The following is a 115,343-nucleotide window of genomic DNA, read 5'->3' as shown; positions in this document are numbered from 1 at the left end:
GCGTATCACCCCAGAGGTGACCGATGACGAAGGAAACGGAACCGCTATAGGCGGCCGGGTCGAGCGAGTCCGTCGTGGCGCCGCCCTTGAGACCGAGCTTCAGATGGCCGCCACGCTTCGGCTCCTGAGCCCTTGCGTCCGTGGCGGCGAGCGTGCCGCCGAAACCGGCCGCAAGGCCCAATGCTGCCGTGCCGGCCAGGAAGCCGCGCCGGCTGAGGCCGGTCGAGGCAAGGCTCGCGGGGATAAGGAGGCCGTCAGGACGCTTCGTGAATTCGGTCATTCTAGGGTTCCCTTTGGAGTGATGCTTGTTAGGGAAAACCTAGCGTTTGCCGACCGGCACACAATTTCGCGACTTGACGCTTCTTTACGCTCTTTTACGCTACCTGAATGCTTCCTGTTCGACAGGGATTGGAAGCGCGTTGAATGGGGTTCGAAAAGCATCGTGCAGGACATCGACATCTTCGCCGCCAATCTCAAGTTTGCCTGTGCGACGCGACGGTCGATTTCGCAGATCTGCCGCGAAATCGGCATTAACCGCCAGCAGTTCAACCGCTACATCGGTGGCGAGGCGCGGCCATCGGCGCACAATGTGGCGCGCATTGCCCGCTTCTTCGGGCTTTCGGCCGAAGACTTCGCGTTGCCGGCCAAACAGTTCGAGGCGCGCATCACGCGCCCCGATCGGGACCGCTCGGATGCGGGCCTGCTGCTTGAGGGTTTCCCGGGCGACATCGCGGGCCTCCGGCGCCATGTCGGCTACTACCAGACCTATCACGTGTCGCTCTCCTGGCCGGGGCTGGTCGTCTGCTCCTGCGCGCGGATCTATGAGGAGGCAGGCTCGATCCGGGTGAAATCGATCGAGCGCATCCGCGATCCCGCAAACGAGATCCAACAGTTCTCAAAATATGTCGGCCTCGTCACTCTCTGGCGAAACCGCATCTTCATCGCCGAGCGCAGCATCGGGCGCGAGCCGATGCTGGCGCAGACCATCCTTCTGCCGTTCGAAGTGCATCAGCGGGTCTATCTGCGCGGCACCACCATGGGGGTCTCCTGGCGCAAGGAAAACCTGCCTTACGCGTCCCGGATGATCTGGCGCTCGCTCGGGGCGCAGCCGGATCTGCGGCAGATGCTCTCACGCTGCGGCGTGCTGTCCTTCGGCTCGCGGCACCTGCCGCAGACGGTGCGAGCCTTCCTCGATACGCCCGATGCCGAGCTCTTGACCGTGCCGACCGAATATTGAGGCGGCGTCGCCATGTGGTAGGTTTCGCCGAACGCACCGATCGAGGAGGGGATCATGAAATCTGCTTTGGCCGCTATCGCCTGCCTTTGCTTCGCATTGCCGATGTCACCGGCAAAGGCCGAGGAGGCACGGGCGCCGATCCCGTCCTGTGCGCTTTCGGGTGCGTCCAGCGTGATGATCGGCGGGCAGCCGGCGCTCAGGCTTTCCGATGTCGCCAATTGCCCGCCGGAACTCTACGAGGTGGTGCCGAGCATCATGGTCGAAGGCCAGCCGGTGGTGCACTTCCGCGCCGGCAGCGGCGAAAAGGGCGACTGCTCGGCCAAGGGCGAGGCGACGGTGACCTTCGAAGGCGAGGCGGCGCAGAGGGTGGGCGACGTCGATTGCCGGCAGAAGTGACAGCTATCGTCAGACGAGCCTGGCCAACCGGGCACCCTCCCGAACGGCCGAAAGCGCCGGCGGATTGGAGATGGGATAGCCGGCAATGAAGCCCTCGACCGTGAACGACGGGAACTGGCTTTGCAGCCGCGACACGACCTCTGCCGCTTCCTTCATCTCGCCAAGGTACGCGTGTGCCATCGCCTGGAACATCAGTGTGTTCGGCGATTCCTGCGAACTCTTTTCAAGCGCGGACAAGCACGCGCGATAGCGCCCGACGACGAAGAGAACGCGCGCGAACATGCCGTGGTACCAGGGCGGGCCGAGCGGGTTGAGCGAGAGGGCGCGCTCGATGAAGGGAATCCCGTCGGCGGGATCGCCGACGATCAGGGCCTTGGCTCCCGCGAGCAGCGCCAGCGTATCGGCGTTGTTCCTGCCATATTCGAGCGCCCGGGCGTGGGCCTCGGCGGCACCCGCCAGATCACCGATGCAGGCTTTGAAATCGCCGATACAGGTATGGCCGGCCGGATCCGTCGGATCGAGCCGCAGCGCCTCCTCGGCGGCGCTGCGCCAGTTCTTTCTTGCGCTTTCGAGGTCGTCGCCGAAGCCGTTCGCCGCCTGGATGGAATGGGCATAGGCAAGTTCGGTCCAGGCGCGCGCCCGCCCCGGATCGAGCTCGATCGAGCGCGTCAGCAATTGCATGGCGGCGGCGTTGCCATCCGGGCTGAAGCGATTGTGCTGTTCGACGCCCAGCAGGAAGTAGTCATAGGCTTGCAGGCTGCCCGGCGGCTTTTGCCGGCTCGCCTTGCGGCCGATGGCGGCCAGCGTGCCGAAGCAGCCGGCGAGCACGTTGATGACGCTTTCGGTGAGGCTGTCCTGCAGCGTCAGCACGTCTTCCATGGTGCGCTCGTAGCGCTCGCTCCAGAGCGTCATGCCGGTGCGGGTATCGGAAAGCTGGATCGTCAGGCGGACCCGCCGGTCGTCCGCGCGCAGCTGCCCGGTGATGGCATAGGTGGCGCCGACCGCCTGGACGTGGTCTTCGAAGCTTTCCGGCCGGTTGCCGAGCAGCTTCATTGTGTGGAAGGCGATCACGGGCAGATCGGCGAAGCGCGCGAGATCGACGCAGATGTCGGATGACAGCCCGTCGGCGAAACGGCGCCAGCGCTCCTCCGGATTGAGGCTTTCAATGGGAAAGACCGCGAGCGTCGGCGAGGCGGGCTCGGCGTCGCGTAACGGCGCGACCGCCTCGGTCGCCGTCCTGCCGGCCACCATCTGCGCGACCGAGGCGGCAAGCTCGATCTTGTTGCGAACGCCAAGCTTGCCGTAGATCGTCGCCAGATGCGTGCGCACCGTCGACGGCGCGATAAACAGCGCCTCGCCGATTTCGCGATAGGTCAGGCCGGCGGCAAAACGCTCGGCCACGGCGCGCTCGCGGTCTGACAAGGCTTCGGTGGCGACCTGTGGTGTCGGGATACGGTTCATGGCTGCTTCCTGCCATCTGACCGGGCCGTTTTCAATGGCGACATAAGGCAAGGTGCCACAGTGCCTCTTGCGCGTCCAACGGCGCGCGCGGTGCTGCAGGCAAAATACTACAAATGCAGGAGAGGAAAACACAGCAGCTGCGCGATGTGGGACGCGTTCCACGGGCCTAGAGTTCCGACAGTGTTTCAACGCCCTGAGGGGCAGGAAGAGGTGGGAACGGCGATGAACAGCCTGCTTTCGGGAATGTCCGATTTCTATCACGCCGTTCGGCTTGATCTCAACCAGCCGGCCAAGCATCTGGCCGACAGCCTCGGCCGCCACGATCCCTTCCGGATCCTTGTCGTCTGGGAGGACCGCGTTCGCGTCCGCGAGCAACTTCAGCTCATGGCGGATCAATATCCGGAGCGGCTCAAGGATATCGGGATGACGAGGGCTGAGGTTCGCGCAGAGACGAGCAAGGCCTTCTGGCAACGCTGAGCTTGCCTGACGAAGGCATGAGACGGCGGCACGCGATCGTGCCGCCGTCTCGTTTTTCAGTTGCCGGCGCTTTCCATGCGGCGTGTCTTCAGCACCCGCTCCAGCCAGCCGATTTCCATCTCCGGAACCGACTTCAACAGCAGGTCCGTGTAGTCGTCGAAGGGTGGCGACAGCACCTTCGACTTCGGCCCGAAGCGCACGAGGCGGCCGCGATGCATGACCGCGACGCTGTCGGCGATCGCCCGCACGATGGCGATGTCGTGGGTGATAAAGACATAGGAAACAGCGGTTTCCTCCTGAAGCTTAAGAAGCAGATTCAGGATGCCTTCGGCCACAAGCGGATCGAGTGCCGAGGTGGGCTCGTCGCAGAGGATCAGCTCCGGTTTGGCGGCGAGCGCCCTTGCGATCGCCACGCGCTGCTTCTGGCCGCCCGAAAGTTCGGCCGGATAACGATCGAGGAAACGCGTTCCCATTTCGATCTGGTCGAGCAGTTCCTTGACCCGCTCCGTCTTCTTCTGGCCGTGCATGCCGAAGTAGAAGGAGAGCGGTCGACCGACGATGTCTCGCACCGTCTGGCGCGGGTTCATCGCCGTATCGGCCATCTGGTAGATCATCTGGATGCGGCGGAGCTCGTCGTTGCTGCGGCCTTTCAGCGCCCGCGGCAGCTCCTTGCCCTCGAAGGTGATGCGCCCCTCGGTCGGCGGCAAAAGCCCGGTGATGACGCGGGCAAGGGTGGACTTGCCCGAGCCGCTTTCGCCGACGATCGCCAGTGTCTGGCCTTTCGGCAGATGCATCGAGACATCATGCAGCACCTTGAAGCCGTTGGCATAGCCGGCGCTGATATGCTCGATCTTCAACTGCGTCCCGGTCTGGTCGGCGGCTTCCTCGCGTTTCGTCTGGCGGACGCTGACGAGTGCCCGGGTGTAATCCTCGCGCGGCTCTTCGATGATCTGCTTCGTCGAGCCGTATTCCACCGTCTTGCCATGGCGCAGCACCATGATGTCGTCGGAGATCTGGGCGACGACGGCGAGGTCGTGGGTGATGTAGAGGGCTGCCGTGTGCGTCTCTTCGATCGCATGCTTGATCGCGGCGAGCACGTCGATCTGGGTGGTGACGTCGAGCGCGGTCGTCGGCTCGTCGAAGACGATCAGCTCCGGGTTGGGGCAGAGCGCCATGGCGGTCATGGCGCGCTGCAGCTGGCCGCCGGAGACCTGGTGCGGATAGCGCTCGCCAAAGGTTTCCGGATTGGGCAGGCCCAGCACGCGGAAGAGATAGAGCGCCCGCTTCTTAGCCTCCTCGCGGCTCATGATGCCGTGGCGGAGCGACGCCTCGATCACCTGGTCGCCAAGCCGATGCGCCGGATTGAAGGCGGCCGCTGCCGATTGCGCGACGTAGCAGACGCGGGCGCCGCGGATCGAGCGGATGCCGTTCTTGTCGAGCGTCAGAATGTCCTTGCCGTCGAGCAGGACCTGGCCGCCAGTGATGCGCACGCCGCCGCGGCCATAGGCGAGCGCCGAAAGGCCGATGGTCGACTTGCCGGCGCCGGACTCGCCGATGAGGCCGAGCACCTTGCCCTTCTGAACGTCGAAGGAGACGCCCTCGACGAGGGTGACAACCTTCGGCGGTTCGCCCGGCGGGTAGCTGGTCGCTTCGATCTTCAAGTTCTTGACGGAGAGCATCTCAGGCATCGCCGCGTCCTCCCTTGAGGCTGGAGGTTCTCTTCATCAGCCAGTCGACCACAAGGTTGACGCAGATCGCGAGCGTCGCGATCGCAGCACCGGGGATGAGCGCTGCCGAAATGCCGAAGATGATGCCGTCCTTGTTGTCCTTGACCATGCCGCCCCAGTCGGCTGCCGGCGGCTGGATGCCGAGGCCGAGGAAGGAGAGGGTGGAGAGGAACAGGATCGAGAAGGCGAAGCGCAGGCCGAATTCGGCCAAGAGCGGCGACAGCGTGTTCGGCAGGATCTCGCGGAAGATGATCCAGAGCGAACCTTCTCCACGCAGCCTTGCCGCCTCGACGAACTCCATGACCGCGACATCGAGCGCCACGGCGCGGCCGATGCGGAAGACGCGGGTACTGTCGAGTACCGCCATCACCAGGATCAGGATCCACAGATGCTGCGGCAGGACGGCGAGAACGACGAGGGCGAAAATGAGCGTCGGAATCGCCATCATCAGGTCGTTGAAGCGGGAAAACAGCTGGTCCGTGAAACCACCGACAACAGCGGCGGTGAAGCTCAGGATCATGCCGAGCGAGAAGGAAAGCACGGTTGCCGCAAATGCCACGAAGATGGTGGTGCGGGCGCCATAGATCAGACGCGACAGCAGGTCGCGGCCGAGATTGTCGGTGCCGAGCAAGAAGTCGCCGCCGGCCGGAAGCCAGACGTCGCCGACCACGTCGCGTTCACCGAAGGGGGCGATGACAGGCGCAAAGAGGGCGCAGAAGATCGCAATCGCGATGCCGGCGATGCCGATCCAGGCGCTGAAGGGGATGGATCTCAGGTTCATCGCGGATGCCTCAGTCTCGGGTTGGCGATGATCGCGAGAATGTCGGCCGCCATGTTCAGGAAGATGTAGAAGGCGGCAAAGATCAGACCGCAGGCCTGAACGACCGGCATGTCGCGCACGGTCACCGCATCCACCATATATTGGCCCATGCCCGGATAGACGAAGACCACTTCGACCACGACGACGCCGACCACGAGATAGGCCAGGTTGAGCGCAATGACGTTGATGACCGGCGCCACCGCATTGGGGGCGGCGTGACGCGCGATGATGCGGAACATGCCGAGGCCCTTCAGTTCCGCCGTCTCGACATAGGCCGACGACATGACGTTGAGGATCGCCGCGCGGGTCATGCGCATCATGTGGGCGAGAACGACGAGAACGAGGGTCGCGACGGGAAGCGCGATCGCCGAGAGACGTTCGGTGAAGCTCATGCTGTCATAGACGGTCGCGGGGAAGGTCGCGACGCCGTATTTGACGGCGAAGAACATGATCAGGAGATAGCCGACGAAGAACTCGGGCAGCGAGATCGCCGCGAGCGAGACGACGTTGATGATCTTGTCGGGCAGCCGGTTGCGGAACTGCACCGCCAGCATGCCGAGGCCGACGGCGAGCGGTACGGAGACGAGGGCTGCGAAGAAGGCAAGGAACAGCGAGTTGCCGAGGCGCTTGGAAATCTGCTCGCCGACCGAGTTCTTGCTCGCCCAGGAGGTGCCGAAATCGCCTTGGACAGCGCCGCCGAGCCAGGAGACGTAGCGTTCGGTCCAGGGCCGGTCGAGGCCGAGATCCTTGCGGATGTTTTCGACCGCCTGCGGCGTTGCCGACTGGCCGAGATAGGTGGTGGCGAAGTCGCCTGGAAGCGCCTCGATGCCGCCGAAGATCATCAGCGATACGGCGAACAGAAGGCCGACGCTCAAGCCGAGGCGCTGCAGGATCAGCGCCGCGAGCGGGCGGCGGAAGGTGAAGCGCCGCCAGAAGGTGCCGCCGATTTCACCGTTCGAGGGATTGGTGGCAGGGTTGGGTTTTGCTGGTACTCCGGAAAGTTCGGCAGACCGCGGGTGTGTTGCACCCGCGGTTCCATCCGTCGGAACCGGACCAGTGAGCGGTCCGCTTTCCATCATCATGCGTCCAGCCATACCCGGGTTGCGACATAGCCGTTCGACATGTCGTTGCCGATGTCGTGCACGTAGCCTTTCACCTGCTTGGTGGAGGCGTTCACGAAGTCGTTGAACATCGGCAGGATCAGGCCGCCTTCGTCACGCACCATCATGGCCATGGTGCGGTACATGTCCTTGCGCTTGGCCTCGTCGAGTTCCGAGCGGGCCTCGAGCAGGATCTTGTCGAAATCCGGACGCTTGAAGCGGGTGTCGTTCCAGTCGGCGGTCGAAAGATAGGCGGTGGAGTACATCTGGTCCTGGGTCGGACGGCCGCCCCAGTAGGAGGTGGAGAAGGGCTGTACGTTCCAGACGTTGGTCCAGTAGCCGTCACCCGGCTCGCGCTTGACCTCGATCTCGATGCCCGCCTTCTTGGCGCTTTCCTGGTAGAGCACCGCTGCATCGACAGCACCCGGGAAGGCGACGTCGGAGGTGCGCAGCAGTACCGGACCGCTGTGGCCGGATTTCTTGTAGTGGAAGGCCGCCTTGTCCGGATCATAGGCACGCTGCTCGATGCCTTCGGGGAAGAGGGCGTAGGTGTCGTTGATCGGGAAGTCGTTGCCGACCTTGCCGTAACCGCCGAGGATGCGCTGGACCATGGTCTCGCGGTCCATCGAATATTTCAGCGCCATGCGCAGGTCGTTGTTGTCGAAGGGTGCGGTGTTGCAATGCATGATGAACACGTAGTGGCCGCGGCCGGACGTGTTCAGGATCTCGACCGTCGGCGCCTTCTTCAGAAGGTTGACCGTCTTCGGATCGACGCGGTTGATGTAGTGCACCTGGCCGGAGGAAAGCGCGGCGATGCGGGCCGTGGCGTCGTTCATGGCGATCAGCTCGACCGAGTCCACATAGCCGCGGTCGGTGCGCCAGTCGTCGGCATTCTTCTCGAAGGTGGCACGAACGCCGGCTTCGAAGCTCGTCACCTTGAAGGGGCCGGTGCCGATCATCGCGTCCGGCTTGTCGATGCCGCCGCCCGGCTGGATGATGAGGTGATAGTCGGTCAGAAGCAGCGGCAGGTCGGCATTGCCTTCGGTCAGCACGAGCACCAGCTTGTCGCCGTCGGCCTTGATTTCCTTGATCGACTTCATCACGCCGAGCGCGCCGGATTCAGACTTTTCGTCGGTGTGGCGCTGCAGCGTCTTGATGACGTCGTCGAGCGTCAGCTCCTTGCCGTCGTGGAATTTTACGCCCTTGCGGATGGTAAAGGTCCAGGTCGACGCGTCGGTCGAGGGCTCCCAGGATTCGGCGAGTGCCGGCACCGGCGCGCCGGTCGTCGGGTGGCTTTCGACGAGCATGTCGCCCCAGTTGCGGCCGACGACGAACATGAATTGCGACAGCGCCTTGGCCGGGTCCTTCGAGTCGGTGGCGGCAGCGCCTTCGAGACCGAGTTTCAGGTGACCGCCGCGCTTCGGCTCCTGCGCTGCAGCGCTGGTGGCAAACAAAGTGCCGGCCGTCGAGGCGAGAATGCCGGCTGCTGCCGCGCGGCCCAAAAACTCGCGCCGGTTCATCTTGCCGAGCATGACCTGTCGTGTGAGGTAATCCTTGTAATCGCTCATTCCCCTGTTCCCTTTTCTCGTCGGCATTCGCCGTTCGTTGTGGTTGGTAGAGATTGCTGCGTACAGCCATTGTATCGATGGCTTCGGACTGGGCCGGAGGGCCGCTTGTTTTCTTCCGGGTTCTTGTCTCTCCTTCCTTCTGGCCGGGCGTCCTTCGTTCAGATCGATAAGCGTAATCGCTGGAACTCTTGTTGTAACGCCCTAAATTACAATTTATTTCCATAAGCATGGCTTATGGACACGTGTTTAATGGCGCGCGATGTTGCCCGCGCGTCTCGTCACGTTCCGGTGCCGGTCCATCCGGCTCTGTTGCCTGCGCCGCCAAGGGTTGGCGGTGCTCTTCGAAGCGGGTTGCGGGCGGAAACCGCACGCACTCTCGTTCGGTCTCAGCGCCCCTTCCACACGGGGTCGCGCTTCTCCGCGAAGGCGCGCGCGCCCTCCAGCTGGTCTTCGCTCGAATAGAGAATATCGACGGTTTTGAACTGCCGCTGGGTGATCTTGTTCATGGTCGTCTGGAAGGCTTCGCCCTCGGCGGCGCGGACCACTTCCTTGATCGCCGCATAGACCAGCGGCGGGCCGCTTTCGAGCAGGCGGGCGAGCTCCCAGGCGCGCTCCATCAGTTTGCCTGCCGGCAGGATCTCGTTGACGAAGCCCCAGCGGTGGGCTTCCTGCACGTCGAGCCAGCGGCCGGTCAGAAGCATGTCCATGGCGATGTGATAGGGGATGCGCTTCGGCAGCTTGATCGAGGCAGCATCGGCAACGGTGCCGGAGCGGATTTCGGGCAACGCGAAGGTCGCGTGTTCGGCGGCAAGGATCAGGTCGGTCGAAAGCGCGATCTCGAGGCCGCCGCCGCAGCAGATGCCGTTGATCGCGGCGATGATCGGCTTGTTGAGATCGCGCAGTTCCTGCATGCCGCCGAAGCCGCCGACGCCGTAGTCACCATCGACCGCGTCACCGTCGGCAGCAGCCTTCAGGTCCCATCCCGGACAGAAGAATTTTTCACCGGCGCCGGTGATGATCGCGACACGTAGGCTGTCGTCGTCGCGGAAGTCGCGGAAGATCTCGCCCATGACCCGGCTGGTTTTCAGGTCGATGGCGTTCGCCTTCGGCCGGTCGATCGTGACTTCCAGAATACCGCCTTCGCGGCGTGTGAGGATCGGTCCGGTCATGAGGGTCAGTTCCTCCGGCGAATGAGAGCGTCGGCGGCAACGGCACCCTGACCGTTCGGCAACACCATCAATGGATTGATATCCAGTTCTTCGAGTTTCGAAGCGTTTGCAACGACATAGGATGCCGCTGCCGCGACAGCCGCGGTTAAAGCGGCGTAATCGGCAGCAGGCGCGCCGCGATAACCGTCGAGCAGCTTGCGGATCTTCAGCCCGCCGATTGCTTCCCCGATCGCTTCCGGCGTCGTCGGCAGCGTCAGGATGGCGGAATCATCGAGCAGTTCCACGAGGATGCCGCCGGCACCGATCGTCAAAACCGGGCCGGCGACGGGGTCGCGCATGGCGCCGATAATGAGCTCGGCGACCGGTTTCGCCACCATCTTCTCGACAAGGTACCCGGAGGTGACGGCGGCCATGGCCTTGGCCGCCGCAAGGACGTCCGCGCGGCTCGCAAGGTTGAGCTTCACGGCACCCGCTTCGGTCTTGTGGGCGACGCCGAGGCCTTTCAGCACGACCGGGAAACCGAGCGCTTCGGCAGCGTCTGCGGCTTCTTCGGCGGTTGCTGCGGTCTTGCCCTTCGGCACGGTCAGGCCGGCGGCAGCAAGCTCCACCTTGGCCTCGTGTTCGCTGAGCGTGATGGCTTCACCGGCAGCGGCGACACCGCCATCGTGCAGGCGGGGCGGGACGGGCTTGGCCCAGGCGGTGCCGATCTCGGCGGCCGTCTCGATGGCTGCCAGTGCTTCCTCGATGCCGAAGAAGGGCACGACACCCGCCTTCATCAGGAAGAGGGCGGTGGCTTCCGGCATGTTTTCGCCAAGGCTGGCGACGATGCCGGCGCGGGCACCCGTTGCCCGGGCCGCGTCGATCACCGCATGGCAGGTGGTTTCCCAGTCTGCCGGGTCGCAGCGGTCAAGGCGCGGGAAGTCGAGCACGAGCAGGTTGATCGCGTAGCCGCCCTTCATCATGGCGGTAAAGGCGGTGGTCTGCTTCTCGCGGTTGCCCCAGACGAAGGTGTGGTAGTCGAGCGGGTTGGCGATCGTCACCATCTCGCCGAGCGCATCCTTCAGCGGCTTCTTCTGCTCGTCGCGCAAGGGCCGGTAATTGACCCGGTAGCGCTCGCCGGCATCCGCCATCAGCGAGGCCTCGCCGCCGGAGCAGCTCATCGAGGAGATGTCGTTGCTCTCGAGTGGGCCTGCCACATGCAGCAGCTTCAGCGTTTCCAAGAGCGCCGGCAACGTGTCGACGCGGCCGATGCCGAGGCGGGCAAGAAGCGCCGAGGAGACGCGGTCGTTGCCGGCAAGCGATGCGGTGTGCGACACCGTCGCAAGCTGGGCCGCTTCCGACTTGCCGACCTTCAGCGTCACGACCGGTTTGCCGAGTTCGCGCGCGCGCGTCGCCAGCCGCTCGAGGGCAGCAACGCTGTCGAAACCCTCGATATGCAGGCCGACGGCGGTGACGCGCGGGTCTTCGAGCACGGCGCAGGCGATGTCCGACAGACCCGTCTGCGCCTGGTTGCCGGCGGTCATGACATAGGCAAGCGGCAGACCGCGCGTCTGCATCGAAATGTTGCAGGCGATGTTGGAGGACTGCGTCAGGATCGCGACGCCTTTTTCGACGCGTTGCATGCCGTGTTGGTCCGGCCAGAGCAGGGCGCCATCGAGCATGTTGATGAAGCCGTAGCAATTCGGCCCGACGATCGGCATGTCGCCGGCAGCCGCCACCAGCGCCTCCTGCATGTCGTTGCCGTCGTCAAGCTCGCTTGCCGCCTCGCGAAAGCCGGAGGCGTAGCAGACGGCGCCGCCGGCGCCGCGGCTCGCAAGATCGCGGATGATATCGATCGTCAGCTGCCGGTTGACGCCGACGAAGGAGGCATCCGGTGCGCCTGGCAGTTCTGCCACCGAGCGATAGCACTTGCGGCCGAGGATTTCGGCTTCGCGCGGGTGCACCGGCCAGATCTCACCGGTAAAGCCCATCTTGTCGCATTGCTCGATGACACGCCGGGCTTCCTTGCCGCCGAAGACGGCGATGGTGCGCGGGCGGATGAGGCGGTCGAGGGAGCGTATCATCGGCCGATCACGCTCCCAGAGGCCGCAGCAGGTCGCGGCTGATGATGTGGCGCTGGATTTCAGACGTGCCGTCCCAGATGCGTTCGACGCGAGCGTCGCGCCAGAAGCGGGCGAGCGGCAGGTCGTCCATCAGGCCCATGCCGCCGAAGATCTGGATCGCCTCGTCGGTGACGCGGGCGAGCATCTCGGTGGCAAAAACCTTGGCGGACGCAATCTCGCGGTTCGAGGGCAGGCCGTTATCGAGCCGCCAGGCGGCCGAAAGGGTCAGGAGGTCGGCGGCGTCGATCTCGGTGATCATGTCGGCGAGCTTGAAGGAGACGCCCTGGTTGGCACCGATCGGCTTGCCGAACTGCTTGCGTTCGGCGGCGTAATTCAGCGCATAGTCGAAGGCGCGACGGGCACGGCCGACCGAAGTCGCCGCCACCGTCAGGCGGGTGGCGAACAGCCAGTCGTTGGCGACGTCGAAACCCTTGTGCACCTCGCCGAGGATCTGGGCGGAGGGCAGGCGGCAATCGTCGAAGGTCAGGACACAGTTGTTGTAGCCGCGGTGCGACACGGAATTGTAGCCCTTGCGGATCTCGAAGCCGGGCGTGCCGCGATCGACGAGAAAGCAGGTGATCTTCTTTTTCGGGCCGCGCGGCGTATCCTCTTCGCCGGTCGCGATGAAGACGATGACGAAATCGGCGATGTCGGCGTGGCTGATGAAATGCTTCGTGCCGTTGACGATCCAGTCGTCGCCGTCCTTGCGGGCAAAGCACTTCATGCCGCGCACGTCCGAGCCGGCGTCCGGCTCGGTCATCGCAAGCGCATCGAACTTGTCACCTTTGACGGCCGGCAGCAGGTACTTTTCGCGCTGCTCGGCGTTGCAGGCCATCAGGATGCCAGAGGGGCGACCGAAGAAGACGGTCAGGCCCATGGAGCCGCGGCCAAGCTCGCGCTCGACCAGGGTGAAGGAGGTGTGATCGAGACCGGCGCCGCCGACTTCCTCCGGGAAATTACAGCCGAAGAAGCCGATCTCCTTGCATTTGCGGGCGATCTCCTGACCGAGTTCGCGCGGCACTACGCCGGTGCGCTCGACCTCGTCCTCATGCGGATAGATTTCCGTTTCGACGAAGCTCCTGACCGTATCGACGATCATCTGCTGTTCTTCGGTCAGTGCGAAATTCATTGTGTTGTTCCCCTCGTTTTCGCGCCGCTGACGTCGGTGCCGCAAACGATGGCCGCCTCCTCAAGCGTCCTTCGGCTGCGGTTTGCGGCTCCGCCGGAAGGCGAAGCTGCCTGTTGTTGCTGGCCCGCCGCTGTTGCGGTCAGGCGCGCTTCTGGCCGACGAAGCGTCCGGCACCAACGGGCGTCGGCAGTTGCGCATGGGCTTCAGTGATCGCGCGGAGCTTGCTCAGCACCGCCTCGGGTGCCGCGACCGCCTTGCCGGCCTTGCTGTCGACATGCAGCATCATCTGTTCGGCGGTGGCGACGGCCTCGTTGGTTGCGGCGTTGTAGATCGTCGAAAAGATGTGAAGACGCTTTTCGTCCGACGACAGGATCTGGCAGGTCGAGTAGAGCGCCTCGCCGAGCTTGGCTTCGCCAAGGTTCCGGATATGGGTCTCGACCGTGTAGTAGCTGTGACCGTCGCGGACATAGTCGAGGTCGACGCCGATGAGGCGCAGCACGCCGTCGGAGGTGTCGCCGAAGACCTGGAGATAACGGTGCTCGGTCATGTGGCCGTTGTAATCGACCCAGGCGGCGCTGACCTTGGTGTCGAGGATGCGCAGCGGCTTGACGTCGCCGAGGTCGGCTTCCGGCTTCCGGGCGTTGGCCCAGAGCTTGGCCTCGAAATCGGCAAGCAGCTTGCCCGCACCCCAGCCTTCGCCGCCGTTACCGGATTTCAGCGCATGCATGATGCCGACGAGGTTTTCGTCGCGGATGCGTTCGAGCTCGCGGATCGAGCGACCGGCGGCCTGCGCGTCCGACTGGGCTCCGATCTTTTCGACCAACGCATCGTCGAGGTCGACGACGTCGGTGAACTTCGTCCAGGGCCATTTCAGGCAGGGGCCGAACTGGGCGAGGAAGTGGCGCATGCCGGCCTCGCCGCCGGCGATGCGGTAGGTCTCGAACAGGCCCATTTGCGCCCAGCGCATGCCGAAGGAATAACGCATGACGTTGTCGAGCGTTTCGGTATCGCAGATGTCGTCCTGGATCAGCCAGAGTGCCTCGCGCCAGAGTGCCTCGAGCAGGCGGTCGCCGACGAAGGCCTCGATCTCCTTGGCGATGACGACGCCCTTCATGCCGATCTGCTCGACGCCCTGCATGGCGCGCTCGATCGTCGCCTTCGACGTCTTCTTGCCGCCGACGAGCTCGACGAGCGGCAAGAGGTAGACGGGGTTGTAGGGATGCGCCACGAACATGCGCTCGGGGTGGTGCATCTCGGACTGCAGGTCGGAGGGCAAAAGGCCCGAGGTGGAGGACCCGATCAGCGCATCGGGCCTTGCGGCGGCATCGATCTTGGTGATCACGCCGCGCTTCAGTTCCAGCCGCTCCGGCACGCTTTCCTGAATCCAGTCAGCACCTTCGACCGCTTCCTCGATGCTCTTGCAGAAGGTGAGTTTTCCCTTCGGCGGCAACGGCGCCATGGTCAGCATGGCATAGGCGCGCTCGGCATTGGCCATGACTTCGCCGATGATGCGCTCGGCTTCCGGATGCGGGTCGAAGATATTTACGTCGATGCCGGCAAGCGCAAAGCGCGCCACCCAGGCGCCGCCGATGACGCCGCCGCCGACACAGGCTGCTTTGGTGATAAAGCTCATGGTGTCCAGTCCTTGCTCAGCGCTTCGTCAGCTTCAGTTTCTCGCGGACCTCTTTCGGTCCGATGATCTTGGCGCCCATGCCCTCGATGACGCCGACCGCCTTTTCGACGAGCTGACCGTTGGTGGCGAGCTGGCCCTTGCCGATATAGAGGTTGTCTTCGAGGCCGACGCGGACGTTGCCGCCGGCAAGGATGGCTGCTGCCGGATAGGCGAGCGCGTTGCGGCCGATGGAGAAGGCCGAGAAGGTCCAGTTGGCAGGCACGTTGTTGACCATGGCCATGAAGGTGTTGAGGTCGTCGGGCGCGCCCCACGGAATGCCCATGCAGAGCTGGATCAAGACCGGATCCTCGATCAGGCCTTCCTCGACCAGCTGCTTGGCAAACCAGAGGTGGCCGGTGTCGAAGGCTTCGATCTCCGGACGCACGCCAAGGGCGGTCATCTGGCGGGCCATTTCGCGCAGCATCGACGGCGTGTTGGTCATGACGTAGTCGCCGAGCGAAAAGTTCATGGTGCCACAGTCGAGCGTGCAGATTTCCGGCAGACATTCGGCCACGTGGGCGACGCGCTCGGTGGCGCCGGCCATGTCGGTGCCTTTCTCGCTGAGCGGGAGCGGGCTTTCGACGTTGCCGAAGATCAGGTCCCCGCCCATGCCGGCGGTCAGGTTCAGCACCATGTCGACATCGGCAGAGCGGATACGGTCAGTCACTTCCCTGTAGAGATCGAGCCTGCGGGCCGGCGCGCCGGTCTCCGGATCGCGGACGTGGCAGTGGACCACGGCAGCGCCGGCCTTGGCCGCCTCGACCGCCGCTTCGGCGATCTTTTTCGGCGTGATCGGCACGTGGCTGGACTTTGAAACGGTGTCTCCCGAGCCGGTGACGGCACAGGTGATGAATACCTCGCGGTTCATGCTGAGCGGCATTGCTGTCTCCCTTTTATTGCGCCCATTACGAGCCAAGAAAGACCGCGCTGCTTTTCATTATCGGCTTCATTCTATACATTATCGGCGACAGAGTGGAGAAGTTTGGGCATGGATCAGAACGTTTCGCAGGTGCAGCACGTCGATGTCCTGGTGCTGCCGGAGACCAATCTGATCCTCGTTGCCTCGGTCATCGAGCCGATGCGTGCCGCCAACCGCATTGCCGGCCGCCCGCTCTACGACTGGACGATCTACAGCCCCGACGGTGCGCCGATCGAAACGAAGAGCGGCATCCCCATTCCGGTCTCCGGTATCTTCCGGCCGCAGCGCGAGACGTCGCCGCTTTTCATCCTCTCGAGCTACAACTGGCAGCGCAGCGCCACTTCGCAGCTAAAGATGCTGCTCTCGCAGACCGCGCGGCACCGCGAGCTGATGGCCGGCATCGAATCCGGCTCCTGGCTGCTTGCCGAGACCAGCCTGCTCGACAATTTCAAGGCGACGACCCACTGGGAGGATTTCGAGGATTTCACCGCCGCCTACCCGCAGGTGACGATGGTGCGCGAGCGCTTCGTCATCGACGGCAAGCGCATCACGACCGGTGGCTCGTTGCCGACGCTCGACCTGATGCTGGAGCTGATCCGCCGGGCGCATGGCTATTCGCTGGCACTCGAAGTCTCCCGCCTCTTCATCTACGAGCAGGAGCGCACCCGCGGCGATCTCCTGCAGATGCCGACGATCGGCAACATGCGCATCCTCGATCCACGCGTCGGTGCCGCCGTCAAGCTGATGGAGGAAACGGTGGAAGCGCCCTTGACGCTCGCCAGGCTCGCCCGCCGCATCGGCGTCAGCACCCGGCATCTGCAAGATCTCTTTCGCGACACGATGGGCGTTGCGCCGCACGAGCACTACCTGGCGCTTCGTCTCAATGCAGCGCGGCGCAAGGTGATCGAGACGCGGATGGAATTTGCCGACATTGCCGCGATCTCCGGCTTCAACTCGTCGTCTTCTTTCTCGCGCAGCTACAGGGCGCACTACCGTGAAAGCCCGAGCGAAACGCGCAGGCGGCTGAAGCTGAAGAGCTGAGCGCGCGCTTCAAGTATCGATTCAAGCGGGAATTTCAGAGTCGTTTCAGGCGTTTGGCGGCCGATGATCAGGAACTGATTCCGCCGGCGGTCTCGTCTCGGCGCTCATCTTCATCATCGAAATCATCAACTCGCCGATCTCGGCGGCGAAGGCGCCGCGCGGCCAGACGAGTGTCAGCGACTGCCGATAGGCGGGGCCGAGCCGGATCATGGCTGGCGGGCGATGCACGCGGGCGAGCGAGGATTGCGGCAGCACCGAGAGATAGCCGTGCTGGCGAACGAGGTTGATGATGACGGGGATGGAATCGACCTCGACGAGGGTGATGCGCCGCCGTTCGGCTTCATCAAGCGTGTCGTCGAGGAAGCGCGCGGCCTCGCGGCGAAGGCCGCTCCGGACGCTCGGCACCGCGATCGGGCAGGCGGCGAGCAGCCGGGGCAGGTTGCCGCCCAGTTCCGAAAGGGCGGAGGCTGGCCCCGCCAGCACCAGCGGCGTCTGCGACACCAGCCGGCCCTCACAGTCGGCCGGGATCTCGGCGACATCGAGCAGCGCGGCATCGAACCGTCGGCTGCGAAGGCCGACGAGCAGTTCGTCGGCCGTGGTGCTGGAAATGAACAGTGGTTGGCGCGGGCGGGCGCGGTGCCAGTTTGCCGTCAGGGCCGCCAGCATGCGGGCGATCTCGCTTTCCGGACCAAGCGGCATGACGGCGCCGAGCCGCCAGGTGGCGACGTCGCGGCGAAAGCGGTCGGCAGAGGCGTGGGTCAGCCGCGCCCAGATATCGAGCAGGGCCTCGCTGAGCGGAATGATCCGCTCCGCGGTTGGCGTACAGAGGACCCCGCCATGGGAGCGTTCGAACAGCCTGGTGCCGAGATGGCGTTCGAGATCCGCCATCTGCCGCGTCAGTTGCGGCTGGCCGAGGCCGAGCGCCTTTGCCGTGGCACGGATGCTGCCGGAGCGGGCGATGCGCACGAAGCGGTCGAGCGCGACGAGGCCGATCGGCGGCACGGGGGCGGTCGTCTCCCGTCCGACGCCTTCCAGGATGGCGGTGATCTTGCCGGTTGCCTCTTCGACGTCGACGGCGCGCGCGCGCGCTTCGAGCGTAACCACCAGCGCTGTTTCTTCCCGACGGAAAAGCGGCATGGAGATCGCCTGCTCGAAGCGCTTGACCGCGGCGCTCACGCTCGACGGCGCCCGGCCGCAGCGAGTTGCGGCGCGGCGAACGCCACCTTCACGAAGCACCGCATCGACCAACGCGATCGTCGCCATATCCATTCCAATGACCCCGGACGTGGCACCTTCACCAGGTGCGTTCTGAAATATGCATCACCCGTTCCGGATTTGGGATATAGCATGGATGCGCGATAAGCGCATAGCATGCATGAAGCACCCCGGCGTTTTCGAGCGTCGGGTGCGAGACATCAGAGCATCCGCGCACCGTTTCGAAACCGAAGCGCGCTCGGCGCGGAAGGATATTTATCGGCATGCTGTATCAGGTCAAAACCACCGTTCTCTGCGGGAAACCGCTGGACTTCGCGACGCTCGAGGATATCGGGGCGGGAAGGGCGCGACCGGTGGCCGACGACGGCGGCATGGAACGGGTGGCGGCCGCCCACAAGGTGGTTGCCGAACGTGTCGCGATGGGGCTTCCCGTCTACGGCTCCAACACCGGCGTCGGCTCGATGAAGGACCGGCTCTGGACCGCCGACGATCTCGCCGAATTCAACAATGCGCTGGTCAGAGCCCACCATTTCGGCACCGGCGAATTCTTTGCGCCGGCGATCGTACGCATGGCGATCGCCATCCGCGTGAACACCGCGATGCGGGGCCACACCGGCTGCAGCCCGGACCTGATCCGGGCGTTTCTGGCACTCAGCGAGCACGACATCATTCCGGCCGTGCGCCGCCACGGCTCCATGGGCTGCGCCGATATCGGGCTGATGGGCCAGATCGCCTCGGTGCTGACCGGTGTCGGCGAGGCCTATTACCAAGGGCGCCTCGTTTCGGCCGATACGGCGCTTGCCGAGGCGGGTCTCAAGCCGTTCGTCATGCAGCCGCGCGATGCACTGGCGGCTCTCAGCGTCAACGCCATTTCCTTTGCCGCTGCCGTAAACGTGCTGCGCGAGGCGGCGGCCGCGATCCGCGTGTTGCTCGTCACCGGCGTCATGTCGTCTCAGGCGCTTGGTGCCTCCGCCGACCCGTGGCGGGTGGCCGCGACGCTCTCGACCCGCGGCGAGGCGCTGGTCGGCTCCTGGCTCTATGGCCAGTCCGGCATTTCCGACTGGCCGTTACCGACGGCGATCCACGATCCCTTGAGCCTGCGCATGACCGCCCAGGTCTTCGGCGCGGTCGTCGATACGCTGCTGGTCGCCGCCGGCCGGCTGGTGGAGCAGACCTATCTCTCCGACGACAACCCTGTTGTCATCGGCGGCCAGGTCCATTCCTCCGGTGCATCGCTGCCGCTGACGACGACGCTCTATATCGAGGCGGCGCAGATCGCCTTTTCCCATGCGGCGCGCAACGTTTTGAACCGCTGCATCCTGCTGTCGAACGGCGGACGCCGCAATCTCTCGGTCAATCTGGTGGCGCCGGGGGAAGTCGCGACCGGGCTCGGGCCGCTGATGAAGCTTGCGGTCGAACTCTATATGCGCGTGCAGTCGCTCGCGGTGCCGCTTTCGGCGCAGTCGATCGTGGTTGCCGGCGGTCTCGAAGAAGAGGCGACCTTCCTGCCGCTGATCGTCGAGCGCATGGAAACCCAGGTGCGCGATCTGCGCCAGCTCGCCGCGATCGAGGCGATGCTTTCGGCCCAGGCGATCGATCTCGTCGGCGACCAGCCGCAGGGGATCGTCAAGCGCGCCTATGACCAGACCCGTTCGGTCAGCCCCATGTATCTCAAAGACCGGCCGCTCTCGAAGGAGATCGAGGCGCTGCAGGATGCGTTCACCTGCCACGACCTGTTGCGCTCCTTCGTCGCTCTGGCGCCGATGCCGGAATTCGATGACTTCTTCGCGCTCGACAAATAATCCGATTGGGAGAGCAGCATGTCCGATTTCGATCTCGTTCTGAAAGGCACCGTTGTTCTCCCCGAAAGGATCGTCGAAGGCGGCCACGTGGCGGTGCGCGACGGCAAGGTGGTGCATGTCGGGCAAGGGGCTGCACCCGCCGCGCGGGAGTGGCATGATCTCGGCAACGCGCTGATCCTGCCCGGAGCCGTCGACGCGCAGGTCCATTCGCTGTCGCAGAAGAACCAGGAGGATTTCCTGTGGTCGACCCGTTCGGCGGCGGCCGGCGGTGTGACCACCATTGTCGACATGCCCTATGACGAGGGCAATCTCGTCTGCTCTGCCGAAGCCCTTCGCCGCAAGATCGACCATGCGGGACCGCAGGCGCGCATCGACTTCGCGCTCTATGGCACCGTGGACCCGGAGGAGGGACCGGCGCGCATCGGCGAGATGGTGGAGGCGGGTGTCGCCGCCTTCAAGTTCTCGACCTTCGGCACCGATCCAAAGCGCTTTCCCCGCATTCCGGCAGCCCTTCTCGAAGACTGCTTCCGGGCGATCGCGCCGACCGGGCTTTCAGCCGGCGTCCACAACGAGGATGACGAGGCGGTGCGTGCCGCGATCGACAAGGTCAAGGCGGCTGGCATCACCGACTACCGCGCCCATGGGCTGTCGCGTCCGCCGCTGACGGAACTGCTCGCCACCAACCAGATCTACGAGACGGGTGCCGCCACCGGCTGCCCGGCGCATGTGGTGCACTGCTCGCTCGGGCGCGGCTATGAGATTGCCGCCGCCTATCGCGCCCAGGGCTACAAAGCGACGATCGAGTGCTGCATCCACTACCTGACGCTCGACGAAGAAAACGATGTTCGCCGTCTCGGCGGCAAGGCCAAGATCAACCCGCCGATCCGGCCGCGCGCCGAGGTGGAAAAGCTCTGGCGGCACGTGGCCGACGGCACGGTGACGATGGTCTCTACCGATCACGTCAGCTGGTCTGAGGATCGCAAGACCAATCCGGACATGCTGGCGAACGCATCTGGCGTGCCGGGGCTCGAAGTCATGGTGCCGCTCTTCGTCAAGGGCGCGCTGGAGCGCGGCATTCCCTTGACGCGCGCAGCCGAGCTGATGACGCTGAACCCGGCCAGGCATTTCCGTCTTGATCATCAGAAGGGTGCGCTGGAACCTGGAAAGGATGCCGACATCATCGTCATGACGCCGGAGCCCTATGTCTATGATGCGGCCGAGAGCGGTCACAACGTCGTCGGCTGGTCGCCCTATAATGGCATTAGACTGCCCTGGCGGGTTTCAGCGACCTATCTGCGGGGCAGGCTTGCCTTCGATGGTCGCCAGGTTTTGGCCGAGCCGGGCGCGGGACAGTTTGTCCGGCCGCTCGCCACTTTGGCTCTGTAAAGCGGAATGCGGAAAAGTGCGTGCGGTTTTCCGCCCGCATCCCGCATCGAGATTTAGGAAATGTGATGAGCAAGACCGCCCACAAAGTTCCGGCCAATCTGCCCGTCAATGCCAGCCGCATTGCCGGCATCATCAACGGCCTGGCAGGTATCACCGAGCCGGACCGGCCCTACACACGCCGCGCCTTCACGCCGCTGTTCCTCGAGGGCCGGGCCTTTCTCGACCGGCGTTTTCGCGCGGCCGGGCTTGAAACCCGCATCGACGCCGCCGGCAACCTGATCGGCCGGCGCAAGGGGAAAAAGTCGGCGCTCGGCACCATCCTGCTCGGCTCCCATTCCGACACGGTGCCGGATGGCGGCCGCTTCGATGGCATCGCCGGCGTGGCGGCGGCGCTCGAAGTGGCGCGCGCGCTTTCCGACAACGGCATCGACCTCGACCACGATCTGGAGATCGTTGATTTCCTGGCCGAGGAAGTGTCGATCTTCGGCGTTTCCTGCGTCGGCAGCCGCGGCATGGCGGGCGTGCTGCCCGATGGGTGGCTCAGCCGCACGCAAGGGGATCTGAGCCTCAGGCAGGGTATCGTCGAGGTGGGCGGTGACCCCTCCAGGCTTTCCGGCTCGAAACGCTCCGACATCAAGGCCTTCCTCGAACTGCACATTGAACAGGGGCCCATACTGGAGACTGGGCGGCTCGATGTCGGGGTGGTTACCGCCATCTCGGGCATCACCCGCATCGAGATCATCGTCGAGGGCCAGGCGGACCATGCCGGTACGACTCCGATGGGGCACCGGCGCGATGCGCTGGTTGCCGCCTCGCATCTGGTGCTGGAGATCGAGCGGCTGGCGACGGAATTTTCTCACGGCGACGGGCATTTCACCGCGACGGTCGGTGAATTCTCGATCGAGCCGAATGCAGCCAATGTGGTGCCGTCTCGCGTCCGGCTGCTGATCGATGCGCGTGCCGAGCTGCGGCCGCAAATGGAGCGGTTCCTGGCAACGCTCGGCTCCCTTTGCCAGGGTGTCGCCGAGGCGTCGGCCGTGACGATCCCGCCCGCCACTGTGATCTCGGACAACCACCCGACGCCGGGCGATCCGCTCCTGCTTTCAACGCTCGAAGAAAGCTGCGATGCGATCGGCGCCAAGCATCGGCGCATGGCCTCCGGCGCCGGTCACGACACCGCCTGGATGGGACGCATCACCCGTTCGGCGATGATCTTCATTCCCTGCCTCGGCGGGCGCTCGCATGCGCCGGAGGAATGGGCCGAAAACGACGATATCGCGCTCGGCGCGGCCGTTCTCTTCGATGCGGTGAAGCGACTCGACAAGAAATTGCAGGAGAAGGTGTGAGATGGGCCGGATACTGAAGGAAAAGGATGTCGAGGCAGCGGTCAAGGGCGGTTCCGTCTATGCCGCCGGGGGCGGCGGCTGGGCGGATCATGGTCGTATGCTCGGCTATGCAGCGGTCTCGATCGGCAAACCCGAGCTCGTCTCGATCGACGAACTCGAGGCACAGGACTGGGTGGCTACGGCCGCCGCGATCGGTGCACCGGCCTCGACCACGCCCTGGGAGATGCGTGGGGTCGATTACGTCAAGGCCGTGGAGCTGTTGCAGGAGGCGCTCGGCGAGAAGCTCTCGGGGCTCATCATCGGCCAGAACGGCAAGTCCTCGACGCTGAACGGCTGGCTGCCGTCGGCGATCCTCGGCACCAAGGTGGTGGACGCGGTCGGCGACATCCGCGCGCATCCGACCGGTGACATGGGCTCCATCGGCCTTGCCGGTTCGCCCGAGCCGATGATCCAGACGGCGGTCGGGGGAAATCGCGAGGAAAATCGTTACATCGAGCTGGTGGTGCGCGGCGCCACGGCCAAGGTCTCGCCGGTCTTGCGCACCGCCTCCGACATGTCCGGCGGCTTCATTGCCTCCTGCCGCAATCCGGTCAGGGCATCCTATGTGAAAGCCAATGCGGCGCTGGGCGGCATCTCGCTGGCGCTGGCGCTCGGCGAGGCGATCATCGCGGCGGAAGCCAAGGGCGGCAGCGCAGTGATCGACGCGATCGTCAAGACGACCAATGGCGCGATCCTCGCCGAGGGCACGATCACCGACAAATCGGTCGTCTATACCAAGGAAGCCTTCGACATCGGCACGGTGACGCTGGGGAAGGGCGCTGACTCAACGGTATTGCACGTGATGAACGAATACATGGCGGTTGACTCTGCGGAAGGCACGCGGCTTGCGACCTTCCCCGACGTCATCACCACGCTCTCGCCGGAGGGCGAGCCTTTGAGTGTCGGCCAGCTGCAGGTGGGCATGAGGATCTTCGTGCTGCATGTGCCGAAGACGGTCATCCCGCTGTCCTCCAGCGTGCTCGACCCGTCGGTCTATCCATCGGTCGAAAAGGCGATGGGCATCGAGCTTGCCCGCTACGCGCTTTCCGGCCGTAGCTGACGGGAGCAGGGTGATGGCGCGCGATGCAGGGCTAGAGGAACTAATCCGCGAAGAGCTCGGTGACCGCGCCGGGCTTTCGGAAAAGGCCATGTTCGGCGGCTGGGCCTATCTGCTTCAAGGCAACCTGCTACTTGGCGCGCGCGAGGGCTCTCTGCTCGTGCGCCTCGGCAAGGGCAATGACGGCTGGGCGTTGGCGTTGCCGGATATCGAGCTGATGGTGATGAACGGACGGGCGATGCATGGCTGGGTGCGCGCAGCGGCGGATGCCTATGGCGATGATGCGCTGCGCCGGCGGTTGCTTGATGGGGCGATCGCGTTCGTCGAGACGCTGCCGCCGAAGTGAATGAGGCTCGCTGCCTCGGCGGCGAGCCTCATTGGCCGCTCTCGCCAGTGCGTGTCGGGCCGTCACCACCCGTCGCCACAAGCATGAGAGGCGGCGACTTGCGCGTGCCACGAATGCAAGGGAGCAGGGATCTGCCCCCGCCATAAACGAGAGGCAGCGACCTCCCGTCGCCATGAATGCGTGGGGCAACCACCCCGCCGACAAGACAAAGAGGAACGAGACGATGCCCAAGGCCAATCCCCGTCATCCTGGTTTTCCCATCCCCGGTGGACCGGAGCTGCGCGCCAAGGGCTGGCGGCAGGAAGCGCTGCTGCGGCTCCTGGAAAACGTGCTTTCGGTCGGCGAGGATCCGGACAATCTCGTCGTCTATGCAGCACTCGGCAAGGCGGCGCGCAACTGGCCGGCGCACCGGGCTATCGTCAAGACGCTCATCGAAATGGACGAGGACCAGACGCTCGTCATCCAGTCCGGCAAGCCGGTGGGGCTCTTGAAGACCCACGCCAAGGCGCCACTCGTCATCATGGCCAATTGCAACATTGTCGGCCAATGGGCGAAGGCCGAGGTGTTCTATGATTTGCAGCGAAAAGGGTTGATCTGCTGGGGCGGGCTGACGGCCGGCGCCTGGCAATATATCGGCAGCCAGGGCGTGATCCAGGGCACCTACGAGATCTTCATGCGCATCGCCGAACGCCGTTTCGGCGGCGATCTCTCCGGGCGTTTCGTGCTGACGGCTGGGCTTGGCGGCATGGGCGGCGCCCAGCCGCTTGCCGGCCGGATGGCGGGGGCGGCGATCCTCTGTGTCGATACCGACGCGGAGCGGGCGAAGAAGCGCCGGGAGATCGGCTATCTGCAGGAGATCGCGCCCGATCTCGATACTGCGCTCTCGATGATCGACGCGGCAGTGAAGGACAAGCGGGCGCTCTCCGTCGGCCTCGTCGGCAATGCGGCTGAGATCTATCCGGAGATCGCCCGGCGTGGCATCGTGCCCGACGTCGTCACCGACCAGACGTCAGCGCATGATCTCGTCTACGGCTATGTGCCGAAGGGCATGAGCCTCGACCAGGTGAAATCGCTGCGCGACGACGGCCAGGGGCAATTGATGGCGGCGAGCCGCGCCTCGATCGTCGAGCACGTCAAGGCGATGCTCGACTTCCAGCAGAAGGGCGCGGAAGTCTTCGACAACGGCAACCTCATCCGTACCCAGGCGCGCGAGGGCGGCGTTGCCAATGCCTTCGACATCCCGATCTTCACCGAGGCCTATCTGCGTCCGCTCTTTGCCCGCGCCATCGGCCCCTTCCGCTGGATGGCGCTTTCCGGCGAGGAGAGCGACATCGCCCGGATCGACGATCTGCTGCTCGACATGTTTCCGCACAACCGCATCGTCACCAACTGGATCAGGCTGGCGCGCCAGCATATTCCCTTCGAGGGCCTGCCGGCCCGCATCGCCTGGCTCGGCCACGGCGAACGCACGGCGCTGGCGCGGTGCGTCAACGAACTGGTGGCATCTGGCGAACTCAAGGGCCCGATCGCGTTTTCCCGCGACCATCTCGATGCCGGCGCCATGGCGCATCCGAACATCATGACCGAGCGGATGAAGGACGGCTCGGACGCGATCGCCGACTGGCCGCTACTCGACGCCATGCTGCTCTGCTCCTCCATGGCCGATCTCGTGGTCGTCCATTCCGGTGGTGGCGGTTATGCCGGCTACATGACGAGCTGCGGCGTGACCGTTGTTGCCGACGGCACGGTCGAGGCCGACGAGCGCCTCGACTATGCCCTCACCAACGACACCTCGCTTGGCGTCATCCGCTATGCGGATGCCGGCTATGACGAGAGCCTTGAGGAGATCGCCGCCAAGGGCATCGGGCATGTGAAGGTGTAAGGACCTGGCGGCGGCTTTGCCATAAGCGGTTTTGCACCTGTCACGGCACTCTGGAATCCATTTCAGGATAAAGAACAACGCTCTCCTGCGCGGTTGGCTCGTTGCGCGCCCCGATAAATACGGCTGGTTGGTCAGCTCGATTAACGGCCACGTGCAACACGTTGGCGGGGATGTACAGATAGTCTCCTGGGTGCATCACATCCCGGTGCTGGAGTTCATCGCCACTCCATAGTTCCAGCTCTTCGCCGCTCAACATGTAGAAGGCAGTTTCGTGGCGCTCATGCACATGCGCCTTGGTGCGCTTTCCAGGCGGTATCGTAGCGATACCGAGCCACAGTGCGGTGGAGCCAACCGACTCTGCACTGATGCCGGGCAGGTAATCGGGCCCCTGTTCAGCCCGGTAACCGGCGTCCCCTTTGGATACGAGGGCCTTGCTCCGCGAGAATCCTGGACGCGCGTCGGTTCGTTCTTCTGAAATCGTCATTTTTCGGTCTCCTCTGTGGTAGTCTGGTCGACCTGCGCAAAGGATCGCAAGAAGACCGGCTGGAGTCCTGAATGGGAGGGCGAAAAGTTCCGAATTCTTCCGAAGACGTCGTGGCCGATAGTGTCGAGCCGCAACTTTTCGCGTTCGGGACATTCATCCTCGACATGGAGCGCAGCGCACTGACGCGTGAAGGGCGGCGGGTCGCAATTGGCCATAAGGGCTTGTTGCTGCTGCACGCGCTGGTGCGAGCGTCGATGCAGGTCGTGAGCAAGTCCGCGCTGATGGAGGCAGCCTGGCCCGCGGCTGTCGTCGAGGAGAGCAATCTCTCGGTTCAGATCGCTGCCTTGCGCAAGATGCTGGGTCCTCAACCGGAGGGGAACGAATGGATCGCCACCGTGCCGCGTGCGGGCTATCGTTTTGCCGCCCGGGTGAATAGCCTGCATCCGGTTGCCGCTGATGCATCGCCGGCACTGCCAGCCTCGCCCGCGAACCCGGGCAGACCATCGATCGTGGTCCTACCGTTTGCAAATCTGAGCGGTGACAAGCAACAGTCGTATCTGGTTGATGGCATCACCGAAGATGTGATCACCGCGCTTACGAGATTTCGGTGGTTTCGGGTCATCGGGCGCAATTCAAGTTTCGTCTACAAGCACAAGTCGGTGAGCGCCAAGCAGGTGGGCCGAGACCTGGATGTCGATTACGTGCTCGAAGGAAGCGTGCGCCGCTCCGGCGGCCGTCTTCGGGTCTCCACGCAACTGGTCGAGACCACCTCGGCCAGCCAGGTCTGGGCCGAACGGTATGACGTGGAAATGGAAGAGGCATTCGCAGTTCAAGACGCCATCGCAGAGAGAGTTGCAGGTGCGATTGAACCAGAACTGTTGAAGACGGCATCATTCCCCTCGCCGGCGAGGCACACGGGAAATTTGTCGGCGTGGGAGATCGTGCGGCAGGGGACCTGGTATTTTCACCAGGTTGGCCAGCAGACCCACCTAATGGCGCGAGAGCTATTCAGGGAGGCGTGTCGGCTTGATCCCGAGCTTGCCGAAGCGCATCTCTGGCTTGGTCGCGTGAGCGCAGGCATCGTCGCCTATGGATGGAGCGAGCTTCCTTCCGATGACATCAGAGAGGGTTTGGACGCCGCCTTGGCAGCCGTTCGGCTCGACGAAAAGAACCCGTACACACACTATGCGCTGGCGATCTGCAGCGCGTACGCGAATGCGCCCGAGCAGGCGGTCCTTGCCGCCGAAAGGGCGATCGAGATCAGCCCGAGTTTCGCCCTTGGCCACCTTGTCCTGGGGATGGCGGAGCTGTTCAGGGGGAACGTGTCCGGTGCCATAGCGTCACTGGAACACGGTCTCATGTTGAACGCCAATGACCCGCAGAACTTCGTCTGGCTGAATTTTCTGGCGCTCGCCCACCTGTTTGCAGGCGACGGAACGAACGCGCTCGCTGCTGCCGTGAAGGCCCAAAAAGTGCGCCCTGCATGGCGGCCGGCCCAAGAAACGCTGGCCTGCTGTTATGCGGCCGCTGGGCGTCTTGCAGAGGCTCGATCATCGCGTGCGTTGATGAGCGAAATGGAGAACGCGTCAGGCGATGCTCTGGAGCCGCTAAGACAGCGCAATCCACATTGGCAGGAACGATTGGCGGAATTGTTGCAGCAAATCCCGAGCAACCCGCTTCAGACGCCTCAACGTTCCTGACTTTGCAGGCGATCTGACGACCGTTGCTCCCACCGTTGCTGCTGACGGCGCTCGAGCGGTGAGCCGGTCTCTTGGTGTCGCGCCTGCCGCACGTTACAATGCACGCCTCACTGCCCGGAGGCGATCATGACATCGAGCTTCAATGTGCAGAGTGCTGCCGGCTACGAACAGTTGATGGGTCGGTGGAGCCGGCAGCTTGCGCCGCCATTCATCGACTTTGCGGGTGTTGCCGACGGTGAGCGGGTGCTGGATGTCGGTTGCGGCACGGGCAGCCTTACCTTTGCCTTACCGCGCGCGGCCGATGTCAGCGAGATCGTTGCAATCGACTTTTCGCCTGTTTTCGTCGAAGCGACGATCCGGGCGAGTTCAGATCCGCGGATCAAAGTCCAGCAGGCCGACGCCTGCGCGCTGCCCTTTGCCGATGCATCCTTCGACCGGGCGATGGCGCTGCTGGTGCTGCACTTCGTGCCGGAATCGGGGAAAGCGGTCGCCGAGATGCGCCGAGTCACCCGGCCGGGCGGCGTCGTTGCAGCCGTCGTTTGGGATCATTTCGGCGGCATGCCGGGCATGCGCATGGTGCTCGATGTGGCGGCGATGCTGGATGGAAATGCCGAGCAGGTGCGCAGTCGCTATTGTTTCCAGCCGATGATGCGGCCGGGAGAGATGACCGAGAGCTTCGTCGCGAATGGCCTCGCGGACGTCCGGCAGACCTCGCTCCTGATCCGTATGGACTATCAGTCCTTCGCCGATTTCTGGGAACCGATTGCCGCGGGCGAGGGGCCGCTCGGCAAGTATGTCGGCTCACTGGATGCAGGGATGCGGACAAAGCTCGACGCAGCCATCCGCGCCGCCTACGAAGCCGGTCAGCCGGACGGGCCGCGGTCCTTTGCGGCGGTTGCGTGGGCTTGCCGGGGTATCGTTCCCGGGCAATGACGGGCCTTTCATCCGCCGCTTCTCATCTCCGTGCTCGTCACAGAGATCCAGCAGCGCGAGGCAGCTCCTCTCTGAACTCTGGGCTCAGGCCATCACACCACTGTCTCGCCGCCGTCCACCACCAGGATCTGGCCGGTCATGTAGGAGGAGCGGTCGGAAACGAGGAAGAGGATCGACTCGGCGATCTCCTCGACGCTGGCCCAGCGGCCGAGCGGCACCTTTTCGCGGATATAGGATTCGATTGCGCCGCGGCCGCCCATTTGCGCGATGAACGGTTCGTTGAAGGGGGTGTCGACCCAACCGGGGCAGAGCGCGTTGACGCGAATGCCGTGGCGGGCGTAGTCGCCGGCCATCTGTTTGGTCATGGCGATGACGGCGTGTTTGGTGGTCGTGTAGGCGATCATCTCGCGGTCGTAGAGCACGCCCGAGGATGAGGAGGTGTTGAGGATGACGCCGCGGCCGGCGGCGCGCATCGACGGCATGACCAGCCGCGCTGCCATGAAATGGGCGCGGACATTGAGGTTCCAGGAGCGATCGAAGCCGGCGACCTCGACCTCTTCCAGGTCCCCCGCGACCTGGGCGCCGGCGTGGTTGTGCAGAACGTCGATGCGGCCGTGGCGATAGAGGATATCGGCGATGCCGTCAGAAAGGGCCGCGTCATCCGTCACGTCGATGGCGAGCGCCTCGGCGCTGCCGCCTTTGGCGGCGATTGCCTCGACGGCGGTTGCCGCGGCCGAAAGGCTGCGGTCGATGACGACGACATGGGCGCCTTCGCGCGCCATGATGGCCGCACCCGCCTGACCGATCCCGGAGCCCGCTCCGGTCACGATCGCGACCCGGTCTTTCAGGATCATGGTTTCACTCCCCGGATTTCGTTTTCTTTTCCCGCATCAGGATGCGGGCGGTCAGGATCAGAAGCAGCGAGGCGACGAGCACCAGCGTCGCGATCGCGTTGATCTCGGGCGTCACGCCGCGGCGGATCGAGGCGAAGACGTAGATCGGCAGCGTGGTCTTCGAGCCCGCGACGAAGAAGGCGATAATGAAATCGTCGAAGGAGAAGGTGAAGGCCAGAAGAAAGCCGGCAAGGATCGACGGCAGGATCTGCGGCAACACGATCAGCCGGAAGGTGGTGAGCGGTGTCGCGTAAAGGTCGCTTGATGCCTCGACGATATCGCGGCCGAGGCTGGCGATGCGGGCCTTCACGATCATCGTCACTAGCGCCATCGAGAACAGGCCGTGCGCGGCGATGATCGAGCCGTAGCCAAGGCCGAGCTGCGGCGGCTGGTCGCCGGGCCAGATCGTCGCCAGCGCCGGGTTGACGAAGGAGAAGACGGCAACGAGGGCGACCAGCGTGGCGATGCCGATGACGACACCGGGCACGACGATTGCGGCTGCAAACAGCGCATCGAAGATCGCCCGGTTGCGCGGAGCCATCCGCTCCATCCCGAGGGCTGTCATGGTGCCGAAGATTGCGGCGAGCGTGGCGCTGGTGAAGGCGATCAGCAGGCTGTTCTGCAGCGCCGAAACCAGGAAGGTATTTCCAAGCGCCTTGCCGTACCAGGCGGTCGAAAACCCGGTGAACTCGCTCGCATTGCGCCCGGCATTGAAGGAGAACAGGACGACGAGCGCGATCGGGGCGTAGAGGAAGAGGTAGACGGAGGAGATGAAGGCGCGCATCAGACGAGATCCACCTGTCTTGTGCCGGCGACGCGGAAGGCGATGCGCATTGCCACCATCAGGATCACCACGACCACGGCAACCAGCGTGACGGCGATCGCGGAGCCGAACGGCCAGTTTCGCGATTGCAGGAAGAGATCGACCAGCGCATTGCCGATGAAGAACACTTTGCCGCCGCCAAGCAGCTGCGGGATCAGATATTCGCCGAGCAGCAGGATCGTCACCAGCGCGACTCCGGTCATGACACCGGGCAAGGAGAGCGGCAGGGTGACGCCGAAGAAGGTCGACACCGGCCTCCCGCCGAGGTCGGCGGAGGCCTCGAGCAGGCGGCGATCGAGTTTTTCGAGGCTCACGTAAATGGGCATGATCATCAGCGGCAGGTAGCCGTAGACGATGCCGAGAAGCACGGCGCCCGGCGTGTTCAGCATCCTCACGTCCTCGATGCCGATCATCGACAAAAGGTTCGGGATACCGCGCGAGCCGAGGATGTACATCCAGGCATAGGTGCGCACGAGCAGGCTCGTCCAGAAGGGCACGACGACGAGCGACACGAGGATCAGCCGGTAGCGCGGGTTCGCCTTGACCGCCAGATAATAGGCGACCGGATAGGCGATCAGCAGGCAGGCGAGCGCGCCGACCGGCGCGAGGATCAGCGTGTTCCAGAAGGCGGCCGCCCGTGTCGGCAGGTTGGCGAATTGGGCAAAGGTGAAGGCTGCCTGATAGCCGCCTTCCGGTGCGCGTTCGCCGAAAGCGAAGACCAGCATGGCGATGAAGGGCAGCACGAGGAAGATCATCAGCCAGGCCGCGGCCGGCGCCACCAGCGCCGCCGTCACCAGGTTTCTCTTCGTGTTCGTTGCCGCGGTCATAAATTCTTCCGTTCGCGTTTCATCAGCACTTCGATGCGAGCGGGAGGGTAAGGTCCCTCATCCGCCTCACAGCACCTTCTCCCCGCAAGCGGGGGGAAGGGGATTTGTGGCACCCGCCCGGTCCCTTTCTTCCGGCAGAAGCAGGAGGGCAGGGAGCTTGCCGCTTGTTCCTTCTCCCCGCTTTTGGCGAGAAGGTGCCGGCAGGCGGATGAGGGCAGTCACATGCCAGATCAAGCCGACTTGAAACGCGCCATCAGCTCGGCGCGGCCGGGGTCGGTGAGGGTCACGGCGGCGCCGAATTCGAGCGGCGTCAGCGCGGCCTCGTCCGGATAGACGATCTTGTTGGAGGTGACGTCGACCGGCAGCAGCTTCATGACGCGGCTGTCGGTGGTCGGTGCGCCGTTGGCGATGTGCTCCTTCATGGCGTTTTCCGGCGCCATCAGATAGTTGAGCAGCGCGTAGCCGGCGGCCTTGTTGGCGGCACTCTTCGGGATCGCGTAGAAGTCCGACCAGATCTCGCCGCCGTCCTTGCCGAGCGTGAACAGGATTTCCGGCATGTCGCGGTTGAGCTGGGCGCCGTCATTGGTCCAGCACATGGTCATCCAGGCATCGGTCGCGCGCATCGACGGCTGGTAGTCGCTGTTGATGGCGTAGAGGTGCGGCTTCACCTTGATCAGCAGTTCCTCGGCCTTGGCGAGTTCGTCCGGCTTGATCGAGTTGAAGGAATAGCCGAGCGACACCAGCGCGTTGCCGATGGTGGTGAGCTGGTAATCGTGCACCATGGCGCGGCCGTCGCCTTCGGTCATGGCGATCTCGAAGAATTCCTTCCAGCTGGTGACCGGTTTCTTGATCTTCGCCGAATTGACCGCGATGCCGGTCGTACCCCAGTTCTTCGGCACGGCATAGGTCTTGCCGTCGACGATGCCTTCGTTGGTAAAGCGCGCCGTCTCGGTCGACGCGTCATAGTTGGGAAGCTTGGAAAGATCGAGTTCGTCGATGAGGCCAAGCTTCACATAGGTCGAGATCGTGTAGTTGGTGGGAACGAAGAGGTCCCAGCCGGTGCCGCCGGCCTGGAGTTTCGCCAGCATCTCTTCGTTGGAGCCGAAGACGTTGACCTCGACGGCAACGCCGGTGGCCGCCTGGAAGGCTTCGAAGGTCGCCGGATCATGGTAGTTCGGCCAGGTGGCGATCGACATCTGCGTGCCGAGGTCGCCGGCAAAGGCGGTGGAATTGAAGAGGCCGGGCTGGCGCGCGAGCACGGCGGTCGCAAGACCGAGGCCGGTGACGCCGAGGAAGTGGCGGCGCGTGACCGAGCCGCGCTTCAGGCGCATCAGTTCGTCCGCGAGCTGGTCGGCGGTGATAGGGGCATTTTCTCTGTACCATTTGCTCATGACGCTGTTCCCTTTATCGTTTGACGTTCATGCGTAGGCGGCAGAACCGGCTTCGGAAGCCGGGCGATGTCAGGCTGGAAAGACGTGAAGCGCGTTCGGATCGAAGGCGAGGCCGACCTTTTCGCCGGGCTCGACCAGCTCGCTGTCGCCGAGCGTGCGGCGGTCGGCCGTCACGAGGAAGTCGCCGAGACCGTCGACCGCGACGGAATATTCGACCGCTGACCCCAGGAAGATCCGGTGGGTGACGGTGCCGGCCAGCGCCGCCGTGCTGACGGCACCGTTACGCGTCAGGCGGATCGCCTCGGGCCGAAGTGCCACCATGGCCGCCCCCCGTGTGCCGTTGATCGCGGGGGCGGCAAAACGCGTGCCGTTGGCGAGCTCGATCGAGGCGTTGCCGTCGACGGTCGCCGAGATGCGGTTGGTCTTGCCGACGAAATCGGCGACGAAGAGGCTTGCGGGCCTGTCGTAGATTTCCTGCGGCGGGCCGACCTGGACGATGCGGCCGGCATTCATGACGCAGACGAAATCGCTCATCGACAGCGCTTCCTCCTGGTCGTGGGTGACGAGCACGAAGGTGATGCCAAGCTCGCGCTGCAGCGTCTGCAGCTCGATCTGCATGGCGGTGCGCAGCTTCTTGTCGAGGGCGGCGAGGGGCTCGTCGAGCAGCAGCACCTTCGGCTTGTTGACGATGGCGCGGGCGAGCGCCACGCGCTGCTGCTGGCCGCCGGACATTTCGTGGATGCGGCGCTTGCCGAAACCGCCGAGCCGTACCATCTCCAGCGCCTCCTGGGCGCGGCGAGAAATCTCGGCGCCGGCGATGCGCGGCCGCATCTGCTTCAGCCCGTAGGAGACGTTCTGCTCGACGTCGAGATGGGGGAACAGCGCATAGTGCTGGAACACCATGTTGACCGGGCGGCGATAGGCGGCAACGCCGTTCATCGGCTCGCCGCTGATGAAGACCGTGCCTTCGCTCGGCTGCTCGAAGCCGCCGATCATGCGCAGACACGTGGTCTTGCCGCAACCCGATGGTCCGAGAAGCGCCATGAAGGCGCCGCGCGGCACCTGAAGATTGATGTCGGAAACGGCCGTCACGGCGCCATAACGTTTGGCGACCGAACGGAACTCGATGTCGTTCGTCGAAGCGGATGTCACGTCTGTTCCCTGCGGTTGTTATCGGATGTCGCCAGGATCTTGCATCCTGGCACTCCACCGTCATTGACACACAGCCTAGTCACCGCGTGCCCTGCCGGTATATACCCCGAGAGAGGTATTTCAACGCAGATTGCTCTGTGTGAGGAGTATACCCCAGAGCAGGAAACACCGGCCGGGAGGGCGGTTTGAGCGTCGATCTCGAAGGACTTTTCCAGGTCATGGCGCCGCTGGTGGCGGGTGCCGCGATGGACGACGATGCCGTCGGCTCCACCTATCGGCGGCTGATGTCGACGCTGATGACCTTCGACTACGTGGTTGTCTTTGCCTATCGCGGCAAGGAACGGCCGATCGACCTCTACAGCACCTTCAACGCCAAGGATCACGTGCTCTTCGTCAGCCTCTATCAGGCTGGACCGTACCTGCTCGACCCGTTCTACCACGCGGCGATCAAGAGTGAGCCCGGCGTCTGGCGGATGAGGGAGTTGGCGCCTGACCGGTTCTTCTCCTCGGAATATTATCGCACCTATTATGTGCAGACGGGGCTTGCCGAAGAGGTCGGCTTCTTCGTGCCGATCGACGAGCAGATCACCGTCGTGCTTTCGCTGATGCGGCGCGAGGCGACGGGGACTTTCAGCGCGACGGAGTTCGCGCTGTTGAAGAAGGTCGAGTCACTGGTCTCCGGCCTGGTGCGCCATCACTGGGCCGATCTCGGCCGCCGGTTCGATGCGGCGCTGGCGAAAACCGGGCGCAGCAGGCGCAAGGCGACGCACCCGCCGGCCGACGGCGTCTGGCAGCATCTCAATCTGACGGACCGCGAAGCCTCGATCATCGAACTGGTGCTGCAGGGCCATTCGTCAGAATCGATCGGCCTCAGGCTCGGCATCTCCACCGGCACGGTGAAGGTTCATCGCCGCAACGTCTATCGCAAGCTCGGCATCTCCTCGCAGACACAGCTTCTGTCGCTCTATCTGAGAAATCTCGGGCAATAATCCTGCGATCCTTGCACCGCTGATCGGCGGTTCGATCTTCCGCCTGCGTTGCCCCTTTTCCGCTTTTGACGAGCCTACGCCGTCTGGCGCTTGCCTGCGACCGCTGCCCCTGCGTGCAGCCGCCGCAACTGCTCAACCGTCTCTTCGCAAACGTGATCGTTCATTTGTCAAACGCTATTGACAAAAATTTCACGCCATGAAATTTCTTTCATTAACGGATAAAAATATCACGCGGTGCAAAAAATATCATGCAGCGCAACAAGAGCCGGGTGGAGACAATGACGATTGGCGGGACGGGCATTCGTGATGACGAAACCAGCATGGCGACACGGGCGGCGTGGCTGCACTATGCCGGCGGCCTGACCCAGGCGGAGGTCGCCAAGCGCCTGGGGCTCACCTCGCTCAAGGCCCACCGGCTGATCATGAAGGCCAACCAGGAAGGCCTGGTGAAGGTCTATATCGACGGCGAAGTCTCCGAATGCGTGGAGCTCGAACAGGCGCTTTCGGCGCGCTACGGCCTCGACTATTGCGAAGTGGTGCCGGACTTCGATTCCGATGACCTGCCGCTGAAGGCGCTTGGCATTTCCGGCGCACAGTTCCTGAAGCGTGAGATCGAGCGTGGCGAGACGGCGCTGGTCGGAGTCGGTCATGGCCGCACGCTCGCCGCCTGCGTCGAATATCTGCCGCGGATCGCCAGCGGCAACACCCGCTTCGTGTCGCTGCTCGGCGGGCTTACCCGCAAGTTCTCCGCCAACCCGCATGACGTGATCCACCGGCTCGCCGAGCGTACGGGGGCAGAGGCCTATGTCATGCCAGTGCCGTTCTTCGCCAACACGGTCGAGGATCGCGACGTGCTCTTCAGCCAGCGCGGCGTGCGCGAAGTCTTCGATCTCGCCAAGACAGCCGATCTCCTGATGGTCGGCATTGGCACCGTCGAGCGCGAGGCGTCGCTGGTTTCGACCGGCATGATCGAGACCAGCGAGATCGAGGACATCCAGAAGGGTGGGGCGATGGGAGAGTTGCTCGGCCACTTCTTCGACCGCGACGGCAAGCCGGTCGAGACGACGCTTTCCGACCGCACGTTTACGCTCAGCCGCGAGGACCTGAAGAACCGCCGCACGGTCGCTGTTGCCGGCGGCAAGATCAAGGTTCCGGCCATCCGGGCGGTGCTCGCTAGCGGGCAATTAAGCGGTCTCATTACCGACGAGAGGACTGCGAGGGCGCTGGCCGCCGACGGCGCATGAGGCGCTGACACATTCGAGGCCATGCGGAGGGCGGGGAGGATCTGCCATCCGGGCCTTAACGGGAGGAATACCGGTGGGGTAGCCGGCAGTCGCAATCATACCCGCAACGGAGGAGAAGACGAATGTACGAGAAGGAGAAGGACCTCATCAGCGCATTCCTGCGTGGGGAGGTGGACCGCCGCGGCATGCTCAAGGGATTGGGGGCTGCAGGCCTGGCAGCCGGCACGGCCGGCACGTTGTTCAACATGATGTCGACGCAGGCGCTCGCCGCCGATTTCGACTGGAAGGCGCATTCGGGCAAGAAGCTGAAGCTGCTTTTGAACAAGCACCCTTACGCCGATGCGATGATTGCCAACCTGCAGGCCTTCAAGGACCTGACCGGCATCGACGTTACCTATGACGTGTTTCCGGAAGACGTCTATTTCGACAAGGTGACGGCGGCGTTGTCTTCGGGCTCGGCAGAATACGATGCCTTCATGACCGGCGCCTACATGACCTGGACCTATGGACCGGCCGGCTGGATCGCCGACCTCAACGAATGGATCAAGGATCCGGCCAAGACCAACCCCAACTACAACTGGGACGATTTCCTCGCAGGCGTGAAGAATTCCTGCGCCTGGAACGGCCAGCCGGGCGGGGCGCTCGGCTCGGAAGACGCCAAGCAGTGGTGCATTCCGTGGGCGTTCGAGCAGAACAACATCACCTATAACCGCGAGATGTTCGACAAGGCCGGCGTCGAGCTGCCGAAGAACCTCGACGACATGATCACGGTTGCGGCCAAGCTGCAGAAGGACATCGGTGGCATCTACGGCATCGGCGTTCGCGGTTCGCGCTCCTGGGCGACGATCCATCCGGGCTTCCTGTCGGGTTATGCCAACTTCAACCAGAAGGACCTGAACGTCTCGGCCGACGGCAAGCTGTCAGCGGCGATGGGCACGGCGGAATCCAAGGCCTACCACGCCAAGTTCGTGCAGATGATCCAGGAAAGCGGGCCGAAGGACTGGTCGACCTACACCTGGTATCAGGTCGGCACCGACCTTGGCGCCGGCGCTTCGGCGATGATCTTCGACGCCGATTGCCTCGGCTACTTCATGAACGGTGGCGACAACAAGATGGCCGGCAAGCTCGGCTATGCCGCCTTCGCCGCCAACCCGGAAGCCACTGCCTCGACGCCGAACATCTGGATCTGGTCGCTCGCCATGTCCAACTTCTCCAAGGACAAGGACGCCACCTGGTACTTCCTGCAATGGGCTTCCGGTCCGGAGCATGCGCTGTTCGGCGCCACCAAGATGGACTTCGTCGATCCGGTTCGCCAGTCGATCTGGAAGGACGAGATCTTCCGCGAGAAGCTCAACGGCAAGTATCCGGGTTACGTCGAAATGTTCGACGCCTCGGCCGCCGGCGCCTCCATCAAGTTCACGCCGCAGCCGCTGTTCTTCGACGTGACCACCGAATGGGCGTCGACGCTGCAGAAGATGGTCGCCAAGCAGGTGCCGGTCGATGAGGGTCTCGACCAGCTCGTGGAAAGCATCAACCGCCAGCTCCAAGAGGCGGGTCTCGGCTGATAGGCCTCCCAAGCGATCCCCGGCGCCAGCACGCGCCGGGGATCCCGAGATGCCGGCTCGACCGGCCTGTTGCGACCGGTTTGAGGTCGCGCCGAAATCAACCTGAGATGCCGAGGAACTGGCGCGGCGCCTGAAGGCTGCCGCGTGCCGCGTGCTCTTCAAAGACGTCAGGAACGGAGCTCGACATGGCTTCAACAGAAACCCTCAAGAGACCAGCCTCCGGTTTCAGGATCAGCAGGAAGATGCTTCCCTATGTGCTGAGCCTGCCGGCGCTGCTCGTCTGCATCGGCATCCTCATCCCGTTCTTCACGGCGGTCATCTACTCCTTCCAGCGCTACCGGCTGAGCCAGCCCTGGGCGCGCCAGTTCAACTGGGGCGAAAACTACCTCAACTTCTTCACCGACCCGGCCTTCTGGAACACGCTGAAAGTGTCGCTGCTCTATGCCGGCCTCACCGTGACGCTGGAACTGCTGCTCGGTCTCGGCATCGCGCTGCTGCTGCAGCGGCGCTCCGCGGTCAACAACTTCATCTCGATCATGCTGCTTTTGCCGCTGATGATCGCGCCGGCGCTGGCCGCCTTGATGTGGAAGCTGATGACCAATCCGAGCTTCGGTATCCTCAGCTATCTCGCAAGCCTGATCGGACTGCATGATTTCCGCTGGGCGTCCTCGCCGGACACAGCGCTGCTCACCGTCGTGCTCGTCGACATCTGGGTCTATACGCCCTTCATCATGATCCTGCTGCTTGCGGGCTTGCGCTCGCTGCCGACGCAGCCCTTCGAGGCGGCGGCCCTTGATGGCGTGCCGCGCAGCTTCGTCTTCTTCCGCATCACGCTTCCGATGCTCACACCCTACATCCTGACGGCAACGCTGTTCCGGTTGCTCGACAGTATCCAGCAGTTCGACATCATCTACGCGATGACCCAGGGCGGGCCCGGCAACACGCTCACCGTCTTCCAGGTCGAGGCCTATCTCAACTTCTTCCAGTCGACCAATGTCGGCCGGTCGGCGGCACTTCTGATCATCCTGTGGGCGATCACCTACACGCTGTCCAACGTCTTCATCAAGAACTGGCTGCGGCTGCGCGAACGCGCACGCGGCGAAGCGTAAAGGAGGGACCAATGGAAACCATGTCTCCGCTCGAACGGACCTTGCGCGGTCTCGCCCTCACGCTCGTCGTCGTCTTCTTCATGTTCCCGATCTTCTGGATCTTCCTGATGTCGTTCCAGACGAACGAGACGATCCTCGCGATCCCGCCATCGGTCGTGTTTTCGCCGACGCTTTCCAACTATGCGGCGCTGATCACCGGCAAGCTGCAGACGGCGGCCGGAACGCTCGACATCGCCTTCATGCGCAATCTCGGCAACTCGATCTTCCTGTCGGTCGCCTCCGTCGCCGTGGCGCTGGTGCTCGGCGTGCCAGCGGCCTATGCGTTTGCCCGCCACAAGTTCAAAGGATCGGAAGACATCGCGTTCACGCTGCTGTCCTTCCGCTTCGCGCCGCCGCTGCTGGTGCTCCTGCCGCTGACGCAGTACTTCCAGTGGCTCGGGCTCTCCAACACTTACTTCGGCCTGATCTGGGTCTACCAGCTGATCTGCCTGCCGCTGATTCTCTGGATCGTGCGCGGCTACTTCGAGGACATTTCGGCCGACGTCGAATATGCCTATCGCATCGCCGGGCACTCCTGGTTTGCGACGTTCCGCAAGATTGCGCTGCCGCTTGCCGGACCGGGCATTGCCGCTGCCGGCCTGCTCGCCTTCATCTTCGCCTGGAACAACTTCGTCTTCGCGCTGGTGCTGGCATCTGCCGACAAGCAGCCGGTGACGGTCGGCGCGCTTGCCTTCGTCACCTCCTCGGGCATCCAATACGGACAGATCGCCGCGGCCATCGTGCTTTCGGTGACGCCGACGCTCGCACTTGCACTCTACGCCCAGCGCTACCTCGTCGAAGGCCTGTCGCTCGGCGCGGTGAAAGGGTAACTCATGACCACGCTGCAACTGAAGAATATCGTCAAGCGCTACAAGAGCCAGACGGTTCTCGACGATCTCACGCTTGATGTCGCCGACGGTGAACGGCTGGTGCTCTTCGGCCCCTCCGGCGCCGGCAAGACCGTGCTACTCCGGCTGGTTGCCGGCGTTATCGAGCCGGACGAGGGCAGGGTGCTGATCGGCGGCGAGGACATGACCGATGTCGATGCCGAACATCGCGGCGTCGGCATGGCCTTCCAGAACTTCGCGCTCTTCCCGCACATGAGTGCCTTCGACAACATTGCAAGCCCGCTGACGGCGACGCGATCGTCGAAGGAGAAAATAGCGGCAGGCGTGCAGAAGGTCGCCAAGCTCTTAAAGATCGACCATGTGCTGACGCATCACCCGAAGGCACTGTCGAACGGTCAGAAGCAGCGCACGGCACTTGCCCGTGCGCTTGTCGGCTCGCCGCCGCTGCTTCTCCTCGATGATCCCTTGCGCAACGTCGACGCGAAGCTCCGCTTCGAGATGCGGCTGGAACTGCCGCGACTGCTCGCAGCGCAAGGCGCCACCGTCGTCTACGTCACCCAGGACTACAAGGAGGCGATGGCGCTCGGCGACCGGATCGCGGTCATGGCCTCAGGCCGCATCCGCCAGATCGGCACGCCGCAAGAGATCTACAACGCGCCCGCCGATATCGAGATCGCACGGCTCTTCGGCGATCCGACGATCAACCTGCTCGATGTCACGCCGCAGCGCAGCGGCGGAGACGTCTTCGTCGAGCTCTCGAATGTCCGGGTGCGGCTCGGCGACTATGGCGCCGATGTCGTCGGCAGTCCGTGCGTTATCGGGCTCAGGCCGGAGGCGATCAGTTTCGTCGATGCGGCAGCACCTGGCGCCATTCCCGTGACGGTCGAGGCGGAAACGCCGCTCAACGAAAAGACCGTGACGCTGGCGCTGACGGCACGCGGCCGCGAAATCCTGGTGTCGCGTCCGGCCGGCACGCCTGGTCCGACCGCCGGACCTGCCCATATTGCCGTCAATGGCGCGCAGGCCTTTCTCTTCGACAAGACGAGCGGCGCTCTTTTGCCGCGCGCCGACCTTGCAGCCAAGCGCAATGGAGAAGCGGCATGACCGACACCGCTCTTTTGATCAAGGACGTCGACAAGTTCTACGGCCCCGTCGACTTCGGCGTGCATGCCGTGAAGAAGCTGAACATGGATGTGCGAAAGGGCGAGATCATCGCTTTGCTCGGCTCCTCCGGATGCGGCAAGACTTCGACCTTGCGCATGATCGCCGGCTTCGAGGCGGTCTCGCGCGGAACGATCTCGCTTGCAGGCAAAGAGGTCCAGACGCTGCCGCCGGTGCGCCGCAACGTCGCCATGGCATTCGAGGGCTATTCACTCTATCCGCCGCTGACGGTGCGCGAGAACATCGCCTTTGCGCTGAAGGCCTCGAAGCTCTCGCAGGGCGTCGTCGACGAGAAGGTGGCCAGTATCGCCAAACTGCTCGAAATCGAGGACATTCTCGGGCGCTATCCGAGCTCGATCTCCGGCGGCCAGCAGCAGCGCGCCTCGCTCGGGCGGGCGCTGATCCGCGACGCCAACCTGCACCTGCTCGACGAGCCGATGGGACAGCTCGAGCCGCAGCTTCGGGCGCTGCTTCGCGGCCGCATCAAGCACTTCATCAAGGAGCGCGGGCTGACGGCGATCCTCGTGACCCACGACCAAACCGAAGCGAACGCGCTTGCCGACCGCATCGCGGTCATGGAGGGCGGCGTGCTGCAACAGTTCGATACGCCGCAGAAGATCAAGGAGCGGCCGGCCAATCTGTTCACCGGCACCTTCGTCGGCGAGCCGCCGATGAACGTCTTTGAGGCCAGCGTCACCGGCTCGGACAGCAAGATGGCCTTTGGGCTCAAGGACGGCGTGCGGCTCGAATATGCGGCGTCGGATTTCTCGCATGCGGTGCGCGACGAACTCGTCAAGCGGCAGAAGGTGGTGCTCGGAATCCGGCCCTATTCGGTGCGCCGCAGCGCTGATGGTGTGACGGGCCGCGTCGCCGTCAACCAGTGGCTCGGCGACCAGACCCATATCGCCGCGGACTTTGCCGGCGGCACCATGGTGCTGGTCGAGCACGATCGCACGGAGCTCGATGTCGGCCAGCCGATCGGCATTCATCTCGATCCGTCGAGCCTGCATGTGTTCGATGGCGAGAGCGGACGGGCGATCAGTCACGGACAGGAGCTCGCCTGATGCGGGACATCCTCATCGGCATCGATGCGGGGACGTCGGTCATCAAGTCGGTGGCCTTCGATCTCACCGGCCGGCAGATCGCCACGGCGGCACTACCGAACGCCTATGAGGCCGTAGGCCGCGCCGGCAGCGTGCAGGATCTCGACCGCACCTGGGCCGACGCGGCAACGACGCTGAAGCAGCTCTCCGACAAGATCGAGAACCTCGCCGGCCGTGTCGCCGCGATCGCCGTGACCGGTCAGGGCGACGGCACATGGATGATCGACAAGGCCGGCGTGCCGGTCGGCAAGGGCTGGCTGTGGCTCGACGCGCGCGCCGGCGAGACCGTCGAGCGGCTTCGCGCCGACAGCGGCGATATCGCCCGCTTCGAAAGCACCGGCTCGGGCCTTGCCGCCTGCCAGCAGGGGCCGCAGCTTCGCTGGATGCGCGACCATGCGCCCGAGATGCTCTCAGGCGTCGCCACCACCTTTCATTGCAAGGACTGGCTCTATTTCAAGCTGACGGGCAAACGCGCCACCGATCCCTCCGAGGCGAATTTCAGTTTCGGCAATTTCCGCAGCCGCAGCTACAGCGACGATGTCATCCGCTTTCTCGGCCTTGAAAAGCTGAAGCATGTGCTGCCCGAGATCGTCGACGGAGCGGCGACCCATCATCCGCTGTCGGCGGAAGCGGCCGGGATCACCGGGCTCACCGAGGGCACGCCCATCGTGCTCGGCTACGTCGATGTCGTCTGCACAGCCCTTGGCGCCGGGCTCTACGATCCGGGCACTGATACCGGCTGCTCGATCATCGGCTCGACCGGCATGCACATGCGGCTCGCCAATGGCGCCGACGATGTGCGGCTGAACCGGGACTTGACCGGCTACACCATGTGCATGCCGATCCCCGGCGCCTATGCGCAGATGCAGTCGAACATGGCCGCGACGCTCAATATCGACTGGATCCTCTCGCTGGCATCCGGCCTCTTGAAGGGCATGGGGGTCGAGAAATCCAAGAGCGAGTTGCTCGCTTTTGTCGACGGCTGGCTAGCCGATGCCAAGGACACGCCATTGATCTTCCAGCCCTATATCGCGGAAGCCGGCGAGCGTGGCCCCTTCGTCGACGCGACGGCGCGGGCGTCCTTCGTCGGGCTGTCGATCACCCACGGCTTTCCCGACATGGTGAAGGCGGTGTTCGACGGGCTCGCCATGGCGGCGCGCGATTGCTACGCCGAGATGGGGCCGCTTCCAGGCCGCATCCGGCTGACGGGGGGAGCTGCCCGCAGCGCCTCGCTCCGCCGCATCCTCGGTGCGGCCCTCGGCGCCAGCGTCCAGACGAGCGAGCGGGAGGAGGCCGGTGCTGCCGGTGCCGCGATGATCGCCGCCGTCTCGCTCGGCATCTATCCCTCGATGGCCGATTGCCTCGGCGATTGGGTGACGCCCTATCAGCGCCCCGCGGAGGCCGCCGATCCGGCGCTTGCCTGCCGCTACAACGAACTCTTTCCCACCTACCAGCAGTCACGCACAGCGCTCAGGCCCGTCTGGCACGCACTCTCCCAAGGTGCGACCGCGGGAAATCAACAGGAAACATCGAAATGAAGAAGATAGCCATTATCGGCGACCGGTTCATGCTGCCGGACGTGTTTCGCGACAAGATCGTCGAGGCGACCGGCAACGGCCATGACATCCGCACGCTCGAACTGCCCTGGCCGGATGTGCCGATGGAGCACGGCTATGCCGTCGAGGGCATGGACGGGCTCAAGGAATATCTCGGCAAGCCGGAGGACATTATCGACTTCATCGGTGACGCCGAGATCCTGGTGACGCAACTGGCGCCGCTGTCGCGCGGAATGCTTCAGGCACTGCCCGGCTTGAGGCTCGTTGCCGTCTCGCGTGGCGGTCCTGTCAACATCGACATGGGGGCCGCACGCGATGCCGGCGTTCGCGTCGTCAACACGCCCGGCCGCAATGCCAACGCCGTTGCCGAGTTCACGCTTGGTGCCATTCTCGCCGAAACGCGGCTGATCCGCACCGGCCACGAAGCCTTGCGCAAGGGCGAGTGGCGGGGCGATCTCTACCGCGCCGATCGCACCGGTCGCGAGCTCTGCGAAATGACCGTCGGCGTCATCGGCTACGGCAATATCGGCACCAAGGTGGTGCGCCTTTTGCGCGCCTTCGGCACCAAGGTGCTGGTGCACGATCCCTATGTGCAGCTCTCGGCCGATGATCTGAACGCCGGCGTCGAGCAGGTGTCGCTCGACACGCTTCTCTCCCGTTCCGATGTCGTGACCCTGCATCCGCGCGTCACGGAGGAGACGCGCAACATGATGAACGCCGAGACCTTCGCCAGGATGAAGCCGGGCGCGATCTTCGTGAACACGGCGCGCGGTCCGCTCTGCGACTACGACGCCCTTTATGAGAACCTGGTGAGCGGCCATCTGTCGGCGGCGATGCTCGAAACCTTCGCGATCGAGCCGGTGCCGAAAGACTGGCCGCTGCTGCAACTGGCGAATGTGACGCTGACGCCGCATATTGCCGGCGCCTCGGTACGCACCGTCACCTTCGCCGCCGAAATGGCGGCCGAGGAAGTCCGCCGCTACATCGCCGGTCTGCCGCCGGTCAATCCGTGCTGATGACAGGAGCAACGATGGTGAGTTCCGAGACCGGAATATACGATCTGTTCGTCGTCGGCGGCGGCGTCAATGGTGCGGGCATCGCGCGCGATGCGGCCGGGCGCGGGCTCTCGGTGCTGTTGTGCGAAAAGGACGACCTGGCGCAGGGCACCAGCTCGCGCTCCGGCAAGCTGGTGCATGGCGGCCTGCGTTATCTCGAATATTACGAGTTCCGGCTGGTGCGCGAGGCGCTGATCGAGCGCGAGGTGCTTTTGGAGTCCGCGCCGCATATCATCTGGCCGATGCGCTTCGTGCTGCCGCATAACCCTCAGGACCGCCCGGCCTGGCTCGTCCGGCTCGGGCTGTTCCTCTACGACCATCTCGGCGGGCGCAAACGCCTGCCGGGCACCCGCAGCCTCAACCTTGCGACGGCGCCCGAGGGCGCGCCGATCAAGCGCGATTATCGCAAAGCGTTCGAATATTCCGACTGTTGGGTCGATGACGCGCGCCTCGTGGTGCTCAACGCGCTCGATGCCACTGCTCGTGGCGCCCGGGTGTTGACCCGGACCGCCTGCAGCGCGATCCGAAGGCGGGACGGGCTCTGGTTTATCGAGATGACCGACACGCGCACCGGCGCCAAGACCGAGGCGAGGGCGCGCTGTGTCGTCAACACCGCCGGTCCGTGGGTCAACGACGTCATCGGCCGGATCGGGGGCCTGAACTCCACCCGCAGCGTGCGCCTCGTCAAGGGCAGCCACATCGTCGTGCCGAAATTCTGGGAGGGGCGGCAGGCCTATCTGGTGCAGAACCCGGACAAGCGGGTCATCTTCATCAATCCCTACCAGAACGACCTGGCGCTGATCGGCACGACGGATATCCCCTACGAAGGCCGTCCGGAGGACGTGACCGCCGACGGCAACGAGATCGCCTATCTCTTGAAATCGGTGAACCGCTACTTCAAGCAGCAGCTGACGTCGGACGATATCGTCTACAGCTTCTCCGGCGTACGACCGCTCTATGACGACAATGCCGAAAACCCCTCGGCCGTCACCCGTGACTATATTTTCGAGGTCGATGCGACTGACAACCAGGCGCCGTTGCTCTCGGTCTTCGGTGGCAAGATCACCACTTTCCGCAAGCTTTCCGAACATGCGCTGGAGCGGCTGAAGCCGTTTTTCCCCAAGATGGGGCCGGCCTGGACGGCGAAGGCGCATCTGCCGGGCGGCGACATGGCGGCGGCCGATTTTGATCTGTTCCTGGGTGAGTTGAAGGCGCGCTATCGCTGGTTGCCATCGGATCTCGCCAAACACTATGCGCGGCTCTATGGCACCCGCACGCATGCGCTGCTTGCCGGCGCTACATCGCTTGATGATCTCGGCCCGGCTTTCGGTTCGCTCTTTCGCGAGCGCGAGGCGCGTTTCCTCATCGAAAACGAATGGGCGCTGACGGCGGCCGACATTCTCGACCGGCGCACCAAGCATGGCCTGCACATGACGCCGGCCGAGCGGCAGGCCTTTACTCATTGGCTGGACCGCCAGCAGGCCGCGGCCTGAAGGAGAACGGATGCGAAGTCTGGAATTCGAAGCGCTTCTCGATCTTTCGGCCCGCGTCGGGGCGGATCCGCTGCTGGTGCAGGGGGCGGGCGGCAATACCTCGATCAAGGAGGGCGGTACGCTCTGGATCAAGGCCTCGGGCCTGTGGCTGGCGCATGCGCGCCAGCGCGACGTCATGGTGCCGGTGGCGCTCGAGCCCTTGCTCAATGCGTTGGAAGCGAACGACCCGGCAACCGAGAAGGCGCAGGATTTCGTGATCGCCGAGCGTAACCCTTCGGGCCTGCGCCCCTCGATCGAGACCACCGTGCATGCGCTGATGCCGCAGAAGGTGGTGGTGCATGTGCACTGCGTCGAGACGATCGCGACGGCGGTGCAGACCAACGGTGCGGCGATCGCTGCTGAGCGGCTTGCCGGCTACCCCCATGTTTTCGTGCCCTATGCCCGCCCGGGCCTGCCGCTTGCAAGAGCGATCACTGAGCGGATGCAGGACAACACGTCGGTTCTGATCCTCGGCAATCACGGCCTGGTCGTCGCCGCTGAAACCGTGGTCGACGCGGCGATCCTGCTCACCGACATTACCCGCCGCCTGACCGGCACGCGTCGGCAGGCGCTGGCCGCCGATCTCGCGTCGCTCGGTCGGCTTGCGGTCGACAGCGATTACCGGCTGCCGGAGGACATTGCCCTGCATTCGGTCGCCGCCGATCTCGACAGTTGCCGGCTTGCTGCCGGCGGCAGCCTTTATCCGGATCACGTCATCTTCCTCGGCAAGGGGGTGGCGGTCGCCGCGCCCGGCGAGACCGCCCTTTCGATCGAGACGAAGCGGCGTGCGACCGGCGACAGCCTGCCACCCTTGCTGCTCTTCCCGGGCAAGGGCGTGCTCGTGCAGAAGGAGATTTCTGCCGGTGCCTTCGCCATGGCGCGGTGCCTTGCCGACGTGACGGCACGCATTCCGGCGGACGCACGGCTTCGCTACCTGACCGAGGCGGAGAATGCCGAGCTTCTCGGCTGGGACGCCGAGAAATACCGCCAGCAGCTCAACCGCGCCGGACAGGTGCTGCAATGAGCGGTGACAATCGCAAGCTGGTCGTCGGCATCGACCTTGGCACCTCGGGCGCCCGTGCGGTCGCGATGGTGGCGGATGGCACGGTCGTGGCATCGGGTGCAGCGAAGCTCTCGGCTTTTTCTGCGGATCACCGCGATCCGATCGGCTGGTGGAAGGCCGTGCAGGCGGCGCTCGAAGAAGCGCTTGGGGGTACCGACAGGCAGAAGGTCGTTGCACTTTCGATCGACGGTACATCGGGCACGATGCTGCCGGTCGATCATGCGGGCGCGCCGTTGGCAACGCCTATGATGTACAACGACCCGGTTGCCGACCGCGCACCGCTCGATGCGGTCTCTGCCCATGCGCCGCGCGAAAGTGCGGCCCATGGCGCCACATCCGGCCTTGCCAAGCTTCTCGCTTTCCAGACTGTGCCGGACGTGTTCCGGGTGATCCATCAGGCCGATTGGCTGTCCGGGCATTTCACCGGGCTCTACGATGTCTCCGATGAGAACAATGCGCTGAAGACCGGCTACGATCCCGTGTCGCGGTCCTGGCCCGATTGGATGGAAAAGACCGGCGCCCGCGTCGAACTGCTGCCGGATGTGCTGCCGGCCGGTGCGCCGATCGCGACGATCTCGCCGGAAGCGGCCGAAGCCTTCGGGCTTTCAAGCGAGGTGGTGGTCGTTGCCGGCACCACGGACGGATGCGCCTCGTTTCTCGCCACTGGCGCCGATCGACCGGGCGACGGCGTCAGCGCGCTCGGCACGACGCTGACAGTGAAGATGCTGTCCGACCGTCCGCTGTTTGCGCCGGAATACGGGCTCTACAGTCACCGCATCGGCGAGATGTGGCTCGCCGGCGGGGCGTCCAATACGGGCGGGGTGGTGCTGGCCGAGCATTTCTCGCCGGAGCGGATCGCTGCACTTTCGGCCGGGATCGATCCGGCCGTCGACACCGGGCTCGATTATTATCCGCTGGTGAAGCCCGGCGAGCGCTTCCCAATCGCCGATCCGGATTTCGCCCCGCGCATGAGCCCGCGGCCGGCCGATGACGCGACCTTCCTCAAGGCAATCTTCGAGGGCATCGCCGGCGTCGAGAGCCTCGCCTATCAGCGGCTGGCGTCGCTTGGCGGACCGGGGCTCCGATCGCTTCGCAGTGTCGGCGGCGGCGCCAAGAACGCGGCCTGGAGCGCGATCCGGGCGCGCAAGCTCGGCGTGCCGTTCCTGCCCGTCCTGTCCGAGGAGGCGGCGGCCGGCACGGCACGGCTGGCGCTGGCCGGTGCCAGAAAGGCTGGTGTGCTGTGACGTTTGCTCAAACGACTGCGATCGCGGGACTTGGCGAGATTGCCGATCGCTACGACGCCTTCCTGATCGATCAGTTCGGCGTGCTGCGCGATGGCCGCGGGCCCTATCCGGGTGCGGCCGAAACGCTGGTCAAGCTGAGGGATGCGGGAAAGCGCATCATCATCCTCTCGAATTCCGGCAAGCGCTCGGCGGAAAACGACCGTCGCCTCGTCGATCTCGGTTTCGTCGCGGGGAGCTGGGATTGGTTCCTGACCTCGGGCGAGGTCGCCTGGCAGATTCTCAGGCGGGAGGGCGAGGGTGCCACCGGTGGGCGGCGCAAGTGCCTGCTGATCAGTCGCGACGGTGACCTCTCGCCGCTGACGGGGTTAGACCTCGAACGCACGGCCAATGGTGCCGATGCCGATTTCGTGCTGCTCGCCGCGAGCGAGGGCGATGTCCATCCGCTTTCCCACTACGAGGCGCTTTTGGCGCCGGCCGCCAGACGCGGCGTGCCCTGTCTCTGCACCAATCCGGACAAGGTGATGCTGACCAAGGAAGGTACCGCCTTCGGCGCCGGGCGTATCGCCGAGCTCTACGAAGAGCTTGGCGGCGGTGTGCGCTGGATCGGCAAGCCCTTTGCCGACATCTATGCAGCCGCGCTGGAATTCCTCGGCCATCCGGATCCGACGCGTGTCTGCGCGATCGGCGACAGCATCGAGCATGACATTGCCGGTGCCGCGAGCGCGGGACTTCACTCGATACTGGTGACGACGGGGATCCTGGAGCGCGCCTCGGACGCGGAGCGCCGCAAGCTCTTTGCCGAACACGGCGCCAACCCCGATTTCATCCTTCCGAAATTTCTCTGGTAGCCGGGAGTAAGGTCGTGGCCTTCACGCTGTCGCTCAACACCAATCCGCTGGTCAACCGCTTCGCCGAGCCTGACGACCTGATCGACACGATCGCCGAGAAGATCCGCATCGGCTACGTTCAGCTCACCCACGAGTTCGTCAATCCCGGCTGGCCGGCGGCAACGATCGCCAAGACCGTCAGGCAGTTTCGTCGGGCGCTCGACCGTACCGGCGTGAAGATCACCTCCGGCATGACCGGCCCCTATGGTCGGCTCAATCATTTCGGCCATCCGGACCCGGATGTCAGGCGCTACTATGTCGACTGGTTCAAGACCTTCGCCGATATCTCCGCCGAACTTGGCGCCTCGGGCATGGGCACGCAGTTCGCGATCTTCACGCTTCGCGATTACGACGACCCGTCGCGGCGCGAGGCGATGATGCGGATCGCCATCGACTGCTGGCGCGAAGTTGCCGAGCACGGCAAGGCGGCGGGGCTCTCCTATGTCTTCTGGGAGCCGATGTCGGTCGGGCGCGAGTTCGGCCACACGATCGAGGAATGCCGTGCGCTCGACCGGCGGCTCGCCGAAGCCCACTTGCCGATCCCGATGAAGATGATGGTCGATATCGACCACGGCGACGTCACCTCCGACAACCCCGACGACATCGATCCCTATGCCTGGGCGGCGGCGTTCCCTGAGCGCTCGCCGATCATCCACATCAAGCAATCCTCGATGAACAAGGGCGGTCATTGGCCGTTCACCGCCGCCTATAACCGCGACGGCCGCATCACGCCGGATAAGCTGATCGGCGCAGTCAAGGCCGGTGGCGGCACCGACAACGAGATCTGCCTGGAGCTTTCCTTCCGCGAACGCGAGCCGACGGACCACAACGTCGTCGAGATGATCCGGGAGTCGGTCGAATTCTGGGAGCCGCATATCGATACGGGCTTCAATCGCACAGGAAAATCACACTGAAAGATCACAAAATAACGTTGTGCAAATTGAAATATCACAAATAGGTGTTATCTTCTCACGGTGAGCGTGGTTGAGGCTGCGCGTGATCGGGACCGAGACGATGAAGCCGGAAGACAGGCGACAGGCGATCATGGATGTGCTGATGGAGGCCGGAACGGCCTCCGTCGAAGACCTCTCCTTGCGCTTCGGCGTCAGCAAGATGACAGTGCATCGCGACCTCGACGACCTCGAGCAGGCGGGCCTCTTGCGCAAGGTCCATGGCGGCGCCTCGATCCAGTCGAGCCCGCAATTCGAAAGCGATTTCCGCTACCGCGAAAAGATCGCCATCTCCGAAAAGCGACGGATCGCCGAACATGCGGCGAGCCTGATCGAGCCGGGGCAGAGCATCCTCATCGACGACAGTTCGACCACCGGCGCGATCGCCGATTGCATCCGCGACATCCGGCCGCTGACGGTCATCACCAACAATCTCGGCGTGATCACCAGCCTCTCGGGTGCTGCGGGCATCAACGTCATCGCGCTTGGCGGTCAGTACAGCAAGAAGTTCAACGGCTTCTTCGGCATCGTCACCGACGAGGCGCTGCGGTCGCTGCGCGTCGATATCGCCTTTCTCTCCAGTTCTGCCATCGAAGGCACCACGGCCTTCCACCAGGACCAGGAGGTGGTGCAGGCCAAGCGCCTGATGGTGAAGGCGGCCAAGCGCAAATACCTCTTAGTGGACCACGACAAATTCGGGCGCTCTGCGCTCCATTTCCTGACCGGGCTCGATTCCTTCGACGCGGTGCTGACCGGCGCTGAAGTTTCGGCCGAACATGCCGCACCGCTCGAAGAGGCAGGCATCCGGCTGGTCAGGATCGACAATCTCAAGGAGAAAGCATGAGCAAGTCAGGCCTTTGGGTCGGCACCAGCTGGAAGATGAACAAGACGCTTGCCGAGGCGATGGTCTTTGCCGACGGCCTGGCGGCTGCCGACGCATCACGGGACGAGCGGATCCAGCGCTTTGTCATTCCGCCGTTCACGGCGGTGCGTGAGGTCAAGGCGCGACTTTCCGGCACCAGCGTCAAGGTCGGCGCGCAGAACATGCATTGGGACGATGCCGGCGCCTGGACCGGCGAGGTGTCGCCGCTGATGCTTTCGGATTGCAACCTCGATGTGGTCGAGCTCGGCCACAGCGAGCGGCGCGAGCATTTCGGCGAGACTGACCGCACCGTCGGCCTGAAGACGGCAGCCGCCGTGCGCCATGGTCTGGCGCCGCTGATCTGCATCGGCGAGACGCTTTCCGAGCGCGAAGCGGGCGAGGCGGATCAGGTGCTGAAGCGCCAGGTCGAAGGCGCGCTGGCACTTCTCGAAGGCGCGGCGAAGAAGGCGACGATCCTGCTGGCCTACGAGCCGGTCTGGGCGATCGGCGTCAACGGCATTCCGGCGACGGCTGACTATGCCGACGAGCGCCACAAGCGCATCGCAGAGGTGGCGGAAGCCGCCCTCGGCCGTCGCGTGCCGGTGCTCTACGGCGGCAGCGTCAATCCCGGCAATTGCGAAGAACTGATCACCCAGGCGCATATCGACGGCCTCTTCATCGGCCGCTCCGCCTGGGACGTCACTGGCTATCTCGACATTCTGCAGCGTGTCGCCAAGGCGATCTGAGCCCCCAGCCGTTGCAGCTCAAGAAGAAGGAAAGGAACAATCATGAAGATTGCAATCGGAGCCGACAGCGCCGGCAAGCCCCTGCTGGATGTCATTGCCGCCCATCTCGGTGGCCGCAGCGACGTGGAAGTCGTGGATCTCAGCCAGTCCGGCTTCTATGCGGACCTCGCACAGAACCTGGCGCAGCAGGTTGTCGAGGGCAAGCATGACCGCGGCATCCTGTTCTGCGGTACCGGCATCGGTGTATGCATCTCGGCCAACAAGGTGCCGGGCATCCGCGCGGCGCTGACGCACGACACCTATTCGGCCGAGCGGGCCGCCAAGTCGAACAACGCCCAGATCATCACCATGGGCGCCCGCGTCATCGGTCCGGAGCTTGCAAAGTCGATCGTCGACACCTGGCTCGCGTCCGAGTTCGACCCGAACGGCTCTTCGGCCGGCAATGTCGAGGCGATCAATCGCCTGGATGCCGCAAGAGCCGGTTGAGGAAAGGGGCGGGCGGCTTGCCGTCTGCATCCGGTTCCCGGTTCAAGGCCTACCTTATCTCGCGATGCCGTTGATCCTCCCTCAGGCATCGTGACGACGCGCCCGGCAGCGATGCCGGGCGTTTTCATGTCCGGTCTCCCGCTTCGCCTTGACGAAGCTTCTGCAAATATTTGAATATTCTTGCGGATCGTCAATTGAAGGGCGTAGCCGCATGAGTGAAACCACCCCGACCGAGCCGCATCAAAGCGCGCACCACCATGTGGCGCGCATGAGCGGTCGCGACACGCATGAACATCACAGGACGGCGACGACGCTCGAACTCTTGTTCGACCTGACCTTCGTCATCGCCTTTAGCCTGGCGGCTTCGCAGCTTGCTCATTTCCTGGCCGAAGGGCACTTCTTTTCCGGCCTCTTCGGCTTCGCGCTTGCGACCTTCTCCATCTGCTGGGCCTGGATCAATTTCAGCTGGTTTGCCTCCGCCTACGACACGGACGACTGGGTATTCCGCATCGTCACCATGGTGCAGATGCTCGGCGTGCTGATCCTTGCGATCGGCCTGCCGCCGATGTTCGAATCGATCGACAAGGGTGAGCATCTCGACAACGGCATCATGGTGCTCGGCTATGTCGTCATGCGGGTGGCAATGCTCTTCCAATGGCTGCGCGCCAGCCAGCAGAACCCGGCACGACGGGATGCCTGCATGGCCTATGTCAAAGCAATCAGCCTCGCCCAGCTCGGCTGGGTCGTTCTGATCTTCTTCGATTTCTCGCTGCTGGTGACCTTCGTCATGGTCGTGGGGCTGACGGCGATCGAGATGGTCGGCCCCTATGTCGCCGAGATGCGCTACGGCGGAACGCCCTGGCATGCCCATCACATCGCCGAGCGCTACGGGCTGCTCGCGATCATCGCGCTTGGGGAAGGGGTGGTCGGCACGGTCGCCTCAATCTCCGCCGTGGTCGAAGGGCAGGGCTGGAACCTCGATGTCGCGCTCGTCTGCCTCGCCGGTACGGGGCTCACCTTCGGCATGTGGTGGATCTATTTTCTGCTGCCGAGCGCCGAGATCCTGCACCGGCACCGTCAAAAACGCTCCTTCGTCTGGGGCTACGGCCACATGCCGATCTTCGCCTCGATTGTCGCGACTGGCGCCGGCCTGCATGTGGCGGCCTATTACATCGAGCACAAGGCGCATATCGGCTCGGTCGCAACGGTGCTGACCGTTGCGGTGCCCGTCGCGTGCTACATCGGGCTGCTCTATGCGATGTACGCCTATCTTATGCAGCAGGTGGAGCGGTTGCATCTCTGGCTGCTCGCGGGCACGGCAGTGGTGCTGGCCGCGTCAGTGGTCGCGGCCATAGCCGGGCTCGACATGGCCAAGTGCCTGATCATCCTGATGCTCGCGCCCGTCGTCACCATCGTCGGCTACGAGGTGGCGGGGCACCGGCACCGCGTGGCGGCACTGGATCGCAGCCTGCGCAAGAACGAGGCCGCGCATTGATTTTGCGAGTCGAAACAGTGCGTTGCCGGCTCAAGCTGGTGAGCCGATTCAGGTGGTTCAGAGGTTGATTCAAGCGCAGCGTTTGGCGCTGTTCGCCCCTGCCGCCGCCCCCTCACGCTAGCCTTCTCCCCGTAGGCGGGGAGAGGGAACGAGAACTGCCTCGGAGTTTGTGATGGACCCGAGTGGAAGGCCGTTCTCGGTAGCCCGGGGAGAGAGTTTGCGCGACAAGGGTGCCGCTTGTGTCCTTCTCGCCGCCCGCGGGGAGAAGGTGGCCGGCAGGCCGGATGAGGGGCATTCCCCTCACCGGGCGGATGAGGGGCAAGCCTTCACGGGGCGGATGAGGGGCAAGCCTTCACCGGGCGGATGAGGGGCAAGCCTTCACCGGGCGGATGAGGGGCGAGCCTACCTCAACCGCATCTCGCCGATCAGGCGTTGACGAGCGCCAGCTTGGCGCGGGCGTCGAGGATCTGGGCGCAGGCGTTGGCCGCCTCCGTACCCTTGGTAACGAAGTGCTCGCGGAAGAAGGCGATCAGCGGTTCGCTTTCCTGGAAATTGTGCGGCGTCAGTACGGCGGAAAGCACCGGCACACTGGTGTCAAGTTGCACGCGCATCATGCCGTCGAGCACGGTGCCGGCGACGAAATCGTGGCGGTAGATGCCGCCGTCGACGACGAAGGCGGTGCCGAGGATCGCGGCATAGCGGCCGGTCTTGGCCAGCGTCTGCGCATGCAGCGGGATCTCGAGCGCGCCGGGCACGTCGAAGATCTCGACGTCGGCTGCCGAGCCGCCAAGCTTCGTCCATTGCGTGACGAAGGCATCGACGCAGCGGTCGACGATATCGGCATGCCAGCGGGCACGAACGATCGCGATCTTGGCGGCGGGGTGGGAAAGAATGGTCATGGTCTCAAGCCTTTCAGGGTTTGGCGTTTCCAATGATCCCGTCGGGCGAACATGCATGCGCGCGAGGTCCCGTCGCGGGGACCCACGTTGCTGCTTGCTCTCTTCCATCCGGACTGTGACCGTCGGCTCCGGATTCTGACCGGATCTGCTGACCCCCAGGGCGAAACCCTGAGGCGCTCGCGGGCTTCGGCCTTTCGGCCGCTACCGCCGGTGGGGAATTTCACCCCGCCCTGAGAACAACGCGACTATATAGCGCGACCGCGCGCGGTCAAACGCACGGTGCGACGAAAATGCCAGAAATCACGACAGATTTTTCCAGTGTTTGGAGCCATCGGAAGAAATCGTTCCGATGGCTTCCAATCCGCTTACTCGCGGATGACCAAGAGGTCCTTGGCGGCAAAGCGCAGCGTGACATTGTCGCCGGAAACCGGCGGGGCCACACCCGGATTGTTGAACATGTCGAAGGAGATGACGTCGCCGCCGACGCGAAGGCGCGTGCGGATGACCGAGCCGAGGAAGCTCGTCGAGACGACCTCGCCGGAAAGCGACGTGTCGCCCGTGGCGCCCTCGGCGATCGAGCCCGCTTCGGGACGAAGCGCCAGCGAAATGCTGTCGCCGCCCTTCATGCCGGCAATCGGATCCTTCAGCGCGATCTGCTGGTTGCCGATCGTGACGGCACCCGCGGCCGGGTCCGCGACCTTGCCTTCGATGATGCTGAGCGTGCCGACGAAGGAGGCGACGAAACGCGTTGACGGCGTGTTGTAGATCTCGAAGGGGGTGCCGATCTGGTCGGCGCGGCCGGCATTCATGACGACGATGCGATCGGAGATCGACAGCGCTTCTTCCTGGTCATGGGTCACGAACACGGTGGTGATGCCGAGCTGTTGCTGGATCTGCCGGATTTCCTCGCGCAGCGACACGCGGATCTTGGCGTCGAGCGCCGACAGCGGCTCGTCGAGCAGCAGCACCTGCGGCTTGACCGCAATGGCGCGGGCAAGCGCAACGCGCTGCTGCTGGCCGCCGGAGAGCTGGTAGGGGAAGCGGTCCGCCAGGTGCTCGAGCTTGATCAGCCCGAGCATCTGCTTCACCCTCGCGTCGATCTCCGACTTGTCTGTACCTGCGACCTTGAGGCCGAAGGCGACGTTGTCATGCACGTTCATGTTGGGAAACAGCGCATAGGCCTGGAACACCATGCCGATGTTGCGCTGGTTGGGCTTCAGCGAGTTCTGGTCGCGGCCGTTGATGACGATCTTGCCGCTGGTCGGGCTTTCGAAGCCGGCGATCATGCGCAGGACCGTGGTCTTGCCGCAGCCCGATGGCCCGAGGAACGAGACGAACTCGCCCTTTTCGATGTCCATGTTGAAATCGTGCACGACGTGAACCGGGCCGAAGGACTTCTTGATGCTGGTGAGTGACAGGAAACTCATGGGTGCGGTCCTCAGGCCTTAGGAGGCGCGCTTTTTTGAAAGCGCGAGACGAGCTGGATGAGGCCGAGGCAGCCCCAGGTGATGCCGAATGCAATGACGGCGAGTGCGGCCGGTTCATAGGCGCGGTTGGCGCCCAGGAGCTGCATGTAGGGGCCGAAAGCCGGGCGGTTGAGCAAGGCCGCCATGGTGAACTCGCCGATGACGATGGCAAAGGTCAGGAAGGCGCCCGAGAGCACGGCGACGAGCACGTTCGGCAGAATGATCTTGGCAAGGATCGTCGTCCATCCGGCGCCGAGGCTTTGGGCAGCCTCGGTCAAGGTGGCGACGTCGATGGTGCGAAGGCCGGTGTCGACCGCGCGGTACATGTAGGGCAGCGCAAGCGTCGCATAGCCGAACATCAGGAGGATGTTGGTGCCGGTGAGCGAGCCCGTCAACGGCAGCCAGCTCGAGGTGTTGTAGAGCCGGATGTAGCCGAAGACGATGACGATCGCTGGGATGACCAGCGGCAGCAGCGTGATGAACTCGATGACGGGGCGCAGCCGCGGCAGCTTGAGGCGGACCCAGTAGGCTGTCGGCACGACGAGCAGAACACCGAAGAGGATGGTGAACAAGGCCTGCAGCACCGAGTAGGTGAAGGTCTCCTGGAAACGCGGGTCGGCGAAGACCTTCTGGTAAGCGTCGAAGGAGTATTCGCCGCGGCGCATCTTCAAGGAGAAGTTGGTCATGCCGATGAGCGGCAGGGTGAAATAGAGGAGGCCGAAAACGAGGGCTCCCCAGGCCCAGATCTTCTTCATTTCAGCCACCTTTCGCTGCGGCTGCGCAGCCAGATGTAGATCGCGTTGGCGATACCGGTGACGACGATCATGCCGAAGGCGAGCGCGTAACCGAGATGCGGGTTGCCGAGCACGTCGCCGCGGATCTGGGCAAAGAGCAGGATCGGCACGATCGAGAGCGACGAGCCGGTGAGTGCGATCGCGGTCGCAACGGCGCCGAAGGCATTGGCGAAAAGCAGCGCCAGCGTGCCGAGCAGCGACGGAAGCAGGATCGGGAAGGCGACCATGCGCCAGTATTGCAGGCCGGTGGCGCCGAGGATCTCGGCGGCCTCGCGCCATTCGCGCTTCAGGCCGTCGAGTGCCGGCGTGATGATCAGGATCATCAGCGGGATCTGGAAGAACAGATAGGTGACCGTCAGCCCCCAGAAGGACAGCAGGTTGAAGCCGAGCATCCGGAGGTCGAGCCCGAAGTTCGAGCGCAGGAAGACGGTGACGATGCCGACAGGTCCAAGCGTCGCGAGAAAGGCAAAGGCGAGCGGTACGCCGGCAAAGTTGGAGGCGACGCCGGAGAAGGTCAGGAGCGGTCCGCGGATCCCCTTCGGCAAGCCGCCGAAGACGATGGCGGACGCCATGGCAAAGCCGATCAGGCAGCCGAGAAGCGCCGAGGCGATGCTGATCTTGATGGAGATCCAGTAGGCAGCCAGAATCGAGGGCGTGAACAGGCCGCGGATGTTGTCGAGCGTGAAGCTGCCATCGGGCGTCTGAAACGCGCCGACCACGATCTTCATCGTCGGCAAAAGCAGGAACAGCGTCACGAAGGCGGCAAAGGGAAGAATGCCCAGCCAGTGAAGCGGTAGGCGACGCGCCGGCGGGCTGGCGTCGGGTTTAGCAGATGACATTCCGTTCGCGCCCCTGAAGCCGCGTTTTCCACGCGGGCGTTATCGATTGTTGCAAGCAAGAAGCGGGAAACCGACGAAGCCGCGCACGGCTCCCAGATCTCGCTCCAAGGACTTGAATTTCTTACGAATAACCTATGCGCCCCGACCGGAAAACCGGTCGGGGCGACATGTCTGTGGAAAGGCTTACTGAACGTTCGCGCCGACGACGGAATCCCAGCCGCCGGTGACGGCAGCCTTGTTGGCGTCGACTTCTTCGAGCGTCGGGAAGTAGGCCTTCTCGTAAGCGGCTGCCGGCGGCAGGGCGTCGATCAGCTCCTGGGGAACCTTGCCGGCCTTGACCATGGCGTTGAAGCGGGTCGGGTGGCAGAAGCCCTTGAGCCAGCCGAGCTGACCTTCGTCGGAGTAGAGGTGCTCCATCCACAGCTTCGCTGCGTTCGGGTGCGGCGCGTAGGCGGAGATGCCCTGAACGTAGACGCCGGCGAGAACGCCGCTGGCCGGAACGACGACTTCGGTCGGCGGGTTGCCGTTGAGCGTCTTTGCCCAGCCGAGCGCGTTGTAGTCCCAGGCAACGACGATCGGGGTCGAGCCCTGGGCGAGCGTGCCCGACTTGCCGATAACCGGAACGAAGTTGCCGGCCTTGTTCAGTTCGGCGAAGTAGCCGAGACCAGCTTCACCAGCTTCCTTGCCGGACTTTGCACCCTTGGCGAGGCCAGCGGCGAGAACGCCGAGGATCGCCTGGTTCGAGGCGCGGGGGTCACCGGCGAGAGCAACCTGGCCGGCATATTCCGGCTTCAGCAGATCAGCCCAGTCCTTCGGTGCGTTCTGGACGAGGTCCTTGTTCACGAGGAAGGACATGACGCCGTAGTAGTCGCCGTACCAGTAGCCTTCGGCGTCCTTGACGCTGTCCGGGATCTCGTCCCAGGTGGAGACCTTGTAGGGCTGCAGCAGGCCTTCGGCCTTCATCTGCGGGCCGAAGGCGAGACCGACGTCGACGACGTCAGGAGCCTGCGGGCCCTTGTTGTCCTTGTTGGCCTTGACGGCTTCGACTTCGTCGGCCGAGCCTGCGTCCGGGTTCAGTTCGTTGACCTGGATTTCCGGATACTTGGCCTTGAAGGAAGCGATGACGTCGCCGTAGCCGCACCAGTCGTGGGGCAGGGCGACGGTCGTCAGCATGCCTTCCTTCTTGGCGGCTTCGATGAGCTCGGCGCTCGGTTCGGCAGCGGCGATTGCCGTCGTCGCCAGGAAAATGGCGGTGGAGAGTGAAAGCAGGCGTTGGGTTTTTGAAATCACTGGAGTTCTCCTTATGGGTTTAGTCAAATTCGTGGGGTTTCAGTCGATTTCGGCGAAGCTGTTAAAGAGATGCGATGAAAGTAATGTGACAGGGGTTTATCCGTTCGCGCCGCGTATGTCGTTGGAAGAACATTTCTTTTTTGGCTTCGGCGGGCCACTGTCGCATAACTGCATGAAATCCTGTGAACGTGTCGGCGAATTCTCCTAGACCGGTTTGCGAAAGATGCGGGTGGAATCGAACAGGCCCTCGAGCGTCTTCATCCGATCCCGGGTTTCGTCCCAGTTCGAACTCTGAACGGCCTCGATCAGGGCCTCGATCAAGAACAGGATGACGACGGAGCTGTCCCAGGCGGACGGCACCTCGATCTGCGAGCGAAACACCCTTGAGGCGGACTTGGCGACCGGTGAACTCCAGCGATCGGTAAAAAGGATGATCTCGACACCCCGCTCGCGGGCGGATTTGGCAAGCGTCACCATCTCCTGCTCGTAGCGGCGAATGTCGAAGAGAATCAGTACGTCGCCCTGGCGCATGTCGAGCACGTAGTGCGGCCAGGCGCTGGCATTGGTGGCGATTTCGGTGACCCCCGGCCGAATGACCTGAAGGTGGGTGAAGAGATAATCGGCGAGCGAGCGGGTGATGCGGCCGCCGAGCAGATAGATGCTGCGCTTGCGGTCGGCGATCAGCGCGGCCGCCTCGTCGAATTCCTGCGGCTCGATCTGGGTCAGCGTCTCGCGCAGATTGCTGGTGATCGCGTCGGCAAAGCGGTTGAGCGTGTGGGTGCCGGGTGCATTGGCAGCCCAGCGGTCGTGCTTGGTGATCGGATTGGAAATCGTCGCTTCCAATTCCTGATGCAGCCTTGCCTGGAAATCCGGAAAACCGCGGAAACCGAGCTTCTGCACCATGCGGGCGACCGTCGGTGTCGAAACGCCGGCGTTCTCGGCAACCGTGGTGATCGAACCGAGTCCCGAAACGGGATAATTGTCGAGAAGCGTCTCCGCCAATTGCTTCTCCGCGCGGGTCAGCACGGTGAAGTGGGCGTTGATCACATCCGACACGGTGGTGGACGTCGCCTTGCTGCTCAAATTGTCTCCCCTGAACCGATCTTAAGCCGGTTTGTGACAGATTAAACATCGCTGTCACAATTGGAGTCAATCGCAATTTTGAAGAGATCGTTTCAGATTTTGATTGACATGCGTCATCCTCTGAAGAATTCTTTTCATTAACGAACGTCTAACGGGGCAAGAGGGGATGCCGGTGTTGACGCGACTTTTGACCGAAGCAGATGGCGATCCGGTTGCGATCGAGAACGCCGCAGGCAAGGGCGATATTGTGCTCGTCTGCGAGCATGCCTCGCGCCTCGTTCCCGAACGCCTCGGCACGCTTGGCCTTAGCGAACAGGCGCTCGAAAGTCATATTGCCTGGGACCCGGGTGCGCTTGCGGTTGCCAAGCTGCTCGCAACAAAGCTCGACGGGTCCCTGATCTACCAGCGCTTCTCCCGCCTTGCCTATGACTGCAACCGCCCGCCGGAAGCGGATGCGGCGATGCCTGCTGTCAGCGAGGTCTACGAGATCCCGGGAAACCGGACGATGTCGGCCGACGAGCGCCAGGCGCGGGTCGACGAGATCTATCGGCCGTTCCACGATGCCGTCGCCCGGTTCGTATCCGACCGCAAGGCCGCGGGGCGCCCGCCTGTTCTCGTGACGATGCACAGTTTCACGCCCGTCTATTTCGGCAAGCCGCGCGCCGTCGAAGTCGGCGTGCTTCACGATGCCGACAGCCGGCTGGCCGACCATATGCTCGCGACCGCCACCAAGGGGCAGGTTGCCTATGACATCCGGCGCAACGAGCCCTATGGGCCGGCCGACGGCGTTACCCATAGCCTGATCGAATATGGCGTCCACAACGGACTGCCGAATGTGATGATCGAGATCCGCAACGATCTCATTCGCAATGACATCGGCCAAAGGGTCATGGCCGATTACCTGGAAGGGCTGCTGCGCAAAGGCGCTGCGGCTGTTTCAGCACAATAAAAGACCCTGGGGAGCGGCGTTGCCGCGGTCCTGTTCCGGCCAACCGGGGCAGGTGGTTGATGGGACCCTGCCGCAATGGGGCGGTGTGGTCTGAAGAAATCAGGGGAAGAAAAATGTCGGACTACAGTGATTCAGACAAAAAGCAGGACATGAGCGTCCTGCACTCGATGGGCTATGCCCAGGAGCTCGAGCGGCGCATGAGCCAGTTCTCGAACTTCGCGGTGTCGTTCTCGATCATCTGCATTCTTTCGGGCGGCATCAACTCGCTCGCCCAGGCGACCGCCGGCGCGGGGGGCGCCGCGATCGGCATCGGTTGGCCGCTTGGCTGCTTCATCTCCTTGGTTTTCGCCGTTGCCATGGCACAGATCAGCTCGGCCTATCCGACGGCGGGTGGCCTCTATCACTGGGGTTCAATCCTCGGCAACCGCTTCACCGGCTGGCTGACAGCATGGTTCAACCTGCTCGGTCTCGTCACCGTTCTCGGTGCGATCAACGTCGGCACCTATTATTTCTTCATGGGTTCCTTCGGCACGCCCTATTTCGGCCTCGCCGATACGACTCTGACGCGCATCGTCTTCCTCGCCATCATCACCGGCGGGCAGGCGCTGGTAAACCACATGGGCATCGGGCTGACAGCCAAGCTCACCGACTTTTCGGGCTACCTGATCTTCGCGACGTCGATCCTGCTGGCGCTCGTGTGCCTCGTCGCAGCCGACAGCTACGACATCGCCCGTCTCTTCACCTTCTCCAACTACTCCGGTGAAGCCGGCGGCAACGTGTGGCCTCAGACCTCGGGCACCTGGGTGTTCCTGCTCGGCCTGCTCCTGCCGATCTACACGATCACCGGCTATGACGCTTCGGCGCACACCTCCGAAGAGACGGTCAAAGCCGCCCATTCGGTGCCGCGTGGCATGGTCTCGTCGGTGCTCTGGTCGGCGCTTTTCGGCTATATCATGCTGTGCTCGTTCGTGCTGATGATCCCGAACATGGATGAAGCCGCCAAGCAGGGCTGGAACGTGTTCTTCTGGGCGATGGATGCGCAGGTGCACCCCATCATCAAGGACATCCTCTATCTCGCCATCCTCGTCAGCCAGTGGCTGTGCGGCCTGGCAACGGTGACCTCGGTGTCGCGCATGATCTTCGCGTTTTCGCGTGACGGCGGCCTGCCGGCCTCCAAGGCGCTTGCCAAGGTGAGCCCGACCTACCGCACGCCGGTTGCCGCGATCTGGATCGGCTCGATCCTGTCGGTCCTGTTCGTCTGGGGCTCGTCGCTGGTCTCGATCGGCGAGACGCCGGTCTACACCATCGTCGTTTCGTGCACGGTCATCTTCCTGTTCTTCTCCTTCGCGATCCCGATCACCCTCGGCCTCTTCGCCTGGGGAACCTCGAAGTGGGACAAGATGGGTCCGTGGAACCTCGGTGAGAGCATGTTCAAGCTGTTCGCGGTGCTCTCGATCATCGCCATGGTGCTGATCTTCATCCTCGGCGTGCAGCCGCCGAACGACTGGGCACTCTACATCACCGTGGGCTTCCTGGTGCTGACCGGCGCTGTCTGGTTCGGCTTCGAGAGCCGCCGCTTCCGCGGCCCGCCGATCGGTGACGAAGTGGCACGCCGTCAGGCAGAGATCGCCGCTGCAGAGAAGGCCGTCGGCCAGATCTGATCAACGACAAAAGGGCGGAAGCGCGACCGCGACTTCCGCCTTTTCTTTGGGGCCGGACGAAATCGAAAACAATGTGCGCGGCTTCCGGCCCGCACTCCGCGCCAGACAATTCGAGCTGATCACGTTCACGCGGCCAAAAAATATCGTGACCTCAAGGGAACGGCCGCGTGACAAAACATGGGATGGAAGTTGATGAGCTATACGTTTGACGAGTTGAAGGAAGACGTCGCCGCCGGCCGCATCGATACGGTGCTCGCCTGCCAGGTCGACATGCAAGGCCGGCTGATGGGCAAGCGCTTCCACGCGCAGTTCTTCGTCGATGGCGCCTGGAAGGAAACGCATAGCTGCAACTACCTGCTGGCGACCGACATGGAGATGGAGACCGTTCCCGGCTACAAGGCGACAAGCTGGGAAAAGGGCTACGGCGACTATACGATGAAGCCGGACCTTTCGACGCTTCGCCGCATCCCCTGGCTCGAAGGCACGGCGCTGGTTCTCTGCGACATGCTCGACCATCACACCCATGAGGAAGTGCCGCATTCGCCGCGGGCGATCCTGAAGAAGCAGGTGGCGCGTCTCGAGAAGATGGGCCTCAAGGCCTATATGGCGAGCGAGCTCGAATTCTTCCTCTTCGACCAGTCCTATGACGACGCCCGCCAGTCCGGCTATCGCGATCTGCAGCTCGTCAGCGGCTACAACGAGGACTACCACATCTTCCAGACGACCAAGGAAGAGGACGTGATGCGGGCGATCCGCAACGGTCTCCAGGGTGCAGACATTCCGGTCGAGAATTCCAAGGGTGAGGCGTCGGCCGGCCAGGAAGAGATCAACGTACGCTATGCCGACGCGCTGACCATGGCCGACCGGCATGCGATCATCAAGAACGGTTGCAAGGAAATCGCCTGGTCGCGCGGCAAGGCCATCACCTTCCTCGCCAAGTGGAACTATGCGGCCGCCGGTTCGTCCTCGCATATCCACCAGTCGCTCTGGAGTGCGGACGGCAAGTCGTCGAAGTTCTACGACGAGAGCGGCAAATACGGCATGTCCGAGAAGATGCGCCATTACGTGGCCGGGCTTCTCACCCATGCGAGCGAGATCACCTATTTCCTCGCCCCCTACATCAACTCCTACAAGCGCTTCATGGCCGGTACCTTCGCGCCGACCAAGGCGGTCTGGAGCAAGGACAATCGCACGGCCGGCTATCGTCTCTGCGGCGAAGACACCAAGGCGATCCGTATCGAATGCCGCGTCGGCGGCTCCGATCTCAATCCCTATCTCGCTTTCGCCGCTTTGATCGCGGCGGGCATTTCCGGTATCGAAAACAAGATGGAACTGGAAGCGCCCTTCGTCGGCGATGCCTATGGCGGCAAGGACGTGCGCGAGATCCCGCGCACGCTTCGCGATGCGACGGCCGCGCTGACGGAATCGAAGATGCTGCGCGCCGCCTTCGGCGACGAGGTCATCGAGCACTATGCACGGGCAGGGCGCTGGGAGCAGGAAGAATATGATCGCCGCGTCACCGACTGGGAGGTCGCACGCGGTTTCGAACGGGCCTGACCCGCGACATAATCATTCACAAGGATGGCCGTTCCTGACCGGAGCGGCCATCGCATCATTCGCAATGAAAGCAGGAAGACGATCATGAGCATGATCAAGTGCATTTCGCCGGTGAACGGCGAGGTCTACGCAGAACGCCCGGCGATGCCGCTGGACATGGCAAAGCAGGTGGTTTCCCGCGCCCGCCAGGCGCAGAAGGCCTGGGCGCGCCGTCCGCTCGACGAGCGCGTCAATCTGGTTCTGGCCGGTGTCGCGCGCCTCAACGAGATGGTCGACGAAGTGGTGCCGGAGCTTGCCTGGCAGATGGGCCGGCCGGTGCGCTATGGCGGCGAATTCAAGGGCTTCAACGAGCGCTCGAACTATGTCGCGACCATCGCCGCCGATGCACTGAAGCCGCTGGTGATCGAGGAGAGCGACCGCTTCGAGCGCCGCATCGCCCGCGAGCCGCACGGTGTCGTCTTCGTCGTTGCACCTTGGAACTACCCTTACATGACCGCGATCAACACGGTCGCGCCGGCGCTGATGGCCGGCAACACGGTCATCATCAAACATGCGAGCCAGACGATCCTCGTCGGCGAGCGCATGGTGCGCGCCTTCGTCGAGGCCGGCGTTCCCGCCGACGTCTTCCAGAACATCTTCCTCGACCACGAAACAACGGCGGCGCTGATTGCGGCCAGGAGCTTCGACTTCGTCAACTTCACCGGTTCGGTCGAAGGCGGGCGGTCGATCGAGCGCGCGGCGGCCGGCACCTTCACCGGTCTCGGCCTCGAACTCGGCGGCAAGGATCCGGGTTATGTCATGGAAGACGCGGACCTGGATGCGGCCGTCGACACGCTGATGGACGGCGCCACCTACAATTCCGGCCAATGCTGCTGCGGCATCGAGCGCATTTACGTGCATGAATCGCTCTACGACGCCTTCGTCGAGAAGTCGGTCGCCTGGGTTTCCAACTACAAGCTCGGCAATCCGCTCGATCCGGAAACGACACTGGGGCCGATGGCCAACAAGCGTTTTGCTGCCACCGTGCGCGAGCAGATCGCCGACGCCGTTGCCAAGGGCGCCAAGGCTCTGATCGACCCGAAGCTTTTCCCTGCCGACGACGGCGGCGCCTATCTCGCGCCGCAGATCCTCGTAAATGTCGACCACTCCATGGCCTTTATGCGCGAAGAGACCTTCGGCCCTGCCGTCGGCATCATGAAGGTGAAGAGCGACAGCCAGGCGATCGAGTTGATGAACGATAGCCAGTATGGCCTTACCGCATCGCTCTGGACCAGGGATGCCGAGCGTGCCGCGCGCATCGGCGCCGACATCGAGACTGGCACGGTGTTCATGAACCGCGCCGACTATCTCGACCCGGCGCTCTGCTGGACCGGCGTCAAGGAAACCGGCCGCGGCGGCTCGCTTTCGGTCATCGGCTTCCAGAACCTCACCCGTCCGAAATCCTATCATCTGAAGAAAGTCACCGCATGACCATCACCGCCAACTGGAGCTATCCGACGTCCATCAAGTTCGGTGCCGGCCGGATCAAGGAGCTTGCCGACCATTGCAAGGCGGTCGGCATGAAGAAGCCGCTGCTGATTACCGATCGGGGCCTCGCGCCGATGGCGATTACGCAAAATGCGCTCGATATCCTCGAGGCCGCCGGCCTCGGCCGCGCGATCTTTGCCGACGTCGATCCGAACCCGAACGACATCAATCTCGCCGCCGGCGTGAAGGCGTTCAAGGATGGAGGCCATGACGGCGTCGTCGCCTTCGGCGGCGGCTCTGGCCTCGACCTCGGCAAGTGCGTCGCCTTCATGGCCGGGCAGAGCCGCCCGGTCTGGGACTTCGAGGATATCGGTGACTGGTGGACGCGGGCGAGCGTCGAAGGCATTGCACCGATCATTGCAGTGCCCACCACCGCCGGCACCGGCTCTGAAGTCGGCCGCGCCAGCGTCATCACCAATTCGGCAAGCCATGTGAAAAAGGTGATCTTCCATCCGAAGTTCCTACCGGCAGTCACGATCTGCGACCCGGAACTGACGGTCGGCATGCCTAAGGTGATCACGGCGGGCACCGGCATGGACGCCTTTGCCCATTGCCTGGAAGCCTATTCCTCGCCCTTCTATCATCCGATGTCTGCGGGCATTGCGCTTGAAGGCATGCGGCTGGTGAAGGAATACCTGCCGCGCGCCTACAAGGACGGCACCGACATCGAGGCGCGCGCCAACATGATGAGTGCGGCCGCCATGGGTGCCGTCGCGTTCCAGAAGGGCCTTGGCGCCATCCACTCGCTGTCGCATCCGGTGGGCGCGATCTACAACACCCACCACGGCATGACCAATGCGGTCGTGATGCCGCCGGTGCTGCGTTTCAACCGTCCGGCGATCGAGGACAGAATAGTGCGCGCTGCCGCCTATCTCGGCATTTCCGGTGGCTTCGACGGCTTCTACGACTACGTGCTGAAGTTGCGCGAGGAACTCGGCGTTCCGGACAAGCTCGCAGCCCTCGGCGTTGGCACCGACCGGATCGACGAAATGTCGGAGATGGCGATCGTCGACCCGACGGCCGGCGGCAACCCGGTCGAGTTGACGCTCGACGCCGCGAAGAAGCTCTTCCGCGAGTGCATCTGACCAATTCCCGACGCCTTTGCCCCCCGGCGAAGGCGTCGGCCTATCGGTTTAGTTAGCCCAAAAATACCACTTGCCATTGCGGCGGATCTGTCACCTAATCGTCATCGAACTGTCACGTTTCGGGCTCGCGGAGCGTTTTCTTTACGCTTTGTTTACCGCGGTCTGGAACGCTTGCATTAGGGTGTGCGTATGTATCGGCCCGCGAAAATCCGGGCCTGCGTTGAGTTAGGGTCGACCGATGGCGATTGTATCCCTCGCGAATGCGAAGGGGGGAGCCGGCAAGACAACGGCAGCCTTGCTGCTTGCCTGCGAATTCGCCCGGCGCGGCGATCGCGTTGCGGTTCTTGATTGCGATCCACTCGCCTGCATGACCGACTGGTTCCGCCACGGCCGCAACGATGGCAATCTCTTCGTTCTCTCAGGTGTCGCGACAACCACGCTCAGCGATCATCTCCGGCGGCTGCGCGGTCAGGTCGAGCATGTGATCATCGATCTCTCCGGGGCGGCCGACGTGCTGGTGGCGCTGGCGATCGGTCTTTCGGACCTGACGCTGATCCCGGTGCAGGGCTGTGTGATGGATGCGCGCGGCGCCATCCAGGTGCTGGACCTGATCCGCCACATCGAGAACAACGCGCGCGCCAACATCAACCACGCGGTTCTGCTGACCCGGGTCAACCCGATCGTGACGACGCGGGCGATGCGCCGGGTCAAGCTGCTGCTTTCGGAGAACCGGATCCGGCTCGTCGACACCCCGCTGGTGGAGCGTACGGCCTTCCGCGAACTCTTTGAGCGGGGCGACACGCTTTCCTCTCTCGACCCCGCGAAGGTCAGCAACCTTGCCAAGGCGCAGGCCAACGCCCAGGCGTTTGCGAATGACGTGCTGACCCTGCTCAGCCCGACAGGCGAGGCGGTGCGGCACGGGCCGTTCTCGTCGATGTGCTATCGATCACAGCACGTGAGCGAACCGGCAGTTTTGCCGGTCTGAGGCCAGAACTCCAGCATTTTCATCACCATAGCAGTGTCGCTGGCACGCAGCCTCAAGGCCGACTGTCAGGTTTGACGTGCCGGCGTTACCGTTTCGTTAACCAAATTCTGTAAGGTTTCGTTAAGAAGCGAACCACCGGCTGTGGCCGTCCGGTTCAGCGCGATACAGGCATAGAATGGGGAATATCATGGCGGTCATCACTTTCGCCAATGCAAAGGGTGGTGCGGGCAAGACGACCGCGGCGCTGATCCTGTCGACGGAACTGGCGCGGCAGGGGCACCGGGTGGTCGTCCTCGACGCTGATCCGCAGCGCTGGATCACCAGCTGGGCGGAGGCTTCCGGCCATATCGCCAACCTCACCGTCATTTCGCACATCACGCCCGGCTCGCTCGAATGTCATATCCGCGAGGCGAAGGACGAAGCGGATTATATCGTCATCGATCTCGCGGGCGCCAAGGACCAGATCGTAGCACTTGCACTCGCCATCTCTGACCAGGTGCTGATCCCGGTGCAGGGCTGCGCCATGGATGCCAAGGGTGCGGCTCAAATTCTTGAGGTGATCCGCCAGATCCAGGACCGTTCGGGCCTGCGCATCAACCATTCTGTGGTGCTCACCCGCGTCAATTCGCTGGTCACCACGCGTGCGCTGCAGACGATCAAGGCGATGCTCGCCGAGCGCGGCGTCTCGGTTCTCGACACGCCGATCGTCGAGCGCGCCGCCTATCGCGAGATCTTCGATTTTGGCGGCACGCTGCAGACGATGGATCCGAACCGCGTCAGCAATCTCGACAAGGCGCGCGAAAACGCAGCAGCCCTCGCCAAGGAAGTGCAGGCGCTGATGCCGGTCAAGACGCGCCGCTCCTGGGCTGCGCGCATGCCATCCTGGGCTTCGCGAAACGCCGCCTGATCCTTCGCCGTTCCACCGTTTATTGCGTATCAACCGGAATTGATATTCGTCAGTTCCGGTTGAGTTGTATTTCAGGCCTCGCGAAATAGCTGTTTCGCGTAAGGCTTCCTTTACCCTGCGCTTCTATCAGTGGCCCAGGACACAGCTTGCCCCTGCGACCGACTGAACAGGGCAACCAGCCGCCATGATTGCGGCCATGATCTCAGACGCTGCAGCGCCCTAGATCCTGTCTCCATGATCCAGAAATGAGCATGCAGGGAAGTTCGCGCATGAAAACGGAACACGCCGCTGCCGGCACGCAAGACGTTGCCGGTCGTCTGAATTTCATGGCGCTCGATGACGCCGCCAAGACGAGCCTGAAGGCGCTGAAGCCGATCCTCGAGAAGGAACTTAAACCCGCGCTCGACAAGTTCTACGTCAAGGTCAAGACGACGGCCGAGACCAAGCGCTTCTTCTCCTCCGACGCTCATATCGACCGCGCCAAGGGCGCCCAGGTCGGCCACTGGGCCAATATCGTCGATGCCAATTTCAACGAGGATTACAGCGCCAAGGTTCGCACCATCGGCCTGGTGCACGCCCGCATCGGGCTCGAGCCGCGCTGGTACATCGGCGGCTACGCGCTGATCGCCGAGCATCTGATCACCGAAATCGTCAAGGCGCACTGGCCGAAGGCCGGCCTGTTCTCGCGTAAGGGGACCTCGGCCGAGGACATGGGCGCGATGCTGTCGAGCCTGATCAAGGGCGTCTTCCTCGACATGGATCTGTCGATCTCCGTCTACATGGACGCCTCCGACGTCACCAAGCAACGTGCGGTGCAGGAAGAAGTGCTGGCTGCCGAACGCGCGCTGATCAGCAAGACCTTCGGCGCGGCGCTGAAGAAGATCGCCGATGGCGACTTGACGGCACGCATCGGTGCGGACCTGCCGGTTGCCTATCAGGAGCTTGGCGAAAATTTCAACCACGCGATCGGCGAGCTTGCACGCGCCATCGGCGGCATCGAGGCCGGCGCCAGCCAGATCCATACGAGCGCCAAGGAGATTGCGGCGGCTGCCGACGATCTGGCCCGGCGCACGGAACGGCAGGCGGCCAACCTTGAAGAGACGGCCGCTGCTGTCGAGCAGGTGACGCGCACGGTCAAGCAGACGGCCGAAGGCGCCAACCAGGCGAATTCGACCGTGATTGCCGCCCGCGCCAATGCCGAACAGAGCGGCGAGATCGTCAGCCACGCGATCGAGGTGATGCAGGAGATCCAGACGTCTTCCGCCAGCATCGCGCGGATCGTCGATGTCATCGACGAGATCGCCTTCCAGACCAACCTCCTGGCGCTGAACGCCGGCATCGAAGCGGCCCGCGCCGGCGAGGCGGGCAGGGGCTTTGCGGTCGTCGCCTCCGAAGTCCGGGCGCTGGCCCAGCGTTGCGCCGAAGCGGCCAAGGACATCCAGGGCCTGATCGCCAAGTCGCGCGGCCAGGTGGACGACGGCGTCAATTCGGTCAATCAGGTGGCGCAGTCGCTGCAGCAGATCGTCGCCCAGGTCGTCGAGGTCAGCTCCGTCTTCGGCGCCATCCGCGCCAGCACCGCCGAACAGGCAACCGGCCTGCAGGAGGTCAACACCGCGATTACCCAGATGGACCAGATCACGCAGCAGAACGCCGCCATGGTCGAGCAGGCGAACGCCGCAAGCCAGGCATTGACGGGAGAGGCCGAGCACATCGCCACGCGTCTGCGGGCGTTCCGCACGTCGGGTCAGGTGCAGGTCAGCGCCGGCTCGGGTTACCGCGCAGCGGCGTAATCGCGCCTTCCTTTCAAGAGACAACGCCTCGGGTCAGGGATGATCCGAGGCGTTTTGCTTTGCTGATCGCGGCGCGGTGAAGTTGGGGGCAGCTTCACCGCGAGGCCAGGGACTTTCTACGCCGGAAGCGATCGATGGTGGCTTTCGCTCTTTGTCCCGATGGAATTAAGATGTCCGCGCGCTCTGCCCCACCCGGACACCTGAAGTTGATCACGCCGCCCGTTGAACTAACGACAAGCCGCCTTCACCTGCGTGCAGCCCGCTCTGAACACGCAGCGTCCGTGTTTACGGAATACACCGGCAACAGCATGGCAGCACGATTTTTGCCGCGCGGCGCTCATCCCGCACAATCCAGCACCGAGGCGGTCATCCATGCGTGGGGAGAAAGCAGCTGGGCGGATGGTGACCGCTTCATCTGGAGCATCATCGACCGCAGCGACCAGCGGCCGATGGGCCTCTTCCTCATGTTTGTGGATGGGGACCGCGCGGAAATTCACTATGGCATCGGTCCGGCCTATTGGGGACGGGGGCTGGCGACGGAAGCCGGTCTTGCGATTATGCATTGGGTCAAGCAGCAGTCACCCCTATCCGAGGTTCATACCATATGCGCGGCTGCACATGAGACCAGCTGCCGTGTTCTCGAAAAGATTGGCCTGGTGCGTGGCCAGTTCCTGCCTGACGCCTTGTTGCTGAAGGCCACCGAGGAGAGGATCGACGGTTGGTCGTATCGCTGGAGACGCTCCGAGTGAGAGCAAAGGCAGCACCAACTTGCCGGAGCCGCAGTTCGCGGAGCGCTCATCTGGCTTGAAAGCCAAGGTCGCATCTGAAAAGCGAACCGGGTCGAATGCGGATTTCGCCGTGCCGATCGGGCGGCAGGGAAGTCAACACTGCTAGCTTTCGGGCAGCGCAACGCACACAGCCGCGCGCTGACGGGACCGGCAAGTCCGGCGACTAAGCAGGAACGTAGACCAGCCGCACCACGTCCTCGCCGATGCGATCATGAGCGATCAGGCGGAGCCGCGGGCGGGGGCCGGCGAAATAGGGGTTGCCGTGACCAAGGACGACCGGGTGCAGGTAGATCCGGTACTCGTCGATCAAGCCCAGTTCGGTGAGGCTGTGCGCGAGGACGGGGCCCGCCACTTCGATCTCGCCGTCGTGCTCGGCCTTCAGCTTGCGCACGGCGCCCGCAAGATCACCGTCGACGAGCCGGGCATTGGGGCCGACGGACGCCGAGGAGCGCGAGACGACCCATTTCGGCTGCTTCCGCCACGCGGCTGCGAAGGCCTGTCTGTCCGCATCCCATTCCGGATGCTCGTCGTCCCAGTAGCGCATGATCTCATAGATCTGGCGACCGTACAGGCTGCCCGTCTGCTGTTCGGCCTCCTTGATGAAATGGCGGAAGAGCGTGGGACTTGGCGCAAACTCCATGTGGTCGACGTAGCCGTCCAGCGACTGGTTCATTCCGAACACGAGCTTAGCCATGGCCAGTTCCTTGTCTCGAATGGCCCGTTCGCACGGGTCTGCTTGCGACGTGCAATCGGTCAACGCTAAGCCGACTGATTTCAAATCGCTAGCGGTTTTTGGGCTTTGCCATCGACGGTCTCTACCGTGCACGCGCCACCGATGGTCGCTGCTGCGCTATTGCGAATTGGCCGCTGTCGGCCGTCTGCGTTTCGTCACGGCCTTTTCAAGGTGCTGATCGTACCAGTGGTCGGGGAATTTGATGTCCCACATCAGGTGGCGCAAGTCTCCGGCGTCGATATCTCGGTATCCCAGTTCCTCCAGCCGAAGCAGAAGCAACATATGATCGGTGATGACGATCAGCCGGGCGTGGTTGCCGACCTGAAGCAGCGCCGGGCGCAATGCCGCATGGGATTTGAAGCCGAACGACGCGGCGATTGCCTCGTCCAGGTGGGATGACTTGATGTGCGGGTAACGATCCCGGAGGGACTTCTTCAGGGCGGCGATATTGGACGGCGAGAACCTGACCTGCGGGTGCAGCATGAGACGATCCGATGCTCCTGGTCGAAGTCTGCCGATTACGCTTCGACGTTGATGAACATGGTCGTCGAGTAAAGTTCCGCGGCCCTTCAACCCGGCAGCAGGTTTGGAGGGGCACCCGCGGCGGACGCTACACCTCAGGGTTTCAACATTCAAGATAGGTCAGCATGGGCCGGCGCAGTCCGGCTGGCGCGCATTTCACCCCGTGGCGAAACCGCATGGCATGGTCGCGAACCGAAATGAACGGTCCGCACCGTGCGCTACCTCAGAACCGACGGTCGATGAAGTGCTTGGCCTGGGCGCCTGCGTGGTAGAAGGCGGACTTCACGCCGCGCCAGGTGTCCGGGGTCACGGGCGTTTCGGCGAGCGGGATCGCCGAGGTTTCGCCGGTGACATGGCTGGCGAGTGCGCGGCCGAAGACGGTGCCCGGCGCGATGCCGCGGCCGTTGTAGCCGCTGACGGAAACGACGTTGGGGGCGAGCGTGTGCATGGCCGGCAGATTGTTGGTGGTCATGCCGATGCGGCCGTCCCACCAGTACTCAAACCGGAAATTGCCGATGAAGGGGAAGAGCTTGCGCAGCGAGCGGGCGGCAAAGGCGCGGTGCGTGCCTTCAGCGATCGCGTCGAGCCGGCCGATCGAGCCGAAGATCAGCCGGTTCTGCTGGTCCATGCGGAAGGAGGTCATGACGAGGCCGGTGTCCCAGGTGCCCTGGCGCTCCGGCAGGATGCGCTTGGCGACGGCGTCCGGCAGCGGATTGGTGGCGAACTGGAAATAGGGCAGGATCGTCAGTTCCTGCGTATGGGCCTGCCAGGGGCTCTCGGCGAAGAGGCCGCCATAGGCATTGGTGGCGAGGATCACCTGTTTCGCGCGGACCGTGTTGTTGCCGGCCTTCAATACCCAGCTGTCGCCCTGGCGCTCCGCACCGGTCAGCGGCGTGTCGGTGTAGATCTCGGCACCGGCGGCAAGGGCAGCGCGGGCGAGCCCGCGGGCATAGGCGAGCGGCTGGATGGTGCCGGCGCGGCGGTCGAGGAGGGCGCCGGAAAAACCTTCAGCGCCGGTGAGCGCGTGCGCCCGCTCGGCCGAAAGCGCCTCGACCGGCGCGCCGCGCTTCTGCCACTGCGCTTCGCGGTCCTTGATCTCGGTGACGCCCTCGCTGCCGACGGCCATGTGCAGCGTACCGTTGCGCACCGCCTCGCAAGGCATCCCGTGTTTTTCCACGAGCGCATAGACCATCGAAGGGCCGTCGCCGAGTTCGGTCAGCAGCCGGTTGCCGGCCTCGGGGCCGAGCGTCGAGATCAGGTCGTCGGGCTTCACCCACATGCCGGCATTGACGAGGCCGACATTGCGGCCGGAGCCGCCAAAGCCGATCATCTTGGCTTCGATGACCGTTGCCTTCACGCCTTTTTCGGCCAGGTGCAGCGCTGCCGAGAGGCCGGTAAAGCCGCCGCCTATGATCGCCACATCGGTCGTCAGGTCCTGGCTGAGCGGCCTGGTCTCAGGGGCGGCCGGTGCCGTCGCATGCCAGAGGTTGGGCAGGGTGCGCTCCGTCGCCATTCAGGCCATCCTTCAAGTGCGGCCGCAGGTCGGCCATTGTCGTTGAGATATCCGGTGATAGCCGATTGCCGGAAAAATTCTCATGACAATGTTTCATGAAGTCATGATGGACGGGGAGAGCGGCGGGAGGGCTTTTGCACCCGGCGCTCGAAAAAAAACCGCAGCTGGGTCGTCGGCAGCTGCGGTCTTCGTAAATGGATAGGTCTGAAACGATTTAGCCGACGGGTCGGCGCAAAGAAATTTAAAAAAGAGTGCCTCGTCGTGGATGGTCGGCCAGGCAACTCCATCATCTATGCTGCAGGCGCGAAGTCACTCACCCAATTGGGGGAAGCCTCAAGAAAAATGCCAAAAAAACAACGGTTCGGTTAACGGGCGGCCGGCTTCGCTCAGTCGACGAACTCGACCGTGACGCCCGTGCTCACCATCTTGGCAAGCTCGGTCGCGTCCCAGTTGGTCAGGCGCACGCAGCCATGGCTCTGGGTCTTGCCGATCTTCGAGGGTTCCGGCGTGCCGTGAATGCCGTAGGTGGGCTTCGAGAGCGCGATCCAGACCGTGCCGACGGGACCGTTCGGGCCCGGCTGCAGGGTCAGAATCTTGTCGTTGTTGCCCTGCTTGAAGTTGATCTTCGGATTGTATGTGTAGCCCGGATTGAGCGCGATGCGCTCGACATTGACCGTGCCTGACGGAGACGGCGTATCGGACGAGCCGATCGTTGCCGGATAGGCGGCAATCAGCTTGCCGGCGTCGTCATAGGCGAGCACCTGCTTGCGCGCCTTGTCGGCGAGGATGCGGGCGACCTTGCCGGTCTTGTTGGCGCCGGGGTTGATCACCTTGATGATCGTGCCTGGAATGGTGAAATCGACGCCCGGGTTCAACTCGCGCAGATAGGCCTCGTCCATGTGGAACTTCTCGCCGAGCATTTCCGTCGTCGAGGTGAAGGACATGTGCGGCAGCATCGCTTTGTGCGCGTAATCCTCGGGGATCGACGCGACATAGGGGCCGGCGGCGTCGGCGGCCGTGATCGTGTAGCTGGTGATCGGCATGCCGCCGTTCATCCGCAGCCGCTCGAGAATGTCGTCGGTGTTGTTGGGATCGAGCGTTTCGCCGGTCGACTGCTGAAAGGCTTCGATCGCCTTGGTGACGTTCGAGCCCATCTTGCCGTCGATCACGCCCGGCGAAAAACCTTCGCGGTCGAGGAAGACCTGAAGTGCTGTGATCTCGGCGCGCGACTTCGACTTGACCGAGATCGCGGGCGGCATCGATTGGCGCATTGGGTTGCCGTCGTTCGGATCGACGGAAGCCTCCTGGGTGCCGTCGATCAGGCCGGGTAGGCTGTTTGGCAGTTCGTTGCCGTCGGTCGACGGCGGAACGACGTCGCGGTAGTCGGGAACGGAGCCGGTGACGTCGCCGGGCTCGGAATAGCCGTAGCCGCGCTCGGTTTCCCGGTAGCGTCGGTTGGAATAGATATCCACGTCACCCTGACGGCGATAGCCGCCGTAATCGCCCTGACGGTTGCCGCCGTAGTCGCGTTGGCGGCCGCGATTATTGGGCACCACGGTTGCGACCACATTACCCCAGCTGTCGATCAGAAGCGTGCGGCCGCGGCTGTCGCGCATGGTCTGCACTTCGTCGGAGCGGGGTACATAATCGAGGATTTCACCGTCGGGCGTGACCAGCATGACATCGTCGCCATAGCGATTGTAGCCGCGATAGTCCTGCGCGAAGGCGGCCGTCAGATCCACGGCAAGAAAGCCGACTGCGGCGAGGAGCGAGAGGCCTGTGCGGGTCGCTGACGTCACGAGAGAACCTGTTTTCATTGTGGTGAATGTGGCGCGATACATTTCGATTTCGACGTTAATGTGAAAAAAATGAATTCATCATGAACAAGCAGTTAAATTCTATCTAGGCGGCGCAATCCCGGGCTTCAACCGGTGAAATGCGTCTCTCCTCAGCTATCATCTCTTTGTGATTGCAGTGATTCTGCGGCCGATTTGAGGAAGAGAACATGCTGAAGACGCTCGAAGAACCACAGGATCTTCAAGAGAATCATGTGCTGTTCGACCGGCTCTCCGCGCTCGATATCGCCGCCTTCGTCGTCGACGGCGTCGACCTGTCGCCGGGTGCTGCGATCCCGTCGGATGGGGACCCGAGGATCGACCGGGCGCTGGCCGGTTTTCTCTTTACCTGCGGTCCAGACCATATCCGCCATCCCGAGGCGATCGAAGGTGGCGCGGAAGGCGCACGCTATCCGCTGCACGGGTCACTGGCCGGAACAGCCGTCAGCCACACGGAGATGGCGAGCGACGGGGCCGAGTGCACGGCGACGATCGAGGTGGTGCTCGCCGATGGCGGGCGGGCCCGGGTCGAGCGGCGCTGGCGGATCGATGCCGCGCGGCACGAAGTGGTGCTCGAAGATCGCGTCGTCAATTCCGGCGTCACCGCCTTTCCGCCTGTCATGATGTATCACCTCAACATTGGCGGCCGGTTGCTCGGGGACGAGACCCGCATCGTCAGCGCTTCGCTTGCAGGCGGGGAGAGCGCCTGGTGCTTCGGCACCGGCGAGAGCGCACATTTCTGCCTGCCGGCGGCCATCGGTTCCGATGGGTGGTCGGAGGTCACGCTTGCGGACCTCGCGGGGCTCGGCGGCCGAAATCTGAAAGTGCGGTTCCGGGCCGATACTTTGCCCTTCCTGCAGATGTGGCGCTGCCAGCGCGGAGAGGCCAACGTGATCAGCATCGAGCCGGTATCGCACCGGATCGCCAAACGGCCGGAGTTGGCTGCGGCCGGGGAACTGACACCGCTTCAGCCGGGCGAGGCGCGCAGCTACGCCATCGCCTTTTCGGTCGTCTGATCCTGCGCCTTGACGATGCGGCTTTTGAATTGACGGGAGATAAGGCTGCGCCTACATCAGAGGCCGGGAAATTTGCCTCAAGGAAGACGACCATGGACATCCGCCAGATCAACGACGAATACTCGGTCACCGGCCAGATCGCGGTCGAGGACCTCGACCAGATCAAGGCGCTCGGCTTCAAGTCCATCGTCTGCCACCGCCCGGACTTCGAGGCGCCGGACCAGCCGACCTTTGATTCCATCGCTGCCCGTGCCGAAGAACTCGGCATCGAAACCAAGCACATTCCCGTCGGCCCGATGGGCGTGACCGCCGACGCCGTGAAGAGCATGGTCGACGCGCTCGACGAGTTCCAGCGGCCGATGCTCGGCTATTGCCGTTCCGGCGCGCGCTCGACGGCCGTCTACCAGCAGACCCAGCATATCCGCGGCTGAGCCACGCAAAATCCAAACTCTCGCGCTCGGCCGCATCGTTCCATCTGACAGTGGAGGATCGGCATGGCCGAAGCGCGTCTCATTTCGCGGGAGCAATGGGCGGATGAGCCCGACGCCTGGAAGGGCGAATTCGAGGGCGGCGCCTATGGCGCAGGCCTTTCGGTGATCTTTGTTTCCACCGACGAGATCGGGTACGGGCCGAAATTGCACCGCCATCCCTATCCGGAAACCTTCATCGTCCGCGTCGGCCGCGCCCGCTTCACCGTCGGCGACCGCATCATCGATGCCGAGGCCGGTCAGATCGTCGTGGCGCCGGCCAATGTGCCGCACAAGTTCGAAAACCTCGGGCCAGGGCGCCTGGAGACAACCGACCTGCATGAAGCCGGTGCGTTTTCGACGGAATGGCTGGAGTAAGCGGCTGGACGTATCTCGTAGGCAGTTAGCGGGCGTGATCGTTCCCCGCGCCGCCGAGGCGGCGCTGCTGGATTCCTGTGACAAGCACAGGAATGAAGGAGGTATAATGGTGGCCGATCGGCGTTCAATTGGCGCACGACGCCCTGAGAAGCGTCGCTTCGCCCGCGCGCTCGCAGGCACAGAAGCGCGGGCGCGTGGGAAGAAGGCCCCCATCGCAAATGCTCCATCGTCCTCATTCCTGTGCTTGTCACAGGAATCCAATCACGGCGCGTCTGCGCCGTGATTGGACCCTTCACGAACAAGACTTGCTCAGCCCGCCCTGATCTCGCTTAGCGTGCGCGTCGGGGTGATCGCTTCGGGATCGAGCTTGATCTCGATGATCGCCGGCTTGCCGCTGGCGCGCGCCCTGAGGAAGGCGTCGGCAAACTCTTCCGTCTTCTCGACCGTCTCGCCGTGGCCGCCATAGGCGCGGGCAAGGGCTGCAAAATCCGGGTTGGTGAGATCGGTGGCGCTGACGCGGCCGGGATAGTCGCGCTCCTGGTGCATGCGGATCGTGCCGTAGATACCGTTGTTGACGACGACGGTGATGATCGGCAGGCGGTAGCGCACGGCGGTTGCGAATTCCTGGCCGTGCATCAGGAAGCAGCCATCCCCGGCAAAGCAGATGACTTCGCGATCCGGATGTAATTGCTTCGCGGCGACCGCAGCCGGCAGGCCGTAACCCATTGAGCCCGAAGCCGGGGCTGCCTGTGTGGCGTAGCGGCGGAAGCGGTGGAAGCGATGCACCCAGGTGGCGTAGTTGCCGGCGCCGTTGGTGAAGATCGTATCCTCCGGCACGTTCGCCTCGATCCAGTTCATGATCGGCCCCATCTGCACCGCGCCCGGTCCGGTTTCCGGCGGGGTCGACCACTTGAGATAGGCGGCGTGCATGGTCTCGGTGCGTACGGACCAGCTCGGTTCGCTCGGCGGTGCAAGGCTTTCGAGCGCGGCGACGAAGTCGCGCGGGCTGGCGGCAATCGCCAACTCCGGACGGTAGACGCGGCCGAGCTCGGAACTGTCAGGATGCACATGGACCAGCGTCTGGCGCGGGTAGGGGCTATCCATCAACGTATAGCCGGACGAGGGCATTTCCGAGAAGCGGCCGCCGATAAGCAGGATGAGATCCGCTTCCTTGACCTCTTTTGCCAGAGCGGGGTTGATGCCGATGCCGACGTCGCCGGCGTACATCGGGTGCAGGTGATCAAACAGCATCTGGCGACGGAAGGAGCACCCGACCGGCAGCTTCCAGCGTTCAGCGAAGCGCTGGAATTCAGCAACGCTTTCCGCTGTCCAGCGAGTGCCGCCGAGGACGGCGATCGGGCGCTTGGCGTTGCTCAGCATTTCGCCGAGCCGCTTCATCTGCGCCGGACCTGGATGACCCTCGACCGGCTGGTAGGGTTTGGCGGCGGGCGCCTCGGCGCTGCGGGTCAGCATGTCCTCGGGGAGCGTCAGCACGACAGGGCCGGGGCGGCCGGACGTGGCGACCGCGAAGGCGCGGGTGACGAATTCCGGAATGCGGGCGGGATCGTCGATCTCGCCCACCCATTTGGCGACCTCGGTGAAGGCGCGGCGGTATTCGATCTCCTGGAAGGCCTCGCGCTCGCGCGCTTCGCTCTGCACCTGGCCGATGAAGAGGATCATCGGGATCGAATCCTGCTTGGCGACATGGAGGCCGGCGGAAGCGTTGGTCGCGCCAGGGCCGCGGGTCACCATGCAGATGCCGGGCTCGCCGGTCAGCCGCCCCCAGGCATCCGCCATCATCGCGGCCCCGCCTTCCTGGCGGCAGACGAGCACGTCGATGTCGGTGTCGTAGAGCGCGTCGAGCACGGCGAGATAGCTTTCCCCCGGCACGCAGGCGATGCGCTTCACCCCGTTGGCGACGAGCGCGTCAACGATGAGCTGACCTCCAGTTTTCATGATATTCCTCCCGATGGTCTTTCTTTTGTTTTCAGATGGCTTTGTTGTCAGATGGCTGGCGACACCGGAGCGACGCTCGTGTCCTTGTGCACGCGGCGCTCGCGCCAGATGATGTAGAGGCCGGAGCCGATGATGATGGCGATGCCGAACCACTTCAGCGCGTCGGGCAGGTCGCCGAAGACGAGCCAGCCGAAGATCGTGGCCGAAACGATTTCGAGATACTGCAGCGGCGCCAGCACCGAGGCCGGGGCGGCGCGATAGGCATAGACGCCGAGCACGCCTGAAATGGTGGCGGTGACGCCGACGCCGAGCAGGTAATACCAGGTGTACCCTTCTGGCCAGACCGGATCGAAGATGCCGGAACCGGTGCCTTCGCCGAAATAAAGCAGCACGAGACAGAAGAGCGCGCCCCAGACGCCGGCGTGAAACTGCATCGACCAGGGGTCCTCATTTTGCGCGACCATGCGGGTGACGAGCAGGAAAACGGCAAGGCCAAAGGCGGCCACAACAGGCAGAAGGGCGATCCAGCCGACCTCCTGCATGCTCGGCTGGATGACGAGCAGCGCGCCGAAGAAGCCGACGCCGCAGGCGGTGTAGCGCCGCCAGCCGATCGTCTCCTTCAGGAAGATGCTGCCAAGGATCGTGAGGATGATCGGCTCGACGAAGAAGATCGCGATCGCGTCGGCGACTTCCATGACCTTCAGCGTGGTAATGAAGGAGAGCATGGTCACGACCAGCAGACCGCCGCGCAACGCGTGCAGCCCGGTCTTCTTCCAGGTGAGATCAAACAGGCTGCCGCGGAAGAGCACGATCGGCAGGATGAAGACGACCTGCAGCAGAAAGCGCACGGCGGTGATTTCGGCCGAGGGAACGGTGGCGATCGCGAGCTTGGCGAAGATGTCGATCAGCGGCGACAGAAGCACCGAGATCACCATCAGCGTCAGCCCGAAGGAGATGCGGTTGTGGTCGGCGGCGATCTTAGGAAGCGACATGTCGGCCATGATATTTCCGGTCAGCGCCGCCCTGCGACGGCGCGCAGGCACCAGGCGGCAAAGTCGGCCGTCGCCTCGTCCCGGCCGAGTTCGTTCAGTGTTTCGTGGCGCATGCCGTCATAGACGGTGACGCTAACGTCGCTGAGACCGGCGGCTTTCATCTTCGTGCCAAGCCAGCGGACGGCGTTGCCCATCTCGGTCGACGGGTCAGCGCTGCCGCCGACGAGATGAATGGGCAGGTTTTTCCGGAGCCGCGCCAGCCGGTCGGGCCGGGCGCCATCGAAGGACAGGCGGAAAAGATCGAGCCAGAGCGAGACCGTCGCATCGAAGCCGCAGAGCGGGTCGGCGGCATATTTGGCGACCTCGGCATCGTCGCGCGACAGCCAGTCGAGATCGGTCTTGCGATCCTTGATGGCGCCGCCCCACATGCCGAAGGTGAGCTTGGTCAGAAGCGGGCTCGGCACGTCAGACCCTTTGAGCGCCTTTTCGATCTTCAGGATCACCTGTCCGCCACGGCCGGCAAGGCCCGGCCGGAAGTTGGAGTTCCAGACGGCAAGCGCATCGTAGAGGCCGGGATCGGTTTCGGCGGCATTGAGCGCGATCAGTCCACCCATGGAATGGCCGAAGAGGATGACCGGCAAGCCCGGATGGGCGGTGGTCGCAATCTCCCGCACTGCCCGGATGTCCGCGAATATCTTGTCGAGGCCGTCGCGGCTTGCGAACATCCCAAGCTGGGCGTCAGGCGCCTGCGTCGCGCCGTGGCCGCGATGGTCGTGGGCATAGACATGGAAGCCGTGGCCGGCCATCGCCTCGGCAAAGCGGGCATATCGGCCGGAATGCTCGGCAAGGCCATGGCTGACGAGAAGGATGCCGCGGGCTTCTGTGGTTGCCGGAAAATGCCGCCAGCTCAAGCTGGCACCGGTCGGGCTCTGATGCGTCTTCACCTGCCCGAACATCTCTACTCCCGGAAGCAATCGACAGACCTTTGAGATTTCAAATCGATTTGCGTGGCAAAGGCAATCGCCGCTTGTTGATCGTTGCGCATGAGGTCACAAGCGATTTGACGGTGCATTACATTAGGGGTTGCAATTTTCCCGTTTTGGGCGATATTTGTTCCCGTTTTGTTTTTGCGGGAGGATATCATGGTCCGTTTTTGTAAAGCGATATCAGGTTCTGTGGCGGGCATCCTGGCAGCGCTGACGCTGTTGCTTGGTTCCGGCGCCTTTGCTGCCGGTGAAGACGCATCCAAGGGTGCTCCGCCGGCGAGTTCAACCAGCCGCACCGACTACGTACTGGCGGTCAGCTGGCAGCCAGGTTTCTGCGAGACGCGGCCGCAACGCAAGGAATGCGAGAGCCAGACGGCGGAACGCTTCGATGCCACCAACCTCTCGCTGCATGGCCTGTGGCCGCTGCGCAAGAGCTATTGCGGGGTCGCGGCAGAAGCGCGGGCAACCGACCGCAAGGGCAGCTGGCTAGAGCTGCCGAAGCTTGCCATGGCCGACGACACCGCGGCGCGGCTGCTTATCGCCATGCCCGGGGTGCAATCCGGTCTCGACCGGCACCAGTGGCTGCGAAGCGGCATCTGCCAGAGCGGCTCGGTCGACGACTATTTCTCGGTACAGCTGCGCATGCTGGAAGAGCTCAACCGCTCGGCGGTCGGGGCACTTTTCCGCCAGCGTGTGGGTGCGGAACTCGATGAGGCGGCGATCAAGCAGGCCTTCGACCAGAGTTTTGGCGCTGGAGCCGGCGACCGGGTGCGCATGCGCTGCCAGACCGTGCAAGGCCGCAGCATCATCACCGGGCTGACGATCGGGCTCACGGGCGATGTCATGAAGGCTGCGAGCCTCGGGCCGCTGATCCAGGCCGCAGGCACGACCGAGTTCAAATGCGCCAAGGGTATCGCCGATACTGCCGGTCGCGGGTAGGGCGTTTCGCCCGGTCGGCCATGGCAGCACCTTATGGTGCGGCCTTGACCGCGCCGGCTTTAGGCGCCTTCCGGGAGAGCCTGCCGGGCGTTCCGATGGGGATGTTCGTTTTGGGATAGGGCGGGGGCGGATGCCTTTGATCATTGCCCCCTTCCTATAATTCGCCTACATAGCGGGCAAATTTCCTTATCCCTGCGGAGCATTCCCTCATGGCACGTCAGTTCATCTACCATATGGCCGGGCTTAATAAGTCCTACGGCGCGAAGAAGGTTCTCGAGAACGTTCATCTGTCGTTCTACCCGGATGCCAAGATCGGTATCCTCGGCCCGAACGGCGCCGGTAAGTCGACGGTTCTGCGCATCATGGCCGGCCTCGACAAGGAATTCACCGGCGAGGCCTGGGTGGCCGAAGGTGCGACCGTCGGATACCTGCCGCAGGAGCCGCAGCTCGATCCGACGAAGACGGTGCTTGAAAACGCCATGGAAGGCGTCGCCAAGAAGAAGGCGATCGTCGACCGCTACAACGAACTGATGATGAACTATTCCGACGAGACGGCGGAAGAGGGCGCCAAGCTCCAGGATATCATCGACAGCCAGAACCTCTGGGATCTGGAAAGTCAGGTCGAAATGGCCATGGAAGCGCTGCGCTGCCCGCCGGGCGACGCGGAAGTCACCAACCTGTCGGGCGGTGAAAAGCGTCGTGTCGCGCTCTGCAAGCTGCTGCTCTCGCAGCCGGACCTGCTGCTCCTCGACGAACCGACCAACCACCTCGACGCCGAGACGATCGCCTGGCTCGAAAAGCACCTGCGCGAGTATCCGGGCGCCGTGCTGATGATCACCCACGACCGTTACTTCCTCGACAACGTCACCGGCTGGATCCTCGAGCTCGACCGCGGCCGCAGCATTCCCTACGAGGGCAACTACTCGGCCTACCTGGTTGCGAAGGCCAAGCGCATGCAGCAGGAAGGTCGCGAAGAGGCGTCCCGCCAGAAGGCGATCGCTCGCGAACAGGAATGGATTGCATCCAGCCCCAAGGCTCGTCAGGCCAAGTCCAAGGCGCGTATCCGCTCCTATGACGAACTGGTCAACGCGGCGGAAAACCAGCGTCCCGGCGACGCGCAGATCATCATCCCGGTCGGCGAACGTCTCGGCCAGGTGGTCATCGAGATGGAAGGCGTCACCAAGGGCTATGGCGATCGCCTGTTGATCGACGGCCTGTCGCTGAAGCTGCCGCCGGGCGGCATCGTCGGCATCATCGGCCCTAACGGCGCCGGTAAGACGACGCTCTTCCGCATGATCACCGGCCAGGAACAGCCCGACAGCGGCTCGATCCGCATCGGTGATACCGTGCACCTCGGCTATGTCGACCAGAGCCGCGACGCGCTCGACGGCAACAAGACCGTCTGGGAAGAAATCTCCGGCGGTGCTGAAGTCATCAAGCTCGGCAAGCACGAGATGAACTCGCGCGCCTATTGCTCGACCTTCAACTTCAAGGGCGGCGACCAGCAGCAGAAGGTCGGCAACCTCTCGGGCGGTCAGCGCAACCGCGTTCACCTCGCCAAGATGCTGAAGAACGGCGGCAACGTGCTGCTGCTCGACGAACCGACCAACGACCTCGACACCGAGACGCTGGCAGCGCTCGAAATCGCGCTCGAAAACTTCGCCGGTTGCGCCGTTATCATCAGCCACGACCGCATGTTCCTCGACCGCCTTGCCACGCACATCCTCGCCTTTGAAGGAGACAGCCAGGTCGAGTGGTTTGAAGGCAACTTCGAAGACTACGAGAAGGACAAGATCCGCCGCCTCGGCCCGGACTCGGTCAACCCGAAGCGCGTCACCTACAAGCGCCTGACGCGCTGATTTCAGCCGCCGCCATATCGCGGCGCTGGACCTTGCTGCGTCCGTTGAAGCGGGCGCTGCAACATTTGTTCTAGGAACGGGCGAGGCGCAGGCTTCGCCCGTTTTCCTTTGTCTCCTGACCTGAGGCGAAGACCAGCTGTCGCTCGGTTGCGCGCCAGGGTCTGTTTATCGCTGTGCCCGCGCGGGGGATGAACGTGCGGGACGCTCCAGGGGTCGGCGTAGCGATCAGCTCTGCGGTTGCCGTCCCGATGGCGGGCGCGAACGGGCGTTTGCAGGTTTGTCTATCGCTGCGGCGAGATGGGCTGGCGGATGACGCGTGCCTGGGGCGGCAGAGACGCGGATAGGGTGGCGTCCCAACACCGGGAAGGGCGCCGGGTTTGTCTCGGTTGGGTGGGGCTGCCCTCATTCGGGTCGTGAAGTCGGCCTATTAGAGGGGCCTTCGCAGGTCTTCTGACGTGCCGCCCGAGACATCGTTTGTGAGACATCGTTTGTGGCGCATGGCGTCCATACACACGCATCTGTTCCGCCGGCGCCATTGTTTGGCCTCTCCGCGCAAATCCGCTTGCGTCACCACCGCAAATCACATAAACATATCTTTATGTGTTGATGGGGATCGCTATGGCTCTGCAGAGAGAACTGGGTCTGGATGCGTTGGTGGACGTGCTGAAGGCGGCGGGCGAGCCGACCCGCATGCGTCTCGTCGCGCTTCTCGCCGCCGGCGATCTGACCGTCACCGATCTTACCGAAATTCTCGGTCAATCGCAGCCACGCATTTCCAGGCATCTGAAGCTGCTGGCGGAGGTCGAGCTGATCGACCGCTACCAGGAGGGCGCCTGGGCCTATTTCCGCCTCCGTCAGGACGGTGCCCGGGTCGGGCTCGTGCGGGCGATGCTGGCCTCCGCCTCCGTCGACGACGCGGTGTTGGCGCGTGATGCAGCCCGGCTCACCACCTTGAAGAAGGCGCGCTCGGAGAAGGCGCAGGCCTATTTCAGCCGCAACGCCGCCGGCTGGGACGAGCTTCGCCGCCTGCATGTCAGCGAGCGTGACGTCGAGGCGAAGCTGCGCGAAATGGTGGGCGACGAGCCGGTCGAAAGCTTGCTCGATCTCGGCACCGGCACAGGCCGCATCCTGCAGCTGTTCGAGGGCCTCTATCGTCGTGGTATCGGTGTCGACGCCAGCCGCGACATGCTTGCGGTGGCGCGCTCCAATCTCGATCGCGCCGGCATCACCAAGGCGTCGATCCGCCATGGGGACATCTTCAACCTGCCGCTCGACGGCCAGACCTTCGACCTCGTCACCATTCACCAGGTGCTGCATTTCCTCGAAGAGCCGGAAGCCGCGATCGCGGAAGCCGCGCGCATGCTGATGCCGGGTGGACGGCTGGTCATCATCGACTTCGCGCCGCACGGGCTTGAGCATCTGCGCGACGAGCACGCCCATGCGCGCCTCGGCTTCTCGCATCAGGCGATGGCCGATTGGCTGGCGAAGGCTGGCCTTGTGCTCGAGAAGACCACGGATCTTTCGCCTGAGGGGGCGAATGATGGAAAATTGACGGTGACGATCTGGCTCGCGCGTGATCGGCGGGCCGTGAACGAGAATGAAACGCCACGGCCGCGTGTCCAGGCGGGGGGAGTATAATAATGACGGCACAGACGCTTTACCCGGCCGAACGCGGCAATCTCCGGCTCTCCTTCGAATATTTCCCGCCCAAGACCGACGAGATGGAAGCGCAGCTCTTCCAGACGGCAGACGACCTTTCGGTCTTCGGTCCGGCCTTCATCACCGTCACCTACGGCGCCGGCGGCTCGACCAAGGCGCGTTCGCTGACGACGGTCAGGCGATTGATCGCGGAAAGCGGCTTTGCCAATACCGCCGCGCACCTGACCTGCGTCGGCGCGCCGAAGGCGGAGGTCGATGCGGTGATTGACGAGTACCTCAGCTTCGGCGTCCGCCACTTCGTGGCGCTGCGCGGCGATCCGCAGGGCGGCATCGGCAGCACTTACCAGCCGCATCCCGAGGGTTACGCCAGCAGCACCGACCTCGTGCGGGCGATCCGTGCGCGCGGGGACGACATCGAGATTTCCGTCTCCTCCTATCCGGAGAAGCACCCGGAAAGCCCTGACGTCGCCGCTGACATCGACATGCTGAAGCGCAAGGTCGATGCGGGCGCAACCCGGGCGCTGACCCAATTCTTCTTCGACAACAATGATTTCGAGCGCTACTTGGAACGAGTGCGGCGCGCTGGCGTCAACATCCCGATCGTGCCGGGCATCCTGCCGATCAACAATCTGGCGCAGGTGCAGAAATTCGCTGGCCTTTGTGGCGCCACCGTGCCGGAGGCGATCGTCACGCGGCTTGTGCATCTCGAGGACCAGCCGGTCGAGCGCTTCAAGGAGGCGACCCACATCGCCGCCGAGCAGATCGTCGATCTCGCCCGGCGCGGCGTACGCGATTTCCATATCTATTCGATGAACCGCACGCCGCTGGTGACAGCCGTGCTGGATCTCGTCGGTTTCGAGCGGGTCTCTGTGGAAGCGGTGGGCGCGATCGATGCACCGCGGATGGTGGCGGCCGGCGCGGCCGCCTGACCTTCGCTCGCACCTTGCGACGGGCAAGGTGCGCTTCGCCATGTTGAACTTCCGAATGGCTGCGAACGCGCCGCGTGTCCTGGCAGACAGAGGTCGCCGCCGCGCTTTGGTATGGCTCCATGCCTTTTGGGGTCTCTTCGGCTGCGGTCGCAGCAAGCGTCCCGATCGCTACAGCATCCACCAAAAAGGAAAGCGCCCGAAGATCGATCTTCAGGCGCTTTCTCGTTTGTCGCAGCGTCTAGACCTTATGCTCTCTTGGCGGTCTAACTGGCTTGGTGCTGCAAAATGGTTTCCCGGAAATTTAAGTCCCTATTCGGTTTGGACTCTCAGCGGCCGCTCCTCAGATGAAGAGCATCGTGGCCACGAATACGAACGCTGCACTGATCATGATGACATTCAGCGAATGTGTAAGGCCCATGGAAGACCCTCCCTGCGTTAACGCGTTAAAACATAGGGCGAAATCACGACACGTTAAAGGGAAACTTGTGCTGCAGTGCGAAATGCGTGAGCCGGCGCTGCCTTATTCACAGGCCTATAGTTCTGATTTTATTTAATTTTCCAGGCTGCCACATTTTTTTCACAATCGCTTCAGCAAGGTTAATATAAACGTTTGTTACCGTGCGTGAGTGGCCCGGAGCGGGACGAAAATCGGCCGTCGATTCCCCCGCAAACCATGTCTTTTTCACGCGGTGCGAAGCACTCAAGGTGTGTGGGCTTTTCCTGTAACCGACCACGATCAGACGTCAGGCGACCCGCCGGAAACGCAGGATTCGACCGTCGAGCACGGCGAGGCCGAGGGCGATCAGCACCATGCCGGCGAAATCGGCCGCCTGCAGCGTCTCCCCGAGAAAGAGGTAGCCGAGCAAGATCGCGCTTGGCGGCACCAGCAGGGTGACCAGTGAGGCATTGGTGGCGCCGGCCGCGCGCATGATGCGGAAAAAAAGGATGTAGGCATAGGCCGTCGAAACCAGCGCCAGGCCGAGGATCGACAGGATCACCTCGACGGGCGGCATCGGCAGCAGCCAAGGCGTGTCGGTAAAGGCGGCCACCGGCAGCGCGATCAGCGTCGAGGCGGTCAGCTGGCCTGCGGCCGTCACGGGAGGCGCGAGATCGCGGAAGCGTTTGCCGTAGGTCGCTGCGAAACCATAGCTGATGGCGGCAAGCACCGGCAGCAGCAGCGCCCAGAGCGGCACGCTGCTTGTGGTGCCGAAGAGACCGGCAACGGCGCTCGGCCCGATCAGGACGACGGTGCCGGCGAGCCCGAGCAGACAGCCGGCGATCTTGGCGGAACTCAGCTTCTCGTCCTCGGTCGCCATGTTGGCGATGATCACGGTCCAGACCGGCGTCGTGGCGTTGAGGATCGCCGCCAGTCCGGCGCCGATATGGGTTTGTCCAAGGAAGATGAAGGCGTGCGGAATGGCGTTGTTGATCAGTCCCATCAGCGCGAATTCGCGCCAGCGGCCGGCAAGCGCCTCGTACATGCCGAAGCGGCCGCGGATGTAGATATGCAGCGCCAGGGCTGCCAGGCCCAAACGCAGGAACACCAGCGTGAAGGGCGGCACATGGGCGACGGCAACGCGGGCGAAGAAGAACGATCCGCCCCAGATCAGGCCGAGCAGGGCAAGCAGCGCCCAGGTCCCGGCGCTCATCTGATTGCCATCGACGGTGCTTCGCGCATTCATGGTGATGCCTATCGTGCTGATTGCGTGGTGGCGTCAGTCTCCCTCCGCCGGGTGGACGCCATGGCGCAAGCGCCTGGTTACCGCTCCCGGATCGGTTGTGCTCCGACACAGGATACATAGCCCGGCACGCCCGGCGGAACCACCCGGTTCTTGCGGCGATGATGAGGGCGGCATGCGTGGGGGCGAGCCGGTGGGCTCTCATACCGGGATCCGGTCGGCCGTTGTGGCATGAAAAAACCCCGGAGATCGATCCGATCTCCGGGGGTCATGGTTTTGAAACGGCGGTTCGGGCTTAAAGCGCGTTCAGGAGTTCGAGCGTCGCCCAGCCGTCGGCCGGACGGCCGAGGCGGAGCTGCTCCTTCTGGAGTGCCGCGCGGGTGCCGGAGCCGAGGATGCCGTCGATCTTGCCGACATCGTGGCCGAGCGTCTGCAGCTTGCTCTGCAGTGCCTTCATGCCGGTGTCGTCGAGGCCCGGTTCCGGATTGCCGCCTTCATAGGTCGGCGCGCCGCCGAGACGGGTCGCGAAATAGGCGGCAGACGTCGTGTAGATGAACGACTGGTTCCACTCGAGATAAACGTTGAAGTTGGGGTAGGTGAGGAAGGCCACGCCCTTGCGGCCCTGTGGCAGCACCAGCGAGGCTTCAAGGTTGCCGAAGGCGGTGTCGCCGTTGCGCGGCTTGACGCCGAGCGCGAACCAGTCGCTGGCCTTCATGCCCGGCTGCAGGCCGGTTTTTTCCCAGGGGAGTTGCTCGGGAACGCTGACTTCCTGGATTACCGGCTGGCCAGCCTTGTAGCCGAGGCTCTGGATGAACTTGGCGGCGGTCAGGATCGCGTCGGGCGAGCTCTTCTTCAGGTTCACGTGGCCGTCGCCGTCGCCATCGACGCCATAGGCGATGATGTCTTCCGGCAGCATCTGCACCTGGCCGATCTCGCCGGCCCAGGCGCCTGTCGTCGTCGCCGGGTCGAGGTCGCCATGCTGGACCATCTCGATCGCAGCGATCAGCTGCGGGCGGAACATCTCTGGACGGCGGCAGTCGTGGGACAGCGTCACCAGCGCGTCGCGGGTGTTGAAGTCGCCCTGGACGGCGCCGAAGTCGGTCTCCATCGCCCAGAAGGCGGTGATGACCGGGGCCGGCACGCCGAATTCTTTCTCTGCGCGAGCAAAGACGTCAGCATATTCCTTCATCTTCTGCTGGCCGATATCGAGGCGCGACTTGCTGACGGTGCGTTTGGAGAATTCGGTGAAGGTCTGCTTGAAGACGCCCTGGGTGCGGTCGCGGCTGAGCACCTTTTCATTGATGGCGGCACCGGCGAGCGCCCGGTCAGCGACATCGGCCGGAACGCCCTTGGCGACCGCTTCGGCCTTCACGCCCTGAAGGAAGGTTGCGAGATCGCCACCGCAGGCAACGGCCGGGGATGCCGTCTTCGCGCCTGTCGAGGCTGCGGTCTGGGCGGCGGCGGCCGAGGCGGTCAGCGCCAGAAGAGCGACGGAGGCAAGCGCGCGCCGGGCTGTGCGGGTCATCATGAAATTCCTTTCTTTGCCGTGGGGCGCCTTGCACCACCACGGGCAATCAAATCGCTGAGAAATCTGCCGTTGCTCTCTCAGAGCATTATGACCGAAAGAAGAAAATGGGTCTTCCTGCCGCACCTGCCGGCAGGAATGTCAGTTCTGCTTCGGCTGCGAGACCGCGGCGACCCAGTTCTTCCAGTTTTTCGCCGAGCCGGCGAAGACATTGATATCGGTGGCGCCGTCGATGCCGGGGATGACCCCGGTGCTGGTATATTGCCAGAACGCCCAGCGGCGCTCGACATAGACCTCACCCGGATGCTTGGCGACCGAGCGCACCCAGAAGTGATGTTCCTTGAACTGGTCGACGAGATTGTCGCGGTGGAAGTCGACCGAGGTGTAGATGATCGGGCGCTTGCCGTAATGGGCTTCGAGCCGGTCCATGAAGCGCTTCATCTCGACGCGCACTTCGTCCGGCGTCGGGCGATGGCGGCAGGTCTTCGATTCGCCGTTCCACTCGACGTCGAGAACCGGCGGCAGGTAGACGGCGCTCTTCGGCACGTTGGCGATGAACCAATCGGCCTGGTCGTCGGCGGTCGAGCAGAAATAGTAGAAGTGATAGGGCGCATAAGGGATGCCGGCGGCCCGTGCCTTCTGCCAGTATTCGGGAAAGCGGGTATCGACCCGGTCCTTGCCTTCCGTCGCCTTGATGAAGGCGAAGGAGACGCCCGAGTTCTTCACCTTCATCCAGTCGATATCGCCATTCCATTTCGAAACGTCGATGCCGTGGATATTGTGGTGCTGTGGGGTCCGGTCGCCGAAGTTCTGCGGGTCCGTATCGTGGAAGCGCGGCGGGATCGATGCCGTCTGCATCAGGTCATAGTCGGTCGACGAGCAGCCGGAAAGAAGGGTGGCAAGCGGCAAGAGAGCCAGGAGAAGCCGGCGCATGATTTTCCTGTCTAGAGACGATCGATGATCCTGCCTCACACGATGGCTTCCTGTCGGTGATTTCCCCAGTGAGGCGTGAACCCCATTTTCACCATATCATCGTAAAAATTGAGTTAGCTCAAGCGGGAATTGCGGACGGCAGAAAAGCGCAAAAGCGCCGAAAACCAGGCGGTTTCGGCGCTTGCCGGAATGGCTGCCCTCAGGCGGGATGCAAAACCTTTGTGTAAACCGCCTGCCGCTCAGGCGGCGATCGCCACGGAAGGGCGGTGATAGACGGCGAGCCAGGCATAGCCGCGGCCGATCGTGCGCCGCTCGAGATCGGCGCCATTTTCGCGGGCTTTTTCGCGTAACACGTCGAACAGCCGCTCGCGCGGCGTCACGTGGAAGCGATTGAGCCAGCCGTGCAGCGCCCGGCGGAAGCTCGTCGGCAGGCGTTCCTGCTGGCCGAAATCGGCAATGTGCAGCGAACCGCCCGGATTAAGCGCTGCGATCGCCGCGTCGATCGCCTTCTGCCAGTCGGGGATCATCGACAGCGAGTAGGAGATGACGATGTGATCGAAACCCCTTTCGCCGAAGATCGCCGGGTCGAAGTCCGTTGCGTCGGCGACATGCAGCGTGGCGCGCCTGTTGCCGCCACGGTTGAGCTTCGCGCCGGCCGAGGTCAGCATTTCCTGGGATATGTCGAGCCCGAACAGGCGGGCCGACGGGAAACAGCGGCCGATCAGCGCCAGATTGCGGCCGGTGCCGCAGCCGACCTCAAGCACCGAGGCACCGGAGGCCGGGTTCATGTCGCGGATCAGCGTGTCGCGGCCGAAGAGGTAGTACTTCCGCGTGAGATCGTAGAAGTGCCGCTGATAGCGGTACATATGGTCCATGCGCCGCGCGTGGGAGATCCCGGCCTGTTGCACGTCTCAGCCCTTCCTGCGGTAGATGTGGAAGCCGCCATAGATGGCGGAGCGGTCTTCGGCGCCGAGCCGTAGCGAGGTTTCGGCATCGTAGTGCCACTGGTCGAGCAGGGCCGGGGAGACACGGCCGGGCAGGATGCTGTCTTCCGCCGCGGTGCGGAAGATCACCACTGCGCCCTCATCCGCCGTGCGGGTGATCTCGGTCCAGAGGTCGTTCAGCTGCTGGTCGGTCATCCAGTCCTGCGCGTCGAGCAGGATATAGCGGTCGACCGAGCCGGCGGATTTGCCGGCGAGAAGCTCGGTGAAGCTTGCGTGATGCACCTCGACGCGCTCGGCATTGTTGCGGATCGCCTCATAGGCGCCGGCGTCGAGATAGGGCGGCAGGTCGCCTTCATGCGGCAGCGGGTAGCGGCGGCCGAAGGCCTGCCAGGCGAAGTAGTTTTCGCGCAGCGGGAAGTGACAGGTGAGCTTCTCCAGGCGATGGCGCAGAACGGCGGCGAGCGACTTTTCGGCACTCAGGCTTGCGAGCTCGTCGAACTGCTGCGGCGGAATGCCGAGGCCGAAGAGCGAGCTCTTGCGCCCGGTGATCCAGCGGATGACGGGACGATCGAAGAGCGGTGCCAGGCGCTCGTCGAAGAACTGTCGCTGTTCACGCATGGAGCGCGCCTGGACGAAGTCCTCCGGATTGACCCCGTGCAGGCGGGCAAGCAGGTGGCTGGCTGCAATGAAGCGGCCGAGCAGACCGGTGCGGTAGATATTGCGGCCAAAGACGCCGATACGCCGGCGACCGGTCATGTCGCGGCCGGTCCAGTAGCTGCGCGTCGCTGTATCAAGCTTCGGCGCGAGGAAAAGATCGAAAGCCTGGACGTTGGTCGTCGTGCCCTGGATCGCCAGGAAGCGCGTGACATCCTTGTGGCTCGGCAGATGGCGGAAGGCTGCGAGCTTCAGGCGGTTGAGCGCGATATGGTGCGGGTTGAGGTCGACGACGTCTATTTTCCGTGGGCCGGCCGACAGATAGGTCAGCATGTTGCAGCCGCCGGAGCCGATGGTGACGATCCGGCTTTCCGGGGTCAGTTGCATCGCCTCCATGTCGACGATCGGATCTTCCCAGATCTGCGGATAGACGAGGCCCGAAAAGAGCAGGCCGAACAGACGTTCCGAGAAGCCTGCGAGGGAGAGGGTCTTGTGCTGGAGCAGGGCGTTTTTCAGCTTCGGATTTTTTCTGCCAAAGCCAACGTCGGAAGCGATTTCATTCATCTCAGACGGTCATCCAGTTGAAACTTAGGCGCTTCTAAAGTGACTCGGCTACACTTTGATGACGGGCTTTCTCACAGGGCCGGGGCGGTCTCCGGAATGCAAATCTACAATTTTTCACCCATAAGAATTCATTAAACCCTGACGTGCTAGCACCGCCTTACATACGGGGGGGCGTCGACATGATGTTAGGTACGTTTCTGCCGAAGCCCGAGCAGCGATTTGCGGCTGCCGGCGCGGCATTGGGGGCTCTGGTTTCTGTGGCGTGGCTTGCCAGCGGAACCGGTCTTCCCGACCAGATGGCGCCGCATTGGGACGTCCCTGCCGTTATGGCGGCCGGCGCCATGCCTTTCATCCTCGGCGGCTCCTTCTATCGCTGGCGCTACTCGCGCCGGCTCGAGCTGGAGCTGCGTGCCGCGCGGCGCGCCGAGCGTCGCCTGCGCAACGAAGTCCATCGCGACAAGCTGACTGGGCTTGCAAACCGCGCTGCGCTCGAGGCCGATATCAGCCAGGCACTCAGCGCAGAAGGTGCCGCGTTTGCGCGCAACGCCTTGCTTCTTCTCGATCTCGATCGCTTCAAGGTGATCAACGACACGCTGGGACATGACGCCGGCGACCGGTTGCTGGCTCTGTTCGGCGCCCGGCTCAGGCGTGCCTTTGCCGGCGAGGCGACGGTCTACCGCCTCGGCGGTGACGAGTTCGTGCTTGCGGCCGCGTGCGCGCCGTCTCAGGCCGATGCGGAAATGCTCGCAACGCGGGTGGAAAAGCTGTTCGAAGCGCCGTTCGATCTCGGGGAAACGCGCATCGCTTCAGGCTGCAGCATCGGCATCGCCTTCATCGAGCGGTCGGACAAATCGACATCCGACGTGTTGAAAAGGGCGGACCTGGCGCTTTACGAAGCCAAGGCGATCAGCGGCAACAGTCATGCCTTCCACTCGGAAACCCTGAGCCATGCCGTGCGGCAGCGGGCGGAAGCCGAGCGCGATCTTACGCGCGGTTTCGAGGCAGAGGAGTTCTTCCTCGCATTCCTGCCGATCCTCGGCATCGAAAACGGCTCCATCGGTGGGTTCCAGGCGCTGCTGCGCTGGCGGCATCCGCATCTCGGCGTCATCGGCGCGGAAACGTTCGAGCCGCCGGAGCAGAGCGCGACTACGCTGGCGCTTGCCGCCTGGGCGCTTCAGTCCGCCTGCAGGCAGGCGGCCGGCTGGTCTTTCCCGAAAGGGCTGACGATTGCGCCCTTCGTCTCGCAACTGCGCGACCGCGATTTCGTCACGCAGGTGGAGCGGTGCCTTTCGGATGCTGGCCTTTCGCCGGAACGCCTGACGATCGAGGTCGCCGAGGGCGTCTCGACGGACGATCTCGTCATCGTCACCGAAAACTTGCGGGGGCTGCGCGCGCTCGGCGTTCGCGTCGCGCTTGGCGGCGGCTCCGCCTCGTCGCTGCCCCTGAACCAGATCTCCGACGTGCAGCCCGACCAGGTGACCGTCGATCTCGCCGCCGTGCGGGCCGCACATGGCAGCGAACGCAGCGTGGCGTTGCTCGCCTGCCTGATCAAGACCGGACAGGTGCTGCGGCTTTCGATCGCCGTCAGCGGTGTCGAGAAGGAGAGCGAGGCGGATTGCGCGCGGGCCTGTGGCGCTGCCGAGATCCGCGGTCCCTGGGTTTCGCCTGTTATGGCCGACGTGTCGGTGCTCGTCGGCGACGGCGAAGCGGGAGAGGCGCGCCTCTCTGCGGGCGCGTGAGCGAGAGCTCGAAGCGCTGCACTTTTTTCGACTGCTTGTGCGTTTTTCCAATATGAAAAGTTGAGGCGGCCGGGGCTTTCCCTTGCAGCAAAATGCTGGTTCTCTTTGCGCATCAGGCCGGAGGATCGCATGGGACGTTTGTTGAAGATTTCGGGTGCCGTGCTGGCGCTGATCGTCGTCGGTCTGTTCGGTTGGCTTGCGCTGGCGCCGCCGCAACTGCTGAAGGTCGGCGACGGCTATGCGGCAAAAATCGTCTGTTCCAACGTCTTCATCGCCGGGCGCGATGCCCAGGCTGTGCTCGCCGACGACGTGCAGGCCCCCGGCCATCCGTTGCTCAAGCTGGTGCGCGTCGATGTCGACAAAGAGAAACAGGTGGTGACGGCACGCATCCTTGGTTTTGCCGCCCCCGGTTATGCGGCCTATCGTCCGGGTGCCGGCTGCGCCAGCCTGCCGGACGGCGATGCCGCGGCTCTGGCACCGATCGAAACGAAAACCGCCGCTTCAGCGCCCGTGCCGGGTGTGGCCTGGCCCGAAGGCGAGGGGGCTGTGATCGAGCCGACCTTGCAGAAGCTCGTCGAAGACGCTGACCTCGCCGGGCCGGGCATGCGGGCGATCGCCGTGATCCACGACGGCCAACTGGTGGCGGAAACCTATGGCCAGGGTTTCGACCGTTCGACGCCGTTGCTCGGCTGGTCGATGACCAAGTCGGTGACGGCGGCGCTGATTGGCCTCAGGATTGCAGAAGGGCGCATGGACGTGTCGCAGGGCGACCTGCTGCCGGAATGGGCCGGGGACGAGCGGGCGGGCATCACGCTTGCCGACCTGATGGGGATGCAGAGCGGACTTGCCTTCAACGAGAATTATGGCGCCGTCACCGACGTGACGCGCATGCTCTATCTGGAAAGGGACATGGCGGGTTTTGCCGCGACGCGGACGTTGGGTGCAAAGCCCGGCACGAACTTCAGCTATTCCAGCGGCACCAGCACGCTGTTGTCGCGGATCTGGATGCGCACCTTCGACGATCCGGCGGCAGCGCTTGCCTTTCCCTATGACGCTTTGTTTGCGCCGCTCGGCATGACGAGCGCCGTCCTGGAGACGGACGAGAGCGGCACCTTCGTCGGTTCCTCCTACATGTATGCGACGACGCAGGACTGGGCGCGGTTCGCGCAGCTCCTGCTGCAGGATGGTGTCTGGAAGGGGAGGGCGATGCTACCGAAGGACTATGTCGCCTTCATGCGCACGCCGACCAAGGCATCGGGCGGCAAATACGGCCAGGGCCAGGTATGGCTGGAGGAAAACGGCGTGCGGGCGGGAACGGGCAGTTTCCCGGCGGATGCCTTCTGGATGCTCGGGCATGACGGCCAGGTGATCATGCTGGTGCCTTCGTTGAAGCTGGCGGTCGTGCGGCTGGGGCTTACGCCTTCGCGGCTCGGCTATGACGTGCAGAAGCTCAACGCCAAAGTAATAGAGGCGCTCGATTGAGCGCCTCGTAAGGGGATTCCTGAACCATCGAGAAGCAGCTTCGCTTCGGGCCAGCCGGGGTGGCCGGCTTACTTCATGCCGAGCTCTTCGAGCAGGCCCTTGCGCTTGGCGTGATAGTAATAGCCGCTGGCATAGAGCTTGACTGCGCTGTCATGCTGGTTGTCGGCCACCATCCAGGCGCCATGCAGATACTTGGTCGCGTATTTGAGGTTGGTTTCCGCGTCGAACAGACCTTCCGCCGGACCGTCATAGCCGAGACCCTTGGCGGTGTTGTAGCGGATCTGCATCAGGCCGTAATTGCCCTTGCTGTAGGCGCGCGGATTGTAGTTGCTCTCGCGCTTGACGACGCGGTGCACCAGTTCCACCGGAATGCCGTTGAGATCGGCATAGTACTTGATCATCTTGTCGAGTTCGGGACGCGAGCTCGTCGGCGTCTTGGTGAACTTCATCGAATCCGGGATGACGTTGGCGACTGCGGCCACCGTCGAGCCGATGACGCCGGTCTTCGGGCGCTCGGTCGGAACGATCATGCGGTTGGCGACCAGCGTTTCGAGGCCGACCGGTTCGCCGGTGTCGAAGTCCGATTCCATCGCGGCTGCAACTGCGAGCGTCGAGACCGGCAGGTCCTGGACGCGAGCGGTCTTGGTTGCCGCCGGCGAGAGGGCGGCGGATGCCACCTGAGTGGAGTCGGCGGGCGAGGGGGCTTCCGCAGCGGCAATCGCCGCGCTGGCGCCGGTCTGCGTCGTCGGGGCAACCATGGCAAGCGCCATGGTGTCGCCCGGCTTGGCCGCGGGGACCGCGACCAGTGCGGGTGCTGCTTCCGCACCCTGTGCCAGATCGGTCGCGACCGGATAGGTGGCGGCGACGCCAGCGGTCTGAGCCGTCAAGGCCGCGCTCGTTGCGGTAGCGGCGCCGTCGGGCGTCGGCAGTGCATAGGCGGTCATTTCGGTGCCGGGCTTTGCGAGGGGCGTAACCGTCTGCACGGCCGTGAGGTCTGCCAGCGACGTGTGCTCTACCGTTGAGCATCCCGAGACGATGGTCGCCGACAACAAAGCTGCCAGGCCAAACGTCTGTTTGGAAAGGGAAATACGGTAATTCGCCATTCTGTCACTTTCGTGCTTCTGGGCCCCGTAGCCCCTGCAAATCAGCGGTTGCCAGCCGCCAAGCGTGAATCTCCATTAACCTATGAGGCTGGCGGCGGCAAGCGTGGGGTCGAATTTCAGGCCGTGGCCCGCTTCATCGTGGCCGTCAAAAGCCCGGCGCCGAGCAGCATGGAGCCGCCGGCGCGGTTGACGATCCGCCGCACATTCGGCTTGGAAATCGTGCTGCGGGCGGCGGTCGCAAGGGCTGCATAGAGGCTGGCATTGAGGATCGCGAGCGTGAGGAACGTCAGCTCGAAAATCGCCATCTGGGTAAAGAGCGGCTGGCTGAGATCGAGGAACTGCGGCAGGAAGGCGACGAAGAAGACGATGCTCTTCGGGTTCAGCGCAGTCACCGCATAGGTATGAAAGAAGATGCGAAGCGGGCGTTCCGTCGACGTGGTTTCGAGGTCGGCGTCGCCGCCGGCGGCCACCGGCGCGCGCCAGAGCTTGATGCCGAGCCAGATAAGATAGGCAGCGCCCACCCATTTCAAGACGGTGAAGATGGGGGCAGAGGTGGCAAGCAGGGCGCCGAGGCCGAGCATGGAGGCGGTCATGGCGGTGAAATCGCCGAGCGCCACACCGGCGACCGTCGCGCCCGCCGTCTTGCGGCCATGGCCGAGCGCGTAGGAAATGACGAGGAGAATGGTGGGGCCGGGGATGGCGAGCAGCACGGCCGAGGCCGCGGCAAAGGCAAACCAGTGTTCGAACGACATGAAAAAGCTCCGCGCTGAAGGTGGTGTTCGGCAATCAATTCGCCGAGCCAGCCACGGAAACGCGGAGCCGTCAACGTCTAATCAAGCGTTGTCGGCGGGTGGCATATCCACCCGCCGGCAAGTGTCGGTCAGTGCTTCTGGGCCTTCCACTTCTGGCCGATGACATCCATCACCTCGCCGAACCACTTGGTGGAGGTATCGAACTGCTTGCCGCCCTTGATGCGAGGGAATTCGATGGTGCGCAGCTTGCCGCCCTGGTCTTCGTCGTGACCGGTGACGCCCGAGACCTTGTTGAGGGCGCTTTCGACGGCAAGGTCGACCATGCCCTGGATCAGGCGCAGGTCGTCGCCGTTGGCCGGGGCCGAGCGGGCGTAGTAGCCAGATTTCTGCACCATCGAGCGTTCGGCGCCGAGAAGGGCTGCAAACTGCTTGGAGAACCAGTTGCCGACATTGATCGTGTCGATCTTCACGTGGCCGAAGGCATCGCGCTTGATGGTCTCGCCGGCTGCTTCCCGCTCGGCGACAATGGCGTCGAGGCAGGCGCCTTCACTGACGAACAGCGTCACGAAGCCGGTGCGGTCCATAACCTTGCGCAGGCGATCGGCTTCGCCCTGCAGGTCGAACTTCATCTCCGGCAGATAGAGGCCGTCGATGTTCTTCATCTGGCGGTTCATCATGAAGCCGTCGACGAATTCCTTGTCGTCGGTCATCTGGATGTAGGAGCGGGCGGTGGCTGCCGTCAGCCAGCCGCTATGGCGGCCCATGACTTCATGGACGACGAGCGTGCGCGGGGCGGCACTCTGTTCGTTGCTGACATTGTCGAAGAAGCGGGCGCCGTATTCGGCGGCCGTCCAGGCGCCGAGCGTCTGGCGGATCGGAACGACGTCGTTGTCGACGGTTTTCGGCAGGCCGACCACGGTCAGGTCGTAGCCGTTGGCGCCGAGATAGGCGGCAAGGTCGGCAGCGGTCGTGTTGGTGTCGTCGCCGCCGATGGTGTGCAGGATCGAAATGCCGTCCTTGGCAAGGCGCTCGGCTGCGACACGCAGCGGGTTTTCGCCTTCCTTGACCAGGCCGCGCTTGACGCAGTCGGCGGCGTTGGTGAGCTTGACGCGGCTGTTGCCGATCGGCGAGCCGCCATGGCGATGCAGGATATGGGCCTTTTCGCGCATGTCGCGCGTAATTTCGATCTGGTCTCCAAGGAGTACGCCCTGGTAGCCCGAGCGATATGCGACCAGCTCATATTCGGGTGCTACGTCCGTATAGCGCTCGATCAGTCCTCCAACGGCCGATGACAGACAGGGCGCGAGCCCGCCGGCCGTCAGCATTGCGACTTTTTTCTTGGCCATGTTTCCTCCTCGGGACTTTGGCATGCGATGGGTGCGGCCTCCATAGCGCAAATCAGATGGAATTTAAATGACGGGCCTGTGGATGTTGTGTCGAGGCTGCGCGAGAACGGCTGCTGGGCGCCGTCGGAAACGCGGGGCGGGCTCGGTGTCGAGCCGATTGTCGCAGCCGGAGGAGCGCAATCGGGCGGAGCGGCCTTCGCGGCCGGTGCATTTGGCGTGTTTTTCGGCATAAATTCGCCGCTTCGGATCGCTAGGTTGTTCCCAAGGGAACAGCTTTCCGTCTACCAGCTGTCGCAAGTTCCAGTCGATGGATTGACAATAGTGAGGTGCCATCACAAATTCGTCATCCTCGTGGTTCGGACCGTCCCACCGCTTGCAATTTGCCACCACACAAGTCCATGCTATACGCTGGAGAGACAGGGATTCTCGCATGTCATTCTGGGACAGCCTCCTCAAAATCGTTACCGCCACCGGCAATGCGCTTGCCGGTGTGGTCGAGGCCGTGCGTACCCTGTTTGAGGGCGACCCGGAGACACGGCGCAAGGTTGCCTTCTCCGTCGCGATGATCGCGCTTTCGGCCAAGATGGCCAAGGCCGACGGCATCGTCAGCGAGGCCGAGGTCGCCGCCTTCCGCGACATCTTCCAGTTCCCGCCCGACCAGGCGCAGAACGTCGCGCGTCTCTATAATCTGGCGCGCCAGGACGTCGCCGGCTACGAGGCCTATGCGGAGAAGATGGCGTCGCTGTGTTCGTCCTGCGAAGAAAACTGCCCGATCCTCGAGGATATCGTTGACGGCCTGTTCCATATCGCCAAGTCCGACGGTGCAGTTCATGAGCGCGAACTGGCGTTCCTGGTGCGGGTCGCCGAGATCTTCGGCATGGACGAGGCGCATTTCGAGCTCATCATGGCCCGCCATGTGCACGGAGACGGTCGCGACCCCTATCAGGTGCTCGGCGTTTCGCGTAAGGATGATTTCGCCGACATCCGCAAGCGCTACCGTGTGCTGGTTTCCGAGAACCACCCGGATATGCTGGTGGCGCGCGGCGTACCGCAAGAATTCCACGCGATCGCCAATGATCGCATGGCGGCGCTGAACGCCGCCTATGAGGCGATCGAGAAAGAACGCCGAGCTGCATGACTTCCAAATACTGCGACTATCCGGGGGCTCGCTTCATGCCGTCGCCCAATTTTGGCGACCGCGCCGACAGGCGGGCACCGGATATGATCGTGCTGCACTACACCGGCATGGCAACGGGCGCTTCGGCGCTCGAATGGCTTTGTCGCGAAGAGAGCCAGGTTTCCAGCCATTATTTCATTCATGAGGACGGACGCGTCGACCAGCTCGTGCCTGAGACGCTGCGTGCCTGGCACGCGGGCAAGAGCTACTGGAAGGGCGAGACCGACATCAACTCCTGTTCGATCGGTATCGAGATCGCCAACCCGGGCCACCCCGGCGGGTTGCCGGATTTCCCGAAGAAGCAGATCGATGCGGTCGTCGAATTGTGTCGGGACTGTGGCCAGCGGTGGTCGATCGCCCCGGAAAGGGTGCTGGCGCACAGCGATATCGCCCCCATTCGCAAGGTTGATCCGGGAGAAAAATTTCCCTGGCATGTTCTTCACCGTGAAGGGGTCGGGCACTGGGTTGAGCCGGCTCCGATCGGCGGCGGGCGCTTCTTTCAGCGCGGCGACCGCGGTCAGCCGGTAGAGGCCATCCAGTCGATGCTGTCGCTCTATGGCTACGGCATTGAAGTGACTGGTGATTTCTGCGAAAAAACCGAGGGCGCCGTCGCCGCGTTCCAAAGGCATTTCCGGCAACAGAGGGTAGACGGCATCGCCGACATCTCAACCCTCGATACGCTCCATCGCCTGCTTTCCGGGCTGCCGCAATTTGTCGCCTGACGCGGAAGAATTTTTCGTCCCGAAGCCTGTTTTCCGGATGTTCGTGGCATGTTTTTTTAGCTTTGCCACATGTTTACCATGATGCGCCGTTCATTTCCCGCTCATTGAAACTGCAGGAACTTCGGGGCGCAACGCTCACGTCCTGTGAATGAAACGATCGGGACGTGAGGCTCGAAGCGGGGTGCGCTTCGGTCCAATCCCCAGACCGGAGAATTCAAACTACATGAGAATATCGTCTGTTGCTGCGGTGGCGGCATGCCTTGGCATGTTCTTCGCCGGGATGGGTACGTCGTATGCGGGGAATGTCGACAAGACCATCAAGACCTCTTCCATCCCGACCGTCACCCGGACCACAGGCTTCCCGAAACCGGACCTTCCGCAGAACGTTCAGTATACGGCCCTGATCAAGAGCTATGCGAAGCAGTACGGCGTTCCCGTCGATCTGGCGCATGCGGTCGTCAAGGTCGAAAGCAACTTCAATCCGAAGGCACGCGGCAGCGCCGGCGAGATCGGCCTGATGCAGATCAAGCCCGCCACGGCGCGCATGATGGGCTATTCGGGCTCCTCCAAGGGTCTCTACGACCCGGAAACCAACATCAAGTTCGGCATGAAGTATCTCGCCATGGCGCATGAACTTTCGGGCGGCACCACCTGCGGCACGATCCTCAAGTACAATGCCGGCCATGGCGCCAAGCGCATGAACCCGGTTTCCAAGCGCTATTGCGGCAAGGTCCAGGACATCATCGACTAGAACGCCGTGGGTTCCAGCGAACGCACGAGGGGCGCCTTGGCATCCCTATTCTAGAGCATCTGGCCGCCTCGGTGTTTCCACCTGAGGGCGGAATGCTCTAGTCCCTGACAGGCGTGGGTGATCCATTTGCCCACGCGACGAGAGAGCATCGTCCGCCGGCCACGCGGCAATGGCGGATGCTCCAGCCGGACAGGTCTCGCGTTCCGGCGCACCAATTAAATCCTTGAGTGGTGGTGCCCTATCAGCACCGATATGCTACCTCCTTCCGTGTCAGCGGAGCGGGGATGAGCATGTCGGAAAGCTTTGATTTCATTGTCGTCGGCAAGGGCATGATGGGCGCTGCGGCTGCCCGGCACCTGGCGCTCTCGGGTGCTGGCGTCGCGCTCGTCGGTCCTGACGAGCCGACCGATTGGGCCAGTCATTCCGGCGTCTTTTCCAGCCACTACGACAATGCCCGCATCACCCGCACGATCGACGACGACCCCGTCTGGGCGCGTCTCGCCCGTCGCTCGATCGAGCGCTACGACGAGATCGAACGCGAAAGCGGCATCCGGTTTTATCACGAGGTCGGCTGCTTGATGGCGGGGCCAGCGCCGGGCTCGAGCTACGACTATATCGAGCAGGTGGAAAAGGCGCGGGATGCGCTCGGCGTCGAAGCGCCGCTCTATGACAGCGAGGCGCTGTCGCGGCGCTTTCCCTGGTTCCGTTTTCCCGAGGGCACGGCCGGCGTTTATGAGCGCCTTGGCGCCGGCTACATCAATCCACGCGCGCTCGTTGCGGCGCAGGTCATCTGTGCCGAGAAGGCCGGCGCACGGATCGTGCGCGACGAGGTCGGCGCCGTCTCCGAGGCGGACGATCGCGTTGTCGTCACGACGGTCTCGGGCATGCGCCTGGAAGCGGGCCGGGTCATCGTTGCGGCCGGCGGATTTTCCCTGTCCGACAAACTGCTGCCGCGGCCGATCGACTTGACGGTCAAGGCTCGCACGGTGCTGTTCGCGGAGGTGGCGGCGAGCGAGCTGCCTGACTTCGAGGGCATGCCCTCGCTGATCGGTGCAGCACCCGAGCAGGAGAAGAGCTACTACCTGCTGCCGCCGGTCGGCTATGCCGACGGCAGGACCTATATCAAGATCGGCGGCGATCCGACCGACAGGATCCTGGGTGACGAGCCGGCGATACGGCACTGGTTCCGCGGACCGGGCGGTGCCGCGGCGGCCGAGCATCTGCGTCGGCTGCTGGCCGAGGTGATGCCTGATTTCCGGCCGGTCTCCACCCGCTTTTCACCCTGTGTCACCTCGTTTACCCGCGACGGGCTGCCCTATATCGGCTTTGCCGAGGGCGACCGCATCGCCGTCGTCACCGGCGGCAACGGCCAGGCGGCAAAAAGCTCCGACGAGATCGGCAGGCTCGGCGCTGTCCTTGTGCAAAATGGCCGGATCGATGAGCCCGAATACGACGCCGACTTCGCGGTCGCCTTTCGCTAGGTGCGGCGGCATCCACCCGGTCTCGGCCGATCTGCCCTGTTGGCAGCTTGAAAAACACTGCCGTTTTTTCTGGCGCCGGGCGGGGGCTTGCGTTAAGGAGCGCCTGCCAGTTGGCCGGGCAGCCGCTCTCCGCAAGTGCCGAAAGGCCGCGGGGGGAGGAAAGTCCGGGCTCCACGGAAGCACGGTGCCGGATAACGTCCGGCGAGGGTGACCTCAGGGAAAGTGCCACAGAAAGCAAACCGCTCCGCTTGCGGAGTAAGGGTGAAAGGGTGGGGTAAGAGCCCACCGCGGACATGGCGACATGGACGGCACGGCAAACCCCACCGGGAGCAAGACCGAATAGGGATGACGCGGACGCGCAAGCGCCCAGCCTGTTTCCGGGCCAGTCATCCGGGTGGGTTGCAAGAGGCTGCGTGCAAACGTAGTCCCAGATGAATGGCTGCCACGTTCCGTTGCCTTCGGGTGGCGGGGCCATACAGAACCCGGCTTACAGGCCAACTGGCGATTTTTCTCTCTCTCTCTCTCTCTCTCTCTCTCTCTCTTTCTCTGTGGGCGGGCCGCACGGTTCAGCGCGTGCGGATCGCGCCTTGCAAATCGGGCTGATCCGCATGCCATTTTTGCGACCGACAGCGGTGCCGGTTTAGGCGGTTTTGTCGTTGCCGCCGCGCATTCTTCTCTTGCGATGACACGAAAGGGCCTCTGCACAACGGTGTGTCTGCGCTTTTTCTCACATTCTGATTTTTCAACGATTTGAAGCCGTTCGACCGTCGCATTCCCGTACGGTGGGGGTCTCTTCGTAACCCTTCGTTAAACTTAACAACCTATCAATATTTGATCAGCCCGACGGCTGTTTGTGATCCATTCCCATTGACGCCCATATGGTCCCATGATATCCCATAATGGCACTGCGCAGGGGCTGCTTCGCGGCCCAATATCGCAAGATTCCAATGCCTTCCGGCTTCGGAGGGTGGTCGGACATTCCACTGTTCGGCGGGGCGGTCTTGCGTGCGGAGTGACGTGTTCTCGCGGGTCGATGATCGTGGCCCGTCAGTCTTGGGCGGCCGTTTCGCGTTATGAACCGCTTCTTGTCACATGCCACCAATCGGATCGATGCGAAGGGGCGGGTCTCTGTTCCCTCGGCGTTTCGCTCCGTGCTGTCGGATGGGGGCGTTCGGGAGCTATACTGTTTTCAGGATTTCGTCTTTCCGGCGATCAGCGTCGGCGGGCCGGAGCTCCTGGATCGGTTCGAGAGGCAGATGGCGGCCGAGGATCCATTTTCTCCGGAAGCCAACGAGATGTCGCTGCTGGTTCACGGGGGTGGCGTCTTTGTGAAGCTCGATCCGGAAGGCCGGTTGATGATGACGGATTTTATCCGCGACTTCACCGGCATCTCGACCGACGTGATGTTCGTCGGGCGGGGCGATTATTTTCAGCTCTGGGAGCCGCAGGCCTTTCAAAAGGCGCAGGCGGCGGCCCGGGAAGGGCGCAAGTCACGGGGGTTGCGTCCAGAATAGAATGGAGAGAGGGAATGGTGACGGATCAAGGCGGAGGTGTTTCTGAAGCCGAAGGCGGACCGGTTCGTCACATTCCCGTTCTCTTGCCCGAGGTGCTTGCTGCTCTCGAGCCTGCGCCCGGCAAGGTCATCCTCGATGGCACCTTCGGTGCCGGTGGCTACAGCTCCGCAATCCTCAAGGCCGGTGCCGACGTGATCGCGCTCGATCGCGACCCGACGGCGATTGCCGCAGGGCAGGCGCAGGTCGCCGAGTGGGGCGGCCGGCTGAAGCTCGTTCATGCACAGTTCTCCGATCTTGCTGCCCATGCGCCCGAAGGCGGGCTCGATGGCGTCGTGCTCGATATCGGCGTTTCCTCCATGCAGATCGACGAGGCCGAGCGAGGCTTCTCCTTCCAGAAGAAGGGGCCGCTCGACATGCGCATGTCGGCTTCGGGCGTTTCGGCGGCCGATGTCGTCAATCGCGCCAAGGTCTCTGATCTCATCCGCATCTTCGGCTTTCTCGGTGAAGAGAAGCAGGCCGGCCGCATCGCGCGTGCGATCGAGAAGCGCCGGGCCGAACAGCCCTTCGAAACGACCCGCGATCTTGCCGGCCTGATCGAGGTGGTGACGCCGCGCAAGGCCAAGGACAAGATCCATCCCGCCACCCGCGTCTTCCAGGCGCTGCGCATCTTCGTCAACGACGAGCTCGGCGAACTGGCAGAGGCGCTGTTTGCGGCCGAGCGAGCGCTGAAGCCCGGCGGCCGTCTTGTCGTCGTCACCTTCCATTCGCTCGAAGACCGCATCGTCAAGGCCTTCTTCCAGGACCGCTCCGGCAAGGCCAGCGGCTCGCGTCACCTGCCGATGGTGTCCGCGCGTGCCGCAACCTTCACGCCAGTTGGCAAGCCTATGGTGGCAGCCAGCGAGGAAGAAGCGTCCCTCAATCCGCGCGCCCGCTCTGCCAAGCTTCGCGCCGGTATCCGCACGCAAGCCGCGTCGCCGGGAAACGATCTGTCCATTTTCAATCTGCCGGAACTGGCAAGCCTTGCACGGCTGGGGGGCTGACAAGACATGCTTCGAACGTTCGATATCGTTCTGATCGTCGTCATGACGGCCGCGGCCACGGTGACCTATACGATCAAGCACCGCGCCGAAAACAAGCTTGAGGAAGTCCGCAAGCTCGACGTGGCGATCAAGCTCGAGGAAGACACGATCGACCTGCTGCGGGCCGACTGGGCGCTTCTGACCCAACCGAACCGCCTGGAGCGCCTCGTCGGTGCCTTCGGAGCCGACCTGCAACTCGTGCCGACCCCCTCGACACAGCTCGCCCAGCCGCAGGAACTGCCGATGCTGAAGGCCGATCTGCCCGTGCCCGAGGACAAGTCGGCCAAGGATGGCATCGCCGCCATCATCGAAAAGACCGATAAGATCGCAACTGGCTCGGTGGCGCGCTGATGTCGTTTCTCTCCCGCATCATGGTGTTGAAAAGCAAGGCGCACTTCTCGGCGGGCGGCAACAACCGACCGGCTGAAAGCGGCGTCAACGTCACCTTTCAGGGGACGCGCAAGAAGACCACGAACCAGGCGAAGAACCGCGTCGCCATCGTGATCGCCAGCTTCGGCATCGTCTATGCCGTCATCGGCGGCCGCCTGGTGCAATACGGCATGGCGGCACCCGAAACCGTTTCCAGCATCGGCCGGGCCGACAACCTGATGGCGTCGCGCCCCGACATTCTCGACCGCAACGGCGAGATCCTCGCGACCGACATCCGCACCGTCTCGCTCTATGCCGAGCCGCACAAGATCGTCGATGCCGACGAAGCGGTCGAGCGGCTGTCGACGGTGCTGCCCGACATCAACGCCCGCGAAATCTACAACAAGCTGAAGTCGAAATCGCGCTTCCAGTGGCTGCGCCGGCAGCTGACCCCGAAGCAGCAGTCGGAGATCCTGGCGCTCGGCATTCCCGGCGTCGGCTTCCGCCCGGAAAAGCGCCGCTTCTATCCCGGCGGCCACACCGCCGCGCATATCCTCGGCCACGTCAACATCGACAACCGCGGCGTTGCCGGCATGGAGCGCTACATCGACAGCCAGGGGCTGGCCGACCTTGCCGCGATCGGCATGACCAGCGACGCCAAGCTCGAGCCGGTGAAGCTTTCGATCGACGTGCGCGTGCAGAACATCGTGCGCGACGTCATCGACGCCGGCATGAAGAACTACCAGGCGCTCGCCGCCGGCGCCGTCGTGCTCGACGTGCATACCGGCGAAGTGCTGGCAATGGCGTCCGTTCCCGACTACGACCCGAACAAACCGGCCGAAGGGGCGGAAGAGGGCTGGATGAACCGCATGTCGAACGGCACGTTCGAAATGGGCTCCACCTTCAAGACCTTCACCATCGCCATGGGCCTCGATTCCGGCAAGGTGACGCTCAACGACAGCTTTGACGCCTCGGCGCCGATCCGTATCGGCGGCTTCACCATCAAGGACTTCCACGGCAAGCGCCGCGTGCTGACTGTCCCGGAAATCTTCCAGTATTCGTCGAACATCGGCACCGCGAAGATTGCCGATCTCGTCGGCATTCCCGGCCACAAGGAATTCCTGACGCGCCTCGGCCTGCTTTCGAAGCTGCCGACCGAACTGCCGGAAGTGAAATCCCCGACGCAGCCGCGCGAATGGAAGAAGATCAACTCGGTCACCATCTCCTTCGGTCACGGCGTCTCGACGACGCCGCTGCAGACGGCGGTCGCGGGTGCTGCACTCGTCAACGGCGGCAAGCTGATCGAACCGACCTTCCTGCCGCGCACCGAGGAGCAGGCCGACGCCGTCTCCACACCGGTGGTCAAGAAGAGCACCAGCGACGACATGCGCTTCCTGCTTCGCTGGAACGGCATTGCGGGCTCCGGCAAGCGCGCACTGGTGCCGGGCTTCAACGTCGGCGGCAAGACCGGCACGGCCGACAAGGTGGTCAACGGCCGCTATGCCAGCGACCAGAACTTCAACGCCTTCCTCGCGGCCTTCCCGATCGACAACCCGAAATACATCGTGCTGACCTTCATCGACGCGCCGAAGACCGGCGAGGGTGGCGGGCGCACCGCAGGCTCGAACGCGGCTCCCATGGTTCGCGACATCATCAGCCGCTCTGCGCCGCTGCTCGGTGTCGAACCAAAGTTTGGAGAAGACGGTTCTGCCTTGCTTGTGTCTTATTAGACATGAAATGAGAAAGCGGACGATTCGCGATTCTTGCGGATCGAAATCGATGCGAGACGTGCGTTCATGAAGATCAAAGACCTGGCGGGATCGAGCTTCCCGGAACTTTCGGCGCAACTGAGCGGCGCTGCCGCCGATATCGACGTTGCCGGACTGACGGCCGATAGCCGGCAGGTTCAGCCAGGGGATCTCTTCGTCGCCGTTTCCGGCAGCAAGGCCAATGGCAGCGCCTATGTCGCCGATGCCCTGAAGCGCGGCGCGGTCGCCGTCGTCACCGAAGCTGGCTCAGACGTCGACTCTTCGGCAGCGCCGGTCCTGAAGCTTTCCGAACCTCGCGCCTTTCTCGCCCGCGCTGCCGCTGCCTTCTATGGCCGCCAGCCGGAAACCATGGTCGCCGTCACCGGCACCGCTGGCAAGACCTCGGTCGCCTCCTTCACCCGCCAGGTCTGGGCGCATTCCGGTCTTGCAGCCGCGATGATCGGCACGACCGGCGTCGTCGCACCCGGGCGTAACGATTACGGCTCGCTGACGACGCCCGATCCGGTGTCGCTGCACAAGCTGCTCGCCGAACTTGCCGATGCCGGCGTCACCCATGCGGCGATGGAGGCCTCCAGCCACGGCCTCGACCAGAGCCGGCTCGACGGCGTGCGCCTGTCGGCTGCCGCCTTCACCAATCTCGGCCGCGATCACATGGACTACCACCCGACGGTGGAGCACTACATGGCCTCCAAGATGCGGCTGTTCGAGGCGCTGTTGCCGAAGGGCGCGCCCGCAGTGATTTTTGCCGACGACCAATGGTCGGACCAGGCGATCGCCGCTGCCCGCAAGGCCAAGCTCGACGTGCGCACGGTCGGCCGCAAGGGCGATTACATTTCGCTGAAGCGGGTCGAGCACTTCCGCCACAAGCAGTCGGCCGAAGTGCATGTCGGCGACGACATCTTCGAAATCCACATTCCGCTTGCCGGCGACTTCCAGGTGGCCAATGCGCTCGTGGCGGCCGGCCTTGCCATGTCCACCGGCATCAGTGCCAAGGCGGCCTTCTCCGCGCTTGAAAAGCTGCAGGGGGCCTCCGGTCGTCTTGAACTGGTCGGCCAGACCAGGGACGGCGCGCTCGCCTATGTCGATTACGCCCACAAGCCGGATGCGCTGGAAAACGTGCTCGCCTCGGTGCGGCCGTTCACGACCGGCCGCGTCGTCGTGGTTTTCGGCTGCGGCGGCGACCGCGACAAGGGTAAGCGCCCGATCATGGGCGAGATCGCCACCCGGCTTGCCGACGTGACGATCGTGACCGACGACAATCCGCGCTCGGAAGTGCCCGATGTGATCCGCGCCGAAATCATGGCGGCGGCCAGGGGCGCCATCGAAATCGGCGACCGCGCCACGGCGATCCGCACGGCGGTCGGCATGCTGAAGACCGGCGACACGCTGATCGTCGCCGGCAAGGGGCACGAGGAGGGGCAGACGATCGGCTCCGTCACGTTGCCCTTCTCGGATCACGCGGAGGTCCGCAAGGCATTGGGAGGCTTGTGATTTGAACTGGCTCTGGACAAGCAGCGATCTCCTGGCCGCCATGAATGGCCGGCCGGTCGGCAATCTGCCTGAAGGCATCTCGGGGATCTCCATCGACAGCCGCTCGATCGGCAAGGGCGAAGCCTTCTTCGCGATCAAGGGTGATCGCGTGGATGGCCACGACTATGCGGGTATCGCGCTCGCCAATGGCGCCGCGGTGCTGGTCGTCAGCGAAGGCAAGCTGCCGGCGCTCGGACGGCTGAATGCGCCGATGATCGTCGTCGACGACGTGCTCGAAGCGATGATCCGGCTCGGCTGTGCGGCGCGCGACCGCAGTGCCGCCAAGATCATCGCCGTCACCGGTTCGGTCGGCAAGACGACCACCAAGGAGATGTTGCGCCACGTGCTTCAGCCGCAGGGCCGCGTACATGCGTCGGTCGCCTCCTTCAACAATCACTGGGGTGTGCCGCTGACGCTTGCGCGCATGCCCGAGGCAACCGATTTCGGCGTCTTCGAAATCGGCATGAACCATCCGGGCGAGATCCGGCCGCTGACCGCCATGGTGCGCCCGCATGTGGCCATCGTCACCAGCATCGCTGCCGCCCATCTTGGCAATTTCGAGAGCCTCGACCAGATCGCCGAAGCCAAGGCCGAGATCTTCGAAGGCGTTGTCAATGGCGGCCACGCGCTGATCATTCACGACAGCCCGCAGTACAAGCTGCTTGAAGACGCCGCGGCAGCGGCCGGCGTCAGCCACATCCATTCCTTCGGCGCCAACCCGAAGGCCGAATTCCGGCTGGTTGAATTCAGCGGCGGTGCGGAGGGTTCCATTCTCTGGGCCGGCATCGGCGGTCGCACGTTGGAAGTCGCGATCGGTGCCCCCGGGCGTCACATCGCCGAGAATGCCGTTGCGGTTCTCGCAGCGGTGAAGCTTGCTGGCGGCGATCTCGACTATGCGGCTTCGGCGCTCGCAACCATGCAGGCCGAAACGGGCAGGGGCCGGCGCCACACGCTTTCGATCGGCGGCGGTACGCTGAAGCTGATCGACGAGAGTTACAACGCCAATCCGAGCTCGATGCGGGCGGCGATTTCGCTGCTGCGCGACAGCGAGCCGCCGGTCGGCGGCCGTCGTGTCGCCGTGCTCGGCGACATGCTCGAAATGGGCGAACACGCGGCCGAGGTGCATGCGGCCCTTGCCCGTCCGCTCATCGAAGCCGGAATTACCGATGTCTGGCTCGCCGGACCGCTGATGGCGCACCTGCGCGACGCGCTTCCGCCCGAAGTTTCGGTGATCTATCGCGAGAGCGTTGAGGATCTCAAAGCCTATGCGCTGGCCGCTGTCGCGCCGGGCGACGTTGTCATGGTCAAGTCGTCCAAGGGAACCGGCTGCGCCAAGATCGTGCAGGCGCTGATCGAGAGCTATCCGGAGACGCAAGCCGAGGAATACGGGGCCGAGGGAACCGAAGCCGAGGGGTAGCCGGCGTAATAAAAGCCGGCGGAACCGCCCATGATGGCGCGGTGGATACAGTTTGAGGTTAGGCGGCGCGCCCTAACACTTTCGCATGCAAGCGCGTATCGTTTTTCAGATGATTCTGTTGGACGTGTTTCGAAATACTACGGCGCCGCGTCTCCCGGGGCGGGAAAGCTTCGCTGTAACACTTTAAACTGCTGCATCATTGTGCAGGAAACCTTTGGGGAAAGGTCCCTTATGCTCATTTGGCTTGTGGAACTGGCGGACCACTTTCAGTTTTTCAATCTTTTTCGCTACATCACGTTCCGCACCGGCGCGGCGCTCTTCACGTCGGCCATGATCGTCTTCCTCTTCGGGCCCGCGATGATCGCCTCGCTGCGCATCCGCCAGGGCAAGGGCCAGCCGATCCGCGCCGACGGGCCGCAGACGCATTTCAAGAAGGCCGGCACGCCGACCATGGGCGGCCTGATGATCCTGGCCGGCATCGTCGTCTCGTCGCTGCTCTGGGCCGATCTGTCGAGCGTCTACGTCGTCTCGACGCTGCTCGTCACGCTCGGCTTCGGCGCCATTGGCTTCTACGATGATTACCTCAAGGTTACGAAGCAGTCGGACAAGGGTTTTTCCGGCAAGGCACGCCTCGGCATCGAATTCGTGATCGCGGCGATCGCCGTGTTTTTCATGATGCAGGCCTCGCTTTCGGGCGGTCCGTCCGGCTCCACTTTCGGCTCCTCCGTCACTTTCCCCTTCTTCAAGGACCTGATCGTCAATCTCGGCTATTTCTTCGTGCTGTTCGGTGGCTTCGTCATCGTCGGCGCCGGCAATGCCGTGAATCTGACCGACGGTCTCGACGGTCTTGCGATCGTGCCTGTGATGATCGCCGCTGCCGCCTTCGGCCTGATTGCCTATCTCGCGGGTAACGCCGTTTTCGCCAACTATCTGCAGATCCATTTCGTGCCCGGCACGGGCGAGCTTGCCGTCATCCTCGGCGCCGTCATCGGCGCCGGCCTCGGCTTCCTCTGGTTCAACGCGCCGCCGGCCGCCATCTTCATGGGCGACACCGGGTCGCTGGCGCTTGGCGGCCTGATTGGCACCGTAGCCGTTGCCGTCAAGCATGAGATTGTCATGATCATCATCGGCGGCCTCTTCGTCATGGAGACGCTGTCGGTCATCATCCAGGTCTTCTGGTTCAAGCGCACCGGCCGCCGCGTCTTCCTGATGGCGCCGATCCACCACCACTTCGAAAAGAAGGGCTGGACCGAGAGCCAGGTCGTGATCCGATTCTGGATCATCGCCGTCATCCTGGCGATGGTTGGCCTCTCCACCCTCAAGCTGCGGTGAGCGGACGATGATCCCGGTCACTTCCTTCAAGGGCAGGAAAGTCGCTCTCTTCGGTCTCGGCGGTTCGGGCCTTGCGACCGCGCAGGCGCTCGTCGCCGGTGGTGCCGAGGTTACCGCATGGGACGACAACCCGGATAGCGTCGCCAAGGCTTCGGCGGCAGGCGTGCCGACGGCAGACCTGCGCACCGTCGACTGGGCGGCCTTTGCCGCCTTCGTGCTTTCGCCCGGCGTGCCGCTTACGCATCCCAAGCCGCACTGGACCGTGGATCTTGCCCATGCTTCCGGCGTCGAGATCATCGGCGACGTCGAACTTTTCGTGCGCGAACGCCGGGCGCATGCGCCCGATTGCGCCTTCATCGCGATAACCGGCACCAACGGCAAATCGACGACGACGGCGCTGATCGCACATATCCTCAAAGAAAGCGGCCGAGACACGCAGCTCGGCGGCAATATCGGCACCGCGGTGCTGACGCTTGATCCTCCGAAGGCCGGGCGCTTCTACGTGGTCGAGTGCTCGTCCTACCAGATCGATCTGGCGCCGACGCTGAACCCGACGGCAGGCATTCTGCTCAACCTGACACCCGATCATCTCGATCGCCACGGCACGATGCAGCATTACGCCGACATCAAGGAACGGCTGGTCGCCGGTAGCGGCACGGCAATCGTCGGTGTCGATGACAGTTTCTCGGCGCTGATCGCCGATCGCGTCGAGCGCGCCGGCACCAGGACCGTGCGGATCTCCCGTCGCCATGTGCTGGCAAGCGGCCTCTATGCCGAGGGCCCGCGCATCCTGAAGGCTGAAGGCGGCACTTCCAGCCTGTTCGTCGATCTCGACGGCATCCAGACGCTGCGCGGCGGTCACAACGCCCAGAACGCAGCCGCGGCCATCGCGGCCTGCCTTGCGGTCGGCGTCAGCGCGGCGGAAATCCACGCCGGCCTGAAGAGCTTCCCCGGTCTCAAGCACCGCATGCAGCCGGTCGGCCGCAAGGGTACGGTGGTCTTCGTCAATGACAGCAAGGCGACCAATGCGGATGCGGCGGCGCCGGCGCTTTCGAGCTATGACCGCATCTACTGGATCGCCGGCGGTCTGCCGAAGGAAGGGGGCATCACGACGCTTGCACCCTTCTTCCCGAAGATCGCCAAGGCCTATCTGATCGGCGAGGCCGCACCGGCTTTCGCCGCGACGCTTGGCGAAGCGGTTCCCTATGAGATCTCGGGCACGCTGGAGCAGGCGGTAGCGCATGCCGCGGCCGATGCCGGCAGGGACGAGACGGGCGGCTCGGCGGTGATGCTCTCACCGGCTTGCGCAAGCTTCGACCAGTATAAGAACTTCGAGGTACGCGGTGATGCCTTCGTCGGACATGTGCGCGCGATCGAAGGCGTGACGATGCTGATTTGATCCCTCGGCCGGCGCGCATGCGTGCCGGTCGATGCGGAAGGTGGTGCGGGATTTCGGACGTGGGCGCGGTGGGCGCCGGAGAAGGGGACTGACAAGATGGTAAGCCGAGCCGAACGTGGCCCCGTGGCCGACTGGTTCTGGACGATCGACAGGTTCTTTCTGGCGACCTTCATCCTGTTGATGGGCGTCGGCTTCATGCTGTCCTTCGCCGCAAGCCCTGCCGTCGCCGAGCGCATCGGCCTCGACAGCTTCCACTTCGTCCGGCGCCACGCACTCTTCCTTCTGCCGTCGCTGGTGGTGATGGTGGGGATTTCCTTCCTCTCGCCGCGCCAGGTCCGGCGCGCGGCGATTCTGCTTCTTGCCGGTTCGCTCGGCATGATGGTGCTGGTGCTCTTCATCGGCGAAGAGGTGAAGGGCTCGATGCGCTGGATTTCGCTCGGTGGGATTTCGATCCAGCCGTCGGAGTTCATGAAACCGGCCTTCGTCGTCGTCTGTGCCTGGCTGTTTTCCGAACATGCGCGCCAGCCGGAAATCCCCGGTAATCTCTTTGCCATCCTGCTCTTCGGCATCGTCGCGGCCCTGCTTGTCGCCCAGCCCGACCTCGGCCAGACGATCCTGACCACCGCCGTCTGGGGCGGCATGTTCTTCAT

General features: G+C 63.7%; 99 protein-coding genes, 1 other RNA gene, 1 pseudogene and 1 riboswitch (2 of these 102 running past the window's edge). Of the genes and pseudogenes, 62 read left to right on the top strand and 39 right to left on the bottom strand.

What is annotated here, in order from left to right; genetic code table 11:
- On the bottom strand, nt 1–280 hold the 5' end (the start) of the coding sequence (locus BLU15_RS04135; protein WP_060605627.1) for an ABC transporter substrate-binding protein. Its footprint begins 1,325 nt before the window's first position; 280 of the gene's 1,605 nt are visible here — the first part of the coding sequence; it begins with the start codon at nt 278–280; the stop codon falls past the left edge of the window.
- 162 nt (nt 281–442) lie between these two features.
- On the opposite strand from BLU15_RS04135, the gene BLU15_RS04130 reads away from it, so the two are divergent.
- Both BLU15_RS04130 and BLU15_RS04125 read left to right on the top strand, forming a co-directional pair.
- Nucleotides 443–1,237 (top strand): helix-turn-helix domain-containing protein, encoded by a 795-nt coding sequence (locus tag BLU15_RS04130; RefSeq protein ID WP_090294351.1) that lies wholly within the window; start codon nt 443–445, stop codon nt 1,235–1,237.
- A 54-nt stretch (nt 1,238–1,291) separates the two neighbouring features.
- Nucleotides 1,292–1,633 (top strand): PAAR domain-containing protein, encoded by a 342-nt coding sequence (locus BLU15_RS04125; RefSeq protein WP_060515882.1) that lies wholly within the window; start codon nt 1,292–1,294, stop codon nt 1,631–1,633.
- 9 nt (nt 1,634–1,642) lie between these two features.
- Here the strand turns inward: BLU15_RS04125 and BLU15_RS04120 are convergent, their stop codons facing one another.
- A complete protein-coding gene (locus tag BLU15_RS04120) occupies nt 1,643–3,094 on the bottom strand; it encodes a LuxR C-terminal-related transcriptional regulator (protein ID WP_090294350.1) in 1,452 nt (483 codons plus the stop codon).
- A gap of 180 nt (nt 3,095–3,274) precedes the next feature.
- On the opposite strand from BLU15_RS04120, the gene BLU15_RS04115 reads away from it, so the two are divergent.
- Nucleotides 3,275–3,571 (top strand): DUF1127 domain-containing protein, encoded by a 297-nt coding sequence (locus tag BLU15_RS04115; protein WP_143034196.1) that lies wholly within the window; start codon nt 3,275–3,277, stop codon nt 3,569–3,571.
- Nucleotides 3,572–3,627: 56 nt separating this feature from the next.
- Here BLU15_RS04115 and BLU15_RS04110 read toward each other — a convergent pair whose 3' ends face one another.
- From BLU15_RS04110 to BLU15_RS04070, 9 genes are all read right to left on the bottom strand, one after another.
- On the bottom strand, nt 3,628–5,259 hold the full coding sequence (locus tag BLU15_RS04110) for an ABC transporter ATP-binding protein (RefSeq protein WP_029742611.1): 1,632 nt from the start codon (nt 5,257–5,259) through the stop codon (nt 3,628–3,630).
- Nucleotides 5,252–6,079: an ABC transporter permease gene (locus BLU15_RS04105; protein ID WP_029742612.1), complete on the bottom strand. Its 828-nt coding sequence runs from the start codon at nt 6,077–6,079 to the stop codon at nt 5,252–5,254. The genes BLU15_RS04110 and BLU15_RS04105 overlap by 8 nt, the downstream gene beginning before the upstream one ends.
- Nucleotides 6,076–7,212: an ABC transporter permease gene (locus BLU15_RS04100; protein ID WP_060515884.1), complete on the bottom strand. Its 1,137-nt coding sequence runs from the start codon at nt 7,210–7,212 to the stop codon at nt 6,076–6,078. Before BLU15_RS04100 ends, BLU15_RS04105 begins: the two co-directional genes overlap by 4 nt.
- Nucleotides 7,197–8,786 (bottom strand): ABC transporter substrate-binding protein, encoded by a 1,590-nt coding sequence (locus BLU15_RS04095; protein WP_029742614.1) that lies wholly within the window; start codon nt 8,784–8,786, stop codon nt 7,197–7,199. Before BLU15_RS04095 ends, BLU15_RS04100 begins: the two co-directional genes overlap by 16 nt.
- A gap of 386 nt (nt 8,787–9,172) precedes the next feature.
- Nucleotides 9,173–9,955, bottom strand: coding sequence for a carnitinyl-CoA dehydratase (locus BLU15_RS04090; protein WP_029742615.1), 783 nt, complete (start codon nt 9,953–9,955; stop codon nt 9,173–9,175).
- 5 nt (nt 9,956–9,960) lie between these two features.
- The gene (locus BLU15_RS04085) at nt 9,961–12,018 is read right to left on the bottom strand and encodes an acetate--CoA ligase family protein (RefSeq protein WP_090294346.1); all 2,058 of its coding nucleotides are present in this window, start codon (nt 12,016–12,018) and stop codon (nt 9,961–9,963) included.
- 7 nt (nt 12,019–12,025) lie between these two features.
- Nucleotides 12,026–13,186 carry an acyl-CoA dehydrogenase family protein gene (locus tag BLU15_RS04080; RefSeq protein WP_029742617.1) on the bottom strand — a complete coding sequence of 387 codons (1,161 nt, stop codon included), beginning with the start codon at nt 13,184–13,186 and terminating at the stop codon, nt 12,026–12,028.
- A gap of 139 nt (nt 13,187–13,325) precedes the next feature.
- A complete protein-coding gene (locus BLU15_RS04075; RefSeq protein WP_090294345.1) occupies nt 13,326–14,819 on the bottom strand; it encodes a carnitine 3-dehydrogenase in 1,494 nt (497 codons plus the stop codon).
- Between the two features lie 16 nt (nt 14,820–14,835).
- On the bottom strand, nt 14,836–15,738 hold the full coding sequence (locus tag BLU15_RS04070; protein WP_090294344.1) for a 3-dehydrocarnitine:acetyl-CoA trimethylamine transferase BcoG: 903 nt from the start codon (nt 15,736–15,738) through the stop codon (nt 14,836–14,838).
- Here BLU15_RS04070 and BLU15_RS04065 point away from each other — a divergent pair.
- A pseudogene (locus BLU15_RS04065) lies at nt 15,707–16,818 on the top strand (GlxA family transcriptional regulator). The gene BLU15_RS04070 and the pseudogene BLU15_RS04065 sit on opposite strands and share 32 nt — an antisense overlap.
- A 45-nt stretch (nt 16,819–16,863) precedes the next feature.
- Here BLU15_RS04065 and BLU15_RS04060 read toward each other — a convergent pair.
- Complete coding sequence (locus BLU15_RS04060; protein ID WP_090294343.1) at nt 16,864–18,087, bottom strand: LysR family transcriptional regulator; 1,224 nt, start codon at nt 18,085–18,087, stop codon at nt 16,864–16,866.
- Nucleotides 18,088–18,296: 209 nt separating this feature from the next.
- On the opposite strand from BLU15_RS04060, the gene BLU15_RS04050 reads away from it, so the two are divergent.
- From BLU15_RS04050 to BLU15_RS04025, 6 genes are all read left to right on the top strand, one after another.
- Nucleotides 18,297–19,835, top strand: a complete 1,539-nt coding sequence (locus BLU15_RS04050) for an aromatic amino acid ammonia-lyase (RefSeq protein WP_034792145.1) — start codon at nt 18,297–18,299, stop codon at nt 19,833–19,835.
- A gap of 18 nt (nt 19,836–19,853) precedes the next feature.
- Nucleotides 19,854–21,221: a dihydroorotase gene (locus tag BLU15_RS04045; RefSeq protein ID WP_090294342.1), complete on the top strand. Its 1,368-nt coding sequence runs from the start codon at nt 19,854–19,856 to the stop codon at nt 21,219–21,221.
- Nucleotides 21,222–21,286: 65 nt separating this feature from the next.
- Nucleotides 21,287–22,567 carry a Zn-dependent hydrolase gene (locus BLU15_RS04040; protein WP_090294341.1) on the top strand — a complete coding sequence of 427 codons (1,281 nt, stop codon included), beginning with the start codon at nt 21,287–21,289 and terminating at the stop codon, nt 22,565–22,567.
- A gap of 1 nt (nt 22,568) precedes the next feature.
- Nucleotides 22,569–23,666 (top strand): DUF917 domain-containing protein, encoded by a 1,098-nt coding sequence (locus BLU15_RS04035; protein WP_090294340.1) that lies wholly within the window; start codon nt 22,569–22,571, stop codon nt 23,664–23,666.
- A 13-nt stretch (nt 23,667–23,679) separates the two neighbouring features.
- Complete coding sequence (locus tag BLU15_RS04030) at nt 23,680–24,009, top strand: TfoX/Sxy family protein (protein WP_089043411.1); 330 nt, start codon at nt 23,680–23,682, stop codon at nt 24,007–24,009.
- 223 nt (nt 24,010–24,232) lie between these two features.
- Nucleotides 24,233–25,891 carry a urocanate hydratase gene (locus BLU15_RS04025; protein ID WP_090294476.1) on the top strand — a complete coding sequence of 553 codons (1,659 nt, stop codon included), beginning with the start codon at nt 24,233–24,235 and terminating at the stop codon, nt 25,889–25,891.
- Between the two features lie 40 nt (nt 25,892–25,931).
- Here the strand turns inward: BLU15_RS04025 and BLU15_RS04020 are convergent, their stop codons facing one another.
- On the bottom strand, nt 25,932–26,375 hold the full coding sequence (locus BLU15_RS04020; protein ID WP_090294339.1) for a cupin domain-containing protein: 444 nt from the start codon (nt 26,373–26,375) through the stop codon (nt 25,932–25,934).
- A 71-nt stretch (nt 26,376–26,446) separates the two neighbouring features.
- Between BLU15_RS04020 and BLU15_RS04015 the strand changes: the two genes are divergently transcribed.
- Nucleotides 26,447–28,075, top strand: a complete 1,629-nt coding sequence (locus BLU15_RS04015; protein WP_090294338.1) for a winged helix-turn-helix domain-containing tetratricopeptide repeat protein — start codon at nt 26,447–26,449, stop codon at nt 28,073–28,075.
- 126 nt (nt 28,076–28,201) lie between these two features.
- Nucleotides 28,202–29,008: a class I SAM-dependent methyltransferase gene (locus BLU15_RS04010; protein ID WP_090294337.1), complete on the top strand. Its 807-nt coding sequence runs from the start codon at nt 28,202–28,204 to the stop codon at nt 29,006–29,008.
- A gap of 92 nt (nt 29,009–29,100) precedes the next feature.
- On the opposite strand, the gene BLU15_RS04005 is transcribed toward BLU15_RS04010, so the two are convergent.
- The 5 genes from BLU15_RS04005 to BLU15_RS03985 all read right to left on the bottom strand — a co-directional run bounded on the left by BLU15_RS04005 (nt 29,101) and on the right by BLU15_RS03985 (nt 34,094).
- Entirely contained in the window at nt 29,101–29,862 is a 762-nt protein-coding gene (locus BLU15_RS04005; protein WP_090294336.1) for an SDR family NAD(P)-dependent oxidoreductase, read from the bottom strand.
- A gap of 4 nt (nt 29,863–29,866) precedes the next feature.
- Nucleotides 29,867–30,685 carry an ABC transporter permease gene (locus tag BLU15_RS04000; protein WP_090294335.1) on the bottom strand — a complete coding sequence of 273 codons (819 nt, stop codon included), beginning with the start codon at nt 30,683–30,685 and terminating at the stop codon, nt 29,867–29,869.
- Nucleotides 30,685–31,551 (bottom strand): ABC transporter permease, encoded by an 867-nt coding sequence (locus tag BLU15_RS03995; protein ID WP_029742635.1) that lies wholly within the window; start codon nt 31,549–31,551, stop codon nt 30,685–30,687. Before BLU15_RS03995 ends, BLU15_RS04000 begins: the two co-directional genes overlap by 1 nt.
- A gap of 230 nt (nt 31,552–31,781) precedes the next feature.
- Complete coding sequence (locus BLU15_RS03990) at nt 31,782–32,942, bottom strand: polyamine ABC transporter substrate-binding protein (protein ID WP_060582636.1); 1,161 nt, start codon at nt 32,940–32,942, stop codon at nt 31,782–31,784.
- A gap of 69 nt (nt 32,943–33,011) precedes the next feature.
- Entirely contained in the window at nt 33,012–34,094 is a 1,083-nt protein-coding gene (locus BLU15_RS03985; RefSeq protein WP_034792163.1) for an ABC transporter ATP-binding protein, read from the bottom strand.
- 245 nt (nt 34,095–34,339) lie between these two features.
- Between BLU15_RS03985 and BLU15_RS03980 the strand changes: the two genes are divergently transcribed.
- From BLU15_RS03980 to BLU15_RS03895, 18 genes are all read left to right on the top strand, one after another.
- Entirely contained in the window at nt 34,340–35,083 is a 744-nt protein-coding gene (locus BLU15_RS03980) for a helix-turn-helix transcriptional regulator (protein ID WP_370689560.1), read from the top strand.
- Between the two features lie 278 nt (nt 35,084–35,361).
- Complete coding sequence (locus BLU15_RS03975; RefSeq protein ID WP_034793557.1) at nt 35,362–36,327, top strand: sugar-binding transcriptional regulator; 966 nt, start codon at nt 35,362–35,364, stop codon at nt 36,325–36,327.
- A gap of 122 nt (nt 36,328–36,449) precedes the next feature.
- On the top strand, nt 36,450–37,892 hold the full coding sequence (locus tag BLU15_RS03970; protein WP_034792193.1) for an extracellular solute-binding protein: 1,443 nt from the start codon (nt 36,450–36,452) through the stop codon (nt 37,890–37,892).
- A gap of 185 nt (nt 37,893–38,077) precedes the next feature.
- Nucleotides 38,078–39,001, top strand: coding sequence for a carbohydrate ABC transporter permease (locus BLU15_RS03965; RefSeq protein WP_034792195.1), 924 nt, complete (start codon nt 38,078–38,080; stop codon nt 38,999–39,001).
- An 11-nt stretch (nt 39,002–39,012) separates the two neighbouring features.
- Entirely contained in the window at nt 39,013–39,870 is an 858-nt protein-coding gene (locus BLU15_RS03960) for a carbohydrate ABC transporter permease (RefSeq protein WP_034792198.1), read from the top strand.
- A 3-nt stretch (nt 39,871–39,873) separates the two neighbouring features.
- Nucleotides 39,874–40,992: an ABC transporter ATP-binding protein gene (locus tag BLU15_RS03955; protein ID WP_060582638.1), complete on the top strand. Its 1,119-nt coding sequence runs from the start codon at nt 39,874–39,876 to the stop codon at nt 40,990–40,992.
- A complete protein-coding gene (locus tag BLU15_RS03950; RefSeq protein WP_060515892.1) occupies nt 40,989–42,113 on the top strand; it encodes an ABC transporter ATP-binding protein in 1,125 nt (374 codons plus the stop codon). The genes BLU15_RS03955 and BLU15_RS03950 overlap by 4 nt, the downstream gene beginning before the upstream one ends.
- Entirely contained in the window at nt 42,113–43,690 is a 1,578-nt protein-coding gene (locus BLU15_RS03945; protein ID WP_090294334.1) for an FGGY-family carbohydrate kinase, read from the top strand. The genes BLU15_RS03950 and BLU15_RS03945 overlap by 1 nt, the downstream gene beginning before the upstream one ends.
- Nucleotides 43,687–44,724 (top strand): 2-hydroxyacid dehydrogenase, encoded by a 1,038-nt coding sequence (locus tag BLU15_RS03940; RefSeq protein WP_060582644.1) that lies wholly within the window; start codon nt 43,687–43,689, stop codon nt 44,722–44,724. The genes BLU15_RS03945 and BLU15_RS03940 overlap by 4 nt, the downstream gene beginning before the upstream one ends.
- Nucleotides 44,725–44,738: 14 nt before the next feature.
- Entirely contained in the window at nt 44,739–46,256 is a 1,518-nt protein-coding gene (locus BLU15_RS03935; RefSeq protein WP_089043419.1) for a glycerol-3-phosphate dehydrogenase, read from the top strand.
- A 10-nt stretch (nt 46,257–46,266) separates the two neighbouring features.
- Complete coding sequence (locus BLU15_RS03930; protein ID WP_089043420.1) at nt 46,267–47,319, top strand: class II aldolase/adducin family protein; 1,053 nt, start codon at nt 46,267–46,269, stop codon at nt 47,317–47,319.
- Nucleotides 47,316–48,602 (top strand): FGGY-family carbohydrate kinase, encoded by a 1,287-nt coding sequence (locus tag BLU15_RS03925; RefSeq protein WP_090294333.1) that lies wholly within the window; start codon nt 47,316–47,318, stop codon nt 48,600–48,602. The genes BLU15_RS03930 and BLU15_RS03925 overlap by 4 nt, the downstream gene beginning before the upstream one ends.
- Nucleotides 48,599–49,450, top strand: a complete 852-nt coding sequence (locus tag BLU15_RS03920; RefSeq protein WP_210336539.1) for a TIGR01459 family HAD-type hydrolase — start codon at nt 48,599–48,601, stop codon at nt 49,448–49,450. The genes BLU15_RS03925 and BLU15_RS03920 overlap by 4 nt, the downstream gene beginning before the upstream one ends.
- A gap of 14 nt (nt 49,451–49,464) precedes the next feature.
- On the top strand, nt 49,465–50,403 hold the full coding sequence (locus BLU15_RS03915) for a sugar phosphate isomerase/epimerase family protein (protein ID WP_060582648.1): 939 nt from the start codon (nt 49,465–49,467) through the stop codon (nt 50,401–50,403).
- Nucleotides 50,404–50,503: 100 nt separating this feature from the next.
- The gene (locus BLU15_RS03910) at nt 50,504–51,283 is read left to right on the top strand and encodes a DeoR/GlpR family DNA-binding transcription regulator (RefSeq protein ID WP_034792214.1); all 780 of its coding nucleotides are present in this window, start codon (nt 50,504–50,506) and stop codon (nt 51,281–51,283) included.
- Nucleotides 51,280–52,047 (top strand): triose-phosphate isomerase, encoded by a 768-nt coding sequence (locus BLU15_RS03905; RefSeq protein WP_090294332.1) that lies wholly within the window; start codon nt 51,280–51,282, stop codon nt 52,045–52,047. The genes BLU15_RS03910 and BLU15_RS03905 overlap by 4 nt, the downstream gene beginning before the upstream one ends.
- Nucleotides 52,048–52,089: 42 nt before the next feature.
- Nucleotides 52,090–52,533, top strand: coding sequence for a D-erythrulose-4-phosphate isomerase (locus BLU15_RS03900; RefSeq protein WP_034792218.1), 444 nt, complete (start codon nt 52,090–52,092; stop codon nt 52,531–52,533).
- Between the two features lie 211 nt (nt 52,534–52,744).
- Nucleotides 52,745–54,028 carry a low temperature requirement protein A gene (locus BLU15_RS03895; RefSeq protein ID WP_176960263.1) on the top strand — a complete coding sequence of 428 codons (1,284 nt, stop codon included), beginning with the start codon at nt 52,745–52,747 and terminating at the stop codon, nt 54,026–54,028.
- A gap of 425 nt (nt 54,029–54,453) precedes the next feature.
- On the opposite strand, the gene BLU15_RS03890 is transcribed toward BLU15_RS03895, so the two are convergent.
- From BLU15_RS03890 to BLU15_RS03865, 6 genes are all read right to left on the bottom strand, one after another.
- Complete coding sequence (locus BLU15_RS03890) at nt 54,454–54,927, bottom strand: 6,7-dimethyl-8-ribityllumazine synthase (protein WP_090294331.1); 474 nt, start codon at nt 54,925–54,927, stop codon at nt 54,454–54,456.
- Nucleotides 54,928–55,019: 92 nt separating this feature from the next.
- A riboswitch (FMN riboswitch) is annotated at nt 55,020–55,169 on the bottom strand.
- A 123-nt stretch (nt 55,170–55,292) separates the two neighbouring features.
- Complete coding sequence (locus tag BLU15_RS03885; RefSeq protein WP_090294330.1) at nt 55,293–56,354, bottom strand: ABC transporter ATP-binding protein; 1,062 nt, start codon at nt 56,352–56,354, stop codon at nt 55,293–55,295.
- 11 nt (nt 56,355–56,365) lie between these two features.
- A complete protein-coding gene (locus BLU15_RS03880; protein WP_034792271.1) occupies nt 56,366–57,148 on the bottom strand; it encodes an ABC transporter permease in 783 nt (260 codons plus the stop codon).
- Complete coding sequence (locus BLU15_RS03875; RefSeq protein WP_034792273.1) at nt 57,145–58,026, bottom strand: ABC transporter permease; 882 nt, start codon at nt 58,024–58,026, stop codon at nt 57,145–57,147. The genes BLU15_RS03880 and BLU15_RS03875 overlap by 4 nt, the downstream gene beginning before the upstream one ends.
- Nucleotides 58,027–58,209: 183 nt before the next feature.
- The gene (locus BLU15_RS03870; protein ID WP_034792275.1) at nt 58,210–59,316 is read right to left on the bottom strand and encodes an ABC transporter substrate-binding protein; all 1,107 of its coding nucleotides are present in this window, start codon (nt 59,314–59,316) and stop codon (nt 58,210–58,212) included.
- A 204-nt stretch (nt 59,317–59,520) separates the two neighbouring features.
- The gene (locus tag BLU15_RS03865; protein ID WP_034792277.1) at nt 59,521–60,399 is read right to left on the bottom strand and encodes a MurR/RpiR family transcriptional regulator; all 879 of its coding nucleotides are present in this window, start codon (nt 60,397–60,399) and stop codon (nt 59,521–59,523) included.
- A 175-nt stretch (nt 60,400–60,574) separates the two neighbouring features.
- Between BLU15_RS03865 and BLU15_RS03860 the strand changes: the two genes are divergently transcribed.
- From BLU15_RS03860 to BLU15_RS03820, 9 genes are all read left to right on the top strand, one after another.
- Nucleotides 60,575–61,348 carry an N-formylglutamate amidohydrolase gene (locus BLU15_RS03860; protein WP_082566243.1) on the top strand — a complete coding sequence of 258 codons (774 nt, stop codon included), beginning with the start codon at nt 60,575–60,577 and terminating at the stop codon, nt 61,346–61,348.
- A gap of 113 nt (nt 61,349–61,461) precedes the next feature.
- Nucleotides 61,462–63,009 carry an amino acid permease gene (locus BLU15_RS03855; RefSeq protein WP_034792285.1) on the top strand — a complete coding sequence of 516 codons (1,548 nt, stop codon included), beginning with the start codon at nt 61,462–61,464 and terminating at the stop codon, nt 63,007–63,009.
- Nucleotides 63,010–63,201: 192 nt separating this feature from the next.
- A complete protein-coding gene (locus BLU15_RS03850) occupies nt 63,202–64,566 on the top strand; it encodes a glutamine synthetase family protein (protein WP_090294329.1) in 1,365 nt (454 codons plus the stop codon).
- 84 nt (nt 64,567–64,650) lie between these two features.
- Nucleotides 64,651–66,036, top strand: a complete 1,386-nt coding sequence (locus BLU15_RS03845; protein WP_060605765.1) for an aldehyde dehydrogenase family protein — start codon at nt 64,651–64,653, stop codon at nt 66,034–66,036.
- The gene (locus BLU15_RS03840; protein ID WP_060515901.1) at nt 66,033–67,178 is read left to right on the top strand and encodes an iron-containing alcohol dehydrogenase; all 1,146 of its coding nucleotides are present in this window, start codon (nt 66,033–66,035) and stop codon (nt 67,176–67,178) included. Before BLU15_RS03845 ends, BLU15_RS03840 begins: the two co-directional genes overlap by 4 nt.
- 238 nt (nt 67,179–67,416) lie before the next feature.
- The gene (locus BLU15_RS03835; protein ID WP_063891130.1) at nt 67,417–68,163 is read left to right on the top strand and encodes a ParA family protein; all 747 of its coding nucleotides are present in this window, start codon (nt 67,417–67,419) and stop codon (nt 68,161–68,163) included.
- A 187-nt stretch (nt 68,164–68,350) separates the two neighbouring features.
- On the top strand, nt 68,351–69,070 hold the full coding sequence (locus BLU15_RS03830; RefSeq protein WP_090294328.1) for a ParA family protein: 720 nt from the start codon (nt 68,351–68,353) through the stop codon (nt 69,068–69,070).
- A 269-nt stretch (nt 69,071–69,339) separates the two neighbouring features.
- Entirely contained in the window at nt 69,340–70,860 is a 1,521-nt protein-coding gene (locus tag BLU15_RS03825) for a globin-coupled sensor protein (protein ID WP_176960262.1), read from the top strand.
- Nucleotides 70,861–71,066: 206 nt separating this feature from the next.
- Nucleotides 71,067–71,609: a GNAT family N-acetyltransferase gene (locus BLU15_RS03820; protein ID WP_244546702.1), complete on the top strand. Its 543-nt coding sequence runs from the start codon at nt 71,067–71,069 to the stop codon at nt 71,607–71,609.
- 202 nt (nt 71,610–71,811) lie between these two features.
- On the opposite strand, the gene BLU15_RS03815 is transcribed toward BLU15_RS03820, so the two are convergent.
- From BLU15_RS03815 to BLU15_RS03800, 4 genes are all read right to left on the bottom strand, one after another.
- Nucleotides 71,812–72,342 carry a dihydrofolate reductase family protein gene (locus tag BLU15_RS03815; RefSeq protein ID WP_090294326.1) on the bottom strand — a complete coding sequence of 177 codons (531 nt, stop codon included), beginning with the start codon at nt 72,340–72,342 and terminating at the stop codon, nt 71,812–71,814.
- 156 nt (nt 72,343–72,498) lie between these two features.
- Nucleotides 72,499–72,864, bottom strand: coding sequence for a hypothetical protein (locus tag BLU15_RS03810; protein WP_060515904.1), 366 nt, complete (start codon nt 72,862–72,864; stop codon nt 72,499–72,501).
- Between the two features lie 262 nt (nt 72,865–73,126).
- Nucleotides 73,127–74,416: an NAD(P)/FAD-dependent oxidoreductase gene (locus BLU15_RS03805; protein WP_060605553.1), complete on the bottom strand. Its 1,290-nt coding sequence runs from the start codon at nt 74,414–74,416 to the stop codon at nt 73,127–73,129.
- Between the two features lie 386 nt (nt 74,417–74,802).
- On the bottom strand, nt 74,803–76,257 hold the full coding sequence (locus BLU15_RS03800) for a L,D-transpeptidase family protein (protein ID WP_034792355.1): 1,455 nt from the start codon (nt 76,255–76,257) through the stop codon (nt 74,803–74,805).
- A 164-nt stretch (nt 76,258–76,421) separates the two neighbouring features.
- On the opposite strand from BLU15_RS03800, the gene BLU15_RS03795 reads away from it, so the two are divergent.
- The 3 genes from BLU15_RS03795 to BLU15_RS03785 all read left to right on the top strand — a co-directional run bounded on the left by BLU15_RS03795 (nt 76,422) and on the right by BLU15_RS03785 (nt 78,112).
- Entirely contained in the window at nt 76,422–77,267 is an 846-nt protein-coding gene (locus BLU15_RS03795) for a DUF4432 family protein (protein WP_060605550.1), read from the top strand.
- A 92-nt stretch (nt 77,268–77,359) separates the two neighbouring features.
- Nucleotides 77,360–77,698, top strand: a complete 339-nt coding sequence (locus tag BLU15_RS03790; protein WP_034792356.1) for a protein tyrosine phosphatase family protein — start codon at nt 77,360–77,362, stop codon at nt 77,696–77,698.
- 63 nt (nt 77,699–77,761) lie between these two features.
- Entirely contained in the window at nt 77,762–78,112 is a 351-nt protein-coding gene (locus tag BLU15_RS03785; protein WP_090294325.1) for a cupin domain-containing protein, read from the top strand.
- A 309-nt stretch (nt 78,113–78,421) separates the two neighbouring features.
- Here BLU15_RS03785 and BLU15_RS03780 read toward each other — a convergent pair whose 3' ends face one another.
- From BLU15_RS03780 to BLU15_RS03770, 3 genes are read right to left on the bottom strand one after another with little or no spacing between them, the layout of a single operon-like run.
- The gene (locus BLU15_RS03780; protein ID WP_090294324.1) at nt 78,422–80,068 is read right to left on the bottom strand and encodes a thiamine pyrophosphate-binding protein; all 1,647 of its coding nucleotides are present in this window, start codon (nt 80,066–80,068) and stop codon (nt 78,422–78,424) included.
- 47 nt (nt 80,069–80,115) lie between these two features.
- On the bottom strand, nt 80,116–81,069 hold the full coding sequence (locus BLU15_RS03775; RefSeq protein WP_090294323.1) for a DMT family transporter: 954 nt from the start codon (nt 81,067–81,069) through the stop codon (nt 80,116–80,118).
- 11 nt (nt 81,070–81,080) lie between these two features.
- Entirely contained in the window at nt 81,081–82,016 is a 936-nt protein-coding gene (locus BLU15_RS03770; protein WP_060528750.1) for an alpha/beta fold hydrolase, read from the bottom strand.
- A 186-nt stretch (nt 82,017–82,202) separates the two neighbouring features.
- On the opposite strand from BLU15_RS03770, the gene BLU15_RS03765 reads away from it, so the two are divergent.
- The 4 genes from BLU15_RS03765 (at nt 82,203) to metF (ending at nt 87,432) form a co-directional block, all read left to right on the top strand.
- On the top strand, nt 82,203–82,985 hold the full coding sequence (locus tag BLU15_RS03765) for a ribonuclease T2 family protein (RefSeq protein WP_090294322.1): 783 nt from the start codon (nt 82,203–82,205) through the stop codon (nt 82,983–82,985).
- A 209-nt stretch (nt 82,986–83,194) separates the two neighbouring features.
- Complete coding sequence (ettA, locus tag BLU15_RS03760) at nt 83,195–84,844, top strand: energy-dependent translational throttle protein EttA (protein ID WP_034792366.1); 1,650 nt, start codon at nt 83,195–83,197, stop codon at nt 84,842–84,844.
- A gap of 618 nt (nt 84,845–85,462) precedes the next feature.
- Nucleotides 85,463–86,482, top strand: coding sequence for an ArsR/SmtB family transcription factor (locus BLU15_RS03755; RefSeq protein ID WP_034792368.1), 1,020 nt, complete (start codon nt 85,463–85,465; stop codon nt 86,480–86,482).
- A 2-nt stretch (nt 86,483–86,484) separates the two neighbouring features.
- Nucleotides 86,485–87,432, top strand: a complete 948-nt coding sequence (gene metF / locus BLU15_RS03750) for a methylenetetrahydrofolate reductase [NAD(P)H] (protein WP_090294321.1) — start codon at nt 86,485–86,487, stop codon at nt 87,430–87,432.
- A gap of 743 nt (nt 87,433–88,175) precedes the next feature.
- Here metF and BLU15_RS03745 read toward each other — a convergent pair.
- The 5 genes from BLU15_RS03745 to BLU15_RS03725 all read right to left on the bottom strand — a co-directional run bounded on the left by BLU15_RS03745 (nt 88,176) and on the right by BLU15_RS03725 (nt 93,731).
- The gene (locus tag BLU15_RS03745) at nt 88,176–89,114 is read right to left on the bottom strand and encodes a DMT family transporter (protein WP_060515915.1); all 939 of its coding nucleotides are present in this window, start codon (nt 89,112–89,114) and stop codon (nt 88,176–88,178) included.
- Nucleotides 89,115–89,406: 292 nt separating this feature from the next.
- Nucleotides 89,407–90,636: a lytic murein transglycosylase gene (locus BLU15_RS03740; RefSeq protein WP_034793581.1), complete on the bottom strand. Its 1,230-nt coding sequence runs from the start codon at nt 90,634–90,636 to the stop codon at nt 89,407–89,409.
- Between the two features lie 141 nt (nt 90,637–90,777).
- On the bottom strand, nt 90,778–91,569 hold the full coding sequence (locus tag BLU15_RS03735) for a glycoside hydrolase family 25 protein (protein WP_034792376.1): 792 nt from the start codon (nt 91,567–91,569) through the stop codon (nt 90,778–90,780).
- 239 nt (nt 91,570–91,808) lie between these two features.
- Nucleotides 91,809–92,444, bottom strand: coding sequence for a class I SAM-dependent methyltransferase (locus tag BLU15_RS03730; protein WP_060515916.1), 636 nt, complete (start codon nt 92,442–92,444; stop codon nt 91,809–91,811).
- Between the two features lie 36 nt (nt 92,445–92,480).
- Nucleotides 92,481–93,731: a BtaA family protein gene (locus BLU15_RS03725; protein WP_060515917.1), complete on the bottom strand. Its 1,251-nt coding sequence runs from the start codon at nt 93,729–93,731 to the stop codon at nt 92,481–92,483.
- A gap of 179 nt (nt 93,732–93,910) precedes the next feature.
- On the opposite strand from BLU15_RS03725, the gene BLU15_RS03720 reads away from it, so the two are divergent.
- Together BLU15_RS03720 and BLU15_RS03715 are read left to right on the top strand one after the other, a co-directional pair.
- Nucleotides 93,911–95,470 (top strand): EAL domain-containing protein, encoded by a 1,560-nt coding sequence (locus tag BLU15_RS03720; RefSeq protein ID WP_090294320.1) that lies wholly within the window; start codon nt 93,911–93,913, stop codon nt 95,468–95,470.
- Between the two features lie 129 nt (nt 95,471–95,599).
- Nucleotides 95,600–96,952, top strand: a complete 1,353-nt coding sequence (locus tag BLU15_RS03715; protein ID WP_090294319.1) for a serine hydrolase domain-containing protein — start codon at nt 95,600–95,602, stop codon at nt 96,950–96,952.
- A 68-nt stretch (nt 96,953–97,020) separates the two neighbouring features.
- Here BLU15_RS03715 and BLU15_RS03710 read toward each other — a convergent pair whose 3' ends face one another.
- The 3 genes from BLU15_RS03710 to BLU15_RS03700 form a co-directional block, all read right to left on the bottom strand.
- Nucleotides 97,021–98,055 (bottom strand): lytic transglycosylase domain-containing protein, encoded by a 1,035-nt coding sequence (locus BLU15_RS03710; RefSeq protein WP_090294318.1) that lies wholly within the window; start codon nt 98,053–98,055, stop codon nt 97,021–97,023.
- A gap of 116 nt (nt 98,056–98,171) precedes the next feature.
- Entirely contained in the window at nt 98,172–98,807 is a 636-nt protein-coding gene (locus BLU15_RS03705) for a LysE family translocator (protein ID WP_090294317.1), read from the bottom strand.
- 128 nt (nt 98,808–98,935) lie between these two features.
- A complete protein-coding gene (locus tag BLU15_RS03700) occupies nt 98,936–100,153 on the bottom strand; it encodes a pyrophosphate--fructose-6-phosphate 1-phosphotransferase (RefSeq protein WP_060582683.1) in 1,218 nt (405 codons plus the stop codon).
- 430 nt (nt 100,154–100,583) lie between these two features.
- Here BLU15_RS03700 and BLU15_RS03695 point away from each other — a divergent pair, with 430 nt between their 5' ends.
- From BLU15_RS03695 to ftsW, 14 genes are all read left to right on the top strand, one after another.
- Nucleotides 100,584–101,291: a J domain-containing protein gene (locus tag BLU15_RS03695; RefSeq protein ID WP_034792391.1), complete on the top strand. Its 708-nt coding sequence runs from the start codon at nt 100,584–100,586 to the stop codon at nt 101,289–101,291.
- The gene (locus BLU15_RS03690) at nt 101,288–102,052 is read left to right on the top strand and encodes an N-acetylmuramoyl-L-alanine amidase (RefSeq protein WP_090294316.1); all 765 of its coding nucleotides are present in this window, start codon (nt 101,288–101,290) and stop codon (nt 102,050–102,052) included. Before BLU15_RS03695 ends, BLU15_RS03690 begins: the two co-directional genes overlap by 4 nt.
- Nucleotides 102,053–102,275: 223 nt before the next feature.
- Nucleotides 102,276–102,803, top strand: a complete 528-nt coding sequence (locus tag BLU15_RS03685; protein ID WP_034792405.1) for a lytic transglycosylase domain-containing protein — start codon at nt 102,276–102,278, stop codon at nt 102,801–102,803.
- 290 nt (nt 102,804–103,093) lie between these two features.
- Nucleotides 103,094–104,284, top strand: coding sequence for an NAD(P)/FAD-dependent oxidoreductase (locus BLU15_RS03680; protein WP_090294470.1), 1,191 nt, complete (start codon nt 103,094–103,096; stop codon nt 104,282–104,284).
- A 106-nt stretch (nt 104,285–104,390) separates the two neighbouring features.
- Nucleotides 104,391–104,790: RNase P RNA component class A (gene rnpB / locus BLU15_RS03675), an RNA gene on the top strand.
- 567 nt (nt 104,791–105,357) lie between these two features.
- Complete coding sequence (mraZ, locus tag BLU15_RS03670; RefSeq protein WP_060515924.1) at nt 105,358–105,798, top strand: division/cell wall cluster transcriptional repressor MraZ; 441 nt, start codon at nt 105,358–105,360, stop codon at nt 105,796–105,798.
- Nucleotides 105,799–105,812: 14 nt separating this feature from the next.
- On the top strand, nt 105,813–106,838 hold the full coding sequence (gene rsmH / locus BLU15_RS03665) for a 16S rRNA (cytosine(1402)-N(4))-methyltransferase RsmH (protein ID WP_060515925.1): 1,026 nt from the start codon (nt 105,813–105,815) through the stop codon (nt 106,836–106,838).
- Nucleotides 106,839–106,844: 6 nt separating this feature from the next.
- Entirely contained in the window at nt 106,845–107,228 is a 384-nt protein-coding gene (locus tag BLU15_RS03660) for a cell division protein FtsL (protein ID WP_034792423.1), read from the top strand.
- Nucleotides 107,228–108,976: a peptidoglycan D,D-transpeptidase FtsI family protein gene (locus tag BLU15_RS03655; RefSeq protein WP_060582686.1), complete on the top strand. Its 1,749-nt coding sequence runs from the start codon at nt 107,228–107,230 to the stop codon at nt 108,974–108,976. The genes BLU15_RS03660 and BLU15_RS03655 overlap by 1 nt, the downstream gene beginning before the upstream one ends.
- 66 nt (nt 108,977–109,042) lie before the next feature.
- Nucleotides 109,043–110,506 (top strand): UDP-N-acetylmuramoyl-L-alanyl-D-glutamate--2,6-diaminopimelate ligase, encoded by a 1,464-nt coding sequence (locus BLU15_RS03650; RefSeq protein WP_090294468.1) that lies wholly within the window; start codon nt 109,043–109,045, stop codon nt 110,504–110,506.
- A gap of 1 nt (nt 110,507) precedes the next feature.
- Nucleotides 110,508–111,962: a UDP-N-acetylmuramoylalanyl-D-glutamyl-2,6-diaminopimelate--D-alanyl-D-alanine ligase gene (locus BLU15_RS03645; protein ID WP_034792439.1), complete on the top strand. Its 1,455-nt coding sequence runs from the start codon at nt 110,508–110,510 to the stop codon at nt 111,960–111,962.
- A 231-nt stretch (nt 111,963–112,193) separates the two neighbouring features.
- A complete protein-coding gene (gene mraY, locus BLU15_RS03640; protein ID WP_034792441.1) occupies nt 112,194–113,294 on the top strand; it encodes a phospho-N-acetylmuramoyl-pentapeptide-transferase in 1,101 nt (366 codons plus the stop codon).
- 7 nt (nt 113,295–113,301) lie between these two features.
- Nucleotides 113,302–114,693: a UDP-N-acetylmuramoyl-L-alanine--D-glutamate ligase gene (gene murD / locus BLU15_RS03635; RefSeq protein WP_090294315.1), complete on the top strand. Its 1,392-nt coding sequence runs from the start codon at nt 113,302–113,304 to the stop codon at nt 114,691–114,693.
- 96 nt (nt 114,694–114,789) lie between these two features.
- Nucleotides 114,790–115,343: the start of a putative lipid II flippase FtsW gene (gene ftsW / locus BLU15_RS03630; protein ID WP_034792447.1), read on the top strand. 601 nt of this gene lie beyond the right edge of the window; 554 of the gene's 1,155 nt are visible here — the first part of the coding sequence; the start codon lies at nt 114,790–114,792; the stop codon falls past the right edge of the window.

The organism is Ensifer sp. YR511 (assembly GCF_900103045.1).
GTDB lineage: Bacteria > Pseudomonadota > Alphaproteobacteria > Rhizobiales > Rhizobiaceae > Ensifer > Ensifer adhaerens.
This window is presented reverse-complemented; position numbering and strand designations above follow the sequence as displayed.

Excerpts from the sequence above, each read along its gene's own strand:
- BLU15_RS03735 (WP_034792376.1), bottom strand. The coding sequence starts at position 91,569 with ATGCGCCGGCTTCTCCTGGCTCTCTTGCCGCTTGCCACCCTTCTTTCC.
- BLU15_RS04000 (WP_090294335.1), bottom strand. The coding sequence starts at position 30,685 with ATGCGCGCCTTCATCTCCTCCGTCTACCTCTTCCTCTACGCCCCGATC.
- BLU15_RS03845 (WP_060605765.1), top strand. The coding sequence starts at position 64,651 with ATGAGCATGATCAAGTGCATTTCGCCGGTGAACGGCGAGGTCTACGCA.
- rsmH (WP_060515925.1), top strand. The coding sequence starts at position 105,813 with ATGGTGACGGATCAAGGCGGAGGTGTTTCTGAAGCCGAAGGCGGACCG.
- BLU15_RS03690 (WP_090294316.1), top strand. The coding sequence starts at position 101,288 with ATGACTTCCAAATACTGCGACTATCCGGGGGCTCGCTTCATGCCGTCG.
- BLU15_RS04125 (WP_060515882.1), top strand. The coding sequence starts at position 1,292 with ATGAAATCTGCTTTGGCCGCTATCGCCTGCCTTTGCTTCGCATTGCCG.
- BLU15_RS03785 (WP_090294325.1), top strand. The coding sequence starts at position 77,762 with ATGGCCGAAGCGCGTCTCATTTCGCGGGAGCAATGGGCGGATGAGCCC.
- murD (WP_090294315.1), top strand. The coding sequence starts at position 113,302 with ATGATCCCGGTCACTTCCTTCAAGGGCAGGAAAGTCGCTCTCTTCGGT.
- BLU15_RS03975 (WP_034793557.1), top strand. The coding sequence starts at position 35,362 with ATGACGATTGGCGGGACGGGCATTCGTGATGACGAAACCAGCATGGCG.
- BLU15_RS04040 (WP_090294341.1), top strand. The coding sequence starts at position 21,287 with ATGAGCAAGACCGCCCACAAAGTTCCGGCCAATCTGCCCGTCAATGCC.
- BLU15_RS03685 (WP_034792405.1), top strand. The coding sequence starts at position 102,276 with ATGAGAATATCGTCTGTTGCTGCGGTGGCGGCATGCCTTGGCATGTTC.
- BLU15_RS03730 (WP_060515916.1), bottom strand. The coding sequence starts at position 92,444 with ATGGACCATATGTACCGCTATCAGCGGCACTTCTACGATCTCACGCGG.
- BLU15_RS04090 (WP_029742615.1), bottom strand. The coding sequence starts at position 9,955 with ATGACCGGACCGATCCTCACACGCCGCGAAGGCGGTATTCTGGAAGTC.
- BLU15_RS03955 (WP_060582638.1), top strand. The coding sequence starts at position 39,874 with ATGACCACGCTGCAACTGAAGAATATCGTCAAGCGCTACAAGAGCCAG.
- BLU15_RS03880 (WP_034792271.1), bottom strand. The coding sequence starts at position 57,148 with ATGAAGAAGATCTGGGCCTGGGGAGCCCTCGTTTTCGGCCTCCTCTAT.
- BLU15_RS04045 (WP_090294342.1), top strand. The coding sequence starts at position 19,854 with ATGTCCGATTTCGATCTCGTTCTGAAAGGCACCGTTGTTCTCCCCGAA.
- BLU15_RS04050 (WP_034792145.1), top strand. The coding sequence starts at position 18,297 with ATGCTGTATCAGGTCAAAACCACCGTTCTCTGCGGGAAACCGCTGGAC.
- BLU15_RS03650 (WP_090294468.1), top strand. The coding sequence starts at position 109,043 with ATGAAGATCAAAGACCTGGCGGGATCGAGCTTCCCGGAACTTTCGGCG.
- BLU15_RS03965 (WP_034792195.1), top strand. The coding sequence starts at position 38,078 with ATGGCTTCAACAGAAACCCTCAAGAGACCAGCCTCCGGTTTCAGGATC.
- BLU15_RS03765 (WP_090294322.1), top strand. The coding sequence starts at position 82,203 with ATGGTCCGTTTTTGTAAAGCGATATCAGGTTCTGTGGCGGGCATCCTG.
- BLU15_RS03900 (WP_034792218.1), top strand. The coding sequence starts at position 52,090 with ATGAAGATTGCAATCGGAGCCGACAGCGCCGGCAAGCCCCTGCTGGAT.
- BLU15_RS03890 (WP_090294331.1), bottom strand. The coding sequence starts at position 54,927 with ATGACCATTCTTTCCCACCCCGCCGCCAAGATCGCGATCGTTCGTGCC.
- BLU15_RS03680 (WP_090294470.1), top strand. The coding sequence starts at position 103,094 with ATGTCGGAAAGCTTTGATTTCATTGTCGTCGGCAAGGGCATGATGGGC.
- metF (WP_090294321.1), top strand. The coding sequence starts at position 86,485 with ATGACGGCACAGACGCTTTACCCGGCCGAACGCGGCAATCTCCGGCTC.
- mraY (WP_034792441.1), top strand. The coding sequence starts at position 112,194 with ATGCTCATTTGGCTTGTGGAACTGGCGGACCACTTTCAGTTTTTCAAT.
- BLU15_RS04005 (WP_090294336.1), bottom strand. The coding sequence starts at position 29,862 with ATGATCCTGAAAGACCGGGTCGCGATCGTGACCGGAGCGGGCTCCGGG.
- BLU15_RS04070 (WP_090294344.1), bottom strand. The coding sequence starts at position 15,738 with ATGCCGCTCAGCATGAACCGCGAGGTATTCATCACCTGTGCCGTCACC.
- BLU15_RS03895 (WP_176960263.1), top strand. The coding sequence starts at position 52,745 with ATGAGTGAAACCACCCCGACCGAGCCGCATCAAAGCGCGCACCACCAT.
- BLU15_RS03950 (WP_060515892.1), top strand. The coding sequence starts at position 40,989 with ATGACCGACACCGCTCTTTTGATCAAGGACGTCGACAAGTTCTACGGC.
- BLU15_RS03660 (WP_034792423.1), top strand. The coding sequence starts at position 106,845 with ATGCTTCGAACGTTCGATATCGTTCTGATCGTCGTCATGACGGCCGCG.
- BLU15_RS04015 (WP_090294338.1), top strand. The coding sequence starts at position 26,447 with ATGGGAGGGCGAAAAGTTCCGAATTCTTCCGAAGACGTCGTGGCCGAT.
- BLU15_RS03990 (WP_060582636.1), bottom strand. The coding sequence starts at position 32,942 with ATGAGCAAATGGTACAGAGAAAATGCCCCTATCACCGCCGACCAGCTC.
- BLU15_RS04010 (WP_090294337.1), top strand. The coding sequence starts at position 28,202 with ATGACATCGAGCTTCAATGTGCAGAGTGCTGCCGGCTACGAACAGTTG.
- BLU15_RS03995 (WP_029742635.1), bottom strand. The coding sequence starts at position 31,551 with ATGACCGCGGCAACGAACACGAAGAGAAACCTGGTGACGGCGGCGCTG.
- BLU15_RS03885 (WP_090294330.1), bottom strand. The coding sequence starts at position 56,354 with ATGAGTTTCCTGTCACTCACCAGCATCAAGAAGTCCTTCGGCCCGGTT.
- BLU15_RS04030 (WP_089043411.1), top strand. The coding sequence starts at position 23,680 with ATGGCGCGCGATGCAGGGCTAGAGGAACTAATCCGCGAAGAGCTCGGT.
- BLU15_RS04060 (WP_090294343.1), bottom strand. The coding sequence starts at position 18,087 with ATGGATATGGCGACGATCGCGTTGGTCGATGCGGTGCTTCGTGAAGGT.
- BLU15_RS03695 (WP_034792391.1), top strand. The coding sequence starts at position 100,584 with ATGTCATTCTGGGACAGCCTCCTCAAAATCGTTACCGCCACCGGCAAT.
- BLU15_RS04075 (WP_090294345.1), bottom strand. The coding sequence starts at position 14,819 with ATGAGCTTTATCACCAAAGCAGCCTGTGTCGGCGGCGGCGTCATCGGC.
- BLU15_RS03970 (WP_034792193.1), top strand. The coding sequence starts at position 36,450 with ATGTACGAGAAGGAGAAGGACCTCATCAGCGCATTCCTGCGTGGGGAG.
- BLU15_RS03825 (WP_176960262.1), top strand. The coding sequence starts at position 69,340 with ATGAAAACGGAACACGCCGCTGCCGGCACGCAAGACGTTGCCGGTCGT.
- ettA (WP_034792366.1), top strand. The coding sequence starts at position 83,195 with ATGGCACGTCAGTTCATCTACCATATGGCCGGGCTTAATAAGTCCTAC.
- BLU15_RS04110 (WP_029742611.1), bottom strand. The coding sequence starts at position 5,259 with ATGCCTGAGATGCTCTCCGTCAAGAACTTGAAGATCGAAGCGACCAGC.
- BLU15_RS03795 (WP_060605550.1), top strand. The coding sequence starts at position 76,422 with ATGCTGAAGACGCTCGAAGAACCACAGGATCTTCAAGAGAATCATGTG.
- BLU15_RS03740 (WP_034793581.1), bottom strand. The coding sequence starts at position 90,636 with ATGACCCGCACAGCCCGGCGCGCGCTTGCCTCCGTCGCTCTTCTGGCG.
- BLU15_RS04105 (WP_029742612.1), bottom strand. The coding sequence starts at position 6,079 with ATGAACCTGAGATCCATCCCCTTCAGCGCCTGGATCGGCATCGCCGGC.
- BLU15_RS03700 (WP_060582683.1), bottom strand. The coding sequence starts at position 100,153 with ATGGCCAAGAAAAAAGTCGCAATGCTGACGGCCGGCGGGCTCGCGCCC.
- BLU15_RS03830 (WP_090294328.1), top strand. The coding sequence starts at position 68,351 with ATGGCGGTCATCACTTTCGCCAATGCAAAGGGTGGTGCGGGCAAGACG.
- BLU15_RS03775 (WP_090294323.1), bottom strand. The coding sequence starts at position 81,069 with ATGGCCGACATGTCGCTTCCTAAGATCGCCGCCGACCACAACCGCATC.
- BLU15_RS04080 (WP_029742617.1), bottom strand. The coding sequence starts at position 13,186 with ATGAATTTCGCACTGACCGAAGAACAGCAGATGATCGTCGATACGGTC.
- BLU15_RS03655 (WP_060582686.1), top strand. The coding sequence starts at position 107,228 with ATGTCGTTTCTCTCCCGCATCATGGTGTTGAAAAGCAAGGCGCACTTC.
- BLU15_RS03835 (WP_063891130.1), top strand. The coding sequence starts at position 67,417 with ATGGCGATTGTATCCCTCGCGAATGCGAAGGGGGGAGCCGGCAAGACA.
- BLU15_RS03945 (WP_090294334.1), top strand. The coding sequence starts at position 42,113 with ATGCGGGACATCCTCATCGGCATCGATGCGGGGACGTCGGTCATCAAG.
- BLU15_RS03810 (WP_060515904.1), bottom strand. The coding sequence starts at position 72,864 with ATGCTGCACCCGCAGGTCAGGTTCTCGCCGTCCAATATCGCCGCCCTG.
- BLU15_RS04095 (WP_029742614.1), bottom strand. The coding sequence starts at position 8,786 with ATGAGCGATTACAAGGATTACCTCACACGACAGGTCATGCTCGGCAAG.
- BLU15_RS03745 (WP_060515915.1), bottom strand. The coding sequence starts at position 89,114 with ATGAATGCGCGAAGCACCGTCGATGGCAATCAGATGAGCGCCGGGACC.
- BLU15_RS03790 (WP_034792356.1), top strand. The coding sequence starts at position 77,360 with ATGGACATCCGCCAGATCAACGACGAATACTCGGTCACCGGCCAGATC.
- BLU15_RS04020 (WP_090294339.1), bottom strand. The coding sequence starts at position 26,375 with ATGACGATTTCAGAAGAACGAACCGACGCGCGTCCAGGATTCTCGCGG.
- BLU15_RS03715 (WP_090294319.1), top strand. The coding sequence starts at position 95,600 with ATGGGACGTTTGTTGAAGATTTCGGGTGCCGTGCTGGCGCTGATCGTC.
- BLU15_RS03905 (WP_090294332.1), top strand. The coding sequence starts at position 51,280 with ATGAGCAAGTCAGGCCTTTGGGTCGGCACCAGCTGGAAGATGAACAAG.
- BLU15_RS03755 (WP_034792368.1), top strand. The coding sequence starts at position 85,463 with ATGGCTCTGCAGAGAGAACTGGGTCTGGATGCGTTGGTGGACGTGCTG.
- BLU15_RS03855 (WP_034792285.1), top strand. The coding sequence starts at position 61,462 with ATGTCGGACTACAGTGATTCAGACAAAAAGCAGGACATGAGCGTCCTG.
- BLU15_RS03940 (WP_060582644.1), top strand. The coding sequence starts at position 43,687 with ATGAAGAAGATAGCCATTATCGGCGACCGGTTCATGCTGCCGGACGTG.
- BLU15_RS03840 (WP_060515901.1), top strand. The coding sequence starts at position 66,033 with ATGACCATCACCGCCAACTGGAGCTATCCGACGTCCATCAAGTTCGGT.
- BLU15_RS03780 (WP_090294324.1), bottom strand. The coding sequence starts at position 80,068 with ATGAAAACTGGAGGTCAGCTCATCGTTGACGCGCTCGTCGCCAACGGG.
- BLU15_RS03850 (WP_090294329.1), top strand. The coding sequence starts at position 63,202 with ATGAGCTATACGTTTGACGAGTTGAAGGAAGACGTCGCCGCCGGCCGC.
- BLU15_RS03725 (WP_060515917.1), bottom strand. The coding sequence starts at position 93,731 with ATGAATGAAATCGCTTCCGACGTTGGCTTTGGCAGAAAAAATCCGAAG.
- BLU15_RS03805 (WP_060605553.1), bottom strand. The coding sequence starts at position 74,416 with ATGGCGACGGAGCGCACCCTGCCCAACCTCTGGCATGCGACGGCACCG.
- BLU15_RS04085 (WP_090294346.1), bottom strand. The coding sequence starts at position 12,018 with ATGATACGCTCCCTCGACCGCCTCATCCGCCCGCGCACCATCGCCGTC.
- BLU15_RS03935 (WP_089043419.1), top strand. The coding sequence starts at position 44,739 with ATGGTGAGTTCCGAGACCGGAATATACGATCTGTTCGTCGTCGGCGGC.
- BLU15_RS03980 (WP_370689560.1), top strand. The coding sequence starts at position 34,340 with ATGGACGACGATGCCGTCGGCTCCACCTATCGGCGGCTGATGTCGACG.
- BLU15_RS03930 (WP_089043420.1), top strand. The coding sequence starts at position 46,267 with ATGCGAAGTCTGGAATTCGAAGCGCTTCTCGATCTTTCGGCCCGCGTC.
- BLU15_RS03705 (WP_090294317.1), bottom strand. The coding sequence starts at position 98,807 with ATGTCGTTCGAACACTGGTTTGCCTTTGCCGCGGCCTCGGCCGTGCTG.
- BLU15_RS03875 (WP_034792273.1), bottom strand. The coding sequence starts at position 58,026 with ATGTCATCTGCTAAACCCGACGCCAGCCCGCCGGCGCGTCGCCTACCG.
- BLU15_RS03770 (WP_060528750.1), bottom strand. The coding sequence starts at position 82,016 with ATGTTCGGGCAGGTGAAGACGCATCAGAGCCCGACCGGTGCCAGCTTG.
- BLU15_RS03815 (WP_090294326.1), bottom strand. The coding sequence starts at position 72,342 with ATGGCTAAGCTCGTGTTCGGAATGAACCAGTCGCTGGACGGCTACGTC.
- BLU15_RS04120 (WP_090294350.1), bottom strand. The coding sequence starts at position 3,094 with ATGAACCGTATCCCGACACCACAGGTCGCCACCGAAGCCTTGTCAGAC.
- BLU15_RS04100 (WP_060515884.1), bottom strand. The coding sequence starts at position 7,212 with ATGGCTGGACGCATGATGATGGAAAGCGGACCGCTCACTGGTCCGGTT.
- BLU15_RS03960 (WP_034792198.1), top strand. The coding sequence starts at position 39,013 with ATGGAAACCATGTCTCCGCTCGAACGGACCTTGCGCGGTCTCGCCCTC.
- BLU15_RS03720 (WP_090294320.1), top strand. The coding sequence starts at position 93,911 with ATGATGTTAGGTACGTTTCTGCCGAAGCCCGAGCAGCGATTTGCGGCT.
- mraZ (WP_060515924.1), top strand. The coding sequence starts at position 105,358 with ATGAACCGCTTCTTGTCACATGCCACCAATCGGATCGATGCGAAGGGG.
- BLU15_RS03800 (WP_034792355.1), bottom strand. The coding sequence starts at position 76,257 with ATGTATCGCGCCACATTCACCACAATGAAAACAGGTTCTCTCGTGACG.
- BLU15_RS03710 (WP_090294318.1), bottom strand. The coding sequence starts at position 98,055 with ATGGCGAATTACCGTATTTCCCTTTCCAAACAGACGTTTGGCCTGGCA.
- BLU15_RS03925 (WP_090294333.1), top strand. The coding sequence starts at position 47,316 with ATGAGCGGTGACAATCGCAAGCTGGTCGTCGGCATCGACCTTGGCACC.
- BLU15_RS04025 (WP_090294476.1), top strand. The coding sequence starts at position 24,233 with ATGCCCAAGGCCAATCCCCGTCATCCTGGTTTTCCCATCCCCGGTGGA.
- BLU15_RS04035 (WP_090294340.1), top strand. The coding sequence starts at position 22,569 with ATGGGCCGGATACTGAAGGAAAAGGATGTCGAGGCAGCGGTCAAGGGC.
- BLU15_RS03910 (WP_034792214.1), top strand. The coding sequence starts at position 50,504 with ATGAAGCCGGAAGACAGGCGACAGGCGATCATGGATGTGCTGATGGAG.